This window comes from Lentzea sp. NPDC037011 (assembly GCF_055607425.1).
In genome coordinates this window covers 169492-280842 of the sequence record NZ_JBVJRT010000006.1, presented here as the reverse complement: position 1 = coordinate 280842, position 111351 = coordinate 169492, and the positions used below count along the sequence as shown (strand labels likewise).

Here is a 111351-nt window from a genome sequence, read left to right as displayed (position 1 = left end):
CAGCGGGTGTCGTCGCGAGCGCCTCGGTCGTGCTGAGCGGGATGTGGGACCGGAAAGCTCTGACGTTGCGGCCCGCCCTCGCGCCGCACCGCGTTCGCGTCGTGGAGATCGGCTGCTCCGACGGCAGCCACAACGTCCTCTTCGAGGGCACGTCCCAGAAAGCGCACGAGATGTACCAGAGGGACGCGGAGTCCCTCGTTCCCGAAGCGGCTTCGGGGACGGAGTACCTGCCCGGTGCGGACTGCGGTGGGTGTGATCTGGTCGGGCAGTGTCCGGCGGTGCCGGTGCGGCCAGGGCTGCTCGGCGTCGACGGCGGCGGTCTGCCGCGACGTTCCTGGTCGTTGTCGTCAGGGCGGTCCTTCGACGACTGCCCTGCCCGCCTCGTGGCGGAGCGGCTGTTCCTCCCGCGTGAACGTGCCGCCGAGGACAGCGACCACACTCGGCGCGGTCAAGCGGTGCACGGGTGGCTCGAAGACCTGCATCGCCGTGTGCCGGCGCGTGCGTGTGCAGCGGACGAGACCCCGCCAACCCCGGACGCGTGGTCTGTCGGCCGGTGGTCCGTGAGCGGCGAGCAGGCGAGGCTCGGCGTGCAGATGATCGCGGACCACTCGCTCACCTGCGCGCTGCGCGGGCCGGTCGGGGACGTCGAAGCGCATCCGGAACGGCCGGTCGTGGTGTTCGACCCGAAGGCGAACGTCGTGGTCGTGGCGAAGACGGACCTGCTCTGCCGGTCGGGAGACGTCTGGAAGGTCCGCGAGACGAAGACGGTCTCCGTGCTGGACGAGAGCGACCTGATGACCCAGTTCCCTCAGCTGGCCCTCGCCGTCGTGCTGTCCGCCGAGGACGGACTCCGGGCGGGCGACCACGTACGCGTCGAGTTGGAGCGGTTGAGCGCGACCGGCCCGGTGGTCACCGAATTGGACGTCGACGACCCCGAGGTCGTCGCGGCGGCGAGGTCGGTGGTCCAGGCCAGGGTCGGGGCCTGGCACGCGTCGCCCGCGCTCACCGCGAAGCCCGGCAGGGTCTGCAAGACGTGTCCCTTCACCCAGTGGTGCCCGGAGAGCAAGGCATGAGCGACGACGAGCTGGGATCGCATTACACCAACGTGCCCGGACAGCGAGTCGTCGCAGCGGCGTTGCGGGCCGCCTACGCGTGGTCGGTTCGTGACGTGCACCGCAACGCCGCCATGCTGGAGATCGCCAGGATGACCGGGGTCGTGATGGGGGCGCACGGGCCCGGCAGGGGACCGGTGACTCCCCTGGAACTGGTCGGCGCTCTCCGCACATCGCTGGGCAGCCTGCTCGCGGGAGTGCGGGGGCGACCGGCGGAACTCGCCGATGTCGTTCTGCTGGACCACGAGGGGCGGCTCACCGAGAACGCCTACGACCTCGTGTGCGAGCATGTCGTGCCCCTCAAGGACGTCGTGGGGTCGCGGCCGTGGCTTCCCTCGTGGACCACGATGCACTCGGACCAGATCCGGCAGCAGGTGTTCACCGCCATGATCGCCTCCACGAAACAGGACGAGTACGTCGCCTCCCGGAGGTTCCTCGTCGAGCACCCGGCTGGTGACGAGCAGGAACTGGTCGAGCTGAAGGACCGTGCCGGTGGTGTGCGACTGGCGAAAGGCGGCTACCGGGACGTCCCCGAGGACCAGCTCTACCGAGCCCCGAACGGAAAGGGCTGGTGGTGGCCGTGCGCGGAGTGCAGGTGGCCGATGGCGGTGGCTTCGTCCGGCAAGGTCAGGTGCCGCTACCGGCCGCACAGCGCCGTGTTCGACCTGGTGCCGGGTGATCGGCCGGTGCTGCGCCGGCGAGACGGTGCGCGCAGGTCCTCTCCACCGGCGGGCAGGCCCGCGGAGGGCGCGAAGTGCGTGGACGCGGGCGTCTGGCGTTTCGTGGTCGTGCCGGGCGCGAGCGAGCTGAGGATCGCGGCGGCCGCCGAGCACGCCGGGGCGAAGGTCCTGCTGTGGCCGTTCCTCGACCGCTTCGACCTGCTGGTCGAGGCGGGAGACGAGAAGTTCTCCGTCGACGTCAAGGAATGCCTGTCCCTGAGCTCTCTGATCGAACGACTGCGGAGGAGACGTCCGAGTGCACGCATCCTGTTGGCCAGGTCGTGCGAGTGGCAGCTCGAGACGCTCCAGGACGCACTGCCCGGACTCGCGGTCCTCACCGAGACGAAGTTCCTGGGACAGGTCCGCTCCGCGATGAGGAAGGCACGATGAAGACCAGGCGCAAGGTGCAACCGCGCATCATCGCGGCGGCGATCGGGTTGGCCGCCAGGCACTTCCCCGAGGAAGCGGACGGCGGCAGCGTGACGGTCACCCGGGAGCACGTGCTGTACGTGCTGGACGGGCACATCACCGATTGGGACCGGTGGCGCCACCGACTGTCCGAAGTGGACGCACTGAGGTTCGCCCGGCTGTTGCGCCGGCGGACCAACCAGCTCGCCAACGCCGACATGGCCAAGCGGGTGCTCGACGGACTTCTGAAGAGCGGTGAGATCCCCGGCTGCGAGCCGGCCGACGACTACGACGAGACGAAGAACCCGCGCATCGTCGTCAACGCCGGCATGCCGCTCACGGACTTCATCGACCAGGCGCTGGCGGACCTCGACGAACTGCACGTCATCGGCCGGAACCCGCTCCCGCCCGCGACTGAGGGGACCTACTCGACGACGACGCGCGTCATCGGGGCCGACGGCACCGATGAGACCTATGTGGACTTCCGCTACCACATTGAGGCCCACCACGAGGAGTCCGCCGGGCCGCTGACCCGGATCGTCGACGCGCCCTCCCGTGCCGAGGTGATCGTGCCGTTCGACGAGCTGGAGTTCATCGCCGGTCGCCTGGACGAGCTGCTGGACGAAGTCAACTCCGACGGCTACCGGGTCACCTCCGTGCGGCGGTTCGAACGTCAGGTGCGCGACCGCGCGGGAGGCGAGATCAAGGAACTCGACCTGGCCGCGGGCGAGCTGAACGAGCTGCTCGCCTACACCGGCTTCGGCAAGTCCGTCGTGCTGATCGAGAGCTTCGCCTGCTGGGCGGTGCGGAACGAGGTTCCCGTGGCGTTCGTGCTGCCCACCAACGCGGACGTCGTCAAGGCCACCTTCCAGATCGAGCGGGCGGTCAGGGCGCTCGGCCAGGAGAACGCGTCGATCGTTCCCCTGGTCTCCCCCAGATCGTTGATCAAGGTCGCGGAGACGGCCGCGGCGCGCGCGTCAGACGGCGGACCCCCGGCCGACTGGATCTGGGAGCGCTTCGGCTACGGCTGCGCGCTCGCGGCGGTCGCCTCCAGCGAGAAGTCCGTGGACGGCTGGGTTCCCGGCCGCGAGCCCTGTGCGGCGTTGCGCCAGCCAGTGCCGAGGCGCAAGGACAAGACGTTCTCCTGCCCGTGGCGCACCACCTGCGGCCGCTACCGCGCGGCGCGCGAGGCCTGCACAGCGGACGTGATCGTGACCTCGCACGTGAACCTCCAGCTCGGCGTGCTGCAGACGCCGGTGGACGACGGACTCGGCCGCAACGACCGGGTCACCGTCGAGGAGTTGGTGCTGCGGCGGTGCCAGGTCGTGGTGATTGACGAGGTCGACTCCTTCCAGCGCTCGATGATCGAACAGGCCGGCCGCGGTCTCGTGCTCGACCACGGCGGCCGGACCAACACGCCGCTGCGCAGGCTGGACCAGGACTTCGGCGCGGCGTTCGGCATGCTCAGCGACGAGGTCGACGCGAGCGTCCGGGACGCCTACTTCACGTTGCGCTACCTGGCGGAGACGTACGTCAGCCATCTCCGGTACGAGCGGCTCGGCACCTCAGGCAAGAACAAGACCCGCAAGCGGCGGCGGGGGCCGGGCAGGGACTGGATCGTGCCCCAGCGGTGGGACAACGAACTCGCCAACCAGCTGTTCGGACAGCCGCTCGACACCGAACCCACCGAGGAGCAGATGCGGTTGTACCTCTCGGTGTTCCCCGAGCAGGCGGGGCCCGAGCCGGGAGACGACGCCAAGTACCAGGACATGCGGGACACGCTGCGAGAGGTGGTGACGAGCGGTCTGGCCGGGCAGACCATCGCCGCCGCGAGAACGCGCCTGGCCGAGTTCTTCGACCTGGTCTCGGACGACGATCAGGCCCTGGTGGCGAACCGCGTCCTGCGCAGGACGATTCTCGAACGCATCAGGTGGTCCCTGCACAGCCTGATGGCCAGCAACGCCCAGCTGGTCGACATCGGCGTGGAATCAGCCCAGGACATCGCCGACGCGCTCGGCACCTACGGCAGGTGGCGGGTCATGCCCACCGGACCGTTGGGACGCCTGGTGTTCGCGTTCACTGAGTACTACGACGACAGCGGCAACGAGCCCGCGCGGCTCTCCACGGCCGCGTTCGGCGGCGACCCGCACCTCTACGCGATCAGCCTCGGTGACATCACGGCGCTGGCGCAGGCCGGAACCAGGCGGATCGTGCTGGGCATGTCCGCCACGTCGTACTTCCCCCACGCCCCGCACAGTCACCTGCACGTCCGTCCGAAGTGGTGGGTATCCGATGACGACGGGAAGGACGACGGCGACATCGAGGAGAAGAAGGTGACCGTCGTGGCGGAGCAGGTGCGGGACGAGGCCGGCCACGTGCTCAAGGTGTCCGGACTGGACGGCAAGGATCGGGCGGACGCGCTGGTGCGGATAGCAAAGCTGTTGTGGCCCAGGCTGGAAGAGGAACTGGCCAGGCTCGTCATGACGGACCCGGACCGTGCCAGGGTGCTGCTGGCGACGACCTCCTACGATGGCGCGAGGCAGGTCGCGCGGGGACTGGTCGACGCCGGTGTGCCTGCCGCGCGCATCTGTCTCGCGACGCGGCCGCGCGGGGAGGAGGACGCCGGGGCGGCTGTCCTGACAGGACAATGGTGGGAGTTGCCCGCCGACCGGCTGGAGAGCTTTCCCGGCATCGAGGGCGCCGACGTCCTGATCGCACCTCTGGGCCGCGTGCAGCGTGGCGTGAACATCATCGGTGCCGGTGACCGCTCCGCCCTGGGGTCGGTGTGGCTGCTCGTCCGGCCCATCCCGCTCATCGACGAGCCCGCCGAGCTGCTCGCGCACATTCAGGCGAGGGCGCTCACCCGCCACCGGGGCCCGGCTGGCGACCCCCTTGGGCTCCTGGAGGAACGGCGCAAGACGGCGGGCACCTACTTCGAGCAGATCGTGCACCGGCCTCCCTACTTCCGCTGCCAGCCCAAGGAGGTGAAGCTCGGTGTGACCGCCGAGATCGTCGTCGGCGCGATCCAGCTCATCGGCCGGGCCCGGCGCGGCGGCACCTCCGCCGTGCTGCACCTCGTGGACGGCGCCTTCACCGACGGCTCGGCGGGCACGAGCTTCGCGTCGTTGATCACCGGGCTGCGCGACGCGTGGAGCGCGAGCGGCGAACTCGGTGAGATGGAGCGCTACTACGGCAGAACCCTGCGGGCCTTCCTGGAGTTCGCGGACCGACCGGACACTGGAGACGAGTCTTGCTGACCAGCCTTGCTTACCGCGTGCCCGCGAAGTACCTGGACGAGGTCTTCGGCGCGGTGACCGCCTACCCGCTCACCGAGGACTTCCACGCCGCGTGGTCGGCCATGCCGTGCACCGAACGCGGCTGGGGACCCCCGTACGCAAGCCTGGCCCGCGGCCTCACCTCGGCCACGGGCAGGCCGGTGACGTTGTTCGACGAGTATGACCTCGACGAGAACGAGCGTGCGGAGGGGAAACGCATGCTCCTGCTCACCGACGACGGTGCGATGGACTACCGGATGAGGGTCGCGACGAACGCCTGGGAGCGTTACGTCCGGGGCGATGCGGCCGTGTCGACCCTCGCGCCCCTGTTGCCGGAGCCCGAACGCGCGCGACCCGTCTCGCAGTTCATCAGGCTGCGCGACGGCGAAGTGCCCGAGGCCCCCAACTGGGTGTTCCGCACGGGAGTGTGGCGCGTCATGCGGACCCTCGCGGCACAACCGCTCGTGATCGACGGACGCGGACCCCTCGCGCTGCGCATGGACACCAGCGGAGCGTTGGTGGCCTGGGAGGACGCGGACCTCATCGCCAACGGAAAAGGGACCGCGTTCAGCATGCTGCGCGTGATGGGGCGCCTCGTCACGAGGGCCGGTGTCGCGGACCCCGTGCTGTGCTTCGACGCCCACCTGTCCCGGATCTCGCCGAAGGGCCACTGGTCCAACCACGTGTGGATCGAGCCGGCCGACGCCGCGTTGCCCGTTCTCCACCTGCCCATGCGGTCGTGTGCGGACGAGGAGTCGGGCGAGCGCACAGTGAGGCTGCACCCGGCGACCGCGGCGATCTACGAGGCGTGCAAGCTCGACCCGTTGGACATCCCGCGGGAACTGCCCGACCGGCCGGGCGCGATCCGGCCGCAGCTCTGGCGCAGCCTCTTCCACTCGCTGGGCAGCGGTCCCGGCCCCCGCCTCCTGATGAGGCTGCAGGAGCACATCTCGGCGGTGCTGCCCCAGCTGGAGCCGCTTCGGTACCCGATCGACAAGTCGATCAAGCTTGCCACAAGGGTCAAGAAGTATCAGAAGGGCGGGTTGCCGGTCGCGGCCGTCGGAGCGAGCGGGTACAAGCGCGTCACGATCGCCTGCGTCTACCGGACGACGGGCGCGCGGCAACGGATGCTCGCGGAGCTGAAGGAGCTGACCGGTGTCCCGGTCCGGCTCGAGCACGGTGAACCCGCGTTCGCAGTGAACGAGCGGTTGGACGTCGTCGCGTGTTACTGCCCGGAGCTGCTGGACCACACCACTCTGAACCGCGCGAGGCTACTCGACGGACTGCCTGTCAGCGAAGGAGAGAACCACCTCGTCGTCGCTTGGCTGGAGACCGAGTACCACCCAGTGGCCCCGCTGGATCGTGACGCGAAGCCGCACCTGCGCAGGCTCCTGGGCCATCGGGGGACTCCCAGCCAGTTCCTGGCCACCGAACCACTGGTGCTGCCGGAACGGGCCGAGGCGCGTTCGGCCTCGGAACGCAAGCACGCCGCGCGGGCGGCCCTGCGGGACCTCCTGCGAGCAGCGGGCGTGCTCGACGAGCGGCTGCCTGGGGCGATCGCTGATCCCAGGCTGCCTCACGCGGTGGACCGTCCCGTGCTGCTGGTCGGCGTGCACGTGCGGGCGCAGAAGGCCGAGCGGGGCAGCGGCCCGCTGGTGGTGACGATGAGCGCTCTGCACGTCGTTCCCGGTGATCTGGAAGCATGGCGGGTGCTGATGTACAGCGACAGGAAGGGAACCTGGTGCCGCACAGGAGAAGCGATCGCGGACTTCCACTCCGGTTCGATCGGCACCTCCTGGCTCGGCCGGTCACAGGCGAAGGTCGAGAGGACCCGCGCCGAGCTCGAGCGGAGGTTGTGCGACCTCGTCACCGGTGAGCTCGCTGACCTTCCGGTCGTGGTGTTCGTCGACGGGTCCGCCGCCCGCAGGATCTGGCCGGGCCTGCCGAACACGAGGCTCGGCAGGGGCCCGCTGCCGGGAGACGTGCTGCGCGAGAACGGAAAGGACGTTGCCGTCGTGCGGGTGAGCACTGGTGTGTCCGAGATCGGTAGGCCGGTGTCGAGGCAGAACGACACCAACATGCCCGCGGACAAGAAGAAACCGGCGGCGCCGGACAGGAAGGTGTACCGGCTCGCCGACAGCGCCGTGCCGTCCTGGCTCTTCGCCGGGAGGTCGACGTCGTTGGCGGCGAAGGGGGGCGACGCGGGGGCGAAGTACACCAGGTGGACGTTGCCAGAGGACGCGAAGGCGGAACTGCGCAAGCCCTGGCACTCCTACACGGCCAAGGAGATCATCGTGGTGCGTGCGGGTTCCTGGACGCCCACTGCTCTCGCCGCGCTGACCGCCAGGCTCTGCGACCAGGCGATCGCCTGGGACGGCCGGACCCTGCTGCCCGGCCCGCTGCACCTCGCGGGCAGGGCCGACCGCGATCACCCCGACCACCGCGTATCGGGTGAGGACGAGGACTGATCGCCGGTCCCCGTCCTCACCCCGGGGATCACGAGTCGGCGAGGGCACGACCGGTGTTCGTCGCGGTGAGCACGACCGGCGAGTTGCTGTCGTCCTCGATCCCGTGCCGGATCGTCGCCAGCAGGTCGCCGAGCGCTTCCTCGGTTAGCTCGTCGATCTCGTAGCGGTCCATCGCCTGCGGCTGTAGGAAGACCGGGATGTTGGTCAGGCTCTCACCGGGTAGCACGACCGGCAGGAGCTTCTGCTCCCAGAGCTTCCGGTTCCCCTGCAGGCGGTCGCGAACGATGCCGAGCTCGCAGTGCATCCCGGGGTTCTTGTTCCGGTCGGCCTTGCCCTCGCCGACCGCGAGGCATTGGGGTGACGCGATCACGATCACGAAGTCCGCGTCGTCGATGTTCTTGGTGGCCCAGAGGAACCAGTCCTTGCGCCCAGGGCCGGAGAACTGGTCGAGCCGGACGTCGAGCCCGCACCTGATCAGGAGGTTCGCGAAGCTCCTGACCAACCGCTTGTGGGCATCGTTGTCGTGCGCGTAGGAGATGAAGACCCGTGGGCCGGAGGGAAGCAGCACCGCGGCGCTGCCACCGACGCTGTGGGTGGTCACCGCGGGGCGCGGATCTGCCGGGGCGGGCAGTTCGATCCGCAGCTCCGCCGGCACGAGCGCGGGCATGACGTTCCAGTCAGGCACCGGCTTCTGGTCGAAGCGGGTGGTCACCGTGAGATCCAGGTGCGTGATGCCCTGCTCGACCAGGGCGACCAACCACGCCACCCGTGATCCCGGCCGCACTCCGCTGTCCGGCGCTGCACAGTGCTGCCACCGCACACTGCCACTGCCGACGCCAAACGCGTGGATCGTCTCGCCTGCGGCAGGAAGGTGCGCGGCGGGCGTCACCCCGTTCGCGGCGGGAACCAGGTTGAGGTGGTCGTTCACCACGTACGACAGTGAGGGCTGCGAGGGCTCTGTGTGGTGGGGGATCGCATCCACCACGGAGCCGTCGCTCAGCTCCACGCCGAACTCGAACCAGTTCATCTCCGGTGTGCCTGGCGTGATTTCCAGCTCGTGGTTGAGCTTGATGAGGTACGCCTCGGCGCTGTCGAACTGTTCTGGCGCAAGCCTGATCGGATGAGCCTGCCAGCTGTGCACCCGCAGCGCTCCGGTCATGATCGGACCCGGTGCGGCGCCGAACCTCTTGCTTTCCTGGTCCACGACCGCGAGATCGATCGTGACGCCTGGCGTTGAATCCACTCGCGAACCTCGTCTGCTCGGTGGGCTGAACCTGTAGAGGCCGTCCAACCTAGCTTCACCAAGGTCGAGGTCGTGGCGGGACACGGCTTGTCGGGGAACTGTCGTGTTGTTGTCCGGCCGGCGTCGATCCGGCCCTTAACCGGACAACCGTTACCTGGGCCGATTTCCTGCGGTCTCAGGCCGAGGCGATCCTGGCAATGGACTTCATCGCGACCATCACGCTGACTGGCCAGCGTCACTACATTCTGGCCGCCATCCACCATGCCAGCCGACGTGTGCACATACTCGGCGCCACCGAACACCCCACCCATGCCTGGGTTATCCAAGCCGTCCGCAACCTGCTCATGGACCTGGAGGACGCCGGACATCTAGGGCGGGTCAGATTCCTCATCCGTGACCGGGACGCCAAATAGCCCGCGTTGATTGACGAGCTTCTTGCCTCCGAAGCGATCGCTGCGGTGCCGACCGGTGTACGGATGCCCCGCATGAACTCTGTCATTGAACGCTGGGCCAAGACACTTCACGCCGAACTGCTGGAGCGCACGCTGATCTGGGATCAGGCCCACCTGCGGCTCGCGCTGCGCGAATACGAGCGACACTACAACGAGCACCGAATCCACCGATCACTTGCTGGCGCGGCACCCCTCCAGGTCCGACCCAGCTGCTCGAGTCTGATCACATCGAACGCCTCACATCGACCGACAGGATCGTCTCGGCGGAGTCATCCGCGAGTATCGTCATGCCGCTTAACCTGCATGGATGTAGTTTTCGGCACACACAGCCCCGGCTCGAGAGTTGCGACGCTAGTCGGAGGTCTCCGAGCTAATGGTTGTGTCGCACGTGTCCGGACGCGTTCTCCGCAACCTCAATCGAACTGTGTGGCACTTATACGCGTCCATGCCGTGCGGGTCAGTGCGGACCTCAAGAGCGCGCTCGCCTCAGGTGGAGCTGGCCACTCCGTGTATATCCAGGACCTTGAACGTGACGCTGCAAGACAGCGATTGGTCTACTTGAGCTGCCTAGTCAACGAGGCTGATGCGACGTGCAACGCGACGGGTTTGCTACCAATTTCACTACCGGGGCACGCGAGCAAGGAGCGGCGAGCACCGAGAGATCTCGATCTGCGCAGGTCAGAGGCTTCAGTAGTGGGAATGATGTTGAGAACGAATCTAGTGACCTCTTCGGTAGCGGCGAACAGATCATGGGCTGGATGGCTGGCAAGTCGCTGACCTGCGGATTCGCAGTCCGCAGACCTGAGGTTGGCAGGGCAGTTCCGCCTTACGCAACGCAAACGGCCTGTCGATGGAATCCATCGACAGGCCGTCTGACCAGGTAAAACACACTGTGGGCGATACTGGGATCGAACCAGTGACCTCTTCGGTGTGAACGGATCCTGTCGAGTGTCAGGTCGTTGCACTCGTCTCAGTATAGTGGCTGCGAGCTGCATGAATGAGCTCAGCATGTCTCACTGTTGCTCCGCTGCCTCACCGGGAGTTGCCCGTCTCAGCTACCGGATTTACTACCAGCCCTAGGTTTCACGAGATCGCCAGCGGCGGGCGTATTGGTTCAATGCGCGGTCTAGTCTCAGTGTCGTGCTGAGGCTAGACCGCGCAAGTACATCTCGGCCTGGGGTGCTCCCGTGGTCTGCTGACGCCGAGGTGTCCGCAGCTAGTTGGAGATCCGCCTGGATTTCAGGCTCAGCTTTCGCTAATGCACATGGACTTTCTGAGCTTGCTCACTTTTGCCCAGTTCCATCCGCTGATATTGTCGCGTGCCAGCCTTCCGGCGATGATGCCTGCTGAGACACCGATCTCGTCAGCAAGTAGCTGTATTTCGACATGGGTGCGCGTTTCCATGAGACGATCCAGCCACTTGGGTGGAATGAGTAGGTCTCGGGCGAAATCGTTCGCTTCATCTTCGATGAAGCTGTCTTCGCTGCCGTCGTGGATATAGCTGGCCTTCTTCGAGTGCAGAAGTAGGTGGCCTATCTCGTGGAAAAAGGAGAACCAGAAAATGTCTTCCTTCTTCTGGCGGTCTGTGAGCTGGATCAATGCTTTTCTGGGGGTGAGCCAGCGTGATGCTCCGTGAACGCGGCTTCCGGATACCTCGGGTTCGAGGACAACTGCGATCCCGGCCGTCGCGCACAGCTGCACTAGCTGATGAATGAAGTCCTTTGATCGAGTTAGCTTGCGGAGCGTGGGTAGCAACTTCCGCACGGCGGATGCGTCGAAAGCTTGGCAGTCGATTTCCTGCGCCTTGATTTCACCGATACGCAGCCAGGTGGCGGTTGCCTCCGCGTTCACGGCGTGCGCCCCGGATCGGCGGAAGGAGGCGATGGGCTGGCTCCACACCTTGTTCCAGGCCTTGATGTCGGCGACGGCGAAGAAGCGCAGGGTCTCACCGAGGGTGCGTCCGTTCGGGGTCGCGTCGCTGATGTAGCCGCGTTCCTGCAAGGTGGTCAGGGGTAGGAGCGAGAGCCATTCGGCCTCGTTCGGCCCGACCGTGCTCAACTTCTCGCGGAGAAGGTGATCGCGGTAGTGCGACTCGAGGCCGTTCCACGTGCTCGCCGGCACGCCGGTGATGCGTTCGAGCGCCACCGCGGTCTCGTAGGTGAGCGGCGCATGCCCCTTCATCATGTGCGAGACGTGTTTCTCCGACATGCCCAACCGGTCTGCCAGGTCGGTCTGCGCCATGCCCAGTTCGGACAGCTTGCTCCGCAGCGTGTCGCCGGGAGGGAACGCATAGTCGGGTGCGAACGTCACCGGTTGGTCGGTCATCGCTGTACGTCCTCCGTCACGTGCGCGGTCACGGCGGTCAACTCGGCGACCGATGCTCGGCGCGCGGGAACGACGTCCGAGTCGGGCCAGGCGAGATCAACACGAAGGCGAACGATAACGCCTTCGCTGAAAGTGATCTCGTAGTCGCTCTGAGTCATAGCTCGGACGTGGGCTCCCGGCAGGTGTGTCAGCGCCGCGACGTCGGCACTGGCCTGAATCTCGCACAAGCGGCGCGCGACCGCCGTCCAGCCCTGGCCCCACCTGACCTCCATGGCTGCCCGTGAGCAGCACAAACGTGCCAAGTCCGAATCGGGGATGCGCAGCTCCACGAGATCGGCTAACCTCTCAGGTAAAGAGATTATCCTTGACCTGCTGGGTCAAGGATACCGGCAGTCGAGTGAACTCGTCTGCCAGTTGAAAGGAGTCAAGCATGCGGCTCTTCGTACACCGCGAGGAACACGCCAACCCCGAGACGATCGAGCTGGACGGGGCGTCCACTGTCGGAGACCTCATCGGACGGGCGGACCTGGGGAATGGCGATGCGGAAGCCACCGCCTGGCTGGAGGACGTCGACGAGTCGCTGGACCGCAGCGCCACGCTGGACGCAGCAGGCCTGACCGACGGCGCCCGCGTGCACGTGGCCCGGCGCAAGAAGATCGAGGTCAGCGTTCGCTACGCAGGCGAGACGAAGACCAGGGGCTTCGGGCCGAACGTCCACGTGCAGCGGGTGTTCAGGTGGGCGGTGGGCGAGTCCGGGTTCGACCTGCCGGCCACCGAGCGGGCCAAGCACACGCTGGCGGTGTGCGGTGCGGAGACCGAGGCTGACCGGTACGCCCACGTCGGTTCGCTGGCGTCGGACGGGCGATTGTGCTTCGACCTGGCTCCGAAGGCCCGGTACCAGGGATGACTCCTGACGAACGGGCCGTGCTGGCTCACCTGGACTCCGCCCGATTCCAAGCGGCGGTCGCGGCGGGGCGCTGGCGGGTCGTCGACTTCGGCTGGCCCGTCCTCGTCGTCGCGGTCGCGGCGGCTCCTCGGCCGGGTGGGCCGGACGAGATCGCTCTGCGCATGGACCTGACCGGCTACCCCCAGCAGGCGCCGACGGCAGAGCCGTGGGACCTGAGTACGGGAGGCCAGCTCGCGGCAGGTCGACGTCCCAGGGGCGAAGGTGTCGGGATGGTGTTCCGGATGGACTGGGAGGCCGGCCGGGCGCTGTACGCACCCTTCGACAGGGTCGCGCTGGCGGGGCACGCCGACTGGCCGAACCGGTACCCAGGCGACATGTGGACTCCAGACCGCGACCTCACGTTCTTCCTGGGAAAGGTCCACACGATGCTCAACGACGACGACTACCTGGGGGCAGCGTGATCCGCGAGCGGCTCTTCGGGAGGAGTGCACGTCTCCGGATCAGCCGCCGCACGTGGCGGCGGCTGATCCGGGGGCTGGGGGAGCGCGCGGGCGGTCGTCGTGAGGCTGGCGCGTTCCTCCTCGGCGACCGCGACTCAGCGCCGAGGACGGTCCGGCGTGTCGTGTTCTACGACGACCTGGACCCGAACTCCTTGACCGGTGCCATCACCTTCGGGTTCGAGGGCTTCCCGAGGTTGTGGGAACTCTGCGACCGCGAGCGGTTGCGCGTGATCGGTGACGTGCACACCCACTTCAACGGCGACGTCTGGCAGAGCCACACCGACGCCGCCAACCCGATGATCGCCAGGAGGGAACACGTGGCACTGATCGTTCCCGACCTCGCCTCCCACCCCGTCCACGCGAAGGAGGTCGGCGTGCACCGGTACCTGGGCGACGACGGGTGGTCGAGCAGCACGGGCAAGGACGCCAAAGCCGCCCTGTACATCGGATGGTGGGCGTGACCATCCCGACGTCGGACACACTGCACCGGACCCTGAAGCTGGAACTGGACGAGGGACGCGCCCGGAACGTCGAGGAGGCTTGGCGACTCGTGGAGCGCTACCGCCTTCAGATCGCCGTCGGTCCCGCGATCACCGGCTCCCGGACGCTCCAGGCGGCCCTGCTCACCGCCGTGGCGACAGGCGTACGAGCCTTTCCGGGCGGAGTTCACGTCGTCACGGATGCCGACCCTGTGCTGTCGGCGGGCTGGGCCAACGGGCTCGGCCTCACCGACGCGGTACGCCGCTTCGGCGGTCGTGTGGTGACCGCTCTCGACACGTCGGTGCCCGTGTTGCGCATCGGCACACCGCCGGACATGGCTCCGCGTCACGAGATCGACGTGACCCTCACCTGGGAGGGATGGGCGGCCGGACTGGTGCCCACCGGTGGCCCACGGCTGGCCGAGTCGCGGGAGTTCCCGCTCTCCGGCGTGGCCGCCGCATCCCTGGCGGTGTGCGAGCTCTTCCAGCACGCCAGGGGCGACAGCAGGGCGGGGCGCCGCGCGCTGGGCATCTCGTTGTGGGAACCGGGCGTGCCGTGGCAGAACCCGGAGGCCGTCGGCGAGACGTGCGAGATCCTGCCGACGAGGCTGTGGCTGATCGGCCTCGGGCACCTCGGCCAGGCGTACGGGTGGAGCCTCGGCATGCTCCCGTACGCGAACCCGGCGGAGGTCGTGTTGTTCTTGCAGGACACCGACTCCGTGGTCGAAGCGAACATCAGCACCGGGCTGCTCAGCGAGCCCGCCGACATCGGCACCTTGAAAACGAGGGTGGTCGGGGGCCGCTTGGAGGCTGCTGGCTTCACCACCCGGCTGATCGAGCGAGCCTTCGACGAGGACACGCGTCCCCAGGGCGCCGACCCGAGCTGGGCCCTCGGCGGGCTCGACAACCGCGCGGCGCGTCAGTGGGCCGCGTCCGCGGGGTTCGGGCGCTACGTCGACGCGGGCATCGGCGACACCGCGGACACCTACTACGACGTGCTCGTCCAGTCGTTCCCGTCCGGGCAGACGACCGACCAGGCGTTCCCTCCTCCGGCAGCTCCGCGAACTGTGGCGGCGCCTGCGTACGACGAGCTGGTGGCCGACGGCGTCCGTTCCGGCCAGACCGAAGCCGAGGCGCGATGCGGTGTCGTCGCGATCGCAGGCCGAGCGGTCGGCGCCTCGTTCGTCGGTACCGCGACTGCGGCCCTCGTGCTGGCGCAGCTCGTCCGAGAGCTGAACACCGGTGAGGCCTGCGCCGAGGTGATCAGCTTCAACCTCCGCGCACCCGAGTTCACGGAACGGGTCGCGAACACGCGAGCCGGCGGTGTGAACCCAGGCTTCACGAATGACCTGATGCCATCCGGTTGACTTGTGGAACTGAGGCTTGCGGTTCGGAACGGTCAGAGGCGGCTCGCCGGAGTCGTCCGGCGATACAGATTCGGCGAGGTGTTCGGGAGGTGACTTCGGTGCCACGTGGCACCGCCCGATCCGGGGCGTGACCAAGTCCGGCGCGCCGGACTTGGTCACGAGGCCTGACGCGCGCAGACGAACCTTCAACGGGGCGTGTGACGCCGCATTGGTCGCTTGCGGCAAGCCGGACAAAGGTGTCCGGTGTGGTGCTCCCGCTGCGTGTGGGCATGGACCTGCGGTCGCCATGCGGGAAGCACCTCAGATCTGGGTGTGATCCGCCACGCCTCAACGCCAGTGGCGGGCTACTGATCCAGAGTTTCCGGGAATCCGGTAGGTCCAGGCAGGGTGGCTCGTGCCCAGCTCTCGCCCAGCAGCCCGTCGAGCTTCAGGGCGTAGAGGAAGAGCAGGTTCGCGTCTTCCTCGAGGTCCTTCAGGGACCCGATGAGCTGAGCGCCATCGTCTCGCCGGTAGAACCTGGATCTGAGCACTCCGCAGCCCGCATAGTTCCACCAGTACGCGTGAATGACGTTGTCACGCCGCTCCTTGATCCGGTTCTCCTCTGCCCAGTCGAGGATGCGCTTGAGTTCGTCACGACGCTTGTCAGCACCCGTGCACTCAGAGACCAGTCCTTTGTGGAGGTCGCTCCAGGTCTTGTCGACCAGAGAGAACTTGCTGTCGTCGCGTCGCAGCAGCAGGAGCAGCCGTTTCATCGAGGTCTCGACGTGCCCGCCTGCGACGGTGACCGCGCCGACCAGGTGGTACAGCTGCCGCCGGAACTCCTGATCCTCGGCGGTGGGGCCTCCGTACCTGGAGACCCGCAGCGTCGCCATGTTGATCTCGCTCATCGAGCCCGGCACCGTCATGTCAAAGGTGATCGGTGCCGAACCGTCGATGTCCATTGTGGTGCGGTAGTGGTGTCCGGGCAGACCCGGAGGCGGCGGAACGCTCGTCATGGTCTCGATGATCGCAGAGCACTCCGTTGAGCTCGGTTGTCGGCCGACCTCGATGAGTTCTTCGGGTCCGGCGTCCTCGACGACTTGGAGCCAACGACCGGCACGATCGGTTCGACCATGCCGCCCCAGCGAGTGGTGGCTTCCCGGATGGCGCATTGAGAGGCGCGCCGGTTACCGGCGCGGATTAGGCATGCGGGCCGTGCGGGTAATAGATCGACTCGCACAACCGTGGGCCGGAGTGTCCACCCGTAGTCATAAGGCGAAAAGCTCACCGCCTCGGGCGGTGAAGGACGCAGCGCCACGCTGACGTCAGCTGCTCGGGCCTTGCACCTGGGGTCGGAATCGTCCGTACAGGCGGCCCCTCAAGCGACGGGGAGGCGGAGACATAACTATGAACACGTCGAGCATCGGCAGCTGCCGCGTCAACCCCGGTCCTGCCCGCCTACGGCGCCACGAAGCGCGACGTCAACAGCCTCACCGAGAGCGCCGCCGCTACGTGGCGAAGGAGGGCATCAGGGGCAACGGCATCACCCCCCGGCGGCACCGCGATGGCGATGATCGGTCAGTGGGGGCCGCGACCCCCCGGCGTCATCGCGCACTACAACGCCTCAAGCCCGCTCGGCAGGATGGCCGAACCGCGCGAGGTGGGCGAGGTGGCGGCCTGGCTGCTCAGCGACAGGGCATCGATGGTGAAACGGGGCGATCATGCCCGTGGATGGGGGAGCGGGCGCGTAGCGTTGTGCGCCGTGAACGATCGTGCGGACGTGCCGGACCGGGTCCTGGACGAGGTGCGGGCCATCTGCGCCGCGCTGCCGGAGGCCACCGAGCAAGCGGCGTGGGTGGGCATCCGGTGGAGCATCCGCAACCGCAGCTTCGTGCACGTCTTCACGGCGCATCCCGGTGAGACCGGGGTATACAGCCGGGCCGCCGAACTCACCGAACCAACAGTGATCATGACGTTCCGCGCCCAGCCCGAGGAGTTCGACGCCCTGGCCGGAGCCGGGGAGCCGTTCTTCCGGGCGGCGTGGGGCAAGGACGTGGTCGGGCTGAAGGTGCTGCCGGACGTGGACTGGGACGAGGTGCGGGAGTTGCTGACTGAGAGCTACCGCGTGCTGGCGCCGGCGAAGCTCGTGAAGCTGCTCGGTTGAGCGGTCAGGGCTCGCGGGTGCTGGGGACGGCGGTCCACGTCCGCTCGTGGCGATTGGCGGTGATCTCGGCGAGTGCCTGGTTCACGGCGGCGGCGGCGGACGGTTGCTTGCGCGGGTGGTTCCTGGTCAGCAGGGCGGACATCGCGGAGGCGAGCGACTTGAACGCCACGTATTCGATGGATCTGTCGGACGTCTAGGGAATGGTCAGGCTGTAGGTCCGTTCGTCGTCGGCGAGCACTCGGCGGCTTGATCAACAAGTACGAACCCGCGGCCGCCTGACGCGCAGGTCAGACCGTCAAGCCTAGCTTTGACACCCCACAGGTTCGTGTTGCAGTAGACGGAAATTCCAATCCGCTGCGCAAAAAGTGTGAGGAGTACGCGAGTTGTGGGCACGCGAGTTGTTCCGCTGAGGCAAGTGTGGCCTATGTGAGCTAGCGGCACTCGCGCCACTCTTGGCCCGCAGTAGCGGCGCGGTCCTCAGCGCCGTCAGGCACCAGGGCGTCGGCGACGAGCACTTCGTACGTCTAGTGTTCTATGTGGAGCAATAGTCGTGGTGACGGGTCACTCCCCGGCGGTCTCGCTCTTCCAGGTCCGCAGCATCGCCCGCGCGAGAGCGGTGATCTCCGTCGACTTGTCGGACCCGTGCTTGCTGAGGCGTAGGACGAGGCGAAGTTCGAACATCGCTGCAGCCGAGTCGCCCAGCAGCTGATGGACGTGCGCGAGGTTCAGCCGGGCCATCAGCGCGTACTCGGAGCCTGGTCCGTGCACGTTCTCCAGGTGCGGTAGCAGATCAGTCAGCTCAGTCAGCGCCCTGGTCACGTCACCCTGCAGCACCAGGCAGGTCGCGGCCTTGGCCTGGGTGACCAGGGCGTCCGGGTGCCTGGCGCCGAACATCCGCTCTTGTGCGGCTGCGGCCGCACGCAGCTCGGCCTCCGCTTCGGGGTAGTGGCCCGCGGCGAACAGGGTGTCCGCGAGCTCGTGCCGGTCGTCCGCCTCGGAGCGTGGGGGTGCGCCTTGTGCCACCGCGATCGCACGTCGCTCGGCCACCGCGGCCGCGAGATCGCCCTCCGCCATGAGCACGTGGACCAGCAGGCTTCGTGCTATGAGCGCGTCGTGGTGGTTCTCGTCGATCTGGTGCCACGCGGACACGACGGCCCTGAGTTCGGCCGCCGCGGCCACGGCGTCGCCGTGCTCCAGCGCCAGACCTGCCAGTTCGGCCCTGGTGACCAGGGTGTTGGGGTGATCGGGTCCCTGGAGTTCGGTCTCGATCGCGAGCAGGTCTTCGAACAGGGCACGCGCCCGCTCGCGATGGCCTCGGCGCAGCGCCAGGCCCGCGAGTTCGTGCCGGGAGGTGAGCGCGATAGGCGACTGTGGTCCGGCGGTTCTGCTCACCGCTTCCAGCACCTCGGTGAACTCGCGTTCCGCGAAGTCGAGATCGCCGAGGTCGAACCGGGTGCGCGCCTGTTCGTGGCGAGCCGCCAGCGTGTGCTCGTGTTCGGATCCGAGCACCGTGGTCATCATCGGCACGATGCTCGCGAACTCTCGTCGTGCGCCTTCGAGATCTCCCCGTGCCCGAAGCAGACGGGCCAGTTCGTGCTTGTGTGCGAGAACACGGGGATGGTCTTCGCCCAGTGTTTCGACGGCTTCGTCGGTGATGCGTCGGAACTGCGACTCAGCCTCGCCGTAGTGCCCGCGGTCCAGCTTGAGCAGTGCGCGGTTGTGGCGCGTGATGAGCACGTCCTCATGTGTGTCCGGCAGCTGCTTCAGCAGGAAGTCGAGTGAGAGGTCGTAAAACTCCTCGGCGGCCGTCCAGAGTCCGGCGGTTCTGGTGTACTCCGCCGCGCAGTAGGCCAGGCGTGCCTGGACGAGGTCGCCGTCACCCGCGGTGTGCGCCGTGTCGTCCGAGGTGAACGTGCAGTGGGGCAGGAGCAGTTGCCAGGTCGCCCGGTTTGCGTGATCTCGTGGGTCGTGTTCGTCCGCAGTCCTGCACAGGAGCGAAAGGCGAAGGCTTCGGTAGATCCGGATGCTGGTTGTGACGTCCGGTTGGATTTTGCTGATCTGCGCCAGGAGCGGGTGCAGGCTGAGCGTGTCCGTTCGTGCGGATGGCATCGCCGAGTGCTGGTGGTCGAGGAGTCCGCACGAGAGCAGGCCGTCGACCGCGTCTTCGAGGCCGTCGGAGTCGAGTTCGCCGAAGAGTGAGGGAGCGATCCTCAGGACGCTCGGCTTGAGGACTGCGGTAGGAACAGGCGCTGACGCGAAGAACGACAGCAGACGGAACACCGGCCGGGCCGCGGTCACGCCCTGGGAGTCCAGCAGGTCCAGAGACTTCTCCCAGGTGCGGGCCAGCACCTCATCGCTCGGCACCCGGCGGCCGAGGGCCGAGATCGTGACGGCGAACTCCGCGTCGAGCGCGGCGGCGTAGCCGGCGAAAGTCCTGGCGTGCCGCGATTCCGGCAACGCCGGCCCGGCGCTCGTGCGCGCCAGGTAGCGGCCAACGAGCATGAGCGCCAGCGGAAGGCCACCGAGCCGGTCGGCCAGGACCTCGGCGTCGGACGCGCTGCCTGCCTCGGGGGCGAGGTCGGTGAGGACGGCGGCGCCGTCAGCCGAGGTGATTGGGAGGAGCTGGTGTAGGACAGCGTTCGGCGACCAGCGCGGCGGCCGGTGGTCGCGAGTGGTCACCAGCAGTGTGTTCCCGCCCGGCGGCTCGCGGATCCATCCTTCGAGCAGGGACGGATCGTCCGCGTTGTCGACCACCAGCAGCCATGGCGTAGGCCGGGAGCCCAGGGTATGCCAGAGGAAGTCCTGCGCGGACTCGCCACGGCTCCACACCTCGCGGGCCTCGGCGCGGTTCGCACCCGCCTGCACGGCAACCTCGAACAAACCCGCCACCAGAGTTGCGCGCGTGGAGCCGTCCACCCACCAGACGGTGCGATGGTCACGCACCTGTTCTGTGGTCGCGCGGGCCAGCGCGCTCTTGCCGCACCCGCCGGTTCCTCGCAGCACCACTGATCCGCCGGTCGTGCCCACCAGGCAGACCAACTCGGCCAGCAGGTCGTCCCGGCCGCGCAGGCGGTGCCCCACCAGGTTGGCTGGCACTGCGGCGGACAGGTCGCTCGCCTCGAACCGGCCTGGTCCGGTCGACGCCTGCCGTTCGAGGGCGCGCTCGACCCGCCGCTCGTGGTCCTGCTTGATGCGCAGGATCAGCTCTCGCGTGTAGTGAAGCGGTTGTTTGTCGATCTTCGTGTGGTCGTCTCCGCACAGGAGGATCAGGTTCTCGTAGTGGTCGACCACGTCCGGATCGCACTCGCCGTGCCGGGCACTGGTCGGTTCCTTCCCCGCGATGTGCGCCTGCTCGCCGAGGATCGCCTCGTGGTCGAGCGGTGTCCGCTCCGCGATCAGCGTTGTGCCGCACATCGCACACCGGCCGCCCGAACGCCCCCAAAGGAGCTTACGGTCAAGGTCGCGGGTGGCCACCCGTCCATCCTGCCGGAAAGCCGGCCACGCTACCGCCACTGTCACGGCTGGTTCACCTGGCAGATTCAGCCGAACCGCCGCTTGAGCCTGTCGTACTCGGCCTGGACACCGGCTGCACCGCGCCGTGCCGCGCGCGGTGCAGCTTGAAGCCTTTCGACGCGGTCCACGCGCCGGAGGCGAGGTCAGTTGCCTCGAAGGGCACGTAGCGGTGGGCGCCGTACTTGTCTATGAACATGTACCTACTTGTTCGCCGCGTTCGACTTGAACAACAGCGGGCCCTCACCGCGGCTGAGCGTGCTCCTGTCGACGCGCTCGGCCGACGCCGTAATTCGTGCTGAAGAGCGAGCCGGACTTCTCACCAAGGATGAACTTGCTGCACGGCGAGGAAGAGTTCTTGTTGCGTTCGTCTTGCTGTGGCGCAGGTCGATCGTCAGGTGCACGCGCAGGGCTTGCCAGCACTGTTGCGTTCAGGGCGTGGTGGCGAGCGTGCCGTGGCACGGAAACTACGGGTGGTGTGTTGGAAGCGATGGCGTGTGGTGTTTCGGTGATCGTCTTGTAGGTCGACGGACAGACCGCGGCCGTGGTCGGGATCGCCGCGCAGCTCGGGTGGACCGTGCCTGTCCTGACCAACGCCGTCAGCTACGACCCGGCGATCATGCGGTCTCCGGTCGCGGCAGCGTTCGCGAAGCAAGTGTTGATCGCAGCGTCTGTCGCACCGTGGAGTGCAGAGGTGGAAGGCGCTCGCGAACTCCGGCAAGCCTTCCAGCAACGCTTTCCTGATGAGGAAGGCACGATGAACACCGTCCACGGCTACACGGTGGCGATGGTCTACGTCGCGGTGATGGAGAGGGCCTGTGCCAAGAAGGACCTCAGTCGTGGGACGTTGCAGGTTAAGGAGAGGCTCTTCGAGTCCGAACTGGTGAGACTCAAGGGCTGGTAGCGGCTCGCGCGGAGGCGGTCGCGGTGCCGGAGACGCTCAGCCACGGCCTGTTTTCATCACCGGTACGTCGAGCGGCATGGGTCATGAGCTGATGTTCCAGTTCGTCCAGCGGGGCTGGAACGTCGCCGCGACCATGCGTGACGTCTCCGTGGCGGACCCGGCGTGGGCCGACTTGTCGCAGGTCGTCGTCTGTTCGAGCCTGTAGGATGGGCGTGGCAAGCCTATCTCATTTCTGAAGGTTTGGTTCGGCTTCCGGGTATTCCAACGGTGACGATGTGCCTGGCGATCGGGTCGCCAGGCACATCGAACACCGTGTGGCCTATGAGCGCGCTCAGGTGCGGCGGTGCCCCGGTGGGGTCGAACGCCTTGTGTCGTAGTGATACCAGGAATCCGATTCGTATGTCAGAGGCTTGATAGGTAACCGCCTGGTTGAGGTATGCCTTCTTGTCACTCAAGGGTTTTCTTAATGAATCCGCCTTCATTTCGATGTGGATGCCGAAGCCGCTGAATTTCAGTCGCAAGTCGATCCGTCCGCCGCCAACGTGTTGAACCTCGTACTCGGTAATCGCACCGTGACTACTTGATCTCAGGTAGTCAAGGAGATCTTGGTGGACGTGCTTCTCGACGGACGCGGGGTCGAACAAATAAGGGTACAGGTCAGACTGGCCGTTGAGTCTCGAGCTTGTGAACTGGATGATGAGCCGAAGAACATCATCCACTGCATCTCTCGGTTCGCCGATGTAGTCAGGGCTGGATTCCAGGCGAGATTGGATATTCGAGTAGACTTCTGCTTCGATCAGGTTCAAGCTATGCCTGCCGATGGTGGCATTACTGATTATTTTTGCCAGTTCAGCAAGCGCCGTGGGTGATAGGTCAACGAGTTCGATAGCCGCTGCGGATCCTGCTGGAACGAGTCGGCTTAGAGGCTGCGGCAGCGACGCGGTCGCCGTGCCGCTATCACCTTTTCCCGGGTCTGCACCGGCCATCGCTTGCGACTTGGCCGCGCGGAGAACGGCTTGGGCTACGGCCAGCTTCTCGGTTAACTCACGTCCGCGGTCGCCTACGGCCGACGCGGCTTCTTCCTGCAGTGCGTACGTGTGATCCTCTAGGTTACTCAAAAGACCTGCGGTCCTCGCGAAACCCGATTCGATGACCGGCTGGACCAGTCGGAGTAAGCCGTCCAGATCTTCCCGGTGGGACACAACCGCTGTAGATCGTGAACCTAAGTAGATCTGGAGCAGGTTGTCGACGACAACCTCCGCCTTGTAGAAGCTGTCTCGCTTGAACTGCTCTCGAAGTCTCCCCAGATCGTCAGCTAGGTGGTTCCACGCGAGCAGCGCTGCGCGCTTCGGATCTCCATACCAGTGGTTCAAGCCCATAGACGCAACGTTGATCCGGCGAACTCGCTCGGCCAGCTCGTCCAGCGCTCGGGGTTCTAGTTGAGGTGTCGACAGACCCTCCACCCTTGGCCGTGGCACGGCTTCATTGAGAAGTGAGCAGAGAACGTCGACCACCGTGAGGAGGACGCCGGCATCTTCGCGCTCGTAGGTGTCCCACGCGCGCTGCAAGTGTGATCCGGATGCTTCGAGTTTGCGGTGCATCGAGGGCAGGTCCGCGGCGCGGAGCGCGCTGACCAGTTCTATCCCCGCGAGCACCCATGAGGCATCAGAGGCTGTGTCTTCTGGATCGGCGCCTGCGCGGGTTCGACCGGTCGGCGCGTCGATGCCAGCGACGAGGCGCACAACAGATACGAGGTTCGCGGCATACGGCCAATGATCGACAGCGACTCCAACCGCTCGAACGACGGCGGTGCCGAGTGGTCTGGGCATCGGCGCGTCGAAGCGCTCAAGAAGCGCGAGCAGTGCGAACGGTGATCCGATCCCGCACAGTGCCAGCCGGGTACGGGCCTCGAGCGCACCCGCCGCTCGTAGTGCGGCGCGACTGTCCGGCTCCGCCAAACCGAGGAAGTCGTGGACAGCTGCTTCCAGTGCAGTAGCGAGGAGTGCTCCGACCTCGTTCAGTGCGGGCCCGCTGGTGATCAGCGCTTCCAGACTGTCGATGAGGATAGCCGGACTCGTTGTGGAGGTGACAGCGGAGGACACGCGGCGCATGGCTTCCGGATAGCTCTCGGTCCTACTGCCAGCATCGGCGGCCACTGCCGTGACCAACTGAACCAGTGGCGGGAGCACCGGACTGTCGGCCAGTTCCGCGGCGTCGCGGGCCAATCGTTCCCAACCACCAAGAGCCGCGAAGGCGTCCTCGACGGATGGCCGACCGCCGCCCGCCGAGAGGATTGCGGTCAGTTCTCCTTCCAAGGCGGTGGCGGTACCGCTGCTCATGACGCTCCTTTCGTCGGTAGCCTCCCACGCAGCCTCTCACCACACGTACGAGTTTCCCTCCGCGACGACCCGATTGGTTTCAGGAAGTAGCTCGACGAGTGGTGCGGCGTTCCGAGTGGCGACGAAGATCTGCATCTCGGCCTCGGCAGCAACCTCCTTCAGCGCCTTGACCATGGTGGCGAGGTCCTCCTCCGGCATCTCTTCCGCGGAAGGCGAGTCAAGTACGAGGAAGCCGGGGTGGCGGCCTACGCCACCCACGTAGCCGTGCTTGATGAGTGCGATGGCAGCCGCGATCTTGACCCGTAGCTTCTCGCCCTCGGTCAGCCCGGAGTAGATCTGTTTTACGCCGTTCTCCCGGAGCGCCAAGGTTGCCGCGCCGCTAAGGGTGAAGTCGCTGAGGTTGTCGGCGCCGAAGCTCCGAGTCAGGCGTTCGATGTCTGCGGAGATCTGACGCAGCATCGGGTCCTGGTCATCCTTCACCCACTTCTTGAGCACCTGCTCGGCTGCTTCCACAACGGCGAGTTGTACAGGGTCGATGGGATCGGCTGCCGTCGGATCGCTTGGTTGTGTGAGTGCTGCTAGAGCGCCTTCAGCGCGCGCCAGATCGAGTTCGAGTGCACGGCGATCACCCGCGGCTGTAAGCAGATCGTCTCCCGCGTCGACCCGAGCAGCAGCTTCATCCCGCTGTCCGGTCAACTCTGCGATCTCAACTTCCAGTGCTGCCAACGCCGCCTCGGCCGAAGCCGCCGCGCGCTCTGCCGCTTCGACGGCGTCCGACTGCGGGTCCTCGGCTTCCTGATGGGAGCCATTCCTTTCAGGTAGACCTGCCACCAAGGTGTTCGCGACGTCGTGAGGTACGGACGCGGCCACGATGACATCTGCCTGTAGTGCTTCGAGGTTCAGTTCACTGGAGCACACCGAACACTCGTGTTTGTCCGGCTCTGCTGCTTGTCGTTCCTGTGTGACCTGCGCCGCGCAACGCGGACAAACAGAGGGGCGCATGTGGTGGAAGAACCTCGCCGCGAGCGCGTCCTCGTACTTGGCATGCACCTGGGCCCTTACCGCTTTCAGCTGCTGACGTGCTGTCTCGGCCAGCGAAGTCTGCGCGATCCGTGCGGCCTCGAGCCGGTGCAACTTCCGCGAAACGTCAGAGGCACGGATTGCGGCGTCTAGCATCGCCTGGACGTCTGGCGCGTCGACAGGCAGCTCTCCGATCTTGGCCTTGATCTCTTCGACTGCCTTCTCTGCGGCTCTCCGACTGGCCTCCACCGCTTCACCCGCCGCTTGGGCCTTCTCCTTCGCGGCAGCCTGCGCGGTGGCCATACCGCGTCGTGCCGTCATTGCGGCGGCTTGTACCGGCGCCCAGTCCGTGCCGATGAACATCTGCATCATCCGCACGCCGATCGTCTGCTCGTTGCCGACGATTGGATCGAGCTGGTTCGCGCGGACGACGAACGAGCTGGAGTACGCGGGCCACGCATGCACTCGAGCCGCGGTGTCGGTCCAGACCGGGATGTTCTCCAAGCGCAGTCTGGCCATCATCAGAGAGCCCATGACACCCTCGAACTCGTCGCCGGCGAACTGCCCGAGGACCGTGAGTCTGGTGGTGGAGTCAGCCTCCTTCACACTCACCACTTGTCCTGTGGCCGATCCGTTTACAGCGTCGAACTCCACCCGGAGCTGTTCAGCCCCCATCTGCCAATCAACTTCGACGTGCTCGATCCAGCTGCGTACGTCGTTCTGGAACTTCGGGCATCGACCGGTCAGCGACCACATGAGAACGTTGAGGAGGGTTGACTTGCCACGGAGATTCCGCCCTGAGCCGATGCCGTTGACCCCAGGTTGAGGCGACCACTCGAAGCGGAAAGGGACGCGTGCCTTCGGGCCCTCCACCGCAGGAGACTCTGGTATTGCAGCAGCTTCCGCTGAACCAACTGTGTGCAGGCGTTCGTTCACGTCGGGTTTGACCCACTCGGGAAGGTCGGCTGCATCAACCAGCGGGTGCCCTTGCGCCTCAGTGTGGTTCGGGTTGAGCCACTTCGTTCCGCTGAAGTGGATGCGGATCGCACGGAGAGGTACCGGAACTGCCTTCGTGCCGAGAAGCGGGATGCGGAGCTTGGTCAGGATTTCGTCGACTTCATCGACGGTGAGAACGATCGAGCCGCCGGCACGACGCTTGGCCAGGACTGCAACGACCTCCTTGCTCAGGATGCTCATGCCTGCTCGACCTCCTCAGCAGCTGCCGTTGCTGCGGCGCTCATCGTGTCCAGCCGTTCACGCACTCGCGGAGCGATGGGCGCAATGTCCACCCCGAGCTCGGTGTCCGCGTAGGTGGCTTGTAGGTATTGGCGATCCTTCAACGCCTGACCGCCATCGTCTCCAGCTACCAACCCGACCAGCTTCACCTGCCGGGCGTACCACCCCAAGGTCGGATCCTTCGCGAGTTCAGCAGCTGCGGCGGCTCCTGTCGTCGTCAGGAAGAACTGGTTTCGCTTGCTCTTCCTGCCTGCCTGGCCCGTACGACGCAGTGTGGCGAGGCCGTACGTTTCCAACAGGGAGAACGCGTCATCTAGCTGCTCGTATGCGCCGAAGAACCAACGTGGCATCGGATACCAGCGCAGGTCAGGTTCCGGATCGTCCAGGAGTGACCGCGCCGTGATCAAGTGGCTCGAACCTGCCGCCCCTGCCTGCACCATCGTCAACAGCTCATCGGCGAGGTAGTCCGGATTTCGCAGCCAGAAGTCCATCGCTTGGAGGCGCAGCTCGCTACGGATGGATTTCACGGTGTCTGGGGGATCGCCGTCTACCGTCTGAACGCCACACCCGTCCAGCAGAGCCAGCAACCTGACGGCGTGCTGAGTCCGTGTGGCGGCTGGCCGACCTTTGATGCTGAGCTCCCGAACGGTAGTCGTCTCGTCCAATGTCGCATCCCCCAAAGCACCGTCACCCGAACGGGTTAAACCTTGAATACGCCGGCGGCAGTCGGCGTGTTCGCAGTGCTGGTGTAGCGCTCATGCGGCGCGTGACCAGGTTGTCAACCACATCGGACGATCACGACTACCCGTTACGGCCACTCCAGCCACTGGGGACAGCAGCTTCGCGCAGCCGGAGTGGTTCGGTTGCGAATGCTTCGTGCGTTGTGCGACTACCCCAGAGTGAGCCAGTAGTCCCAGAACGCTTGCAGGACCGCGATCATGATCATCAGGTACCAGATCGTGAGTCCTACGCCGTGGTACTTGCGCAGCAACGGAATGCGGAGGTTGTGCAGCGTGGTGTACCAGAAGACCGGGATCGTCACGGCCCAGACGACCATGCAGTACGGGCAGAGTGCGCCGATGACGTACAACGACTGGTAGATCAGCCAATGCACGAACACGACGCCGAACGTCACGCCCGCCTGCAGCCCGAGCCAGAACCACCGCGGCAACGACGCGCCGCCGAGCAGCACGGCGCCGATCGTGGCCACGACGGCGAACCCGGCGATGCCGAGCAGTGGGTTCGGGAAACCGAAGACCTCGGCCTGGTCGGTGCGCATGATCGAGCCGCAGCTCAGGATCGGGTCGATGCTGCAGGACGGGATGTAGTCGGGGTCCTTGAGCAGCGCGATCTTCTCGATGGTGAGGACGAGCGAGGCGGCCAGCCCGATCAGGCCGCCCACGCTCAGGATCCACCTGATCACTGGGTCAGGGCTTGGTCGATGGCCGCTTTGAGGCCGTCGTAGCTGGGCCTGCCGGTGAACTGGGTGCCGTTGATGAAGAACGTCGGGGTGCCGCGGACGCCGAGGGCGGTGCCGTCGGCGCGGTCCTTCACCACGCGGTCGAGCGTGGCGGGGTCGTCGAGGTCCTTCTCGAACTTCGCCATGTCGAGGCCGAGTTCGCGGGCGAAGCCGAGGAAGGTGTTGCGGTGGTCGACGCGCTGGTCGCCCCACGACTCCTGGGTCTCGTACATCTTGCGGTACATGGCTTCGAGCTTGTCCTGCTTGAACGCCGCCTCGACCGAGCGTGCGGCGAGCTCGGCGTTGCGGTGGCTGGGCACGGGGAAGTAGCGCATCACGAACGTGACGCGGTCGCCGTACTCCTCGCGCAGCTTCTCGACGCCGGGGTAGGCGGCGCGGCAGGCCTTGCACTCCAGGTCGAGGAACTCGACGACGGTGACCTTCGAGTCTGCGGGCGCGGACAGCTTGTGGCTGTCCGGCCTGACGAGCTTGTCGGCCGGGGCGCCGGCGGCCGGGCCCTGCACGGGGCCGTTGGCGGTGGGTGGCGAGTTGTCAGGGCGGGAGAGGAAGAAAACAGTGCCCACCACGGCGGCGACGACGGCCACGATGATGAGCGAGATCTTGGTGTTGGAGGTCATTGCACACTTCCACAGCTGAAGCGGATACGGGTAATAGGGGACAGCCGCGTGGGCTGCCCTCGATCACGTCCGCGACACGCAGAGCTGTGTCAGGGCCAGAGGTGAGGGAAACAGGGAACGGGCGTGCACCACACGCACCGGCGGGGCGCGCAGCCCGAGCAGCGTCGGTACGCGCGAGATGCCGAGGGCGAGCAGGAGTACCGCCGTGACGATGAGGCACAGATCGAGCGCGGTCTCCGGCTCGACTGGCAGGTCGTCGGCGACGAACGGAATAGAGGAGAGGTCTGTCTGCTGGACGGTGCTTACGCGGTCACAGCAGTCGCTGATGGCCGTACCGGCTCCGCACAGTGAGACCTGCAAGAACGCGATTCCCACCACGAACGCCAGCAGGAGCAGCCGGGAGGCTGCGGTGCGCTGCGGGCGGGTGGATCTCACGAGCACAGGTTAGCGAAGCCGGTACGGATGGTCAGCACGCGTCGCAGCAGCCGGATCCGCCCTTGTCGTTGCTCGCGATCGACAGGGACAGCGTCGCGGGCGTCACCGTCTTGGTCTCAGGTAGTGAGGTGATCTTGGCGGCGCGGATGGCGTTGACGATGACCAGCACCTCCGCGAGCTCACAGGCTGCGGCTGACTCAGATCTCCGCTACGCACCGTTGTCGGCAGAGATCATGAGAGGAAATGGCGAGGCGATTTTTGCGGATGGGTGGACGGAACTGTCGAAGATCGTAACGGCCTCATAGCTCTTTTGAGGGTCTGCTCAACCGCGTGGATGATCTTCCGCTCGTGGGAGGTGGGCAGGCTGGGCGGGACAGCAATTTCGGGACCGCACGCGGCGCGCCTGCCTATTGTTCAGGGCCAGAACTGTCCCAGGGTTGTTCGACCAGTGCCAGGCGGATTCGCGAAGCGGGCGGTTCGACATCGTCGGCGTTCACGGTGACGCTCAGCCGATCGGACACCATAAGACCTGAGGAGGCTCGCCGCGTGAGTTTGCGCCCGCGTCGCGACACCCGATCCCTGGACAGCTGGGCGAGCACCTTCTCCACAGGACGCCACTGGGAAGGCGGTACAGCCAAGGCGGCCGAAGTGAGGACGTGCCACGAATCGGGGTCCGCGAGCTGGATCTCTTCCAACGCCCCGAGGACTTCGCCAGGGACACCAGCGGTCGGACGGACCGGCCTGCTGCCGGTCGCGTAAGCGTAGTAGTCGTTCATGAGACTGGACGTGGTGTCGAGCATGATCAGCTGGCCGGGGCTCGGCGTCTTGGGTGCGATCCGGTGCTTACACCACGCTCCCAACGCGTCGGCTTCCACGAAGATGCGCGGTCCGCCGGCTTTGTTGATGCGGGCGCGGGTGTCGGCGTAGGCGTAGAACTCGGCGGGGTTCCTGAGGATGTCCGCGACCATGAGCAGGTCGGCGAGGTTGACGAACCACGTGCCGTCTTCGGGAACGCTTCCCCGTTTGCCGCTGTCAGGCAGCACAGAGGCGAAGGGGTCCACGCGTTCGAGGGTGACGATGATCGAGACGATGTGAGCCCTGTTGATCGTGCCATGCCACTTCCTGCGGTCTTGCTGGAAGCCGGCAGCGCCTGAGCGGAGATAGGTGACCGTTCGAGCGTTCTGGTCCAACGCCTTGTCGACGAGCTCGGCCGCCTTCTTGCGGACCCGGTCGGGAGCGCCCCGCCGGGCTGGGTCGGTCAGACGGCCGCCCTTGGCCTCGATGACGAGCGTGGCGCCTGGCTGCGCGACGAGAACGTCGATGTCAGGACGTTGCCCGTCCCATGGGTAAGTCACAGCCGCGTGGACGTCATCCGCCCCGAAGACGCTGGACAGCGCGTCACATGTCAGTTCCTCGCATGCGTCTTGTCGGCGCTTGTCGAACACTTCAAGCAGCTTCGGCTCTTGCTGGCACGCCTCGGCGGCCCAGTCCAAGGCGCAGTGGATGAAGTCGCCGGGAACAGCCCAGAGCTGACGGCCGTCAGGCGTCGCGATGATCGGGCGCCGACGCAAGGTGTTGGTGGCGTGGAGGCTGTCCAGGTCTGGTTGGCTCCCCAGAGCGATGCTCATGAAGCTCAGCAGGGGTTCCAACTGCTCCTGCGGGATCGATGTGCGCTGTGCCAGCGCAGAAGCGAGGTCGGTTTCGAGGGGAGCTCCGCCGTAGGTCGCCATGCCGGCGGCATGCGCAGCGAGGTACTGGAACTGAGTGGTGCGGTCCGCCCGTCGGGGGATCTGGTCCAGGACGACCTGGAACTCCGCCTGGACCTCACGGAGACGTTCACACTGCACGTCGAAGTAAGCGTCCGCAACGACAAGTGCGTCCCCCAGCGCGAACCCGAGCGACGATTGGGACTTGTCGGCGAGTGGCCGCACAATCGCGTTGAAGATCGGTCGCAGCTGCTCGGGATAGCCGAGCATGCGGTCGAAGCGCTGCTCGAACTCCAGGAGGTTCCGGGCACTCGTGAGCGAGTCGCGAGGCCCGACCCGGAGAGCTTTGGCCTCGTGCACCTGGTTCTCCGCCACCGCGTACTCGCGGAGGAGCCGGTCAAGGTCGTACAGGACTTGCGGGTGGTAGTCGGCTCCGAGTCGAGCGACGACGTCATCGACCGGCATGCCGGTGACGAGGCCACCGTAGAACTCGAGTACGGCGTCGCTGCCGAAGTTGGCTGGTCCGGGTAGAGCACGGCGCATGCTGGTGAGGACCGTCAACCTGCTGTAGGTCAGAAGAGGGTCTGCAGCCATTGCGGTGGCGCGAATCTCCTCCAGCAGGAGCGGGAGCTTCTGTTCGGCGACTTCGGCCCGCCGAAGCGTCTCCCGCTGCAACGCATGGAGCTCGGCGCCGTTCGGTCGCACGAACCGTCGCAGACCGTTGGAGGTCAGTCCTCCGGCTGTGATCGAGGATGAGCCCAGATACGGCGACGTCAGTCGTTCGCGACGTCGCGCCTCCCGGCCTGGTCGTGCGGCCAATGATCACCAACTAATCGCGTCGTTCGTTCGAACGGACCATACGCCGATGACTGCAGTATTCGGCGGACGTGTGACCGAGCGTGTCGTGTTCGGAACCGCGGTCATCCGTCCTCCGGTGCCCGGCTTCTCGTCGGGCGTTCTGGCTGGCTGGCGCTCATCGTGGATGTTCAGTGCAGCGACGGCATGAGCACCGCAACGCCGATGTCGCACGGCACGATGGGGGAGCACGAGTCCGTTCCAGACGTGAGCACGGGCGAGTCGCTTGCCATTCGGAGAGCAGCACCGCCATGGCGTACGCACCTCTGGGGCGCTCAACCAGGGTCAACGCTCACAACGCCAAGTCTGCACCCACGTACCGATTTCAACGAGACCCGCATCATAGCCGTCTGTCAGGTGCACACTGGAGACGTGGACACGCAGGCAGTTCACGACGACTTCGAGAGAGCGCGCGTGACGTTCCGCGCGTTGCTCGACCGCGCGACCGCGGAGGAGCTGAGGTGCCGCTCAGGCGGAACGCGGTGGACCAACCGGCAACTGCTCTTCCACATGCTGCTCGGCTTTCTGATCATGCGCGCGCTGCTGACGTTGGCGCGGATCGTCGCTCGGTTACCCGCCTGGGTCGGACGTGCCTGGGCGAGGCTGCTCAACGCCGGCACGAAGCCGTTCGACGTCGTCAACTTCGCAGGCTCCTGGCTCGGCGGCAATCTCATGCCCCACAGAGCAATGGTGGTCTTGGCTGATCGCACCATCGCCGCGTTGCACCGGCGCCTTGACCGCGAGGACGACAGCAGCCTTGCCCGAGGTATGCCCTACCCCACGCGTTGGGACCCGTTCTTCCGGGACTTCATGACACTTGCTGATCTGTACCGCTTCCCGGTGCAGCACTTCGACTTCCACCGCGCCCAGCTCTCGCTCACCTGAGGAGACGCCGCACCACGTGTGCCGCGTCGCGGCCAACACCGCGCAAGGTGGCGGAGGACAGGCTGCGCTGCCATTCGAGACCGACGAAGCCAAGACCGCGGTACAGGCGGGAGACGCCTCGGTGGTGCTCGGTGCCCAGCTCGTTCAAGTACGGCAGGTCCGGTCGATACCCGGTGGCCAGGATGATCGCGTCGACATGTTCACGCTGCTCGTCCGGCCAGACCACCTTGGAGCCTTCCAGCGCGGTGAACATCGGCCGGCGGTCCGGGCGGTGCTGGTCAAGTGCCGTTCGGTAACGGCCGGTGTCCAGGACCGGAGTCGTGAACCCGTCGGGTAGCCACGGGCCGATCGGGAGGTGGTCCAGCCCGGTGCGGTCGAGCCAGAAGTGCAGGTCGCGGCCGAACGGGCGTTGCGCGGAGAACTTCACCGGCTTGCGGGTCGCGAGAGTGACGTGGGCGTGTTCGGCGAGCTCGGCGGCGATCTGGACCGCGGAGTTGCCGGCACCGACCACGATGACGCGCTGGTCGTGGAACGGCTCGGGGGAGCGGTACTGCGCGGCGTGCAGGACGGTGCCGGGAAAGCCGTCGAGACCGGGCAGCGCCGGGCGGTGGGGTCTGCCGAAGCCACCTGTCGCGGCGATCACGATGGGCGCGGCGAAGTCGATACCGTCGTCCGTTGTGACGCGGAACCCCTTGTCGTGCACTACCTCCGTGACCCGGTGGCCGGCGCGGATGTCGGCGTCGAGGTGTGAGGCGTAGATGCGGAGGTAGTTGACGACCTCGTCGCGGTGGGGGTAGTGCTCGGGGTCGCCGGGGAACGGTAGGCCGGGCAGTGCGCTGTAGCGGGCGGGGGAGAACAGGGTGAGGCTGTTGTAGTAGTGCGGCCAGGAGCCGACCGGTTCGGTGCCGGCTTCGAGCACCAGCGGGCGCAGGCCGCGGGCGAGCAGGGTGTGGGTGGCGGCGAGTCCGGACTGGCCTGCGCCGATGACGATGGCGTCGTGGCTGTTCATGGGCACCTCGAAGTAGCCGTTGCCGTGTCCGGGAACGGTCGGGGTTGGATGTGGGGTTAGCTGGCTGCTCGGCGTTCGAGGAAGACGGTGTCGCGCCACACGCCATGGTGTTGCGCGATGCGTTCGCGGACGCCGAGGGTGCGGAAACCCGCGGAGTGGTGCAGGGCGAGGCTGGCGCGGTTCTCGGGGAAGATCGAGGTCTGCAACGTCCACAGGCCCGCGTCGTCGGCGGCCAGGACCTGCTTGCGCAGCAACGACTTGCCGACGCCTCGGCCGCGGAAGTCCGCGCCGACGTAGACGGAGGTCTCGGCGACGCCGGCGTAGCAGTCGCGTGTGGACACCGGCGTTGCGGCGGCCCAGCCCGCGACGGAGCCGTCGACCTCGGCGACCCAGCGGTGGTCTGGAAGCCACTTGGCCTCCAGGGACTTCCGGCTGGGCACCTCGGTCTCGAACGTGGCGTCGCCGGTGGCGATGCCCTCGCCGTAGATCCGTCGCACCGCGGTCCAGTCGCCGGGTTCGAGCGGCCGCACGACCACGTCGCCGGGGACGTCGGCTGGGCAGCAGGGCCGGGCTTCGAGCACACCCATCACCACGTCGGCGGCGTGCGGGAGACCCGTGCAGCAGTTCGGGTTGACGGTCACGTGGGTGGCCGTGCCCTCCTTGTGCAGCAGCAGGAAACCGATGTCGGCGAGCTTGCGGACGTGGTGCGAGCAGGTCGACTGGCTGATGCCGAGCAGTTCGGTGAGCTCGCCGACGGTCATCGAGCGTCCGGAGGTCGCGACGGCGTGCAGCAGCCGCACGCGGGTGGGTTCGGCGAGGCTCGCGAACCACTCCGAGTAGGTGGCGGCGTCCTGCGTCGCGAGCAGGCGAGGGGCGGGCACGGTGACCGTCATGGCGCAAGTATCGACGCAAATCGATGGTTGCGTCAATCGATCCACGTCGATAGAGTCCCTGGCATTGATTCGAAGTTCTTCGATGCAAGGGGTGTGCGGTGAACGAGTTGCCGGTCGTCGTGGTGGGTGCCGGACCTTTGGGTTTGTCTGCGGCGGCGCATCTGGCCGAGCGAGGCGAGCGCGTGGTCGTGCTGGAAGCCGGCGACCAGGCTGGTACCGCGGTGTCGCAGTGGAACCACGTGCGGCTGTTCTCGCGATGGAGCGAGCTCATCGACCCCGCGGCTCAGCGCCTGCTGGAGCCGACGGGATGGGTTCGTCCGGACGGCGACACGTACCCGACCGGGGCCGAGTGGGCGGAGAAGTACCTGCGGCCGCTCGCTGAGGCATTGGGTGACCGGGTGCGCCTCGGTGCGCGGGTCGTCGGTGTCGCGCGGCGTGGCCGGGACCGCGTGGTCGACGCCGGTCGCGAGGACGAGCCGCTGACGGTGCACGTGCAGAGCGCGAACGGGGAGGAGCGGTTCACGGCGCGAGCGGTGATCGACGCGTCCGGCACGTGGGGCTCGCCCAACCCGCTGGGCGGTGACGGTCTTCCCGCGGTGGGGGAGCGGGCGGAGGCCACGCGGATCAACTACCGCGTGCCGGACCTGGCGGTGGAACGGGAGAGGTACGCCGGCAAGCGGATCGCGGCGGCAGGCAGCGGGCACTCGGCGTTGACCGCGTTGGTGGCGCTGGCTGACCTGGTCGAGCAGGAACCAGGCACGAAGATCGTGTGGTTGTTGCGCCGCGGTGCGGTCGGCAACGTGTTCGGTGGCGGGGAGTCGGACCAGCTGCCTGCGCGCGGCGCGCTCGGGTTGCGTGCGAAGAAGGCCGCGGAAGCCGGACACATCGAGACCGTCACCGGATTCCGCACCGCGGCGGTCGAGCGGGCGGCTGACGGGAGCCTCGTGCTGGAGTCGTTCGACGGCCACCGCGTCGAGGGCATCGACGAGGTCGTGGTGCTGACCGGCTTCCGGCCGGACCTGTCGTGGCTGTCGGAGGTGCGGCTCGACCTGGACCCGGTCCTGCAGGCGCCCACGAAGCTCGCGCCGCTGATCGACCCGAACGTCCACTCCTGCGGCACCGTCTACCCGCACGGCGAGTCCGAGCTGCGCCATCCGGAGCCGGGCGTTTACCTGGTGGGCATGAAGAGCTACGGCCGCGCGCCGACGTTCCTGGCCCTCACCGGCTACGAGCAGGTGCGGTCGGTCGTCGCGGCGATCGCGGGGGACCACGAGGCGGCCGGACGGGTCGAGCTCGTGCTGCCCGAGACCGGCGTCTGCGGCGGCGCCGGCGTGTTCGACGCCCCGGAAGCGGAAAAGGACAGCGGCGGCTGCTGCGGTGCGCCGGAGGCGGTTGAGGTGTCGATCGGCCTCGCGCCCAGCGCGCGCTGACACCGCGGCGCAGCCCGGCCTCGACGCCGGGCTGCGCCTGGTGCTGGTCGAGCTGTGCACCACCGAGATCATCAGCTGGGGCATCCTCTACTACGCGTTCCCCGTGCTGCCGCCAACGATCAGGGCTCGGACGGGGTGGTCGCTGGCCGCGATCACGGCCGGGTTCTCCGCGAGCCAGATCATGGCGGGGCTGGTCGACATCCCGGTGGGCAGGCTGCTCGACCGGCACGGCCCGCGCGCCATCATGACCACCGGCTCGGTTCCTCGCCGTCACTACGATCCCACTGCACCTGGTCGGCCTGCGCCTGCCATGGCCCGCCTGATCGCGGGCTCAGTGCTCGCGGGCGTCACCCTCGGGATCTTCACGCTCGTGCAGGCCACCGCGATCACAGACCGGTGGGGTGCCGTCCACTACGGACAGCTCATCGGCCCGCTCGCCGCACCCGTCATGCTCACGGCTGCGATTGCGCCGTGGGCGGGCAGTGCGCTGGCGGCATGGCTCGGCAGATTCCCGGCTGTGTTCGTGGTGCTCGGCGTGCTGGAGGCCGCGTTGTCGACCGCCAGCACGCCGCGTTAGTCGAGCAGTTCGGCGACCAGGCCGCGGACTCGGCGGTCGATGTCGTCACGGATCGGCCGCACCGCATCGATGCCCTGGCTCGCGGGGTCGTCGAGCTGCCAGTCGAGGTAGCGCTTGCCGGGGAAGACGGGGCAGGTGTCGCCGCAGCCCATCGTGATGACGACGTCGGAGGCTTCGACGTCCTCGGTCGTGAGCTTTGACGGCACCTCGGCGGTGATGTCGAGACCCCACTCGGCGAGTGCCGCAGCAGCGGCGGGGTTGACCTTCTCAGCAGGCTCGGAACCCGCTGAACGCACCGCGATGCGGCCCATGCCGTAGTGCTGCAGCAGTGCGGCGGCCATCTGGGAGCGGCCCGCGTTGTGCACGCAGACGAACAGCACCTCGGGAGTGGCGGACACGGTGTTCTCCTTCTTCACGGCTTGATCTCGGTCAGCAGGTTGCGGACTCGGCGGTCGATGTCGTCGCGGATCTCCCGCACGGTGTTCAGCGGCGCTCCGGCGGGGTCCGGGACGTCCCAGTCGAGGTAGCGCTTGCCGGGGTAGACGGGGCAGGTGTCGCCGCAGCCCATGGTGACCACGACGTCGGCGGCGCGCAGGACCTCGTCGGTCAGCGGCTTGGGGAAGGCCTCGGTCAGTGCGATGCCCACTTCGTCGAGCGCGTCGGTGACGGTCTGCAGGATCGCGCCGGACGGTTTGCTGCCCGCCGAGCGCACGGAGACCTTGCCGAACGCGTGGTGCTCCAGCAGTGCTGCGGCGATCTGCGAGCGGCCGGCGTTGTGCACGCAGATGAACAGCACCTGCGGAACGGTGATCGTGGTCAAGCCTTCGGCGCGGCCCTGGTCGGTCAGCCGCTGGCGGGCGGACCGCCCAGTCAGGACCGGCAGGTAGGTGATGACGGTGGCGTTCTGCGCGAGGAGGTCGTAGGTCTCGTCCACGACCCTTGCGACGGTCTCGCGGCTGAACACGCCGTGGAAGCGGTCGGAGAGTTCGTCGGTGATCCGGAGCAGCCGGGCGGTGAGCTCGTGCTGGGGGAGTCCGCTGGTGCGGGACATCAGATCTCCTTGGACCGAAGTATGTCGATGCAGATCACACCCCGTGTATCGACTTTTGTCAATCCAAGCCGCTATGGTGCTCATCATGACGAGCCGGGACCAGATGCTGCTCGACTCGGCGACCGCCGCACGCCTGTTCAAGGCGCTCGGCGATCCGATCCGGGTCGAGCTGGTCGGGCTGGTGCGGCGGACCGAGGGGCAAGAGGCGTGCTTCTGCGACCTGGCCGACCAGTTCGACATGCCGCAGTCCTCGCTCAGCCACCACCTCAAGATCCTCGTGCAGGCCGGCGTGCTCAGTCGCGAACGCCGCGGCACCTGGAGCTGGTACCGCATCGACAACGCCGCCATCGACACCCTTGCCGCTGTGCTCGCACCGGGCGGACCGTTGCGCGACACCAGCGCTTGCTGCGACTGACTCGACCACGCCCGAAGCCGCCGATGTCCGTCATCGGGCGGTGCCGCCTGCCCAGACCCAGGAGAACCTGTTGAGCACCACGGAAACCGCGGCACCGGACGTGCTGCACCGACTGTCCTTCCTGGACAGGTTGCTGCCGGTGTGGATCGGCGTCGCCATGGTCGTCGGCCTGCTGCTCGGCCGGTTCGTGCCCGGCCTGCAGGGCGTGCTGGACGCGGTGAAGATCGGTGAGGTGTCGCTGCCGATCGCCCTGGGCCTGCTGTTGATGATGTACCCGGTGCTGGCGAAGGTCCGCTACGACAAGCTCGACACCGTCACCCGCGACCGCCGCACGGTGGTGCTGTCGCTGGTGCTGAACTGGGTTCTCGGCCCCGCGCTGATGTTCGCGCTGGCGTGGATCTTCCTCGCGGACCTGCCCGAGTACCGCACCGGCCTGATCATCGTCGGGCTCGCCCGCTGCATCGCCATGGTCATCATCTGGAACGACCTCGCCTGCGGCGACCGCGAAGCCGCCGCGGTGCTCGTGGCGCTGAACTCGGTGTTCCAGGTCGTCATGTTCGGCGTGCTCGGCTGGTTCTACCTCGACCTGCTGCCCGGCTGGCTCGGGCTGGACACCACCGCGGTCGACTTCTCCGCGTGGGAGATCGCGAAGTCCGTGCTCATCTTCCTCGGCATCCCACTGCTGGCCGGATACCTGAGCCGCAAGCTGGGGGAGCGGTCGCGTGGCCGTGACTGGTACGAGTCGAAGTTCCTGCCCCGCGTCGGCCCGATCGCGCTGTACGGCCTGCTGTTCACGATCGTCATCCTGTTCGCGTTGCAGGGCGAGAACATCACCAATCGGCCGCTCGACGTCGCCCGCATCGCCCTGCCGCTGCTGGTCTACTTCGCCATCATGTGGGCGGGTTCGTACGCACTGGGCAAGGCCTTCGGGCTGTCCTATAAGCGCACCACGACACTCGCATTCACCGCGGCAGGCAACAACTTCGAGCTCGCCATCGCCGTCGCGATCGGCGTGTTCGGCGTCACCTCAGGCCAGGCGCTCGCGGGCGTGGTCGGCCCGTTGATCGAGGTGCCGGTGCTCGTCGGGCTCGTATACGTGAGCCTGTGGTTGCGTCGTCGTTGGGCGGCTCGTGCTCAGCTCTGACGTCGTGGTGGTCGGCGGTGGTCAGGCGGGGCTGGCCGCCGCCTTCTACCTGCACCGAGTCGGCGTCGACCACGTCGTGCTCGACGCACAACCGGTGCCCGGTGGTGATGGGAAGCAGGAGGGCCGCCTTCCGGACGATCGGCGTCCTCGGTTTCGTGATCGGTGCGATCTGGATCGCGGGCGTGGACGTCAAGGTCGAGTGGGTTCAGATCGGCCGCCACGTCAGTGACACGTGCCGAACCCACCGAGATGGTTCATGTGCCTGTCCCGATGCCGGGGCAGGCGCAGGGGCAGCCTCCACCCGCGGTGGTGCCCACCACGCCCGAGGTTTCGGACACGCGTACCTGAAGCTCGGCGGCCGCCTCGTAGCACCGGTGGTGAGCTGCGCTCGTGCAGGCTGCCCACCACCGGCAGGCAGGCCTCGCGACCGTCGTTGACCTGTCAGCGCGCGGACAGATGTAACCACATGCCCAGGAAGTTGGCCGTCAACCGGGTTGCCGGTGCGCGGCTCGTCTTGCCAGCGCCGGAATCGCCGCCACCTGCGCGGCGTCGACCTCGGACCACAGGATGCCTTCGGGCCGCCGCGGAGGCCCGCACTCGATGACCTGGGTCGGTGTGACGATGAAGTCGACCGAGAAGTCGTGGCTGGTCTCCGGCAGGTCGTCCTCCACGACCTGGAGGTCGTGCACCGTCGTGACGATGGGCGTCGTGTCGTCGATGAGGCCGGCTTCCTGCAGCAGCGCGACCTCGATGTCGGCATATCCGGCGCCCTTGCCGAGCCGTGCGCCTCGGCGGTCGACCGCGACCGATCCGCACACGACGAGATCCACCTGAGGCATCTCGTCGGTGTCGACGGTTCGTGCGAACGTCGCGGCGATCTTCGGCTGAGCCGCTTCCGCGGGAGGGACGGGCAGCGAGGCCGAGTCGAGCTCGTAGAACGGCTTCACCTCTGCAAGCCGTGGTACCGCGAGGTAGAGCAGCTTGCCCTGCACCAAGCCCAGCACCCGAACAGGAGCCTGAGGCTTGTCCGGTACCGCCTTCACCACAGTCGCGGACCGCCAGATGCCGAGATCCGCGAGCCGGACCGCCGCAGCCTCGGCTCCCTCGAAGTTCGGGATCGACCCGTGCACGTTCGGTGACGCGACTCCGTGCTTCGCCAGCAGGTCCCAGACGCGGTGACGAACCTCGTTCTTGACCTCGCCGGGACTGCCCACGAAGTAGCCTCCTAGGTTGCCGCCATCACGGTCAGCAGGCGGTCGTACACCTGATCTACCACAGGCTCCGCACGCCAGGGGCGGAGTTCCCGCAGTGCGCGGAAGATCACCTTCAAGCCGCCGCCTCCCCATGTCCCCTCGACCGAGTTGATCGCCAGGTGCAGGGTTGCCGTTGCTTGTTCCAGATCGCGCTGCAGGATGTGGGCAAGGCTGAGGTTGGCCAGGACGATGCTTTGCGACTTCGACCGCGATCGCACCGTCGAGGCCACCCTCTCCAGGACCGGCTGCGCTTTGGTCGCTTCTTCCAGGCGCAGGTAACAGGATCCGGCCAGCCGGTCGTGCTGAGTGTCGGAGAACATCTCCGGGGCCGGTTCCTCCGCGGCCTTCTGGCCGAGGTGGACCTGGGCTCTGTCGAGGGCTCGATCGCAGGCACGGCGCTCGCCGAGCATCGCGTGTGCCTCAGCGGCGTGCAGCACAGCAAGTCCTTCCAGCACCTCGCTGTTCCCGCGCGCCGCCAACGCCGCTTGGTCGGTGAGCAGGAGGCCGTCGCGAGCGTCATCTTCGCCGTAGAGCGCGACATACGAGGTCCGGAGCAGCGCAATGCTCTCCAGCACGGGGTCGTTGATCTCGCGCGCCGCGTCGGCTGCACGGGCGAAGTGGGTCCTCGCCTCGGCGTGATCGCGGCGTTGAGACGCGTCCCAGGCGAACTGTCCCATCAGCGTGGCCGCCTCGGCCTCCGCCGCGAGCAGGTCCCGCTTCACCGCGTACTTCGACGCGTGCTGGCGCAGGAAACGTACTTGGCCCAGCGCTTGTCCCGCTTCCGCAAGCAATGCCGTGGACCGTTCGAGATCGTATCGCCGGCCGAGCGCGGCCACGTGCATGCGGAGTCGGGCGACCACCTCGAAGTCGGCCTTTGAGGGATTCGCGAGCACCCACTTGACTCGATCAGCGTCTTCGTCGTCGAGATGGACGCCCTGGTCGAGGAGATCGATCAACTTGGAGGTGGTGAGCTCCAGCGCCCTGGCCAGACGGCGTTGGTTCAAGGGGTCCGGGATCGACTCCCCGCGTTCCCACTTGCCGATGGTCTTCGGAGCGACTCCGATCTTCTCCGCGAGCGATTCCCGCGAGTCTCCCAGTGCCTTCCGGCGGGCGGTCAGACCCTTCCTCGGCGGTGTCATCGAGGTCTCCCTTGCACGGATTCGCCTGTTCGGCAGTCTAGCCCAAGACGCCTCGTGACCGGCCGTTTTTTTGAGATCGCTCCAATATCACCCAATTGGGGCATCTGCTCGTTTGTGCTGGTAGAGGTTCCGGAAGGGACGTTAGAGGGACATTCAAGGCAACTTCGCGGGATGGTATCGAGATCGGCGCGTTGATTGAGTAAGACATCGCCGGCGCCCGGGGGCGCTTGCTGCTCACAGGTTCACGGGAAGTGATCGGTTATGTCCCGCCCATACAAATGGCAGCCCCATGAAGGGGCACGCCACGCGATACCGCAGGAACTCGTCCTCTGCGAGTCGGGCTGCACGTTGTGTGGTCTGGAAGTAACCGTCGCGGCCGACAAGTGGCCGGACTTCGCACGCTGTTGGCCCACCTGTCCGAAGTGCGACAAGGCGTGGCGTGAGCACGAACGGCTTCTACCGTGGCCCAGGGACAAAGCGTCGGCGATGAAGCCCCGAGCATCTGGTGCAGACGATGCGGATTTGACGCTGCAAGCGCTGGCGACCAGGTCGATGTGAGTGCCTGAGCTGAGCTCGGACGCTTTTGTACCCAGCACACGAGGAACGTGGACATGGCAAAGAGGCTTTCCACCGCACGCGGTCGTGAGTTCGGTCTCGGCATGCGAGCGGCCATCGAGGGCGCCGGACTGAGCGCGCGGACGGTCGCCGAACTGTTGGGCTGGGACCCTTCCAAGGTCTCGAACGTGGTGACCGGCAAGGGCGGCATCAACGAGCGCGAGGTAGCTCTGTTGCTCGGTGCCTGTCGGGTGCACTCCGCAGAGAGGGACCGCCTGCTCGCACTCTTCTCGGCAAGGCACGTGCAGGGGTGGTGGCAGCAGCACGGTGCAGGCGCACCGATGTGGCCGCGTACGGCGCTCACCCAGCTCGCTGCGGCGAAAACTCTGATCTGCTGGCAGCCACACGTGGTGCCTACTGTGCTCCGCACGGTCGGTTACGCGCGAGAACTGCTGGCAGCATCCGCCACTGTGCCTGCCGTGGAAGAGGAAGAGCGGGCACGCGTGCTGCTCGACATGCAGAAGCTGCTGTTGAACAACAGGTTGAATTCAACCTTCTACGTTCACGAGTTTGCCCTCGGCCTTCAGGTGGGTGGACCCGAGGTGCATTCGGACCAGTTGCACCACTTGATGCTCATGGCGAACCGGAAGAACATCGAGATCAGAATCGTGCCTGCGGCGACCGGCGCGCATGCGGGCATCGCTGGTCCGTTCACGCAGTTCGAGTTCGAGAAGCATGGACCGCTGGTTTTGCTGGAAGCGGAGAACTGCAGCCTCTTCGTCGAGGCGGAGGACGCGCTCGGAGGCTACAACGCCGTTGTCCGCCAGATCGACAAGGTCAGCTTGAACCAGCGCGAGTCGATCGACTTCCTAGTGCGAATGTTCGTTGCCTTGCAAGACGCCGCTGGTGAAGAAGCGGCAACACACGAGAAAGATCAAAATAATGACTGAGGTTGCATCGCGTCCGCTCGACCAAGGAGCGGTCCGCCCCGAGATGAATCCCGCCGAGGTCAATCGCATGCTCGCGCCAAACGTCACCGCATGGTCTGATGAGCAGAACCTCCACTGCAGCTTGGTGGTGCGTGGCAACGGTCTCGCCTACGCCAACGAGATGCCTGGTGACCGCGACGAGCACGGCGTTCTCTGGGCCAAGGTCGCGGAACGCTGGCAGCAGGGCAAGCCGGAGTTCGCGCGGGTGCACCCGACCCGGCAGCGGCGCGCGATGAAAATGTTGCTGTGCCAGGTCTGCGCGGGGTCAGCCGACCGAACGACAGATGGTGTTCTGTGGCTGATGAGGGACTTCCGCGAGGAGGAGGGCCCGACCTGGCCCGAGGACATGGCTTCGGTGGAGCCTCCGATCTGTGCCCCGTGCGTTGCGATCTCGATGCAACGGTGCCCTGCGCTTCGGCGAGGAGCGGTCGCGGTGCGGGTTCGGGAGTTCGAAGTCATGGGAGTGTGGGGCGCCCTGTACCAGCCGGGCACGTTCGCGCCGAAGGTGGTCAGGCCGGCACACGTCGTCTATGGCGATCCCGACACGCGTTGGGTGGTCGCGACCGCCTCGTTCCGCTTGCTGCGGGGCTGCAGCTTCGTTCCGTTCGAGGAACTGGCCGCCTCAGTCGGCGCAGGGTGAGTGCGACGTGCCGAAGGACTTCCGAGCGACAACCCTCGAACGCGCAGTCGGGCGGCGGCTGGCTGACTGGCGCGACGAGCGACAGCTCAGTCTGACCGAGGCCGGTCGGCAGGTTGGGTTCAGCAGCGCCAAGCTCTCCATGATGGAGAACGCCGTGCAGCCGTCCGCGGTTCTCGACATCATGGCGCTCGGATACGTCTACGGGGTGTCCACTTCGGAGTGGCAGTTCGTCGTGCGGCAGGCGCAGCACGCCGAGCAGGTGCGCGCCCTCGATGACGGTGGCGTGCTCCTGGATCCCGCTGACGACCTGGTGAACCTGGTGTCCGAGGCGACCCTGTGGCGCACGTTCACGACGGATCTTGTTCCGTCGCTGCTCCAACTCGCCGACTACGCGGACGTGGTGCTGCAGAGCGACCCGGTTCGCGCATCACGGCAGGCCGCAGTCAACGAGACGTGGTTGCGCCGGCTCGGCGGCAAAGACTCGCTCCACGTTCAGGCGGTGTTCCCGGAGTCTGTGTTGCGACTGGTGGTCGGCGGGCCGCGGGTGATGAAAGCGCAGCTGTTGCACCTGATGGAGTCGAGTGAGTTGGAGTCGGTTTCCGTCAGGATCGTGCCGCGCATCGCCGGCGCCTACCCAGCGGCGGGTACGCCATTCATGCTGCTCGGCTTCCCGCATCGCCAGCACAACGACGTGGCCTACTTCGAGACGTTCATCAAGGGTGAGTACGTCGAAGATCCGGTCTTGATCGAGCGATGCGCACAGCTGTTCACGCAGCTGCGTGAGATGGCGTTGACCGAGGCGGAGTCACTGGAACTGATCGCCGAGGCCGCCGCTGAGCTGTGAGAACCGACGAAACACTCGATCGAGTGAAACAGTCGCCTGGGCTTTCGGACTCTTGGAGGAGATCCAAGCGCGGACCCTCCGGCGGAGCTAGCCTGTTTGAGCAGGCCAACCTTCGACCGGGGGGACCGAGCGATGGCGGCCGACTGGTTGTTGGTCGAGACCTTTGGCGGCACTCGCCGTGAGCCAACCGTGCTGGCTGCCGGGAGCAGTCCCAAGCACATGGTCCCGATCCGGTCTGTTCTCGGCCGCGGTCCCTTCCTCCACGATGCGCTGGCCGTGATCGCGCGCGTGGCCGAGCGCGGTGAGCCGGTGGAGACCGGGACGACCACCGGCAAGCGTCGCGTGATCGGGCATCCATTGCCGTCCTACGGCGGTTTGGTCCACGGCGTTCAGCTGTGGATCGGTCCGCTGGACGAAGATCCACCACCGCGGAATCCGGCGGGCGCGTGGCACATCAACCTCACGCGGCACGTCAGCTGCAGGTCCGACGATCTGCTCCGGCTCTACGGGACGAGGACCGACAAGTGGCGCAACGAGCACGATCTCGCGGAGCTCTTCGCCTACCAGCGGCTGCAGACGAACTCGGACGAGGCGAAGGCGCTGGCGCTCATCGTCAACGCGACCTCCGGGGCGGAGCACCTGGCCACGTGGACGGTGAACCGGGACGACGGGGTTCGGCGCGCGGTGCACTTCGCGTGCCGCTGCGTCGAGGCGAGAACACCTCAGGGCCGGGTCGAGCTCGTCGTTCGAGGTATCACCCACGACATCGGACCAGCGGAGTGCGTGCCAGCGGCACCACCGCCGATCCCTGTCCTGCTGGCTCAGCAGGTTCTCGCGGCCGAGGCGACGCCCGGACGCTGGCGGGCGATCGTCGACCTGCGCACGATGAGGCTGCTGAAGTGGCTCGACAGCCCGATGCCGGGAGTCGCGTGGACTCTCGGCGCACCACACCGTCCTGCCGTCCATCGTGAGGACCTGCGGCAGGCGGTCGGCCTGTCCAACGACCTGGCTGCGACCGGGCGCGCCGAGGGTGCGCTGCGGCTTCGAGCAGAGGACGGGACCTGGCTGAAGGTGTCTGTCTCCGCGGCCCTGATGGCGCTGGATCAACACACGACCGCGGCGCTCGTCACCCTGACCGCGCCCGATCGTGGGAAGGTCGGTTGAGCTGCAAGCTGGGGGAGGTGCTCAAGCGTGAGCTGTTTCGAGGGCAAGGTCGCGGTGGTCACCGGCGCTGCTGCGGGGATCGGGCGGGCGCTGGCGATCGAGCTCGCGCGACGTGGTGCGCGGCTCTCGCTGATCGATCAGGATGAGGACGGCCTCGAGGACGTGTCACGCCGTTGCAGAGGGCTCGGGGCGAAAGTGCTCGCCCAGGTTGTTGATGTGACCTCCTGGGAGGAGGTGCAGGCCGCAGCGGCTGCGGCCGACGTCGAGTTGGGAGGTGTCGACTCGGTGTTCGCGGCAGCCGGGATCATCCACCGCGGCAGCCTGCTGGACTCGGACGTCGCGGACATCGAACGCGTCATGGCCGTGAACTGGCGCGGCTTGATGTACACCGTCAAGGCGCATCTCGCATCCCTGGTGGGCTCGGCTGACGGCCGCGTGGTGACGTTTTCGAGTGCGTACGGCCTGATCGCCACTCCGAAGTACAGCGCGTACAACTCGTCGAAGTTCGCTGTCCGCGGCTTCAGCGAGTCTCTGCGTCAGGAGTTGGCAGCCGCGCACGCCGGCGTATCGGTTACCTGTGTGTACCCAGGGGGCGTCAGGACTTCGATCGTGCGCAACGGCCTCTTCGCGAAGGGGGAGAACCGCTATGCAGTCGTTCGCGGCTTCGAGACGAAGGTTGCACGGACCGATCCTGAAGAGGCTGCGAGCGTGGTGCTGGCGGGAGCTGAGCGACGGCGCGCGCGGGTGTTCGTCGGGGCGGATGCACGGTCGGTGGCAGTACTTGCCCGCATCCTCGGTGGCCACTACCAAGATCTTCTTCCGCGTATCGGCAAATTGCTGGGGCGTCGGAAGCGGACTTCGTCTGGCAGACGGTGATCGTGTTGGGTCGCGGGCCGACCGCCTCGGCTGCTGTTGCTTGAGCAGGATGACCGAGATGGACGAATCCGGTTGACGTGACCGGCGTCACTTCTTACTCTGGTCCAATCGGAGCAATCCGATTGGGTCGGCTCTGTCGCTATCGAGCTGATCCCTGAAACGCAGTGGTGAGGCGGCCATCGGGCTGGCCTTGAACGCGATCGGGGATCGACATGTCTCGGCGACTTCCAGCTGGCAGCAACCATCTTCTGGCGTCCGGCGCCGCTCTGCGGCGTTCGAGGCCGCGCTCAGCCGCGTGCGTCCTACCTGTCCGCCGTTCGCCCGCTGGAGCGCGTGATGTCCATGGTGCTGTCCTACTTCTTGCTCGGCGCGGTCCTGGGGCCCATGGTGGTGGTCGTCAGCTTCTCGATCGCGCGACACGAGCCGATCTCGTGGCAGCTCCTCAAGCTCGCAGGCTGGCCGACTTCGCTTGCAGCGAGCGCGTTTCTGGCTTCCGCGCTCACCTACACGACCCAAGTGAGGCCCCTGTCCGCGGCCCTCACCTCTTGGCTTCTGATCGTCGGCCTGGTGCTCGCTCTGGTCGATTGGACATGTCATCGGTTGCCACACCGGGTTGTCGGCATGTTGATGGTCGGGGCCTTGGTCCAGATCACGTTCATGGCGTGCGGTCTTCGCGAAGCCGAATCACTGGTTCGCGCTGTAACCGCTGCGGCCGCGGTGTTCGCGATCAGCCTGCTCATCTACCTCAAGTTGGGCGGTGGGCTGGGCTTCGGCGACGTCACGCTCGCTGCGGTGTCGGCTCTTTTCCTCGGGTGGCGCGGTTGGTCGTATGTCGCTTTAGGACTGACCATCAGCCTGCTGGCTGCCGGAGTCGTGACGTGGAGCTTGCTTGCTCTTCGACGGATCAGTCGCCACGATCCAGTAGCGCTCGGGCCTGCGCTGCTCGGTGGGACCGTCTGCGTGATGTTGCAGGCATGACGGAGGCGGCGTGATGCGCCTTCCACTCCGCGAACCGGATCCCGTCATCCGCCGTGAGGCTCCGCGGGCACTACGTCGAGCTACAGCGCTCTTCGCACTGATTGTTCAGCTTGCACTTGCCGACCAACTTCGGCCGGACACCAGTTTCGATCCAGCCACCTCGGCATCACCCTTCACCTTCCCGGCTTGGAGGCCTCGATGAAGCAGTCGAAGACACTGTTGCTCCTGGGAGGAGCGCTGGCGACGCTGGGCTCATGTGATCAAGGCGCCCCAACGCAAGCACCTCCGCCCGAGGCGCCTCCCGCAACGTCGAAGGCCGACGCTGCACAAGCCAGCGCAATCAGCGCGTACAGAGCGATGTGGGACAGCTTCGCGGCTGCAGGTGCCACGTCCGACTGGAGTTCTCCGCTCCTTGGTCAGCACGCGGGCGGATCGGCGCTGGAGAGGCTGAAGCAAAGCCTTCGAGCTGACCGGGACAAAGGCTTGGTCAGCAAGGGAATGCCCGTCCTGCAGCCGACCGTGACGTCCGCGGATCCGGCCGACGATCCGAGCAAAGTCATGATCTCCGACTGCGGTGACTCCACGAACTGGCTGAAGCACCGCAAAGACACCGGTGAACGGGCTGACACCGTTCCAGGAGGCCGACGGCTCATCAAGGCGGCGGTCGAGAAGCAGGCCGACGGCACGTGGAAGGTGTCCGACTACGGAGTGCACGAGGTTGGGAGTTGTTGAGCGATGAGACGTCCAACTGCCATTGCGGCTCTTGTCATGACCGGCTTTCTCGTCACACCACCAGCGCTCGCCGATGATGCCTGGGGCGGTACGAACTGCAGCCAGTCGCCTTCACCGCTGTGCGACGTCTCCGCCGGTACCCGACCGGACGGCTCGACGAGCCATGGTCAGCGTCCGGGCAACGGCACCGACCAGAACGGCACCAGCGAAGGGCTTCTCGGCTGCCGGTACGTCCCGGCCGGACCTGGCCCGGGACAAGAGACCCCGAAGGAGCCAGGCGGCTGGTTCATGCTGCTGTGCTCGCCTGACGGGAAGGACCCGGACTCGCGAGGCCCGATCTGGGTACCTGCAGCTGCCGATGCTCCGCCACCGCTGACACCCGAACAGGTAGCGCAGATCGCCCGCCGGCAGCTGCGGTTGCCAACGCCGAGGATCATGGCGAACCCGGCCGGAGACCAACTGGTGAACCTGCCCACCTGGATGTGGCTGGACCACGGTGCCTGGGCCGACATCTCGGCAACGGCTTCCGTGCCAGGTGTGTCGGTGACCGCCACCGCGCGACCCATGTCAGCCACATGGTCAATGGGAGACAGCACCTCGATCACCTGCGCCAGCGCAGGAAGTCCGTTCCCCGCGCACGGTGATCCGAGAAGTTCGTCGCCTGACTGCGGGCACACCTACAGGTCCTCGTCAGCAGGACGGCCGGGGCAGACCTTCCCGGTCACCGTCACCGTGCAGTGGACCGTCACCTGGGCCGGCGCAGGGCAGAGCGGAACGTTCCCCAACCTGTCGGCCAGTGCCTCGACCGCGTTCCGAGTGGCCGAGAGCCAGGGAATCACCACGGGCTGACCACCTCTTCCAGGCAGCCTGCGCAACAACATCCATCAATCCATGGCACGTCGATCAGCTGAACCGACGTGTCGCGATGAAGCCATGCCCGAAGGGGGCTGTGATGACCGCGACCGATACCAAAGGACAATCCGACATCTCTCCGCGCTGGGCCGCGCGAGAAGGCCGCCCGCCGACGCGGTGGAGCAATCGCCGCCGCCGCGTTCCACATCTCGTACTGGGACTCGCGTTGGTGCCCGCGTGTGCCGTCGGCGGCGCGGTCCTGGCGACCGAACTGGGCGATCGGCTGAGCGTGCTGGCGCTGGCTCGTCCGGTTGCTGCTGGTCAGATCCTGGTGGCTCAGGATCTCCGCCAGATCGATCTGACAGCGGACGTGCCGATCGAGGTGGTCGCCGCGTCCGCCGCGTCAACGGTTGTGGGGCAGCCGCTCGCGTTCAGCATGCCGGAGGGCTCTCTCGTGACGCGTTCGGTGCTGGGAGCCCTCCGGATACCGGAGCAAGGCAAGTCGATCGCCGCCGTGGGTCTCAAGCCAGGGCAGTTCCCTCCAGAGCTGTCACCGGGCACGACCGTTGCTGTCCTGCTCGCTCCGCAGCAGGCAGAGGCGACGCCGAAGTCCTGGACGGCGGTGGTGCTCGGAGTCGCCGAACGCGAGAACGAGCAGACCACCGTTGTGTCCTTGCGCATGTCCGAGCCGGACGGTCGCGCCATGTCGTTGGCGCCGGCGGGCCAGCTGAGCCTGCTCGTGATCGCGGGAGGGAACCGCTGATGCTCATCGCCGTCTGCTCGTTGAAGAGTTCTCCAGGGGTCACCACCCTCGCGGTGGCGCTGGGTGCGCGGTGGCCGGGACCGCAGGTGCCGATCGTCGTGGAGGCCGACCCCGCCGGAGGTGACCTGCTGACCCGCTTTCGGCTGAGTGCCGAACCGACCCTGGTCGGCTTGGCCACCGCGACCCGCGCCCGCGGTGACGCGGGTCCGGACCAGTTGGCGTGCCATGCGCAACTTCTGCCTGGCGGACTGCGTGTGGTGCCGGGCGCGGTGGAAGCGGAACAAGCCCAGGCGGCGCTGAGCCTCCTGGCGAACGGCTCGTCATCGCTCCTTCGCCGGGCCGGTGACCGGCCGGACACCGTCGTCATCGTCGACTGCGGACGCGTGGACCCGGATTCTCCGGCGTTGTCGATCATTCGCAGCGCGGACGCGATGGTGCTCCTGTCGAGGCCACGTGACGACGAGCTGGCTCACGTTGCGCTCAAGCTCCAGGCTGCGCAGCGGTGGTCACGGAGACCGTGCTTCGTCCTGGTCGGCCACGGCCACAGTGCGAACTACGTGTCCCAGGAACTGCGCATCCCGGTGATGGCGCACATACCGCAGGACGCCAAAGGCGCGGATGCCTTGTGCGGCCGAGGACGAGGCCGGTACGGACCGAGCAAGTCGCTGCTGGGGCGGGCGGCGGCCAAGCTGGCGCTCAGTCTGCAGACCTGCATGAACGCCTCCGCCAGCCAGTTGGCGCCAGTCGCCGCGTTGCGCCCTGTTCTACAGCCGAGCCAGAACGGAGCGGTGTCGTGACCATGACGCACCAGGTGACCGGTGAAGGGGCTGCGGTGGACCGTCTCCGTCACCACCTGCGCAGTTCGCTGTCTGAACAGCTCAGCGAGCGCGTCCGGAACGACGAGGCTGCTGGACGACCGCCGCTGGACGCACGTCAGCGACGACGGCTGGCAGAAGCGATCCTCACCGACGCCGCAGAGGCCCATGCCCGCACCGAGCTCCACAACACCGCGGCCGGAGGAATGCTGGTCGCGCCCGATGTCGAGCAGCGCCTGATCAGCCAGGTGCTCGACGAGATCTTCGGCATGGCCGGCCTCGAACCGCTGCTGGCCGATCGCGGGATCGAGAACATCAACATCAACGGCGAGCGCGTCTTCGTCAGGTGCGCCGACGGCACTCGCAAGCAACTGCCGCCCGTGGTCGGATCCGATACCGAGCTGGTCGACCTCATCCGCGACCTTGCCGCCCGGTCCGGGGTCGAGGAACGCAGGTTCGACCGCGGCTCACCGATCGTGAACTTCCAGCTGCCCGGCGGCGAACGGGTGTCCGCCGTCATGGCGGTAACCGTGCGGCCCTCGGTGTCGATCCGCAGGCACCGCTTCAGCCGAGTGGACTTGGCCCACCTCAGAACGCTCGGAACCATCGACCTCGCCCTGGAGAGCTTTCTGGCCGGCCTCGTGCGGGCCAGACGCAACATCCTGGTCACCGGCGGCACGTCGATCGGCAAGACGACGATGCTGCGAGGCCTGGCGTCTGCTATCCCCTCGTGGGAACGACTCGTCACCATCGAGGACGTCTTCGAACTCGGCCTGGACGAGGACATCGACCTTCACCCGGACGTCGTGGCGCTTCAAGCGCGCGAACCGAACATCGAGGGCCAAGGCGGGATCTCGATGTCCGACCTGGTGTGGCAGTCGCTGCGGATGAGCCCTGACCGGGTCATCGTGGGCGAGGTCCGCGGCCCGGAGGTCATCCCGCTCACGAACGCGATGTCCATGGGCAACGACGGCTCGATGGGCACCCTGCACGCGAGCTCCAGCCAGGGCGCGTTCACCAAGCTCGCCGCGTACGCCGTGCAGGGACCTGAGCGGCTGTCGATCGAGGCGACCAACTTGCTCGTCGCTTCCGCGCTGCACTTCGTCGTGCACCTCGACAAGCCACGCGACGAGAACAGCAAACGTGTCGTGTCGTCGGTGAGAGAGGTGGTCGGTGCCGAGGGAGCCCAGATCATCAGCAACGAGTGCTGGCGTCCAGGCCCAGACAGGCGTGCCGTGCCCGCTGCACCCCTGCGCACCGACACCCTCGACCTGCTCGTCGAAGCGGGCTTCGACCCGGACCTGTGCGGGCGGCGCGATGGCTGGTGGAGGCCATGACCTCGACCACTTTGCTCTTCGGTCTGCTCAGCGCGGGCGTGGCGGTGGGCGTTCTGTTGATCGCCGCCGGACTGCACGGGCGACCCGACGAGGTGATTGCCCGGCAGCGACGCAGGACCGCGGTGCGACTCGACCAGAAGACCCTCGGGCGCTTGGTTGTAGCGCTGGTCGCCGGGATCGGTACGGGCCTGGTCACCGGATGGGTCGTCGGTGGTCTCCTGAGCGTGCTCGCTGTGCTCGGGCTACCGCGGATCCTCGGATCGAACGTTGATCACCATCGTCAGCTCGAACGGATCGAGGCGATCGCCAGTTGGACAGAGATGCTGCGCGACACCCTCGTAGCCGCGGCCGGTCTTGAACAGGCGATCCTCGCCACCGCGGCTACCTCTCCCGCGCCGATCCGCGACGAGATCGCTGATCTCGCGGTGAGGCTCGAGCGCGGCGAACGCCTGGCGGCAGGGCTCCGTGACCTCGCCGAGCAACTTCGTGACCCGACCGCGGACCTGGTCGTGTCCGCGCTGGTGCTGGCCTCCGAGCAGCAGGCCCGTCAGCTCGCAGACCTGCTCGGCGAGCTGGCTGTCGAGGCGCGCGAGCAGGCGACGATGCGGATGCGCGTTGACGCGGGCCGCGCTCGCACACGGACGAGCGTGCGGGTCATCGTCATCACCACCCTCCTGTTCGCGGTCGGCCTCGTCGTGCTCAACCGCCCCTACCTCAGCCCGTTCGACTCGGCGCCCGGCCAGCTCGCGCTCCTGCTCGTCGGGGCGCTGTTCGTGACCGCCTTCGCCTGGTTGGCGAGGATTTCGCGGTTTCGTGCACCGGAGCGGTTCCTCACGGAACTGGGTGTCATCCGGACGTCCGAGCCCAGTGCTGACGATCTGGTCGGCGGCCGAGGAGCAACGACATGATCGGCATGGCTTTGTGGGGCGCCGGCCTCGGACTCGGACTGTGGATGCTCGCGACGTACGCATTCCCGCCGCGGCCCTCGCTCCGCGCTCTCGTCGACCAGCTGCAGGCGGAGCCCACGCCACCCCCGATCCTCCTCGCGAACTCGTCCGGCTGGGTGTTGAACGTCGGCAAGCCCTTCGTCACCGTTCTGGCTTCGGTCGGATTGCCGAGCACGTCGAGCCGGACTGATCTCGCCGTCATCGGCAAGAGCGTCAGCCAGCAGCTGGCGGAGAAAGCGACTCTCGCGCTGGTCGGTTTTCTGCTGCCTTCGCTGGTCCAGCTCGTCCTGGTGATGACCGGCATCGGCATTGGCTGGGAGATCCCGCTCGCCGCCGGAGTCTTGTTCGGTGTGAGCGGCTTCCTGCTGCCTGACATCCAGGTCCGTCGCGAGGCCGAACGACGTCGTTCGACTTTCAGACTCGCCTTGTCCGCCTACCTCAACCTGATCCGCGTTCTGCTGGCCGGCGGCGCCGGAGTTGACGGTGCGCTGAACCTCGCGGTGGGCGTGGGCCGAGGCTGGGCGTTCGACCAGCTGCGGCACGCGCTCGTCACGGCGAAGCTCACCAGAACCACCCCTTGGTCGGCACTTCGCAGGCTCGGTGCCGAGCTGAGCGTGCAGCAGCTCGCCGAGCTCGCCGCGTCGGTGAGCCTTGCCGGCACCGAAGGCGCGCGCGTTCGCGCCAGCCTCGCAGCGAAAGCAGCTGCACTTCGCGCGAGAGAGCTCACCCTCATCGAGGGCGAGGCGCAGGCGGCCACTGAACGGATGAGCGTTCCCGTGGTGCTGCTCTGCGCAGGCTTCCTGGTTTTCATCGGCTTTCCAGCGATCGCGAACGTGCTGGAAGGGCTCTGATGAACAACTCTACTCAGGACAGTTGGGAGAAGCTGATGTTCACCGAGATCCAGTTCCTCGTCGTCTACGTCCGAGCCGGTCTGGAACGGCTGCGTCGCGACGATCGCGGCTACTCGACCGAGTTCGTCGTCAGCACCGCCTTGGTGGTGTCTGCGGCGATCGCGGTCGTGGCGATCATCGTCGCCAAGGCCGTCCAGAAGGCCAACAGCATCGAGATGTAGGCGATGACGATGCTCCGGCTCATTCAGCGGGTTTGTGTTGACCAGCGGGGAAGTGGCACAGCCGAACTCGCACTGGCGGCGCCGCTGCTGTTCCTGTTGTTCCTGCTGATCGCGCAGTTCGCGTTGTACATGCACGCGACTCACATCGCTCAGACCGCAGCCGCATACGGCTTGTCTGCAGCCCGTGTCTCGGGCGGCAGCGCGGGTGCCGGGAACGCCGCTGGGCAACAGGTGCTCTCGCAGCTTGGCAGCAAGTCTCTGCAGGCTGCTTCCGTGTCTGCCCAGCGGGGCTCAGCTCAAGTATCCGTGCATGTTCGCGGGAAGGCGGTCAGCGTGGTTCCGCTCGTGTCCCTCGCAGTCCACGCCGAGGCTGTCGGGCCAGTTGAGAAGTTCACCCTGGCGGTGTCGCCATGACCTTGACCGTCGCCGACGCACGAACGCGACTGCGCGATGACCGCGGTTCTGCTGCGGCCGAGCTCGCCTTGGTCGCGCCGTTGATGATCCTCTTGCTGCTCTTCGTCGTGTTCTGCGGACGTCTGGCAGCATCGCAGCTGCGGATCAGCGACGTCGCGCACCAAGCCGCTCGAGCGGCTACTGCGGCTCGAACACCAGCGCAGGCAGACGCTGCAGCTCAAGCGACCGCGGCGGATGCACTGGCCGCAGCCGGGGTCACCTGCAGGACGCTGACGGTGCGCACCGATTCGGCTGGGTTGCGGCCTGGCTCGACGGTGACCGTCACCGTCTGGTGCATCGTCGACCTCCACGACCTGGCAGGGCTGGGCGTGCCAGGAACTCGCACGCTCAGCTGCAGCTTCTCGTCGGTCGTCGACTCCTGGAGAGGAACGGCGCCATGAGGGCGTGCATCGAGCTGAGGCAGCAGGTGGAACGACTCCGCAGCGACCAGCACGGCCGAGTTGCCGCGTACGTGGTCGTCACGACGGTTGCCGCGCTGGCGTTCGGTGGGCTCGTTCTGGACGGTGGGCTCGCGCTGGCAGCCAAGGTTCGCGCGGTGGGACAGGCACAAGAAGCGGCGCGAGCTGGAGCGCAGGAAATCGACCTGGCGGCATATCGCCGGAACGGTGCCCTGCGACTGGATCCAAGCCGCGCCCTCACCGCCGCGCGCAACCACCTGGCCGCCGGTCAGCACGCTGGCTCGGTCTCCGTCGTCGGCAACACCGTGGACGTCACCGTGACGATCCATCAACGCACGCAACTTCTCGGCTTGGTCTCGGTCGACACGATCACCGTCACAGGACGAGGCGAGGCACAACCGCAACGCGGAACCTTTTAACAGGAAGGGAAACGAAGATGGCGACAACCGATGACATCGCCCGCCGGGTCGAAGAAGCTGACTCTGCCCGCAGCGCCCGGCGAACCAAAGCCGCCCAGCTCGTTGGCGAACTGGCACGTGAACGCGCGGAGGTGGTCCGTCGGCTCGTGGACATCGATCAACAGATCGGTGACGTCATCGCCGAGAGCAGCGATGTGATCAGCATCGCCGAGCTGGCGAAGTTCACGGACGTTGCGGCCGCCGAGTTCACCCAGATCCTCGACGGGCGCAAGCAGCCCCGCGCGAGGCGCCGACGTGCCTCTGCGGGAGCAGCCGCCGGGCGACGGGACCGAACACCGCGCCCACCCGCCTCGCTCAAACTCGTGACCTCCTCAGCGCCTGGTTCCGATGCCGTGGAGGAAGCAGGCACATCATGACCGGCGGCCGCCGGTCGGCGTTGCGCAGCTGCGTTGAGATCGTGCGAGGGGTGGTGGCGTTCGTTGCCCTTTCAGCCCTGGTCGTGGGCCTGCCTTGGGCGCTGGTGCACTTCGTGGGCTGGCCGCTCCCAGACAGCATGCCGAGCTGGGACGACGTACGAGCGACGTTGCTGAGCCCGATGAGCGGTCAGTTCTTCATCAACGCATTGACGATCGTCTGTTGGACCACCTGGCTCTTCTTCACCCTGTCCTTGCTGCATTCCGCCGTCGAGATCGGTCGCGGAGTCGCCTGGTCGTCGATCCGTGCACGTGGGCCGCTACAAGCTCTTGCGGCCACGCTCATCGGCGCGGTGGTGCTGACGCTCCTGGGCAACAGGGCCTTGGCGACCACGTCGGTTGCTACGACAGAAGCGCAAGGTTCCGAGCCGACGGTCGCCGCGGTTGCGCCGATGACCCCTGGCCACGTTCGGGTCGTTGATGAAGTCCGACCTCCGCACAACGGGATTCACGACAGCCTGTGGCGCGTTGCTGAACGCGTCTACGGGCCGGGCGACGGCCGGCGGTGGCCGGAGCTCTACCAGCTCAACCGCGGCGTCGAGCAGGCTGACGGCCGTTCTCTCGTCACTCCGGACCTCGTGCATCCGGGCTGGAAGATCACCGCGCACGTTCCCGCACCGTTTGAAGAGCGGCCCCCAGAACAAGTTCCGTCGCCGACCAGCGAGCCGCCTCCCACAACACCTGCCACGGTGGCACCAGCGCGTGAGCCACACGGCGAGCAGGTAGAGCGGGGTCTGGATCTGATGACCGGCGTGTACGTGAGCGCCGGCTTGGCAGGAACGATCTTGGCGGTGCTGACAACGGCGAAGATGCGGCACAGGCGCCGATATCGCATAGGCAGCGGTGAGCGCGCTGACCTTGAGCTGCCGGACGCCCCTGTGGTTCGCGCACTGCGAACCACACATCAGGCCGGCGTGGACCGACAACTCGACGTCGTCGTACTCGAGCCGGACGGGGCCGTACCGGTCGGTGCGCGCCAGGGAGCCGAGGTCGCCGTCAACCTCGCCAGCACATGCGGTCTGGGTCTGGCAGGCCCTGGTGCCGCCGCGGCTGTTCGAGCGATCCTGTTGCACCTGCTTGCCGCGCCGCGGCCTCACGACGACCTCCGCGTTCTCATGCCTGCCGAGGATCTTCATCTGATCTTCGACGGTGCGGATGTCCAAGATCTGCCGCGGGCCGTCGAAGTCGTCACCTCGCTCGACGTCGCGCTGGACGAACTGGAAGCCACGCTGCTGACCCGCACACGTCAAGCACTCAACGATCCGCAGCCCGCCTGGGCTCCGATGGTCCTCGTTGCCCGCTCCGCTGTGCTGAACGAGCGTCGGTTGAGGGCTGTGCTGGACAATGGATCCGCTTTCGGCCTGGCCGGCGTTCTCCTCGGCCAATGGCGTTCCGGCGCGACGGTCAACGTGCGGGTGGACGGCAGCGTGAGCGCGACCAGCCCTGGACTCGGAGACGAACTCGCCGGCACAAGGCTGTTCACCCTGCCCGTTGGGGACGCCAGCGACCTGCTTGCGGTGCTTCGCGGGGTGGAGGTGGTTTCGGAGGCTGAGCAGCACGAGACCTCCGCGTGGCAGGAGAACGCGTGCACCGTGCCGAGCGTCGTCGTGACGCGGCCTCGGCTGTTCATGAAGGTGTTCGGCCGGTTCCAGCTCGCGTTCGCGCAGTCCGACTCGGGGGATCGCATCGATCTCAGCAGCCTGTTCACCCCGAAGCAGCGTGAGGTCCTCGTCCACCTGGCACTGCACGCGCAAGGTGTCCGACGCGAAGCCCTGAACGAGGCCGTGTGGCCGGACAGTCGGCCTCCGCGGCCTTACAACTCGTTCCACAACACGCTGTCGGTGCTGCGTCGCGTCCTTGCTGAGGCCACGGACGGCTCGATGACGAACGTCGTCCTGAACAACGGGGGCCGCTACCAGCTCAACCAAGAGCTCGTGGAGGTGGACCTCTGGGAGTTCCAACAGCTGCTTGAGGGCGCGCAGGCCGCAGACACCGGTCGTGGACCTCGCTTGCAACGTGCCGTCGAGCTGTACGAGGGAGACCTCGCAGAGGACCTGCTGTCCGCGTGGGTGGAGCCACTTCGTGAATCCGTGCGTCGTGACGCGCTGGACGCGCTCAGCGCCCTGATCAACGACCCAGGCGCGGCACCGGGGACGGTGCTGGCGCTGCTTGAGCGGGCGCGCACGCTCGACCGCTACAACGAGGGCATCTACCACGACATCATGCGCACGCAAGCACTTCTTGGACAACACACTGCAGTGCCGCGAACCCTCGCCCTGTTGACGGCGACGCTCGGCGAGATCGACGAAGAGCCCGATCCCGAGACGCGCAATCTCGCCCAGCACCTCCAGCGCCACAGCAGCGAGACGTTGCTCGATCCCGTTGCACGCGCAGCCGCGTTCTGAGCGGAGGAATTCGTCTCCGTCAGGATTATGCCTCCGCCTGGATGTGGATTCATTCAGCCTGCTGAGCCAGTCGGAGAACTCACCGCGAGCTACTTCCGCTGTGGCGACAGCCTCACATTGATCAGAACTCACTGGATTGGGGGAGGCAGTGGAACGCATTGTGCGCCGCTCTGGAAAATCGACTACCGTTATATCGTGCTTAGGGACAAAGTGGTGGCCAACGCGTCTCACTCCGCCGAACGTCGCCGGGCCGCCTGGTAACCAGATGTGCTCGCTATCGCACCCGAAAGCCTGAATCGTAGTCGAACATGTCCTCTGAACAACCTGGGATCCTCGTAACTCGTGGCCGGGGTTCCACGTTCAGCTGGGCTTCCAGGCGGAGGGCCAGCGCAAGGTCCTACCTGGTTTCCTTCTAGATCGGTAGCTGGCGAAGGTGGCTGAGCCCCTGGTCAGATGCGTTTCGGGGTTGCCGATGCTGGGCCCGACTCGGTAGCCGGCAGGCGTTTGAGCAGTCGGTGTGTGGTTGGTGGCGGTTGACGACCCTGCGTTCTGGGGTCTCCGTTTATGCGAACTTTTATTCTTGGGACGACGTCTCCGGTGAATACGTAATTGCTTTGTTTGATTTACATATTTTAGTCTTTCGGTGTTCCCGTCTTGATGTCGTCCGCAGTTTGCGGGCTCGCTGTTCCGATGATCTCTGATCGATGTTCACCGCAGCTAAAGAATCATGGAATCGCACAGGTAATCTATTGAGCATTGGTTGCTTTGGTGCTATCGTAGATGTATAGCGAGACGGGTTCGCACCCCACATGTTTCGCAACCACACAAACTCGATAATCACGGGAGTGGTCATCATGGCTGATGTCATGGTTACCGCGTGGAGCAACGGCGATGGTTGGCTCAGTGTTGATACCGCTGAGTGGATCGCCGAACGCGCGGAACGCTGCGAGGAACTCACTGACGATCTGCGTGAGTGGATGGATGAGAACGGGCACCGGTACCCCACCTCGGACGTGCTGGTCCTGTGGGCGACAGAGCGAGTCGGGGAAGGCCCCGCGGGCCTGTACGGCGACGGGCAGTTCTGGGCGCACAACACGTGCAACGTCGAGAACATCCTGTCTGATGATCTTGGATTCGTGGTGTTCTCGGCCGGCGGAGAGCTGGGCGACCTGATGGTGACGATGAGCGGTGACGGAGGCATGTACGGCCAACCTGAGGTCTACCGCGACACCACCAGCGACACCGCTCACTGGGCGGACTACGCGCACGCGTTCGGTCGCTGCGCGAACGGTCACGAGTGGGAGACCGACGACGGGTACCGGCTGCACCGGTGCGACGGGGGAGCTGCCGACGGCTCTCCGACCATCAGCGGTCAAGCGCGAGTGCCGTTCGGGGATCCCGAGCGCGCCTACATCGCGTGCCCGGAGTGCCGCAGGGCGCTCCGGTTCACGGCCTGAGCTACCGACTTCTCAGCTCTCGATCTTCCCTTCACTCGATGAGGTGTGCCATGTCCGCCACGCTCTACGTTGATCACGAAAACCCGCTGTTCGTCGAGGATGACTCCGTCACCGTCTCCGTTGAGTTCCCGGATGACGTCAACTCCGGTCTTCGCTGTACACGGTGCGGAGAGACCGTTGTTGAAGTCGCGCAGGGCTATGCAACGGAGACGGGAGACGTTGCGTGCGTCCCGGACGATGAGGACGGGGAGGAGGTGGCCCCACACCTTCCGGAACGAACTCCGTTGTCCTGGGCGAACTCGGCGAAGATCGATGCGAACGAGTTCGACGACTCCGTGACGGTGTCGATCAGTGTCGGTGACCCGCGCGGAGCGTTCTGCCTCACCGTACGGCGAGTCCCCGACGACGCGTGCGGTGATCTCGCCGGGCGGTTGGTCCTGCACGTCCCGTACTCCGGTGAGTCGTGTCCACACATGCGGCTGACTGCGCTGCATCCCGGGACGTTCGTGCTCGGCTGACCAGCCCTATACCGGGTTGGCCGGTCCTCAACGGCCTGCCAACGCGCACGGCAAACGGTTGCGCCGGAGATGATGCGCAACCGCTGTGCACGGCGTGAACGCGGAGATCGGAACGGGGCTACGCTGCAGAAGCCCTCCTGTTCGCAGGCGGGTTTGTGTGGTGGCCGGCGGGGGTGCGACACCTCCGCTGCGAGGTGCCCCGTCGGCCCGCACCTACCTTCTTCAAGCGCCACCTCCCGCGCGCAAAGGCGAGTTCCGCTTCGCCTCCGTTCGCGCCCAGGTCGGCGATCTAGATTTCCTGATCTTCGCTCGTGAGAGCAAGTTGAACTAGGGGACCGTCATGGCTGACGTCACCGTTTCACCGCTGGGAACCAACGGGAAGTGGCTTTTGGTCGACACCGCCGAGTGGATTGCCGACCGTGCAGAACTGAGCCAGACCCTCACAGATGATCTCCGCACTTGGATGCGAGAGAACGGCTTGGCAACTGTGAGTGCCGACATCGTGGTCAAGTGGATCAACCACCGCACGGGATCCGACCCGGTAGCACCGGACGGCGAGGGCACTGCATTCTGGTGCGAGGACACGCGTGAGTACTGCACGCTCTTGGCCGAGGACTTCAAGTTCATGGTGTTCAAGGCAGGTGAGGAACTCGGGTCCTTCATGGTCGTTCTCGAAGGTGGACCGCACTTCTTCCCGGATCTGCCGGTGGTCTACGTCAACGCATCGGACGACGTGGATGTCTGGTCCGAGTACTCGCAAGCGATGGCCGGCTGTCGGGCCGGGCACGAGTGGGTGACGGTCGACAGTGTGGTCCTGCAGCCCGGTCGAGCGAACTACGCGCCTGTAACCACAGAGATCAGCGGCCTTGTCCGCACACCCGACGACGATCGAGATCAGGCCTACGCCGCCTGCCCGCTGTGTCGGTGCCCGTTGACCTTCGATGCATGAGCAGCGGATCTATCGCGCCGTGCGCGAACAACCTTCCCTTTGATGCCAGTACATCCGTTAGACGTACCTGAGGGGGCCCTCGTGCTGAGTGCAGCTCCGATCCTTCTGATCACCAGTCAACCGGAGTTCCGCTACGTGATCGATGACTGCGTCAGTGGCGCTCGTGTAGCAGTTCGTCCACCTGGGACAGTGTCCGTGCGAGCCTGGCTTGCGGCCGCGGTGGTCTTGATCGACGGTGCCGACGTCGTGGAGGTGCGCGACGAATACCTACCTCGGCGACCGAAGGTGTACGTCGTGATGGGCGCTGATACCTGCGAATCCGTGCGCCCGAACGCTTTCGAGCTGGGCGCTGGGTTGATGTGTTTGCCTGAAGACACGGCGACCCTGGCGAGCATCCTCAACAACGTCCCCGCGCCAGCCCTGACCATCGCGGTGACAGGCCTTCCGGGTGATGACGGCACGGCCCGGAACACCGTCAGCGCGACACTGGCGGCCGAGTTCCTCAGTCGCCGACGAAGCGTCGCGGTCCTCGCAACGCCCACCACGGCCAAGGAAGCGGCACTCGCCAAGGACGCTCTGCAGGCACCCTTCGACCGCCAGACTCTGAGCGGGTGTCGTCTGGTCGTGCCCACGACCACCGCCGACCACGTCCGCCCACAGGACGTCGTGGCGCTGCTGACCGATCTGCAGGACTCTCAGGACTTCATCGTGGCGAACGTTCCGCCTTCGGCTCGTCCGGCGGACGCACTCGTGATCGGGTGGGCGGACATCGTCGTCACCGCTACGACGGCGGCGGAACTGCTGCGCTGCTACGACGATGGCCTTCGGAGATCTGATCTCGAACCCGACGCGTGCATGCGGTTGCTTGTTCTTGCTGCTGATAATCAGGAAGTGGCCGCCGTTGAGGCCGCGGCCCTTCAGATCGGTTTCGGTGCACTAGACATCGTTATGGTCGACCGTCAGTCCGGCGGTCGGGTCGTCCGCGATGAGACGTTCCGCCGACGCTGCGTACGAGTACTTGATTAGGTCTGAAGGATTGTTCTATCAACCTTGCGGTGAGTTCTGTCGACCAAATTTGGGATCAATCATCACGGCGAGGCCAGTAATCAAGAAGACTATTGTCAGCAGGAGGGTCTCGGGAGGGAATAGCGGGCGTATTGACATGAGCCTAGCTCTGTCCGGAATTGTGGTGGCGTCGATCATTGCCAGCCCAAATCCTGCAATTAACCAGCCGCCGATGCTTGCCGTTCCTGATCTGATTCTCTTAGCGCGCAGCAGAGTTCCACCGATATAGGCCAGGTATAGCGATACGACTCCAACTGCAACCGACATGATCGCGACACCGACAAGCCACGTTCCTTGGGCTACTTTCGCAACTGTGCCGGCTGTGATGGCAACGTTAGCCATAACGCCAACCGTCAAGGCTGCGCCTCTGAATGCGCTTGTGAACCTCATGTTTGCGATGAGGTTTCGATCGTGTTTCATGGTCGCATTTGTATTCGCAGCTGCTGTAAACCTGGTGCTGTCCGCAGGCTGGCCGGCTATCCAGGTCACTGCCGCTGCAATGAACGCTGCAGAAATAGCGCCGGAGAAGGCTGTCGCCAATTCCCATCGGTCGCCATCGTCCTTCGGGAGTCCAGCAAAATCTACTGCTCGGACGAGTGCTGTGCACCCAATGAAGATCACGGCGGTGGCCAGAATAAGGCCCAGCCAGCCAAGGATCGGCACGCTGTTCAAGCGACTCGAGTTGTCGAGTCGCCTAAGATTACTAACCACTGCAGCACCCGCCCTCGCCTACATGGCAACCAGCTGATTATCGCGCAAAGGTGGTATGGCGTTACTCGTCCGCTGTCTCGATAGTACGTGCAGGTAGAAGGGGCTTGTGTGGAAGCTACAAAGGCGCGCCAGCTGCTGGACGCGAGGCGGCGAGGTAGTCATCGCCGCTCCACCGGTACGGGGCGACTTGAACGGGCTGGCCGAACGTCGGTGCGTGCACCATCTTGCCTGCGCCGATGTAGAGGCCAACGTGGTGGACATCGCGTGGTGTGCCGTAAAGGACCAGATCTCCCGGCATGAGAGGCTGTCCGCTGGGGACCAGCGGACCGGCCTGGTACTGAGCCTGAGTATGGCGGGGCAGGCGGATTCCGGCTGCGGCGTACGCGGCCGTGGTGAGACCGGAGCAGTCCCAGCCGGTCTCACCATTGCCACCCCAGACGTAGGGCTCGCCAAGCTGCTCGCACGCGAACCTGATCGCGATCGCCGCGGCGGGGCTCGGCGCCTGGACGTTGTTGCAGTCGCCGGTGCCTGTCATCGCCTCCCCGTACCGTCGTGCTTGTTCGAGCACCTTGTTCACGTACCAGTCCGCGTGGTTGTACGCGAGGATCGCCTTGCGGAGGTCCTTCGACGCACCGGAGTCACAGAGGTAGTGGCCTGCAGCGTAGATCGCGTCGTGCTTGTCCCACGGCGACGGCGGCGTCCTGCCACCCGGTGGGAGGGGGTGTCGCGCGACGACGCCGTCGAACGTGGGCTGGAGGAACTGCATCGGTCCGCGGGCGCCTGCGGAGTTCTCGGTCCCTTCGGCGATGCCGGCCAAGGTGCTGCGGCCGTGGTTGCTCTCGATCTTGCCGATGGCGGCGAGGATCGACCAGTCGAGGCCGGGGCACACGGACGTTGTCGCTCGGTACAGCGCCAGGTAGTCAGCCGGGATGTCTGCCAGCGCTTCGTTGCTGGGCTGGGTGCTGCTGGAGCCGAAGACACCTTTCACGACGGCTTGGCCGATGCCGCCGATGACCATCGGCACGGCGATGACCGCAGCTGCGGCGGCTATGGCGATCTTCATCTGTCATCTCCGGGTGCGACTGGCGGTCGGGACTGGAGGAAGCGGAGACGGCGGGACGAGGGTCTGCTGATGCTGCGCTGCGGTCGACGGCAGAGGCGCGTTGGACGGCACGGTGTACGTCCAGAGTTCAGCGAGCTCGGCGAGACGAAGTCGGCCTGGTTGATGCGCGGCCATGCCTGGCAGCCAGCGAGCAGCGGCGGGAGTGTCATGGCCAGGAACCCCGGTCACGTCCGCAGCGCTGGTCGCCAGCGGCACGAGCGCTGGGTGGTCCAGTTGTGCGGAGACCTCGGCAAGAGTTCTCCGGGCGTTGGCCTCACGACGGTGGGTCGGTAGCCACACGAGGACGGGCGTCGTGATCCCTGTTGCGCGGGCGAGTTTCTCGTAGCCGTGGAGCTTGCTGGCGAGGGTGCTGAGGCTTTCTGTGCCGAAGTCGAACTCCAGAAAGAACTCGATCTGCTTTCCATCCTCCTGCCAACGGCCGTAGGCGTCGGGACGGACCATGTCGCCGAACAGGCGCTTGCACCGCTGCTCCGACCACCACGCCGTCAGCTGGCCGCCAGCACCGTCCTGCTGGCCCAGCGCGACCAAGGCGGTGAAGAAGCCGTTGGTTCCGACGGTGTGGGCGAGGCGCAGCGAGTGCGCGATGCCGATGGCGTCTTCGTGGCGGTAGTTGATCTCCTTGGGGTTGATGCCGTCTTCGTATGCCAGGGCGACGGCGCCGGCGATGTCAAGGACGTAGTGCATCGGCGCGGTACCCGAGCTGACGAACGGCTGGAACCGGTCGATGACCCGCCACTTGAACAGGTCGAGCAGACGATGATTCGCTGCTCGTACGCTTGGGAAGCACATCTCAGCGATCTGGTACGTCGTGAGGACCTTGTGCTCGTGCAGCATGCGGGCCAACCAGCGGTCGCGGAGGGTGAGGCGGCCAGCAAGTTGGGCGTGATGGGTCCCGCTCGTCGCGGACCTGGGAGTGGGCCGCCGCGGCATGTGGCCGCGGAGCGCTCGTTGCGGCGTGGGATTGGTGATCACAGGCTCACCCCTGGGTTGCTCTGCGCGGATCCGCGACCGGCAAGGTGGCCGGGGCCGTTGCGCGAACGGTCTTGGATTGGCGCGCGTTCACCTTGGCGGCTTCGCGGATCGATTTGGAGCGGCCTGGCACTGCGGGCCGCAGCTTCTCCGTCACCGCGGTGAACGGTGGCGCCTCTTCGCCGCCGAGAACGAGGCGTGCGGCGATGTGGAAGGCGCCGAGGTTGGACAGGTCGTGTTCGTTGAGCCGGGGCATCGTGTGCCGGGCCAAGCGACGGGCGTCCTCCGGCGAGGCGTTGAAGAAGATCTTCGACCTGGCGTTGGTGCTGATGCCTTCTTCGAGCTCCTTGGGGAGCTGGCCGAGGTACTGGTGCGCCAGCGTCATCGACAGGCGGTAGCCGCGGGCCTCGGCCAGCATGTCTTCGAGCGGGTAGGCGAGGTTGAGGAAGTTGTGGCACTCGTCCACGTAGAGGCTGCAGTCGCGTCGCTTCCGTTGAGGGACACGGGCTCGACGGGTGGCTGCCTGCCAGGTGCGGGCTACGACGATCGAGCCGACGAGCCGGGCGGTCTCCATGCCGAGTGCGTCGCGGGCGATGCGGACGAGGCAGATGCCGCCGGTGTTGAGCACGTCGTCTATGTCCACCGTGGATTGGCCGCCGGCGATCGCGGCACGGACGAAGGGACGGAGCAGGAAGCCCCGGACCTTGTTCATCAGCGGTGCGATCACTTGTGCGCGGCTGGCTTCGGAGAGGCTGTCGTACCAGGACCAGAAGCCCTTGAGCACGTCGTCGTCGATCTGGCTGCAGGCTCGGTGCCGGAACGCCTGGGTGGTCAACAGCTTGGGCAGGTCTGCAAGGGTCGGCGTGCCCGGCAGCGCGGTGAGGGTGAGCAGGCCGGCGCGCAGGATGTCGTCGGTACGTGGTCCCCACGACGAGGCGTAGATACGGGAGAAGATGCTGACCAGGTTGTCGACCGCGCGGAACTTGTCCTCGCCCTCCAAGGGGTTGAGCACCGGTGGGCGGGAGCGGGAGTCGGCGTCGAACAGCACCACCTTCTCGCCGAGTTCCTCCGGTAGCCGCATCAGGACGTCGGTGATGAGGTCGCCTTTCGGGTCGATCACGACCACGCCGCGGCCGGCTTCGGCGTCGTCGAGGATCATGCGGGCCATCAGCTCGGACTTGCCGGATCCGGTGGCGCCGAGGATGTGCATGTGGTGGCGGGCGTCGGCGACGTGCAGGCCGACTGGACGAGAGTGGCCGGAGTCGGACCGTCCCAGGGGCTTGATGTTGTCGCCGGTCGTGGCGATGCCGGGTGGTGGCGGCACGGCCTTGGCGCCAGCCCGTTGCAGGCCCGGTGTGGCCTCGTCGATCGGTAGGTGGGCGATGGCGGCCAGCTCCGGGATCGAAAGCAGGTCGCCCTTGCCGAGGCGACGTTCGGCGAGCACGGCAAGTGGGTCGCGTAGCCGGATCCGGCGGTAGTAGTTGTGTTCGGAGTAGGCGGCGAAGGCGGAGGCGATCGCGTGCCCACGGCCTCGTAGAACCTCCCGCGCCGCGCGGAGCTCGGCGGGAGGCGCGTTTTCAGGGACGGTGGTGGCGACCGCGTAGCGGATGCGGGTCTCGAACGGGTTCGCGCGCAGTTTGTGCACGACGGCACGGTCCTGGGCCGAGTGCTCCAGGCTGGTCTGGCGATCGAGTGCGCGAGGATGCCTGCTGGCTGACCGTGTCGGGCTCCTGTCCGGCGTGATGACGTCGAGGAGTCGGCCGATCAGGTGGGCTGAGCCTCCTGTGTGCACTCGTCGCGCTGCCCGGCGCGCCTTGGTCACCCGGTGCCCAGCGACCGGGCGAGCCAGAATCTGTACGCAAACCCGCTCGTGCGGGCCGAGTCCCACCGGGGCACCCAGCATCGCGCGGACCGGATCGGCTGGATGGTCGGTGCGGATCGGCAGTGCCTCCGACCTGGCCAGCCGCAGCTCGCCGCCAACCGCCTCCACGCGGCGGCCTGCCGGTGCCGCCGCGGGGATCGGCGCCTCTGCAGGCGTCGTGCTGGTGTGCGCGCCAGGCCACGCGGCCTCGATTGCTCGTTCGACCATGCCGGGCGGCACGGGTCCAGGCACCCAAAGGCTGATCCGCACGCTGTCGTTGCTGAAGATCAGCTCGAAGGTGACGTGCGGTTGTCCGGAAAAGCGGCGGAGCCAGCCAGGCCGCAGCAGGCCCACGAGGTTCGACCAGACGGTGACCGCTCCTGCCGGATCGACAGTCGGAGGCACCAGGACGGTGACCAACCGAGCGTCGGCAACCAGACGTCGGTGATGGCGCCGAAGCCACTGGCGTCGCAGGATCGCCGCGGCGGTCAGCACGGTGGTGAGCACTGGTCCGGCGATCGGCCACCAGGTGAGCGTGAGGCCGCGGAAGTAGGTGACCGCGTTCTGGAACGCCCCCAGCGGGTCGCGAAGGTAGTCACCGATGAGAGGGGAGATCAGCGGAGCGGTGCGGAATATGGACATGGAGCCTCCTCACGCGGCTTGCGGTCGTTCGGTGGTGCCCGCCACGAGTCGGAGCCGCCGAGACGCGCGCGCGGCGTCTACTTCTGCTTGCCACTCGGAGAATCGGCGACCGGCCAAACGCCTGAGGAAGAAGGGAATGCGGTTGGCCGGTACGCCAACGAGCCGTGGACCGAGGACTGCGAGCAGATCGCTGGCCTCCTGCGACGACCACCCGGCCGCTGCGATCGCGGCCTCGCTCGGGAAGATGTCGGCAACGCGGTCGACGGCGGGATCGAGCGCGCCGTCCTGGGTTCCGCCGTAGGAGAAGACCCAGAGGAAGTTGGGCGGCGGGTCGGGCTCCACGAGAGTCCGGAAACGCAATATCTCCTTGGTGTAGGCGTAGAAGTTCGTGTCGGGCCGCGCGCGGCAGATCTCCAGCCACGTACGGACGTAGGCGTCGGACAAGAAGTCGCCGGAGTCGTGGATCCGGACCCACGCACCGAGGAACTTGCGCGCACCGAGTTCAGCGACCATCGCCGACTTCCACCCGGCCAGGTCGTCCAAGACGTACATGAGGTTCGCCTCGTGCTTGGCGCGCACGACGGGCCAGGTGTAGGTGCCATGACGCGCGTAGCAGACCTGCGCGCAGATGCCCGCGCTCGGACAGGTGTTGTAGGTGCGGCCATCGGGCAGTCGTCCCGCCCAAGCAGGGAGGGACCAGTTCCACACGCCGATCCGGCGCATTTCGCGGTTCTGGGTGAGCAGGCGGACGGGGCGAGGTGTTTCAGGCATGGAAGTCCCCGGTGGCTAGGCGGCGTCGAGGTCGACGAAGGCGTTCTCCAGCTCCGGCGAGTTCTCGGCGTACTCGGCGATCTCGGCTGGGTCCGACGTGACGAGGTGGTGCTCGACCGGCGAGGCGATGGACTGGAAGGCGACCCGTTGTCGTCCGGTGCTGAGCAGTCCTTGGCCGCGGTCGGCGGTGAGCAGAAACTGGCGTTCGCCCATCGAGAGGTCGAACGTGCGGGTGATCTCGTCGATCGCCTGTGAGGCCTGGCGCAGCAGGATCTGCGTCGCGGCGTTCGCGACGACCGCTTTGCCGAGATCCGTCCCGAGCACGTCGGCGGTGTCCTGCGTCGCAACGGTCAAGCCGGCCCATTGCTTGCGCGAGGCCTTGGCCATGCGCACCAGGAACTCGGCACCGGCCGGTTGCTTCATCAGCAGCCACGCCTCGTCGACCACGACCAGACGCGGCTTGCGGATGGCGGGGTTCGACACCTGCCGCCACACCGCGTCCAGCGTCAGCAAGGTGCCGATCGGCTTGAGCTCGTCAGCGAGATCCCGCAGCGAGAACACCACCAGGTGCCCCTCGGGCCGGGTCGAGGTCGGACCGGAGAACAGCCCGGAGAACGCGCCCGTGATGTACGGATGCAGCCGCGCGGCCAGGTCGGCACCGGTCGGGTCACCGCCGTGGAGGACGTCCGCGAGGTCGGCGAGCAGCGGTGCTGGTCGGGTCCAAGTCCGCGGATCCGACGTGATGCCGGCGCGTTGATAGGTCGTCGCGACTGCGCGGTCGAGCGCGGCGCGTTCAGCCGCGGTGAGCTCGCTGTCGAGCAGGACCGAGAGGACGGTGTGCAAGAAGAGGCTGCGGCGGATGAGCGCGTCTCGAGGCGCGGTGCGGCGGCCGTCCGGGCGGGTGTGGATGGGCAGGTCCATCGGGTTGAGCCGCACGTGCTCGGCGCCGAGGTGCACGTAGGTGCCGCCGACCGCGGTGGCGAGCCGCGCGTACTCGTCCTCGGGGTCGATCACGTGGATCTCGATGCCGCAGTACAGCGACCGCAGCAGCTCCAGCTTCACCAGGTACGACTTGCCGGCGCCCGACCGGCCGAGGATCACCGAGTTGTGGTTGTCCAGCGCGAACCGGTCGTGGTGCACGAGGCCCTGGCTGCCGATGTTGAAGCCGTAAAGCACTCCGTTCGGCGCGCCGACCGAGGCCGGGTCCGGTGGTGGCAGGTCCGGTGAGGTGAACGGGAACGCCGCGGACAGTGCGCTGGTGTCAAAGGTGCGGCGCATGCCTACGAGGTCCAAGCCCATGGGCAGGCTGGTGATCCAGCCCTGCAGGCTGCGGTAGGTCGTCGGTTTGCAGTCCAGCAGCAGCGACGCCGCGAGGGAGCGGACTGCGGCGACCTCGTCGGCGAGCGCGACCTCGGTCGGCGCGTGCACGGTCAGGTAGAGGCCAAGCCGGTAGAGCTTGCCCTCGCCGCGGGCGACCCGCGCGGACAGATCGTAGGCGTCCTCGGTGGCGGCCTCGACGTGCGGGTCGGCGAGCCGGCCTTTCTCGCTGGTGTGGCGGCGTCCGGACTCCAGTTTGGACAGCTGTTTCTTGAGGCGGTTCGCCGCGGTGACGGGGTCGACCGGCTCGATGTGCAGCGAGACGTCGACCCGGCCGGGGTAGGTGAGCAACGGCTGCAACCAGCCGGGGTGCACCTCACGTGGGTAGCCGACCACTGCGAACGACGCGACCCACTCGCCACCGACCTCAAGTGCTCGCGGGCGCACCGAGAGCGAGTCCGGCATGAACGCACTGGCTCGGCCGGGTCCCGGCTGCGACGGCTTGACGCGGCGCCTGAGCTTGGTTCTCATCACCGGTTCTCCTCGTCGAAGTCGTCCCAGGCGTCGAGTGCGGAAGTGCCGAACGAGGAGTCGTCCCAGCTCTCGTCCGGAACGCTCGTGATGACCTCGTCCGAGCCGGCGAGACCGGCGCTCGGCGGGATCAGGCTGTCGGGGTTGCATGCGGCCGCGAGCACGGCGGTGGCCTGTCCGGGGTCCAGTGGGCTCACGACGATCCCCGACGGGGAGAGCAGCTCCACCGCCTCGCCGAGCCGCCGCACCAGCCGGGCCTCCGCAGCCCGCTTGCCGGGGTCGTCGACCGCTGGCAGCGGTTCGCGAAGCACCAGCAGGACCTGACGGCGCAGCAGTTCGGTGGCGCTGCCCAACTGGTCGAGGTAGTCGGCGTGCTCGCGTGCTGCTCGTTCGAGCGCTGGGTGCGGCAGACCGCCGGCTTGCTCGCGAAGCTCGGCGATTTGGCCGGACAGGTCCAGTCGCTCGGCTCGCACCAGCACTTGAACCGGCGCGGTCAGCGAGTGCAGGTAGCGGCCGAACGAGCCGACGAGCGATTCCTGCTCGGCGGGCGTGCGCAGGCTGAAGTTGACCGTCGAGCAGACCGCGACCGCGGCCATGCCGTCCTTGTCGAGGTCGATGACACCGGTGTCGGTGACCGCCTCGGCGGGGAGCCGCAGCTCGGCCGGTGCGACCGCGGACGATGATGCGCTCGAAGCACGGCCCAACCACTCGGGCGCAGGCCGTACGCCTTCCGGAGCGGACACCTGGTGCCGCGGAATCATCCGCTGCCGCAGCGCGGCGAGCACCAGGCGGTCCAGAGAGATGCCGTCGCGCTCTCCCAGTGCGAGGAACGCGGCGAGCACGCCGATGGGGATGGCGATGACGAGGAATACCGCGAGCGGGACGAACGCGCGGGTCGTCGAGTAAGCCACGTAAAGCGTCATCCCGGTGGCGGTCAGGATGAGCAGTTGACGTGCGGTCAACGGGCCGATCACGCGGTCCTCGCGGTCGACATCAGCGGGAATCCTGACGGGTTGGCTCACTTCTTCTCACCTCCTGCGGCTGGTTTCGGTGCGCGGAACACCGGGGACGGGACGGAGTGGACTCGTTGACGTGCGTCACCGATTCGGGGCGCCGGTTGTGCTTGCCTGAATGCCGGAGGCGGAGGTGCGGACGTCGGTTTGCGCGGCGGGGACGGGGGTGTTGGCGGGGCTAGCGATTGGAATCGCAGCTGCGCCGGCACCGCGGCCACCCGGATCGGTGGTACGGGAGCCGAGCCTCGTTGGCGCGGGCGTCCGGCTGTTTGGAACGTCGGCTGCGTTCCTGGCTTCGGCCCTTGCAGGGGGACCGGTGTGGCCGGCTTCGGTGCGGAGCTGAACTCCGGTGTTGCCGCCGCCGGCGTGGCGGGCATGACTGCAGGTTCGTGAACCGTGCGTTGAGGCTGCGGTTGCAAGAACCGCGGGGACTGAGACGGCACACGCGGCTTTTGCGCGGTGCGCAAGCGTTCCGCGTCGTACGCCTCCTTGAGGCGCTTGGTGACCATCTCCGGTGTTGGCGCGAGGCGCGGTTGGGCAGGCCACGGTGGATCTGCTGAACCCGCAGATGCACGCGCGGTTCCTGTGGCGGATGCCTTGACCGCATGCGTGCCAGCAACCCGTCCGTTTATCAGCGCCATGGCTTTGCCGAAGACGAACGCGCGTGCCAGCCCACCCAGGAACGAGCGGCCGCCACCGCCGACTCGGACCTGTTGCAGAACCCAGGTGGGAATCTTCACGAGGATCCACACCAGAGCGATGAGCACGATCAGGTTGACGGTGCCATCGGTGGTCGGCGTGCCGAAGAACGTGAAGCCGCCCGGCTGCAAGAAGACCTTCAGCGCGCAAATGAGCGTCAGACTCTGCCCCACCTGGATTCCGAGCACGCCCGCTCCGGCTCGCCAGAACCAGTGCGCCACGCCCTCTGTCTGCGGCAAGCCGTGGCACATCAACGCCAGCGGAGCACCGGCCAGGAGAAGCACTGTGAGCGCGATCCGCACGACGTAACCGATCAGAAGGCCGAGCAACAGGATCGCCAGCGCGAGCGACAGCAGTCCGGCGAACAGGCCACCGTCGAGCAGCGACCTGCTCACGAGCGCCACAAGCAACTCGGACAGCGCCTGGCCGGCTGTCTGCGGATTCAGGCCGTCGCCGAGCACGGCCAGCGAGGCGGCGTTGGCGAACCTGATCGCCTGGTCACTTAGCAGCAGGCTGAGGTTGGCGGCGAGGAAGCCGACCACGAGGCGCGGCGCGATCTCGCGGATGGAGTGCCGCGTCTGGACGCTCTGGTGGCTCATCACCAGGATCCCGGCGACCAGCACCAACAGTGAATAGGCCGCGACTACGAACAGCCGTGACTGCTCCCAGATCTCGCCGACGCGCGGCAACTGGTCGAGCGTTGGCGTCGACAGCAGGGTGCTGCCGACGAACCGGAGCAACCAGTTCAGCGACTCGCCAACGAGCAGGTTGACGAACGAGCTGAAGCCTTCGCTCACACACGCCGTCAGGTCGGTGATACCGCACTTGGTGTCCACGGTTCCTGGCTGAGGCAGGTCGATGATTGGTGGTGGCGGAGGTGGCGACGGTGCTGTCGGCGGCTGTGCGAAGTACGGGGTGCCGGCCATCCGTCAGGCCCCCACGATTCCTTTGAGGATCTCCACGACGAGCGGCGACAGTGCGGCAAGGCCGTAGCCCCAGCCTGCGGACTTGAAGCAGTCCTTCGCCTTCTCGTGCTCGCCGGGATCGCCGCCGGCCATGACCCGCCGGACGCCGCCGATGGTCAGCAACACCGTCGCGAGGCCCGCGAGGATTCCCATGATCCAGTTGCGGATGTTGTTGAGGACCTCGCTCACGGAGGCCGCGAGGGCGACGACCGCGGTGTCGGCGTGGGCAACGGACGCCGACAGCAGCAGCGCGCCGAGCACCAGCTGGACGAGCAGCGCCGCACGAAGCGATGGCTTCGAGGTGGTGGAGTGGTCGATCAGGCGCATCGCGGCACCTCCGGAGACGAAGCGGAACGCGGGTGTGTCCCGCAGCTCTGAACTCCGGAATTCGCCTCCGCTTTGGACACTCGCGGCTTGGACTTCCGCTGTGACAGAGCCTCTGCGGCGGCGACCTGATCGGCCAGATCGGTCTCCGCGATGCCGTCGCGCAGGTACTCGACGAGCCGGTTCTCAGCTCGTTTGCGCGCCTTGTAGACCGCCCACTCGCTCGTCTGACGCTGTGCCGCCCAGTCGCGAACGGTGACCTCTTCCAACCGAGTGGCGCCGATCAGCGCAGCCTCGATCTGGGTCAGGACTCCGTCATCCACGGCACGCGCGAGCACGAGGTCTGGATGTCCCCACGGAGCGTGCGGAGGTACGGAACGGAACCCCGGCGCCACGGGCGTCGGACTGGCTAGCGCTTCGCTCAGCGCCTTGTGCCCCGCCCGGTAGGCAGCCCAGCGCAGACGCAACATGATGCGCGGCGCGCACAGATCGATGGTCGCCAACGCGCTGAGAAAGCCGCGCAGCACCTCGGCGTGAACGTCGGCCGGATCGCCGGCGAAACGAGCTGACAGCGTGGCGGCGACGGAGGTCAGTGCCGGCAATGCGACCCCGACCGCGGCGACAGTCCACGTCGCGCCTTCGGTGCGCGAGCGCAGCACCAGGTGTGACCACACGGAGTCCCTCGTCGTCTGCGAGCACGAGCGGGCGAGCAGGTGGTCGCGGACCTCGTCCAGCGGCAGCTGCCGGTTCGGCAGGCCCTCGAAGTGGTGCCCGTCGAGTGACACCGGGTGGGGGCCGGTAACCAGCCAGGTGAAGGTGTCGCGAGCGATGTCCAGCGAGTTGGGGGCGCAGTCAGCGCTGCGTCGGACAAAGCGTTTCGGTGCCATGACATGACTCCTCAGGCGTAGAAGCGGAAACAACGACGCCATGGAGCCACGGTGGATACCACGCAAATACCAAGCCATTGCTATGTGTTAGCTTGCTATTTGCGTGCATCTGCTAGTTGTCAACTATTTGATCCACTGCTCTAGTTGCGGCTGCGATCTTGCCATTCGCTGCCCTGAGCAGGGGTTTTAGTCGGTCGATAAGTTTGTCCTAGTAGGGGGTAGGCCGTCTGCGGCAGGTTGTGGGATCTCTGCTTTTCCAGTTGTCCAAAACTGGTCTCGGATCCGGAGTTAAGGGATGTCAGGAAGCGACATCCGCTTGACTGAGGAGATCTGCGATGGTCCCGATTCACTGCCGATCACCGCGTCCACGCACCCAGCGTCGCGTGTTGCGGCGACCTCGCCCGGCACCTCCGGGAACCGTGTGGCTGTGCGGTCAAGACGACCTGCGCGAAGGCACTGGTCTGCTCGCCGACTGGCTGCTGAACGCCGTCATCAAGACCGTCACGACCTACACCGAGCCCGGTCAACGCGTACTGCTTGTCGAACCAGCGCAGTACCTCGCGCGACCGTCGGCAGCCGGTCGCGGTTCGGGTCAGCCCGGCCCGTACGCCGGACTACACGAAGCGGGCTGGACTGTTGTTCGGCTTGGCCGCGGCGTTCAGGCGAGCACAGCGGTCAAGTCCGACTTCGGGCTTCGGTCGGACCCCAGTTCGGATGTCGTGACCGGGGGCTACGACCTCGTGCTCGTCGCCGCCGAACCACACGTCCTCGACTGGCTGCGTCCGGCCGACTGGGCAGATCTACTCAACTCGGCTGGCGCCCTCGCGGTCATCACCCGCGGTACTCACACCGGTGGTCGGTTCAGTGAGCCCGTCGGCCAGCTCGTGCGCGCCGCACACGAAACCGGACTGCGCTACCTCGACCGGATCGCACTGCTGCGTGCACCTGCCCACGATGTGCTGCGCGCTGCTGAGACCCGACTTCGGCACATCCAGGTGCACGACGACCTGCTGCTGTTCGGCCAGCGCGCCGGCTCGGTCAGCACTGTCGAGCAGGAAGGCGATAGTCGGTGACCGCGCGCGTCACGTCGGTGTGGCCGACCGGCCAGCTCAGCCCGCACGCACAGTTGCGGGAGGCAGGTTGCGTGTCCGGTACCGAGTCGGACAGTGAGCGAATTCCGCCTGCTGTTGCGGCTCAGGTCATCGCGACCCATACCCACGCGGGCGACCTCGTACTCGACCCCGACTGCGGCGCAGGCACCGTGCTGACCGCGGCACTTCGTGCCGATCGCCACGCACTCGGCCTGACCATCCACAAGCAGTGGTGGGCGATCGCGAGGGCCAACATCTCGACCGCCAAGAACGCGGGCGCCTGGCGGGACGGGTCCGTCCTCGACGCCCGGCCGAACGTATTGGCGACCTCGTGCGCAGCCGGGTTGGTCGGACGAGTCGGACTCGTACTCACTTCCCTGCGAACCACGCCGGACCGCGACGGAGAACTCGTCAAAGCACTCTCCTACTGCGAGCCGCTGCTGCGAGCCGGCGGACATGTCGTGGTTGTCGTGCGGCCACGCCGTCAACCAGATGGTGCTCTGGCGGACATGACCACGTCGGTCCTCGCGGCAGGCGTCGCCGCGGGACTGACTCCGGTTGACCGATGCATCGCTCTCACCGCCGAGCTGCGCGGCAGTCGACTCGTCACGTACGCAGCGCTCGCCGAGCGCCGTGCCGCTGCTGCCGCGCGGGTCGCCGGTCAGCCGATCGCGCTCAACGCTCATCACGAAGTGCTCGTCTTCCGGCTCGCGCACGAGGTCGAGCTCATGGCAGCGAGCGCCAAGGCACCTCGGTCCGCAACACGCGAAGAGCGGTGTCTGGTTCTCGGGGCCGCGGCATGAACACCAACCGGAGGACTGCTGCTTCGCCGTGGAACCTGGTGCTGGGGGACTGCGACGTCGTCGTGGGCTCGGTGTGCACCGGCTACGCCGGACTGGATCTCGGACTGCTCGCGGCTCTGGGACGTGGACGCCTTGCCTGGGTCGCGGATACCGATCCACACGTCAGAACCATCCTCGAAGCGCGAATGCCGAGTGTGCCGAACCTCGGCGACATCCGGCAGATCGACTGGGCCGAGGTCGAGCCAGTTGACGTTCTCACTGCCGGCTTCCCGTGCCAGGACATCTCCGCGGCCGGTCGGCGCGCGGGCATCGAGAAGGGCGAACGCAGTGGCATCTGGACCGACATCATGGCGGGCGTTCGCGTACTACGACCAGGGCTGCTCGTCGTGGAGAACGTCGCCGCGCTTCGCTGGAAAGACGGAGGCCTCCACCGTGTACTCGGCGACCTGGCCGAAGCAGGGTATGACGCGCTCTGGCGTAGCGTCCGCGCCTCCGAAGTCGGTGCAGCGCACCAACGCGAACGAGTCTTCCTGCTCGCTTGGCCCCGAGACGCTGTCCTCCCGCATGCTGCCGACACCACAAGCACGCGACGGCGACAACCGCGGCGCCGCGGACCCGGTGCGTCGTCGGCTGCTCGGCCATCAAGTCAGCCTTCACGACGTGGTGAGTTCGGTGATCAAGCTCTTTCCGACTCCGACGGCTGCCAACCCGAACGACTACGAGGACCCCGCTCACTGGCTGGAACGCTACGAGAAGCACCGCTGCAAGGAGTCCGACAGCACTCGGGCGGGGATGCCGTTGTCCATCGCGGTCCGGTTGCTGCCGACGCCGACAGCGTCCGATGCGAACGCGTCCACGCACCACGGGCAGGATGGTGGTCCGTCGCTGACCGACCAGTGTCGTCTCCTGCCGACTCCTCGGGCCACCGATGGGACGAAGGGCTGTCCTGCCCAACGCGGGTCGAAGGGCGACATGATGCTGCCGTCGGCCGTCATACAGCTGCTGGCCTGCAACGAGCTGGACAAAGCCGCCTAGCGGACTGGGGCGAATACGACCTGGCCGTGCGCCGGTGGGAACGACTCCTCGGTCGTCCCGCGCCGTTCCCGACACAGCCGGGCCGCCATGGCCGGCCGGTACTGGCACCCGCCTTCGTCGAGCACCTCATGGGCTTGCCCGCGGGATGGGTCACCGACTTGCCGTTGCCCAGGACGGCACAGCTGCGCGCGTTGGGCAACGGTGTTGTGCCTCAACAGGCCGCCTGTGCGCTGGCTCTGCTCCTTGCTGATCTTGCGGAACTCATCAATCAGGCTCACGGCAGGAGTGGGCAGAGGTGACTGCGGCATGAACTCCCGACACTCAGTTCCAAAACCTGGCCCAGCCCTGAGATTGTTTTCGCTCAGCGCAGGAGTCCAGAGCACCGCGGTTTTGCTGCTCGCGTGCGAACGCGTGATCCGGCCATTCGATTGTGCCCTGTTCGCCGACACTCGTTGGGAGCCGCGAGCCGTCTACGCGAACCTTGCTCGGCTTGCCGACTTCGCCGAACGTGCGGGCATCCCGTTGCGCACCGTCTCAGCAGGCGACATCCGTACCGATGCGCTCGACCCGCGGCATCGATTCGTGTCGATGCCGCTGCACGTGCTGAACCCGGACGGTTCAAAGGGACTGGCTCGACGCCAGTGCACTGGCGAATACAAGATCCGCCCGTTCAAGCAGGCCGCTCGGCAGCTGCTTGGCCACCCGTATCCACGCCGAGTCCCACGCGGTGTCTATGCCGAGCAGGCGATCGGGATCCACGGTTACCCACACGCCGCCGACCACGGCCAGCCAGCGCGTGGCCAGTACTTCCTGCACCGGTCCTGCATGCCGCTCGACGAAGTCAACCTTGAGCCACGCACCGCATCACGACGGGGGCTGCATCTCGTCGCCGATGTGGAGGACGTGGCCGATCCAGACGGATGCTCGCCGTGGACGGGCCACTCTGGCACGGCCATCACAGAGGACGCGGCATGATGGCTCCGCGCGTTCACCGGTTGCTGCAGGGAGCAGCACGTTTTCGCGGTCGGTCTTCCGGCGTCGTGGTCCTGAGCCGAATCCTGGTCGTGGCTGCCTACGTAGGATCAGTGGTCTTCGCAAACGTTGCGTCCACATGCTCGCCTGCAGTCGCCCTCGGACCGCTGGTCGTTCCAGCCGGGACAGTCTGGGCGGGCGTGACCCTCACGCTCCGCGATCTGCTGCACGAAACGCTCGGCGTGCCAGGTGTAACTGCTGCTGTTGTGACAGGGGCAGGGTTGTCGTGGCTCCTGGCATCGCCGCAGATTGCGGTGGCCAGCGTCGTGGCGTTCGCAGCGTCCGAGTTGGTCGACTCGGCGCTTTACGCCGTGCTGCGCCCAGGCCCGCAGCTACGCGCGGTTCTGGTATCGAACCTGTCTGGGTTGGTCGTCGACAGTCTGCTGTTCGTGCCGCTTGCGTTCGGCTCCTTCACCGCCGTACCAGGGCAAGTCGCGGGCAAGACCGCTGCAACGGTGCTCACGCTCGCTGTTCTGTGGGCTATGCGGCGTACCCGGTTCCGGGCGGTGCCGCGATGAGGTTCTACCTAGGTACCCATCAGCCCGCCTGGTTGAGCCGCGACCTCGGTGTGCCGCTGCTGGTTTCTCATCGACGGTTGGCTGGCCGGCGCAGCTTGCCACGTGCGAGTGGTCCATGGGCTCTGGACTCGGGCGGCTTCACGGAGCTATCACTCCACGGTCGGTGGAGGTTCGACGAGCGAACCTACGTAACCGCGGTTAGGCGCTACGCCACCGAGATCGGGCAGCTTGCCTTTGCCGCGCCTATGGACAGCATGACGGAACGGTCTGTTCTGGCGCGTATCGGCGCGAGTCTGCGTATGCACCAACGCATGACCGTGACGAACTACTTGCGCCTGAGGGATCTGGCTTCCGAGCTGCCGTTCATACCTGTCTTGCAGGGTGACAGCGTGGCGGACTACCACAGGTGCGCTGACTGGTACGAGCATCATGGTGTCGACCTTGCTGCTCTGCCTTTGATTGGTATCGGCAGCATCTGTCGCCGCCAGCACACGGCCGAGGTCGAATGGATCGTGCGATCGCTTGCCGCCCGCGGATACCGGCTGCACGCCTTCGGTGCCAAAGTGCTCGGGCTTGAGCGGTATGGCAACTCGATCGTCAGCAGTGACTCCATGTCATGGAGCATGCGCGGCCGATACGTGCCCGGCTGTGGGCCCAGTCATCGCAGTGAATCCAACTGCCTGCGCTTTGCGCTCAACTGGCACCGCCGGATCCAGGCAGCGGTCGGCATCGAATCTGCAGACGCTGGTAAGAAGGAGGGCCTCCTGCTGGTGAAGGCGGCATGATCACCGTCAGCCCGTAGCGGGCGTGTCAGGTGGGGGCTGCTCGTTCGCCAACGAGATCTCACGTGGAGCGGTCACTCCGTACAACTCGTTCGGCGTGCACTGGAGCGCGGTGCACAGCGCCTGCAGGGTGTCGGTTTTGACTTGCGTTGGCTCGTTGTTGATCAATGCGTACACCGACGGCCCGGACAGAGTGAAGTCGGCGCGGTCGGCAAGAAGCTCGCGCAGCTCTTTGCCTGTCCACACCTCGCGGGAGGCCATAACCTGCCTGAGCCGCCATCGAAGCTGCACCGTCATGCTCCTTCTGCGCTTGCGTATACCGAGTGCTCATCCTGAGCGCCAAGTGCTGCTCAGTGTCCCCGATCTGTACTCAGAACCCACCAAGCATCTCCGCAAGTACGGGCACTCCGACTGGAAGGTAACCCTGACCTCCTTGGGATAGGTAGCACCTATCTATGATAGGTGCTACCTTGTTAGGTGACCGGCATGAGCGGCGCCTTCCGGTCTGCGTGCGGCGCCTGCGTCCGGCATGAGTACATAGCGCCGTCGACCCGCGATGAGGCGTGAGGAGGTTCGTAGTCCAATCAGGACGCCCTTCGGCAGGGCACAGTTTCGGTCATGCCCATGGGCGGGCGTGCAGTTGAGGTTGACCCAATCAGGGCACGCGAACTGACAGTTCAAATTGCTGATTTCGGTCATTTCTCGTACCCTATTTGCGTTTGGAGAAAATGATGTTCGATGAACGCGGTCCTGCTCTTGTGTCCGTTCCAGAAGCTGCCAGGTTGTTGGGCATCAGCCGAGCCTCGGCTTATCGATACGCTCACTCAGGGCTGCTGCCCGGTGTCCGCCGGATGGGACGCAGGGTCTACGTGGTTCGTGCCCGGCTTGTCGAGTTCCTCGAACCCGGACAGGACGGCGCTGCGGGGGCTGAGGCGGCATGACTGGCAAGAAAAAGCGGTCCCGCAAGCGTCCTGATGGATCGGTGTATCGGCGCGGCCGGAAGTGGGCGTATGCCTTCCAAGGGCCTGAGCACCCTCTCACTGGTGTACGAGAGCAGATCAGGAAGAGCGGCTACGAGACTGAGGACGAAGCGTGGGCGGGGATGGAGGCAGCGCGTGCTGCACTCGCCACCGAGACCTATGTGAAGCCGTCTCGCGCCACGATCAACGACTTCTTCGAGCAGTACTTTCCGTACGTCCGCCTCACTACTGAACCGACGACGGCGGCCAACTATGAGACGTTGGCGCGGACCTACGTGATGCCGATCGTGGGAAAGCGCCTGATGCAGGACTTCGTGCCATCGGTGGTAGCTGCGCTCTACGACTACCTGCTTACGGAAGGGCGTCAGAAGCGCAATACCAACGGCGAGATGTACGAGCTGTGGAAGGAAGCTCGTGCCGCAGATCGGGAGATTCGGCCGCGGGAGATCGCTGACAAGGTAGGTGTGACCTACGCCGCTGCACGCCGTGCCGTCCGGCGCTACGAGGTCGGTCGCATCCCAAAGCCCCATGTACCTGGGCTCGCGCCGAAGACCGTGAAGAGCGTCCACATCATGCTCAGCTCTGCGATGAGCGTGGCGGTGATGTGGAAGTACCTCAGCCTCAACCCGGTTCGAAGTGTGAAGGCTCCATCGGTCCCGAGGCGGAACCACAGCACCTGGACTCCGGAGCAGATGATGCTCTTCCTCGAGCACGCGCGACATCACCGCTGGTATGCGTTGTGGGTCCTGGAGGCGTCGACCGGGGTTCGCCGCTCCGAGTTGAGCGGTGTTGAGATTGCCGCCTTCGACCTGTCGAAGAAGGTGGTTCGTATGGCGGCGACCACACGAGTTATTGCTGGCGGAAGAGCGGTGAAGGGCTCGGGCAAGAGTCAGAAGAGCCGCCGGCTGCTCGCGCTGGACAGCTTCACCACCGGGGTGCTGACCGTGCATTTTCAGCAGGTGGAGAAGGAGAAGCGGGAGTGGGGCGAGGCCTATCGGGACCACGGGCTGGCGTTCTGCTGGGAAGATGGTCGACCGATCTACCCGGACACCATCACCGAGGAGTTCAACAGGCTGGTCGATCTCCTGGGGCTGCCGAAGATTCGATTCCATGACATCCGGCACACCTACGCGACCATCTCGCTGCGAGCGGGTGTGCACCCGAAGATTGTCAGCTCTCGCCTCGGACACGCGACGGTGGCGTTCACGCTCGACACCTACTCCGCGGACATCGAGGACCTTGATCGCGACGCCGCGGAGGCAGTGATTGGTCTGTTCCTGCCGCCCTCGCAGAAGGGGCTGGTCTGACGTGGGACGACACCGGTTTAGCACCACTTTCTGCACCGACGCCTCGGAACCAGGGGTCTACGGGTGCCCGAGAAAGCCGAAAGCCCCCGACCTTCGCAGGTCAGAGGCTTTCGGGGTGTGTGGGCGATACTGGGATCGAACCAGTGACCTCTTCGGTGTGAACGAAGCGCTCTCCCGCTGAGCTAAACGCCCGTGTTCTGTTGTCCTGCTGTCCCGCTCTCGCGGTGTGGCCATAGCTTACAACATCATCAACGAGAACCAAAAATCGGGCTCTGCAACCAGGCCCAGTCGAGGTCGAACCAGCCTCCTACCAGCGCAAACACGTTGAGGAAGTAGCAGGTGACCAGGACGATGGCGCAGACGCCGGCCATCACGAGGCCGCGGACCCAGGCCGGTTGGCGCTTCAGCCACTCCACCCAGCGGTCGTAGTAGCGCTTGGCGAACTTCAGGACGCGGCCGGCCCACTCGAACTCGGTCGCGAGGATGGCGAGGCCCGCGAAGACCACCAGCCAGCCGGGGCCGGGGTACGGGATCATGATGACGCCCGCGACCAGCACGACGCCGCCGATCACGCCGACGCCGATGCGGTAGGCGAGGTTCAGCGCCGGGTTGCGGTGGAACCAGTTGCGCCAGCCCTTGTGCTCGGTGGGCTTCGCGTCGGGCTTGGTCATGTGTCGATCATCCTGTTGGGACTCAGGCGGACGCAACCTGGCCGAGTGCCAGCACTTCCGAGGGGCTCGGAGGGGCCTGGCGGCCGGGTTCCAGTGATACCGCGAAGGTCGTGTGCTTGTGGGCGTCGGCCGACCACGAGAGGAGCTGCGGGTCGGTCGAGCCGGCGCGTACGTCGAACACGGCCAACGGTACCGGCGCCTTCGTGCTCGCACCCCACACCACGTAAACGTGGCCCGAGTCGTTCGGTTTCAGGTTCATCGGCATGACGGCCGCGGTGGTCGGGCCGGAGAGGACCACGGCCGCGTCGGTGCCGGAGCCGGTGCGCAGCAGGGCGCGGTTCGTGGTCGGGTCGGCGGCCAGGACCAGGGCCTTGTTCAGGTCGTCGGTGCGGGCCTTCGAGGCGGCGACCTCGTCGGAGAGCTGGGTCACGCGCACGCCGAGGAAGCCGCCTGCCGCGAGGACCACGATCGCGGCGGCTGCGGCCAGCAGGAGCCGGCCGGTGCGGCGGCGCGGTTGCGGGCGCAGCGGGGTCGGGGCCGCTGGGCGCGGGTGGGGTGAGGCGGGGGGCTCCTGCGGGGTGTGTTCGATCTGCTCCAGCAGTCGCGCGCGCAGGTGGGCAGGGGGCTGTTCCTGGCGGACCGCGCCGCCGATGCCCGCGAGGACCTCCTCCGTCGAACGGACGGTGGCCCGGCAGGTGGAGCAGGTCGGCAGGTGGTCGCGGGCCACCGCCTCCTCGTCGGGCTCCAGGGAGTGCATCGCCCAGCCGACGGCGAGCTCCTCGTGAGCGCACAGCTCGCCGTTCACCGGTTCACTCCCGTCGTCTCGCCGGTCTCGCCGGCCCACAGGTTCCCCAACGTGCCTCTCAGGCGTCTTATCGCCGCGAACGTGCGCGATTTCACAGTTCCCAGTGGGACGCCGGTCAGTTTCGCCACCTCGCACTGCGTGTAGCCACCGAGGTAGGCGAGCGTGATGACCTGGCGCTGCTCCTCGGGCAACGTGCGCAGCGCCGCCCGGACCTCGGCGCCCACCACGCTCACCAACGCTTCGTGGTCGGAACCGTCCGTCGGAGGTGACACGTCCTCGGTCAAGGGAACAGTTCGACGACGCTGGGTGTTTTCCTTACGGACGGCATCCACCGCTCGGTGGTGCACCAGGGTCATCAACCAGGTCCCGAAACCGCCCCGCGCGGGGTCGAACCTGGCGGGGTGCCGCCACAGCGCGAGGAAGGCCTCCTGGACGACGTCCTCGGCGAGTTCGGCGTCCACGCAGATGCGCCTGGCCAGCGAGTACGCGGGCGTGCCGTACCTGTCGTACAGCTCGCCGAACGCCGACCGGTCGCCCTGCGCGAGCCTCTGCACGAGCTCGAAGTCGGTCGGCCGGTCGCTACGTGGCGCAGCGGTCGGGCCGGGCGAGTCAGCCACCAGAGATGTCCTCACGTCCAACATTCGCGCAACAGCCGGTACCGGGTTCAGGTTAGACCCAGCAAGATGGGGGTCGCTGAACGTGGGCTGACGACGAGGAAGGCACGGAACGCGCACGAATGGTCGCCGAGTGCAGCAAAGCTGACCCGAAGGGGTGATCTGCGGCCGGACGGCGAGCGTTCCTCGCCACATGCACGTCACAACTGAGGTGCTCGGTCGTTTCATTGACCGGGAAGGGAGAAGAGGGTAACGACGATGCGCAACGACCACGTGACGCTCCGCTCGACAGCGGTCTTCGACCTGCTGGCGCCCAGGACCCCGGCGGTCCCGGTCCAGGTGGAGCTGCGATATGACACAAAGGACCCGTACGCGGTCGTGGCCGCGTTCCGCACGGGTCGCGCGGGCTGGGTCGAGTGGGTGTTCGCCCGCGACCTGCTCGCGGACGGCCTGATCGCGGACGCCGGTGACGGTGACGTCCGGATCCGCCCCGCCGCCGACGACCCCGAGGTCGTCGTGATCGAGCTCAGCTCGCCGTCCGGGCACGCCATGTTCGAGGCGTCGGCCCAGGAGCTCGCGGACTTCCTCGACCGGACCTACGACGTCGTCGTGCCCGGCAACGAGCACCTGTGGGTCAACGTCGACGAGGCGCTCACGCACCTGATCTCGAACGACCTGAGCTGAAAACCCGAGGTAGGGGGCCCGCGGAGGCGGTGCGGGTACCCCCGGTGAAAGTGGGTTGCACCCCTCGTATAAGGTTTGTTCAACATCACGAAGTCAGTGATGTACGCGGATGTAGCGCAGTTGGTAGCGCATCACCTTGCCAAGGTGAGGGTCGCGAGTTCGAGTCTCGTCATCCGCTCTGTGGGTTCACGATGGGTGTCCATCGAGGACTCATGCTCCTGGCGGAGTGGCCGAGTGGCTTAGGCAAGGGCCTGCAAAGCCCTGTACACGGGTTCGATTCCCGTCTCCGCCTCGGACGATTAGCTCAGCGGGAGAGCACTACCTTGACACGGTAGGGGTCACTGGTTCAATCCCAGTATCGTCCATCGGATCGACAGCGGGGCGAGGTGCACAACGCACCTCGCCCCGTTCTCGTTCCACGGCCTCTGCATCGCGCTCCGGGGGCCTTCCGGAGGCGCCGGCAGGCTCAAGATCAGCCGATTTGGAACTTCCGGGGAGCGTCGGATAAAGTTCCTCCCGCACCGAGGGAAACCCCACAAGGGAATCCTGAGGGGCACGCGGATGTAGCGCAGTTGGTAGCGCATCACCTTGCCAAGGTGAGGGTCGCGAGTTCGAGTCTCGTCATCCGCTCGGACGATTAGCTCAGCGGGAGAGCACTACCTTGACACGGTAGGGGTCACTGGTTCAATCCCAGTATCGTCCACTTCGCACGAGAAGCCCCCGGTCCACCAGGACCGGGGGCTTCTTGCTGGTTGCAGGCTGCCCGGTTTATGTCCACTTTATGGACAGAACAGCCGAAACCGGCCTCTTTTTTGTCTTTTTTTGCCGGATATCGGCATCTATCGTTGGCCGCTGTGTCCGGCTACAAATATGACTTCTTCATCAGCTACAGCCGAACGGGCAGCGTGCAGAAATGGTTGCTCAACCACTTCTACAACAAGCTCGTCGAGTACCTCGCTGACGAGTGTGCGCCGGCGCCCAAGGTCTACATGGACCGGGTGATGCCGCGGGCGGTGGACTGGTCGCACCACCTGGTGAACTCGCTGCACCGCAGCAAGATCATGATCCAGCTCATGACGCCGCACTACTTCGAGTCCCACTGGTGCATGGCCGAGCTGGAGAGCATGCGGGCGCGCGAGGCCGTGCTCGGTCTGGCCTCCGCTGACTTCCCGCAGGGGCTGGTCTACCCGATTCTCTACTCGGACTCGCACAAATTCGCGGTCAAAGAACGCATGCGCTCCTGGCAGGACTTCAAGGAGTACTCCTACACCGAACCCGTTTATCAGGACGCGGTGGAGTACATCCACTTCTGCCGCCGGGTGAGGGAGCTCGCCCGCGATCTCGTGGAACTGGCGCAGCAGGTGCCGGACTGGAGTCCGGACTGGCCGATCGTCGAGCACCCGGAGCCGGTGCTCATCCCTCCTCCGCCGTTGCCGAGGTTCGAGTGATGACCGGGACTGTGATCACGTTCTACTCCTACAAAGGCGGCGTCGGACGCAGCTTCACCCTGGCCAACACGGCGGTGTTGCTCGCTCGGTGGGGTTATCGCGTGCTCGCCGTGGACTGGGACCTGGAAGCCCCCGGACTGCACCTCTACTTCGACCCGCACCTGCCGGAGAAACCGCGCAGCGGTGTGGTCGACATCGCACACGAGTTCCTGGCCGGGGTGAGGACGCCCGGCGCGCACGAAGTGCGGGTCGCGGTGGACGGCGGGGTGCTCGACCTGATCGCCGCGGGGCGGACCGAGGACCGCCGGCTGGACGGCTCGTACTCGCGCCGGATGCAGTCGATCGACTGGGAGGACCTGTACGAGCGCGGGTTCGCGGCGCACCTGGAGGCCTACCGCGAGGAGTGGACCGCCAAGTACGACTTCGTGCTGATCGACAGCCGCACCGGTGTGTCCGACATCGCGAGCATCTGCACGGCCCAGCTGCCCGACCGCCTGGTCGTCGTGTTCACCGCCAACGACCAGAACCTCAACGAGGTGGTGGACATCGTCCGCCTCGCCGACAGGGCGAGGGACCGGCTGCCCTACGACCGGCCCCGGCACCAGGTGCTGCCGGTGCTGTCCAGGCTGGACAACCGGGTCGAGTACGAGCGGGCAGAAGACTGGCAGAAGAAGTGCGCCGGGGTCGTCGCGCCGCTGTTCGGCAACTGGCTGATCAAGGGCGTGACGCCGGAGCAGATGATGCGGCACCTCACCGTGCCCTACATCTCGTACTGGAGCTTCGGCGAGCAGCTGCCCGTCGTGGCGGAGCAGCCGCCGTCCTCGGACCAGATCTCGTTCGCGCTGGAGACGGTCGCCGCGGTGGTCGCGCAGGAGTTCGACCGGACCGACCTGCTGGCGGACAACCGCGACGCCTACGTGGCCGCCGCGCGTTCCCGGCGCCGCCAATTCGACCTGGACCTGCTGGTGTCCAGCCCGCGGTCGCTGTGGCAGACCTCGACCGAGCTGATCACCGAGCTGCGCCTGCTGGGGGTGCGCGCGGAGCACTCGCTGTCGGGTGACCCCGGCATCCTCGACCAGGCGAACGATCCCGCCGAGCACCTGTGCCTGCTGGTCGACGGTCGGCTGAGCCGGTGGCAGCAGACCGAGGCGGAACGGTTCGCGCGGCGGGCGCTGGGACCCGACGGAACGGAGCGGCGGCTGTTCTGCCTGGTCAGCCCGCACACGTCACGCGACCTGCTGCCGGGTTTCCTGCGAAACCTGCAGCTCGGGGAGTTCGACCCGGACGTGCGGCCCGTGCGGGTGGCCAGGGAGCTGCACGACCTGCTCAAGGCGGTTCCGGCCACGGAGGCCGAGCCGGACCAGGAGGCGTTGCGGGCTGCGGAAGTGGCGTTGCGGGAGGTGCCGGAGCAGCTGCCGTCCTCCGCAAGGCTGGCGTTGGTCAGGGAGACCGTGCAGGGGATCGCTGTCGCGCTCGACGACGGCGACATGGACGCGGTGCGGGTCCTGACGGCGGATCTGGCCCTGCTGACCAAATCGCACCTCAAAGGGACCGCCGTGGTGGTTCCTGGGCAGCTGCGCGCCGAGGTGCGCGCTCTGCTCGCCCGGATCGAGCGACGAGTCAACGCGTTCACCGACTGAAAGGCGGCGTGATGCCGGAGAAGTACGGACCCACCGCACGAGCGGCGCTGCTGCAGCTCATGGTGGAGGACCGGGCGATCCCGAACGTGGAGCTGACGAAGACGTTCAAGATCGAGCTCGGGAAGCAGGACAGGGAGGCGCTGAACGGCGACGGGCTGCTGCGGACCACCACCGAGGGCAGGCGGCTGGTCCACGAGATCACCGACAGCGGCGTCGCCTGGTGCCTGAACGATCTCATCGACGGGGAGGCACCGAACAGGATGGGACCACTCGCGAGGGTGCACGGGCTGGTGCTCAGGGTTCTCGCGCTCTTCCTGCGCGACCGGGGCTCGCTCGCCGAGGCGCTCAAGTCATCCCAGGACCTCGAGGACGTGATCCGGCGCGCGTACCTGGAGCTCGGTGACGGCTACCAGGACTGGGTGCGGCTCGCGAAGCTGCGGCCGCGGCTCGACGGCGCGGAACGCGAGGAGGTCGACCAGACGTTGTTGAAGATGGTCAAGGACGGCTCCACGCACCTGGTGGCGAGCGCGAACCGCAAGGTGCTGACCGACGAGGACCACGCGGCGGCCATCCGGATCGGCGGCGAGGACAAGCACCTCGTGGCGATCGAGGAATCATGACCGAGCACCTGCGCGAGGCGCTGGCGGTCGTGCGGTTCAACTCCGCCGAGACACCCGACGACGTGTGGCACACCTCGCCGTTCCACGTCGACGGCCTGCACACGCGGGCGGAGCACCGCCTGCGCGCCGGCATCGCGGACGCGCGGGCCAGCGTCGGGCCGAGCATCGGCGGGCTGGTGCTGCAGGGCGAGAAGGGCGTGGGCAAGACGCACCTGCTGGGGTCCGTGCGCCGCATGGTCCAGCAGGAGGGCGGCTACTTCTTCCTCGTCGAGGTGACGTCGGGGAAGGCGTTCTGGGACGACATCGCCGACGCGCTGCGCAGCGAGCTCCGCAGGGCCGACGACGAGGGCGAGCTGCAGCTCACCGTGCTGCTGCGGCAGCTGTGCATGGGCGCCGACGTGTCCGAGGACGTCGCCAGGGCCGTGGTGGGGCAGGCGGACCTGACACCGGAGCACCTGCGGGCGTTCCTGAGCGGACTGCGCACTGTGGACAGCCGGATCGCGGTGGAGTGCGGTGACACGATCAGGGCGCTGGTGCTGTACGCGTCCGAGCACGCCGAGATCGCGCGGTCCTACCTCAAGGGCGGCGACGACACGGGCGAGGAACGCAGGCGGTGGGGGCTGCCCGCCGAGCCGAAGCCGTCGCGGGAGCTGGTCCGCGACGTGTCCCGCGTCCTCGCGATGACCGGGCCGTGCGTGATCGCGGTCGACCAGCTGGACACGCTGGTGAACAAGGGCCGCGACGCGGTCGGGGACATCGTCACGAACCCCGAGCTCCGCCAGGAGATCAGTGACATCTCCGACGGTCTGATGCAGCTCCGTGAGACCACGAGGCGCACGCTCACGGTGGTGGCCTGCCTGCCCGACACGTGGACGATGCTGAAGTCGATCGCGACCAGCACCGTCGAGGACCGGTTCACCAGAACCCCGATCCTCGCCGCCATCGCGGACCCCGTGCTGGGCAGGCGGTTGCTGGAGAAGTGGCTCGGCGTGATCTACCAGCGCAACGGGATCACGCCGCCGCACCCGACGTGGCCGGTGGCGCCGAGCGCGTTCGACGCCGCGACGTGGGCCAACCGGACGCCGCGGCAGCTGCTCAAGCGGGTGCACGCGCACGCGGAGGCCTGCCTGTACGGCGAGATCAGGGAGCTGACGTCGTTCGACGAGGCACAGCCGGCCGAGGCGCCGGAGCCCGCCGTGCGGGAGCAGGACCACCTGGCCGAGTTCGACGCGCGGTTCGCGCGGCTGCGGGAGCAGTCCGGGGTCGTCGCCGGGGACATCCGGCCGCACAACGAGGACGAGGTCGTCCCGCCGCTGCTGCTGGCCGGGCTGAAGTCGTGGATCACCGAGGTGGGCAACGACGACCTGAAGTGGCACCCGGAGCCGCAGTCCGAGGACGGGCGCCTGCACGCCGGGCTGCGCCTCACGGTCAACGAGGAGCTGGACACCCAGGAGCGCTGGGGGCTGGTGTTCATCGCGAGCAGCCACGGCAACCGGGTGTTGCGCAAGCTGCGCGACGCCCGTGCCGCCGCCGAGGGCACGCACGGCGGGCAGGGCCGGCACCTGGTCATCATCCGCAACGGCGCCAAGGGCTGGACCGGTGCGAAGACCCGGCAGGAGGTCGCCGCGCTGGAGCAGGCGGGTGGCCGGTGCGTCGACATCAGCGACGACGACCTGCGGACGTTCAGCGCCCTCAAGGAGATCTGCGCGGTGCAGACCCACCAGCTGCTGTCGTGGCTGGTGGCGCGCAGACCGGCCAGCGGTGCCACGTTCCTGCGCTCGGTCCTGCCCGCGCAGGAGCGGACGGCGGCCTCGCACCAGGAGACCCGGCCACCGCCGGTGCCGGAGGCGGCGCCGGGGGAGATCGTGCTCGGCATGGACGGGGAGATCCGCATCGAGCTGGAGTCGTTGCGCAAGCACGCCATCGTGTTCGCCGGGTCCGGCAGCGGGAAGACGGTGCTGCTGCGGCGGATCGTCGAGGAGTGCGCGTTGCGCGGGGTGTCGGCGATCGTGCTGGACCCCAACAACGACCTGGCGCGGCTGGGGGACGCGTGGCCGGAGCCGCCGGGGGAGTGGCGGCCGGGGGACGCGGAGCGCGCGGCGGAGTACCTGGCGCACACCGAGGTCGTGGTGTGGACGCCGGGGCGTGCGGGCGGGCGGCCGCTGAGCTTCCACCCGTTGCCGGACTTCGCGGAGGTGCGGGGAGATCCCGACGAGTTCGGTGCCGCCGTCGAAGCGGCGGTGGCGCGGTTGGTGCCGCACGCGCGGGTGGCCAGCGAGTCGCGGTTCGCGGTGCGTGGGCGTGCAGTGCTCAGAGAGGCGCTGACGTACTACGCGCGCAGGGACCGGCGTGACCTCAACGGGTTCGTCGAGGTGCTGGCCGAGCTGCCGGACGGGGTGAGCAAGCTCAACTCGGCGCCGGCGACGGCGGTGGAGCTGGCGGAGACGCTCAGGGCCGCGATGGTGAACGACCCGCTGCTCGGCGGGCAGGGCGAGCCGACCGACCCCGGGGTGCTGCTCACGCCGTCGGACGGCAGGCGCGCGCGGGTGTCGGTGATCAGCTTCGTCGGGTTGCCGTCGGAGGAGCAGCGGCAGGGGTTCATCAGCCAGCTGCAGCTGGAGGTGTTCGCCTGGATCAAGCGCAACCCGGCGGCCGACCGGCCGCTGGGCGGGTTGCTGGTGATGGACGAGGCGCAGACCATCGCGCCGTCCGGGGCGTGGACGGCGAGCACGCAGAGCACGATCCTGCTGGCCTCGCAGGCGCGCAAGTACGGGCTGGGGCTGCTGCTCGCCACGCAGGCGCCGAAAGGCGTGCACAACCAGGTGACCGGCAACGCGACCACGCAGTTCTTCGGCCGGCTCAACAGCCCGGCGCAGATCGCGGCGGCGACGGAGATGGCGCGCGCGAAGGGCAGCACGGTCGCGGACATCTCGCGGCTGGAACGCGGGCGGTTCTACGTCACCGGGGACACGTTCGGGTTCCGGCGGATGCGCGCGCCGCTGTGCCTGAGCCACCACCCGCCGAGCCCGTTGCGGCTGGAGGACGTGGTCGAGCGCGCGCGGAGGTAGAGCGCGGACTGTGGTGAACGAGGCGGTGCCCTGAACCGGGGCACCGCCTTTCTGCTGTCCTGGTGGATGAGAAGTGGAACAGGTGTGGAGGCCGTTGCCCGCTGTGCCGGGCAACGGGAAACATCTGGTTGCGCGCTTTTCGGTGATGGATTCTCGAAGTAGCCCGAAATCGAACGGGCGAAATCCAGAAATCAAACTGCGATTTCCTTCGGAGGATTCGTCATGTCCAAAACCCTGTCCACTTTCGGTGTGACCGTCGCCGCCCTGGTGACCGCGCTCAGCTTCGCCGCCGCCGTTTCCGGGCCCGCGGCCACCGCCGACGGGACCCCGCCGCCGCCCACCACGACCACCACGGACGCGCCCAACGGCGGTGGGAACCCGTGGCACGACTGAGCTGAGAGCAATTCGCCCCGGTCGACCGCCGTTATTCGGTGGAAGGCCGGGGCATTGCGCTGAACTCGTCGGGGTGTTGTACTCGGGGAACGTCTGAGCGGGAGGCAGTCGTGGCGGAGAACTTTGGTGAGCTGTTGCGGGAACGACGTCTCGCCGCAGGATTGTCGATGGGGCAGCTGGCAAAGCTGGTGCACTACAGCAAGGGATATCTCAGCAAGATCGAGAATGGGCTGAAACCGCCGAACACCGCGTTCGCCCGGCTGTGCGACAGCGCGCTCGGCACCGGCGGGGAGCTGGTCGCCGCCGCCACCCGGCCGCAGCCGACGCGGCGCCAGCTGCTGGTGGCGGGCACGATGCTCGGCGTCGGGGCGCTCACCGGCACCGGGCAGGGGCCCGACCTCGCGGTGCGGATCCGCGACCGGTTCGAGCACCTGCAGGGCCTCGGGCTGCGGACGAGTCCGACGATGCTCCTGGAACCGTTGAAGGAGCTGCAGTACAAGGTCGACGCCACCGCGCGCAGGGACGGCAGCGTCGCGTTGCAGCGGCTGGCCGCGCGGATCGCCGAGTACACCGGCTGGATGAGCCAGGAGGCGGGCGACGAGCAGAACGCGCTGTGGTGGACGCGGCACGCCTCCGAGCTGTCCCGCGCGGCCGGTGACCCGGAGATCGCCTGCTACGCGTTCGTGCGGGAGGCGGGGCTCGCGCTCTACCGGCAGGAGGCGGCCACCACGATCAACCTCGCCCAGCAGGCGCAGTGGATCGGACGGGCCGGAGCGCGCACACTCGCGCTGGCCGCACGCCGTGAGGCACAAGGCCACGCGTTGGCGGGAGACCGTTATGCGGCCGAAAGCGCGTTCGAACGCGCGGCCGAGCTGATGCAGGACGCACCACGCGACGACCGGCCGTACCCGGTGCTCGGGTCGAGCGTGCCGGACCCGCTGGAGCTGGCGCGCGGCTGGTCGTTGGTGGACCTGGGGCGCAACGCCGAGGCCGCGGAGCTGCTGGACCGGCAGATCGAGCTGATCCCGGCGCAGTCACGGCGGTCCAGGGCGCGGTTCGGGGCCCGGCGGTCGCTCGCCCACGCGTTGGCGGGCGAGGTGGACGAGGGCTGCCGCACGCTGGCCGCGACGCTGACCGACGCCGAGGCCGTGGACTCGGCGACGATCAGGACCGACCTGCGGCAGCTCGCGCGGACGCTGGGGCGCTGGCACAACCACGATGCCGTGCGCGCGGTGTACCCCGATCTCAAGCGGCTGGTTCACCGCTGACCGCAGGCGCACGTCATGTCCGCGCGCTGGGCCCGCACCTCCCGCACCTCCGGCTGGTCGAGCGCCGCGTACACCTCCTCCGCCACGTCCCAGTGCGCCGCGGCCTCCCGGTGCCGGCCCAGCGCGTGCAGGGCGCGGGCGATGCCGGCCTCCGCGTGCGAGCGGTGCGTCGGGTTGCCGGTGGCGTCGGCGACGTCCAGTGAGGACTGGAAGAGCCGCAGCGCCGCCAGGTGGTCGCGGCCGTCCAGTGCCACGAGGCCGCGGTCGCGGAACAGGCGGGCCCGCAGGTCCGCGTCGACGACCTCGGACGCGTGGGACGTGGCGAGCTCGTGGTGGCGCACCGCCTCGGTGAGGCGGCCCGCGAGCCGGTGCGCGTCGGCGATGTTCGTCAACGCGTAGGCGGCCAGCACCGAGTCGCCGAGCTCGGAGGCGATCTCGTAGGCCTCGACGTGCTCGGGGATCGCGTCGTCGAGCCCGCCGAGGTGCTGGCGGCTCGCGCCGAGGTTGTTCAACGCGTGGGCGAGACCGCGCCGGTTGCCGATCGAGCGCTGGATGCGGACGGCGGCCTCGTGCCGGCGCAACGCCGTCTCGAACTCGCCGTGCTGTTCGTCGAGGTAACCGAGGTGGCTCAGCATGTGCGCCTGGCCGCGCAGGTCGTCGCACTGCTCGTACTTGCGCAACGCGGTCTCGAACTGCCCGGTCGCCTTCTCGTGGTCGCCGAGCTGCATGGTGCAGATCGCCATCGTGGCGAGCGTCGCGGCCTCGCCCCGCACGTCGGGCAGCTCGGTCCACAGCGGCAGCGCCTTCGTGGCCAGCTCCAGCGCCTGCGCGTGGTGGCCCAGCCGGTCGTGCGTGGAGGCGAGCCGCAGCAGCACGTGGGCCCGGCCGTACCGGTCGGTGCCCACCGCCTCCCGCGCCAGCTCCGTGGCCTCGATCCAGTCGTGGAACCGGTTGGCCGACGCGAACCGCCGCCACACCAGCACGGCGACCCGCCACGCGTGCCCCGCCAGCCCGGTGCGGCTCGCGTGGTGCACGGCGGCCACCAGGTTGTCGCGCTCGGTGGTCACCCACGCCAGCGCGGTCTCCTCGCTCCCGAACTCCAGCGCGTACGGGCTCGTGCGGTCCACCGACGGCCGGCCGGCCTGGTCGAACGGGTACGCGGTGCCCACCGCCGACGCGAGCGTGACGACGTAGAAGTCGAGCAGCCGCAGCAACGCCTCCGGTCCCGTCGCGGGCGGGTCGGCGGAGGCGTACTCCTTCAGCACGTCGAGCATCTGGTAGCGGTCGGGCGCGACCTCCTCCAGCAGGCACACCTCGTGCAGGTCGTCGAGCAGCTCGCGGGTGACAGCGATGTCGCGGCCCAGCAGCGCGGCCGCACCCCTCAGGTCGACGTCCGGTCCCGGCAGCTGCCCGAAGAGCCGGAACGCCTCCTGCTGGGCGGCGTCGAGCTGGCGGAACGACGCGCGGACCGCCGCGGTGCCGTCCTCCTGCCACGGGCCGCTCTCGTCGATCAGGCCCAGGAGGTGGTCGAGCGACCACCGGTCGTGCCTGCGGAACAGCGCCGCGGCCACGTTGATCGGCATCGGCAGGTAGCCGCAGCGCTTGACCAGCCCCGCCACGTCGGCGGAGCGGCCCTGCACGCGGAACGGGTCGATGAGCGCGGTGAACAGGGAAAAGGCGTCGTCCGGCGGCAACGGGGACAGCCGGACGTGGGCGCTGATGTCCGGCTCGCCCATCTGCCGGCTCGTCACGATCGCGAAGCAGCCCTCGGCCTCGGGCAGCAGCGGCCGCACCTGCTCGGCCGAGACAGCGTTGTCGAGCACCACCAACGTCTTCGTGCCGTAGAGACGCGTCTGGTAGAGGGTGGCCTTGCGGTTCACGGTGTCCGGGATCTGCTCAGGTGGCACGCCCAGCTCGGTCAGCAGCTGGGTCAGCGCGTCGGAGACCGACGTCGGGGCCACACCGGGCGTGAACCCGTTCAGGCGCACCTGCAGCTGACCGTCGGGAAACCGGCGCTTGAGCCGGTGCGCGGCCTCGACCGCCAGTCCCGTCTTGCCGACGCCGGGAGCGCCGCTGACCCACACCGCGCGCCGCTCGCCCGTTCCCGCCGCGGCCCGTTCGACCGCGGCCAGCTCCGCCGCGCGCCCGGTGAACCGTCCGGGACGGGAGGGCAGCGAGCTCACCGGTTCGCCGCGGCGGGCCCGTTCGGCGAGGTTGCGCAGCAGCGGACCCGGTTCGAACCCGGCCTGCGCCAGCGCCTCACCGGCCGCCTCGAACACCTTGATCGCACCGACCTGGTCGCCGCCCGCGATCAGCGCGCGCATCAGCAGCTCGGCGTACTTCTGGTGGTCAGGGCGGGAACGCACGGCGCGGCGCATCCGGTCGCGCGCCGAGCGGTGGTCGCCGATCACCAGCTCCTGCTCGGCCAGGTCACCGATCGCGTCGTGGTGGCCCTCGTCGGAGAAGACGACGTCGGCGCCACCGACCCGGTCGATGTCGATGTCCTCGATGAACCGGCCGCGCCACAGCGCCACGGCCTCCCGCAGCAGGTCGACGGCACGGCGCCCGTCGTTGTCGTGCACCGCCCGCGCGGCCTGGTCGCGCAGCCGGTCGAACCGGACGGTGTCGATCTTCTCCTCGGCGACGCGCAGCACGTACCCGGTGGGCGTCGTCTCGATCACGACGTCGTAGGCACCGGCCTCGGCGAACGCCTTGCGCAGCTTGTTCACGTACCCGCGGACCAGGTTCTTGCGCTCGGGCTGGTCCGGCCAGACGATCTCGGTGATCCGCTCCGGCGTCATCGGCCTGTTCGCGTTGAGGAGCAGGACCACGAGGACGTAGCGCTGCTGGAGGTCCCCCAGTGGTACCGGCGCGCCGTCCTGCCACGCCTCCAGCGGACCCAGCATCCGGAATTCCACTCCGCCTCCTTCGAGCCAGCTTCACTTCTGGCATGGATGTCGCACAAGGGCCCTTTGGTGTGTCGCGAATCAGCATTCTTTCCACTTTTGGTCTACACGGGAGCGGAAAGCTGGGGTCACGTGAAGTGACTTGGGGGAGACGCATGGTGTCCGAAGTGCTGCCGTGTTATGTGGTCTGCGACGTGTCGTTCTCGATGACCGACCACCTCGACGAGGTCAACGCCGGGCTGCGCGAGTTCCGCGGTGCCGTGCACGCGGAGGGCCTGGGCCTCACGCAGGTCCGCGTGTGCGTGGTGGCGTTCGCGCGGAGCCCGTGCGTCGTGCAGCCGCTGAGACCCGCGCTGGAGGGCGTGGAGATCATTCGCCCCCGCCAAGAATCCGGAACGGACTTCGGCGCGACGTTCACCCTCATGCGCACCACCATCGACCGTGACGTGACGGTGCTGAAAGCGCAACAGATCCGAGTCCGGCGTCCCGTGCTGTTCTTCATCTCGGACGGACGGGCCACCGACGCGGTCTGGGAGACACCGCTCTCCGGCCTCACCACCTCGGACAACGGCCCCGAGATGATCGCCTTCGGGGTCGGTGCCGTCGACGTGCCCGCGCTGGACCGCATCGGCGTCTCACGCGTCTTCCTCGCCCGCGACGGCGTCCGGCTGGGCATCGCGCTCGCCGCGTCGGTGCTGCGTCCAGAACACCACTGATCAATCCACGGTGTGTCCACTTCCCGTCCACGCCCCCGTCGCACGCTGCGCCGCACACGAAGGGGAGGGCGAACGGTGACGACGCACAAGAACCTGGTCCGCGAGCTGAAGAGGGTGCGCAAGGGGCGTGGTGTGCACGCGGGAGGGATCGACGAGAAGATCGGGCCGACGCTGCGCGCCGCGTGCGGCATCACCCGCTCGGACGGGCCGCTGGCCGCGCGGCAGAAGCTGATCACGCGGCTGACCGAGCTGGTCGAGCAGCTGCCGGACGACCTGCAGCTCGCCGCGCGCGCGGCGTTCGCGCTGACCCCGGAGACCCGCCTGCCGCTGTACCAGGACCGGGTCGTCTGGGTGGCCGCCGAGGTCGACCGTGACGCGCGCACCGTGCGCCGCCGCGTCGACGAGGCCGTCGAGCAGCTGGCCGAGCTCGCCGCCACGACCACGCGCCGCGAGACCGGGGGCTGGCACCTCGCGGAGCTGAACGTGTCGGTGGTCCTCGACCACGGCAGGCCCGAGGTCGTCGAACGGCACCGGCTCGTGATCGACGCCGAGCACGTCGACGAGGTCGAGTTCACCGCGCTGTTCGCGGTGCCGCGCCGCGACACCCGGCTCCTCTACGGCGGCACGCTGCAGGACCACGGCGTCGTCACCCACGCCCGGCCCGGGTTCACGGTGGTGCCCGCCGAGCCGTTGCCGCGCGGCGAGACCTTCGAGTTCGCGCTGCGCTACCCGCTCGACCGCGAGTCGCTGCTGCCCGAGCTGCTGCACGTGCCGGAACGCCCGTGCGAGCAGTTCGACCTGCGGGTGCGCTTCGGCCCCGACCACAAGCCGCAGGTACAGCGCTTCGACGGCGCCTACCGCCGCGACCCGGCAGGGCAGCCGTTCCCGGTGGACGCCGCGGGCGAGGTGCACCTGCGGTTCCGGCGGCTCCTGCCGGGCCTGATCTACGGCGTGCGGTGGGAACGGCGCGGCTCGTACCAGGAGGCCCCGGCCGGCTCACCGGCCGTGTTCCACGCCCGGGACGCGGTCGGCCTGATGCGGCAGTAGCGGCCCGGCGGGCCGGGGGCCGTCTCCCGTCCGGGAAACGGTCCCCGGCCCGCCGGGTCAGATCGACTGGAGGTTCCAGCGCTGGTTGAGCGCGGGGTTGTCCAGGCAGTCCCACATCTGCACGCGGGCCCCGTTGTTCGTGCCACCGCCGAACGTGTCGACGTCGAGGCACTTCTGGTTGAGCGCCGACACGACCTCGTAGTGGCCGGCCCCGTCGAAGCCGAACCCCCACTCCTGGTGCTTCGCCCCGGCGGTGCAGGTGAACTCGATGACGTCGGCGCCGGTGGCCGGGTTGGCGCCGCGGATGTCGAGGCACCTGTTCGTGGAGACGTTCCTGATCCGGTGGTTGCCGTTGGGCAGCGGGTCCAGCACGAAGATCTGGTTCTGCTGCTGGAAGCCCCCGCACGTCGACTGCACGGCGGTGGTGCCGCCGCTGACCTGCAGGCACTTCAGCGTGTGCTGGACCTTGAGCTGGAAGAAGATCGTGCCGGCCGAGGCCGAGGTCGCGAACCCGGTGCAGAGCGCGACGACGGTGGCGAGCAACAAGGTGATCCTGCGCAATTCGGTTTCTCCCCTTGGGTGTTCTTGCGGACACCACCGAGGTTGGCGTGCTCGCCGCGGCACGGCACGGACCTTCCGGCAGGGCGGAAAGTCGGAAAAGCACAGGACAACGCCCGGTGGTGTGTGCTGCACTCGCGCGCGTGCTGAGGATCCGGTTCACGGCCGAGGACCTGCTGCGCACGCGGTTCCTGCCCGCGCCGGCGCCGCTGGTGGAGTTGTCGCTGGCGGCCGGTGCGCTGTGCGGGAACGGCCGCGGCCTGCTGGGGCCGTGGGTCGCCCGGACCCGGAGGGCGCTGCCGCGGGAGGCGCTGCCGCTGCTGGAGCTCGTGTCCGACGCGGGCGCCGTCGAGTACCTGTGGGCGCTCGACCACGACTTCGACACCGCCGTCGACCGGGTGCTGGCCTCGCCACCGGCGTACGTGCGCGAGTCGCTGGCCGCGGTGGGCCGCCCCGGCTCGGCGTGGACGCGCGGCCTGGCCTCGGGCGACCGCTCGGCGCAGGCCGTGCTGGAACGGGCGTTGCGCAGCGCCCGGCCGGTGCTCGACCACCAGCGGGTGCGGGCGGCGTGGCACACGGACGTGGCGCACCGCAGGGAGGTGCTGATGACCGCCGGACTCGGCGCGGCGCTGGAGAGCGTCTTTCCGGCGGCGCGGTGGCACGGTGACGTGCTGGAGGTCCCGCACGCGCGGGAGCTGGCGATCGACCTGGGCGGGGAGGGGGTGGTGCTCCTGCCGACGGCGTTCCGGCTCGGCTCGACCCTGCTGGGCAGCGCCATGCCCGGACAACCGCGGGTGGTCGTCTACCCGGCGCGCGTGCCGATGCCGTTGATCGAGGCCAGCGAGCGGACGCCGGCACTGACCCCGCTGCTCGGCCGGACGCGGACCGCGGTGCTGCGGACGATCACGCGCAACCCGTCGAGCACGACCAGCCAGATCGCGGCGGCGCTGGGGATCTCGCCGGGACGGGCCAGCGAGCACGCCGGGGTGCTGCGCGACGCCGGGCTGATCACGAGCCACCGGCACCGCAACACCGTGCGGCACGTGCCGACGCCGCTGGGGCTGGAGATCGGGTGACGTCCGCCCACCTCGCCGTTCCGCCTGCGGCTCCAGTTGAGACGGCCCTCCCGGGGTCGTCGGCGGCCGGCCGGCCGGGCAGGGCCCGGGTTCGTCTACAAGCGACGGTGCCGGACCGGTTTCCCGGTACGGCACCCGCGCGCCTCCGAGAATTCACCGCAGGAGTCGAGAAGGTCTCAACCGGCGCGGCTGGCTTGACAACGAAAGCATCCCGCGCGAATCCTCCGCTCGTGCTGAAGCGACGGAACGTCACGACGAAGTTGATCGGCGTCGGCGCGGTGGTGCTGGCGGTGGCTGCCTGTGGCGCCCCGCCCGCCAAGGAGACGCCGGCCGGTGCTGCCGGAACCGCGAAGTCGGCGAGTGAGCTCGGCGGCATGGACAAGCTGGTCGAGGCGGCCAAGAAGGAGGGCAAGCTCAACGTCATCGCGCTGCCCCCGGACTGGGCGAACTACGGCAAGGTCATCGAGGCGTTCAAGGCGAAGTACGGCATCGAGGTCAAGTCGGACCAGCCGGACGCCTCCAGCCAGGAGGAGATCAACGCCGCCAAGCAGCTCAAGGGCACCGACCGGGCGCCCGACGTGTTCGACCTCGGGCTGAACGTGGCGCTGGCCAACAAGGACCTGTTCGCGCCCTACAAGGTCAGCACCTGGGACGACATCCCCGCCGAGCTCAAGGACGCGGACGGCGCCTACTACGGCGACTACGGCGGCTTCATGTCGATCGGCTACGACGCCGCGAAGGTGCCGGCGCCGGCGAGCGTGAAGGACCTGCTCAAGCCCGAGTACAAGGGCAAGGTCGCGCTCAACGGCAACCCGACGCAGGCCGGTGCCGCGTTCGCCGGTGTCGTGATGGCCGCGCTGGGCAACGGCGGGTCCGCCGACGACATCGCGCCCGGTGTCGAGTTCTTCAAGCAGCTCAAGGCGGCCGGGAACTTCCAGCCGGTCGACCCGTCGCCCGCCACGATCGAGTCCGGTCAGACGCCCGTCGTCATCGACTGGGACTACACCAACGCCGCCCAGACCGACAAGCTCAAGGGCAAGCTCGACTGGAAGGTCGTCGTGCCCGCCGAGGCGCAGATCGGCGGCTACTACAACCAGGCCATCAGCAAGGACGCGCCGCACCCCGCGGCCGCGCGCCTGTGGCAGGAGTTCCTCTACTCCGACGAGGGGCAGAACCTGTACCTGCAGGGCTTGGCCCGGCCGGTGCGCCTCGACAAGATGGGGGACAAGGCGGACAAGGCGGCGAAGGACAAGCTGCCGAAGACCGACGGCAAGCAGGTGTTCCAGACGCAGGAGCAGGCCGACAAGGCCAAGGCCGTCCTGACCGCGACCTGGGCCCAGGCCATCGGATGACCTCCGTCGCTCCCGTAGCGGCGACGCCCGGCGGTTCCACCCGGCAGAAGGGTGGGGCCGCCGGTCGGCCGTCTGCGGCCGCCTGGCTCGTCGTGGTGCCGTTCCTCGCGTTCGTCGGCACGTTCCTCGTCTACCCCACGGTGCTCGTGCTGGTCGGCGCCTTCCAGGACTCGGACGGCGCGTTCACGCTCGGCAACCTCTCCACCCTGTTCACCGGTGTCGTCTTCGACGCGTTCGTGCTCAGCATCGAGCTGTCCGCGCTCACCGCGGTCATCGGCGCGATCTTCGGCGCCCTGCTCACGTGGGCGGTCGCCGTCGGCAACCCCGACGGGATGCTGCGCAGGACCGTCGTGGCCGGGTCCGGTGTGCTCGCCCAGTTCGGTGGCGTGCCGCTGGCGTTCGCGTTCCTCGCGACGATCGGCTTCGAGGGCCTGGTCACGAAGTTCCTGCGCGACAGCGCCGGCGTCGACCTGTTCGCCGGCAGCGCGTGGCTGTTCGAGCTGCCCGGTCTGACGCTCGTCTACACGTTCTTCCAGATCCCGCTGATGGTGATCGTGTTCCTGCCCGCCCTGGAGGGCCTGCGCCCGCAGTGGCGGGAGGCCAACGCGAGCCTCGGCGGCACCACCTGGACGTTCTGGCGGCACGTCGGCGGGCCGATCCTCGCCCCGCCGTTCCTCGGCGCGCTGCTGTTGTTGTTCGCCAACGCCTTCAGCGCCTACGCCACGGCCGCCGCGCTCGTGTCGCAGGGCAGCCCGATCGTGCCGCTGCAGATCCGCGGGTTCCTCACCGGCGAGGTCGTGCTCGGCCAGGAGAACCTCGGCAAGGCCCTCGGCCTGGGCATGGTCGTCGTGGTCAGCATCGCCATGGGCGTCAACGTGCTGCTGCAGCGGAGGGTGGCCAAGTGGGTTCGCTAGTCAGGCAGCGCGTCCTGCGCACGGTCGTCCTGCTGGTCCTGGGCGTCTACTTCGTCCTGCCGCTGATCGCGATGGCGGAGTTCTCCACCCGCGGTGCCGGCGGCACCCGCAGCCTCGGCTCCTGGACGTCGATCGTCGAGGACGAGGGCCTGATGGCGGCGCTGGGCAACTCGCTGCTGCTGTCGGTCACGTCCGCGGTGCTGATGCTCGTGCTGCTGGTGCCGACGATGGCGTGGATCCGCCTTCGGCTGCCGCAGCTGCAACGGCTCGTGGAGTTCCTCTGCCTGCTGCCGCTCGCGATCCCCGCGATCGTGCTCGTGGTCGGCATGGCGCCGCTGTACGCGTGGGTGAACTACTTCCTCGGCGACTCGGCGCTGACGCTCACGTTCGCGTACACCGTCCTGGTGCTGCCGTTCGCCTACCGGGCGATCGACGCCGGTCTGAGCGCCATCGACCTCAAGACGCTGTCGGAGGCCGCGCGCAGCCTGGGCGCGTCGTGGCTCACGGTGCTGTGGAAGGTCGTCGTGCCGAACATCCGCGTCGCGCTCATCGGCGCGTCGCTGCTGAGCGTCGCGTTGGTGCTCGGCGAGTTCACCATCGCGTCGCTGCTGAACTTCGACACGCTGCAGGTGCAGGTCAACCTGCTCGGCAAGCGCAACGCGGGCGTGTCCATCGCGGTGTCGCTGCTGTGCCTGGTCTTCGCGTTCGTCCTTCTGTTCGCACTTTCCTACGTCGGCCAGCGGCGCCGTCAGACCGTGGTCGAGGAGTGAAGATGGGTCATCTGGAACTGAAGGGGCTGCGGAAGTCCTTCGGCGGCAACACGGCGCTGGCCGGTCTCGACCTCGACCTGGCCGAGGGCGAGCTGGTCTCGCTGCTCGGACCGTCGGGCTGCGGCAAGACGACGGCGCTGCGCATCGTCGCCGGTTTCGAGACCGCCGACTCCGGCACGGTCACCGTGGGCGGCAAGGACGTCACGAAGGTCCCGGCCAACAAGCGGGACATGGGCATGGTCTTCCAGGCCTACAGCCTCTTCCCGAACATGACCGCCGCGCAGAACGTCGCGTTCGGGCTGAAGCTGCGCAAGGGCGACACCAAGCGGACCGGTGAACTGCTGGAGCTGGTCGGCCTGTCGCACCTCGGCGGCCGCTACCCGCACCAGATGTCGGGCGGTCAGCAGCAGCGGGTCGCACTGGCGCGGGCACTCGCGATCCAGCCGCGCGTGCTGCTGCTGGACGAGCCGTTGTCCGCGCTGGACGCCAAGGTCCGCGTGAACCTGCGTGACGAGATCCGGCGCATCCAGACCGAGCTCGGCATGACGACGCTGTTCGTCACGCACGACCAGGAGGAGGCGCTCGCCGTCTCCGACCGCGTCGGCGTCATGTCGCACGGCCGGCTGGAGCAGCTCGACACGCCGTCGGTCGTGTACCGCGAGCCCGCGTCGGCGTTCGTGGCGCAGTTCGTCGGCGTCACGAACTCGGTGGAGGCCAAGGCGCAGGGCCAGACCGTCGTGATCAACGGCGTCACCGTGCCCGTGCCGCACGACCAGCCGTCCGGCAGCGACGTGCGCGTCATCGTGCGCCCGGAGGACATCGGGGTGTCCGAGCAGACCGGCGACACCGGTGGCAAGATCGTGGGCGACGTGCTGACCCAGTCGTTCCTCGGGCCGGTCACGCGGATCTCGGTGAGGGTCGGTGAGCAGGTGCTGCGCGTCGACCAGCCCTCCAACACCGCCTCCGCGTACCAGCCGGGCACACGGGTCGCACTGGACCTCACCGAGTCGAGGATCATGGTGGTGCCCGGATGATCAGGAAGCTCCTCGCGCGCGACACGGCGGAGGCCCACCGGGTCGCGACGCCGTTGGAGCTGTTGTTCGACCTGAGCTTCGTGGTGGCGGTCGCCCAGGCCGCCGCCTCGTTGCACCACGCCGTCTCCGAGAACCACGTCGGTGCCGGTGTCGTGGCGTTCTGCATGGCGTTCTTCGCGCTGTGGCTGCCGTGGCTCAACTTCACCTGGTTCGCGAGCGCGTTCGACAACGACGACACGCTCTACCGGATCATCACGATGGTCCAGATCGCTGGCGTGCTCGTGGTCGCCTCGGGCATCCCGGCCGTCTTCGAGCACCAGGACTACCGGGTCGTCGTCGGCGGCTACGTCGTCATCCGCCTCGCGATGGTCGCGCACTGGCTGCGCGCGTCGCGGGACAACCCGGAGCACCGCGCCTGCACCCTCCGGTACGCGGCCGGGATCACCTTCATGCAGGTGCTCTGGGTGCTGTGGGTGCTCGTCGCGCCGCCCGCCCTGCAGATCCCGCTGTGGGTGCTGTTCATGCTCGGCGAGCTGGTGGTGCCGGCCTGGGCGGAACGCGCGTCGGCCACGACCTGGCACCCGCACCACATCGCCGAGCGGCACGGCCTGTTCACGCTGATCGTGCTCGGCGAGTCGATCCTGGCGGCCACCCTCGCGTTCCAGAAGGGCTTCGACAGCGGCGTCAACCTGATCTCGCTGGCCGCGGCGTCGCTGGTCATCGTGTTCTCGGTGTGGTGGCTGTACTTCGAGGCACCGACCAGCCTGCTCGACCTGCGCAGGGCGTTCCTGTGGGGGTACGCGCACCTGTTCGTCCTCGGCTCGGTCGCCGCGCTCGGTGCCGGTCTCGCCGCGAGCGTCGACTACGATCTGCACGTCTCGCACGCACCGGGCACGACGGTGGCGGCGTTCACCACGGTGCCGCTCGCGATCTTCCTGCTGTGCGTCTGGTACGTGCAGGACTGTCCCGGTCAGGACGGCCTCCGCAAGTACCTGCTGCCGGCCGGTGCGGTGGCGGTGCTGGCGGCGACGTTCGGGCCGGCGCCGATCCACGTGACGGCGGGGATCGCGCTGGTGCTGGTGGTGGCGACGAGGGTGGTGGCCGGTTCCGATGACTGATCTCGCGGACTCGATCGAGTCGGTGCGGCAGCTGACCGCGGGCTGGCGGCCCGTGGTGCTCGACCGCGACCCCGCGGCCGACGTGCGGGACCTGCCCGGTGTCGCCGTCCGCTGGGCCGACAGCCGGTTCCCGTTCTGGAACGCCGTCACGCTCACCGAGCCGGGGCTGGCCGCCGGGCTGCTCGACCAGCGGCTGCACACGGCGGCGGAGGTCATGCGGTCGAAGCAGCGGCCGGGTTTCCTGTGGCTCTTCGAGGACCTGCTCGACGACGGCGCACGCGCCGCCCTGCTCCCCGCGGCGCAGCGGGCGGGCCTGGAGCACGCCTTCCCCGGAACGGGCATGGCCGCGGACCTGCCCTCGATCCCCGAGCCGGTGCACCCCGAGCTGACGTTCGCCCGCGTGCGGACCGACGACCAGCTGCTGACCTACGCGGACATCAACTCCGCGGCCTACGGGTTCGCGCCCGAGGACGGCCGCGACGGGCTCGCGGGCTCCGCGCTGTGGAAGAACGACGTCCACGCCTACCTGGCGCTGAACGACGGCGTCGCGGTGGCGTGCGCGGCGTGCGTGGAGGTCGAGGGACGGCTGTTCGTCGTGCTCGTCGCGACCCTGCCCGGGTGGCAGCGCCGGGGCTACGGCGAGGCCGTGACCAGGAAGGCGTTGTACGAGGGCGCCCGTGCCACGGGGATCACCCGCGCGACCCTGCACGCGACCGAGGCCGGTGCGCCGGTGTACCCGCGGATCGGTTTCCGGCCGGGCTCGCGGATTCACTTCTTCGCCCTGCGGGGCTGAGGCGCCGGACTTTCGGCGGGCACCGCTCCCGCGGTCGCGGGTGGTGAAATGATCGTCACCATGACCGGTGTCCGCGAACCCCGTGCAGTCGTCACCGCCGCCGACTGCGCCGATGCCCCCGACGTGCCGGGCCTGCCGGAGCGGGCGGCGCTCAGCCAGGGCGGCGCGCGGTGACGATCTCCGCCGCGGGCTACCGCGACCTCGCCAACCGCGACGTGCTCACCACGGCCGTCGTCACGGTCGCGGCGAAGCTGCCGATGTCGATGACGCCGCTGATGATGGTGTTCCTGACCAGAAACCTGCCCGGCGGCTACGTCCTCGCGGCGTCGCTGACCGCCGTCTACGTGCTCGGCGAGGTCCTCGGCGCCGGGGTGCTCGGCCTGCTGCTCGACCCGTCGCGGATGCGCGGGCAGCTCAGCGCCGGGCTGCTCGTGGGCGCGGGCGCGTTCACGACGCTCGCCCTGACCGGCAACGTGACCGTCATGGTGGTCGCGGCGTTCATCGCGGGCGCCGGGCCGTCGACGACACCGGGCGGGCTGCGCGCGATGCTGCTCGGGCTGGTGCCGGACGCGCTGGTGCCCAAGGCGATGGGCTTCGACGCCATGATCACGCAGGTGGTGTGGGCGGTGGCGCCCGCACTGGTGACGGCACTGGCGCTGGGCGTCGACCGCCGTGCGCCGGTGGTGGTGTCGGTCAGCCTGATCGTCGTCGCGGCGTGGCTGGTGTTCATCCTGCCGCGCGGGCACGTGACGTCCCGGTCGGGCACGGCGAAGGTGCGCGTGGTGGCGTCGGCGTGGCCGATCTACCTGGTGAGCGCGGCGGCGCTGGCGCAGCTGGCGGTCGCGGAGCTGGTGCTGCCGGCGTTGCTGGAGCACCGGGGGATCGGCATCGGCTGGACCGGCCCGCTGCTGACCGGGTTCGCGGCGTGCAGTGCGCTCGGGGCGGTGCTCTACGGGTTGCGGCCGTGGCCGGGATCGCTGCGCACGCAGGGGCTGGTGCTGCTCGTCGTCACGGCGACCTGCGTGGGCGCGGTGGCGTTGTTCCCGAACCTGCCCGGCATCGCGGGCGCGCTGCTCGCGGCGGGGTTGTTCCAGTCCGGTGTGCTCGTGACGCGGAGCCTCGCGTTGCGCGAACGGCTGCCGGTCGGCGCGCACGCGGCCGGGTTCTCGATGATGTACGCGGTGACCGGCGCGGGCTACGGCCTGACCGCCGTGGTGGCCGCGTGGGCGCTGGACGCCGGCTCACCGGTGTGGGCGGTGCTCGGTGGCGTCACCGTCACCCTGGTCCTGACAGCGATCAGCGCGGCTGCCGAACGCCGGCAGCCGCGCTGATCTGGGTGGGAACCCCTACCCGCGGTAGAAGTTGCCCTGGGTCTGCACGTTCAGCTCGTCCGTGCGGAACAGCTTCGCCACGAACGTGCGCGGGTCGCGCATGTCGATGACGTCGAAGCCGCGGCCCATCTCCGAGGAGTAGATGTAGCCGTTGTACCAGTACGTGGACCACGTACCGCCGCCCGCGCCGTTCGGCATCGGGCCGCGCTCGAAGAAGCCGATCTCACGCGGCTTGGTCGAGTCGGTGAAGTCCCACACCGAGATGCCGCCCTGGTACCAGGACTGCACCATGATGTCCTTGCCGGGCACCGGGATCAGCGACCCGTTGTGCGCGACGCAGTTCTCGGTGTCGCCCTGCATGCGCGGGATCTTGTAGTAGGACTTGAAGACCAGCTTGCGGTTCTTGCCCTTGCCCACGATGTCGTAGATGCCGTTGGCACCGCGGTTCGGGCCGATCTTCTCGTTGCACGTCGCGGCGCCACCGCCACCGAGCTCGTCGGTGAAGACGACCTTGGTGCCGCTGTTGTTGAACGTGGCGGAGTGCCAGAACGCGAAGTGCGCGTCGTCCTGGACCCGGTTGATCTCGACCAGCTTCTCCCGGTCGGAGATGTCCCACAGCACGCCGTCACCCATGCACGCGCCGGCCGCGAGGTCGAGCTGCGGGTAGACGGTGATGTCGTGGCAACCGGTGGTGGCCGAGGTGTAGCCGTCCTCGATGGTGCCGGGGACGCCGGGGTTGGCGCCGTCCGGGAACACGACCTGGGCCTTGAGCAGCGCGGCCGCGGCCGGGTTCTTCACCGGGACCTTGACGATCGAGATGAGGTCGTGCGGCGGCTGGCAGTCGGGGAACGTCGCGTTCGGCGAGTAGGACGAGACGTAGAGGTACACGTCCTTCTTGTTCTTGCCCGGCACCATCGTGTGGGTGTGCGAGCCGCACGCGGTCTCGACGGCGGCGACGTAGCGCGGGGCGCTCTTGTCGCTGATGTCGAAGACCTTGATGCCCTCCCACGACTCCTTGATCGTCGCCGACTGGGCGACGCTGGAGCAGGAGTTGTCGCTGCGCGACGAGTCAGTCGACAGGAACAGCAGGTTCCCGTACACCGAGATGTCGTTCTGCGAGCCGGGGCACAGCACCTGCGACTTGATCGTCGGCTTCTTCGGGTTGCGGATGTCGTAGATGACGAAGCCGTTGTAGTTGCCGACGAACGCGTAGTTGTCCTGGAACGCGATGTCGGTCTGCGTCGAGTCGAGCGGAGCCTGCTTGTCCAGGTGGGCGACCGGGACCATGTTGCGGCTGCGGGAGATCTCGTCGACACCGGGGAGGCCGTCGACCGCTTCCGCCTGCGCTTCGAGTTGAGCCTCGGTCAGACCCCTGCCGTCAGCGGGCAGGTCGGGCTCGGCGTACGCGGGCGCGGTCATCGTCGACAGCGTCAGCGCGAGCGCCCCCAGAACCGCCAACGGCGCTCTGCGCCGCCGGGCCGTTGCGCGTGAAGTCACTGCTTTACCCCCTCATCACAGGTTGGTGAGGGGGAGTATGACCCTTCGCCTTGCTAAAGGCCAGCGTCTTTCGGAGGGTTGTGGGGGTGTTCGTCCCCCTCGCGAAAAGCCGGGCAACGCCCGCCGCCGCGGACTGTATTGTCCGGTGCATGCGTTCTGGGCTCGTGGCGATCGTGGCGGCATTCGCCCTGCTGGCAGGCTGTACGTCGGAGCCGGAGCAGGCACCGGTCATCGCGCCGGACACCCCCGGCGGGTCGGCGCCGACCATCGCGGCGTCGGAGGCGACGGCCGCCGTCGTGCCGCCGCCCAACGACGCGGACCGCGAGTACGTGTCGATGATGATCGTGCACCACGAGCAGGCGCTGGCGATGACCAGGTTCGCGCCCGACCGCGCGGAGAACGCGACGGTCAAGGGCCTTGCCGACCGCATCCGGTACAGCCAGGAACCCGAGATCGGTGCCATGAAGCAGTGGCAGCGCACCAACAACATCGTCGGCTCGCACGGCGACCACGGGTCGATGCCCGGCATGGCCACGCAGGACCAGTTGACCGCGCTGGGGGCCGCACGCGGCAAGGACTTCGACCGGATGTTCCTGGAGTTGATGATCAAGCACCACGAGGGTGCGATCAAGATGGCCACCGACGTGCGCGCGGCCGGCCACAACGTCCAGGTCGAGGAGATGGCGGACGACGTGGTGGCCACGCAGTCCGACGAGATCAACCGGATGAGGGCCCTGCTGTCCACCCTGTGAGACGGTGCAGGGCTCGCTGCCCGGTCAGGACGCCTCGGTGCGCTGCCGCGGCAGCACCAGGTCCTCCGCGTGCGTGAACCGCTCGGGCTCGTTGCCCGTCACGAGACGTGCGATCGTGCGGTGGCCCTTGTGCGCCTCGCGGAACGCGTCGGAGGCGACCCAGGCGTGGAAGGCGTCCTCGGACTCGAACTCGTTGACCGACACGTACGGCTGGTCGTCGCGCACCGGCTTGAGCAGCGTGCTGCGCAGCAGGCCGGGGACTCCGGGCAGGTGGGTGCGCATGGTGCCGCGGAAGTAGCGCTCGAACTCCTCGGACATGTCCGGGTTGACGAACATCCGGTTGGTCGCGATGAACATGCTGGCCTCCCTGATCCCGACGCTCTGTCGGGAACTATTCCAACACCCCGTCGGGAAAGCAAGCGCGATACGATCCACGGGTGCCGAGGATCAGCGCCGACACCGTTGCCGAGCACCGCGCCAACCGGTTGCGCGCCCTGCTGGACGCGGGGCGCGACATCGTGGCGTCCGAGGGCGCCGAGGCGCTGACGCTCGCGTCGCTGGCCAGGCGGGTGGGCCTGTCCCGGCCGAGCCTCTACGAGTACTTCCGCTCACGCGAGGAGCTGGTCGCCGCGATCGTGTCCGACGCGCTGCCCGAGTGGGCGGACAAGCTGGACGACGCGGTCAACAGCGCGGACAGCGTGCCCGGCAAGATCGAGGCGTACGTGCGGACCGAACTCGCGATCATCACAGACGGCAGCCACGGCGCGGTCGTCGCGTTGTCCGCGCACGCGCTGCCGGACGCCTCGCGCGAGCAGATCAGGGCCGAGCACGAACGACTGCTGGCGCCGCTCGTGTCGGTGTTCAAGACCGCGGGGGTGCAGCGCGCGCAGCTGCGGGCGATGCTGGTGCACGCCATGGTCGAGGCCTCGTCGCGCATGATCACGCCGGGGCGGACCGAGCACAACGAGGCCGTCATCCAGACGTTGCTCGACCAGGCGGTGCACGGGTTGCACCAGCCGCTCAGCTGAACGGCACGACCTCGCCGTACCGCACCAGCTCCCCGTAATGCGCCGGCTCGACCGGACCCAGCGCCAGGTCGAGCAGCGGTCCGGCGGCCCGGTCCGGGGTGGGTGCGGCGCTGACGTCCCACCACAGCGCGGACGTCGGCGTGTTGATCATCCCGGGGCAGGCCGCGGCGACCAGGACCCCGCGCGCCGCATCGGTGTCCCGGCGCAGGGCGGCCAGCGCCCGGACGGCGGCGACCTGGCCGATCTTCGACGGGATGTTGACGAACGCGGGCCACGCGCCGGGACGGCCCGCCTTCACGTCGTCGCGCCACCGGGTGATCTGCGCGTCGACCTCGTCCACTGTGGACGGGTCGGCGAACCGCCCGTGCAGCACGGGTGCCAGGTGGTGGAGGGTGCCGAGCGAGCTGGCGACCACGAGCAGCCGGCCGCCGTCGTTGAGCATCGGCGCGAAGGCGTTCAGCAACCTCGTGGTGCCGAAGTTGTTGACCTGCGTGTACTCGTCGATGATCACGCGCGGGTCGTCGTCGGGGCCGATGCGCATGACGGCGTTGCCGAAGACGACGTCGATGCCGCCGTGGCGCTCCTGGACGCGTGCCGCGAACCGGTCGATCGGGCCCGCCACGTCGAGCACCTCGCCGCGGACCTCGGCCCCACCCGCGGGGACGGCCGCGACGGCGTCGGCGACCCGCGTGGCGTCGCGGCCGGTCAGGTAGACGGTGTCCCGCGGGGTCAGCCGCCGCGCCAGGCCTTCGGCGAGCGCGCGGCCGAGGCCCTGGGTGGCACCGGTGACGAGGGCGATCATGCCTTCGCCAGCAGGGTCTCGGAGTACGTCCACAGCCGGGCGGCGGCGTCCGGGTCGAGTGCGAAGCGGGCGACCCCGCGCATCGGTGGCGTCTCGTCGCGGTGGTCGGCGACGCGCGTCTCGGCGCAGTCGTCGAAGTAACGGCCGCCGATGCCCTCCAGCAACGGTGAGGTGGCCACGAAGACCGAGGTCGCCGCGCCCTGCTCGACCGTCTTGACGATGGCCGGGTCGACCTCGCTCTGACCGATGTGGCGTTGCAGGCCGGTGAGGACGGCACCGGGCATGACGGCGTTCGCGGTGATGCCGTCGGCCGCCCACCGGCGCGTCGCCTCGACCGCGAACAGGACGTTGGCGGTCTTGCTCTGGCCGTAGGCGCCCCACGGTTCGTAGGGGCGGAACGCGTAGTGGACGTCGTCGAACACCACGGGCGAGAGCATGTGGCCGCGCGAGGTGAGGGAGACGACGCGGGCGCCCCCGGCGGCCCGCAGCGCGCCGTGCAGACCGGTGGCCAGGGCGAAGTGCCCGAGGTGGTTGGTGGCGAACTGCCACTCCCAGCCCTGCTCGGTGTGCCGCTCGGGGCTCGCCATGACACCGGCGTTGTTGACCAGGACGTGCAGCGGTCCGCTCCAGCTCCGCGCGAACTCCTCGACGGACACCAGGTCGGTCAGGTCGAGGCGGGCGACCCCGGCCGCGCCGACCTCCCCGGCGACCCGCTCCCCGGCGGCGACGTTGCGCACCGCGAGGGTCACCTCGGCGCCCGCTCCGGCCAGTGCGCGGGCGGTCTCGACGCCGATGCCGGACGACGCGCCGGTCACGACGACGCGCTTGCCGGTGAGGTCGATCCCGTCGACGACCTCGGCGGCGGTGGTGCTGAACCCGAACTCCGTTTCGATCACGCCCTCGACGCTAGGCTCGGCCCAGCCATGCCGGTAGCGAAAGTTCGACAGACGGGGTATGCGTAAAAATCATGTCTTTGGCCAATGCGTCGCTGACCGCGCTGAGGGTGTTCCGCGAGGTGGCCGAACGCGGCACGCTGACGGCGGCGGCCACCGCGCTGGGGTACACGC

Annotated in this window: 112 protein-coding genes, 6 tRNA genes and 1 pseudogene (2 of these 119 cut by a window edge); 78 read left to right on the top strand and 41 right to left on the bottom strand. The window is 67.6% G+C overall.

All coding sequences use genetic code 11. The features are described 5' to 3' along the window. The 4 genes in view from ACZ7CH_RS20550 to ACZ7CH_RS20535 are tightly spaced (each overlapping or abutting the next) and all read left to right on the top strand, a layout consistent with a single transcriptional unit that may run on beyond the window. On the top strand, positions 1-1073 hold the 3' portion of the coding sequence (locus ACZ7CH_RS20550) for a PD-(D/E)XK nuclease family protein (RefSeq protein WP_470374606.1). Its footprint begins 361 nt before the window's first position; 1073 of the gene's 1434 nt are visible here — the last part of the coding sequence; its start codon lies off the left edge, out of view; the stop codon is at positions 1071-1073. Continuing rightward, a complete protein-coding gene (locus tag ACZ7CH_RS20545; RefSeq protein ID WP_470374605.1) occupies positions 1070-2221 on the top strand; it encodes a restriction endonuclease-related protein in 1152 nt (383 codons plus the stop codon). Before ACZ7CH_RS20550 ends, ACZ7CH_RS20545 begins: the two co-directional genes overlap by 4 nt. Continuing rightward, positions 2218-5496: a hypothetical protein gene (locus ACZ7CH_RS20540; RefSeq protein ID WP_470374604.1), complete on the top strand. Its 3279-nt coding sequence runs from the start codon at positions 2218-2220 to the stop codon at positions 5494-5496. The genes ACZ7CH_RS20545 and ACZ7CH_RS20540 overlap by 4 nt, the downstream gene beginning before the upstream one ends. Next, positions 5490-7982: an RNaseH domain-containing protein gene (locus ACZ7CH_RS20535; protein WP_470374603.1), complete on the top strand. Its 2493-nt coding sequence runs from the start codon at positions 5490-5492 to the stop codon at positions 7980-7982. The genes ACZ7CH_RS20540 and ACZ7CH_RS20535 overlap by 7 nt, the downstream gene beginning before the upstream one ends. Before the next feature lie 28 nt (positions 7983-8010). Here ACZ7CH_RS20535 and ACZ7CH_RS20530 read toward each other — a convergent pair whose 3' ends face one another. Beyond that, positions 8011-9309, bottom strand: a complete 1299-nt coding sequence (locus ACZ7CH_RS20530; protein WP_470374602.1) for an SEFIR domain-containing protein — start codon at positions 9307-9309, stop codon at positions 8011-8013. Positions 9310-9422: 113 nt separating this feature from the next. Between ACZ7CH_RS20530 and ACZ7CH_RS20525 the strand changes: the two genes are divergently transcribed. Then, positions 9423-9638 (top strand): integrase, encoded by a 216-nt coding sequence (locus tag ACZ7CH_RS20525; RefSeq protein ID WP_470374601.1) that lies wholly within the window; start codon positions 9423-9425, stop codon positions 9636-9638. A gap of 63 nt (positions 9639-9701) precedes the next feature. Further along, positions 9702-10454, top strand: a complete 753-nt coding sequence (locus ACZ7CH_RS20520; protein WP_470374730.1) for an integrase core domain-containing protein — start codon at positions 9702-9704, stop codon at positions 10452-10454. A 468-nt stretch (positions 10455-10922) separates the two neighbouring features. Here ACZ7CH_RS20520 and ACZ7CH_RS20515 read toward each other — a convergent pair whose 3' ends face one another. Further along, a complete protein-coding gene (locus ACZ7CH_RS20515) occupies positions 10923-12002 on the bottom strand; it encodes an ImmA/IrrE family metallo-endopeptidase (protein ID WP_470374600.1) in 1080 nt (359 codons plus the stop codon). Beyond that, on the bottom strand, positions 11999-12331 hold the full coding sequence (locus ACZ7CH_RS20510; RefSeq protein WP_470374599.1) for a hypothetical protein: 333 nt from the start codon (positions 12329-12331) through the stop codon (positions 11999-12001). Before ACZ7CH_RS20510 ends, ACZ7CH_RS20515 begins: the two co-directional genes overlap by 4 nt. 101 nt (positions 12332-12432) lie before the next feature. Between ACZ7CH_RS20510 and ACZ7CH_RS20505 the strand changes: the two genes are divergently transcribed. Genes ACZ7CH_RS20505 through ACZ7CH_RS20490 form a run of 4 tightly spaced genes read left to right on the top strand, consistent with a single transcriptional unit; the run spans position 12433 to position 15255 of the window. Continuing rightward, the gene (locus tag ACZ7CH_RS20505; RefSeq protein WP_470374598.1) at positions 12433-12909 is read left to right on the top strand and encodes a hypothetical protein; all 477 of its coding nucleotides are present in this window, start codon (positions 12433-12435) and stop codon (positions 12907-12909) included. Beyond that, positions 12906-13370, top strand: coding sequence for a DUF7665 family protein (locus ACZ7CH_RS20500; protein WP_470374597.1), 465 nt, complete (start codon positions 12906-12908; stop codon positions 13368-13370). Before ACZ7CH_RS20505 ends, ACZ7CH_RS20500 begins: the two co-directional genes overlap by 4 nt. Beyond that, entirely contained in the window at positions 13367-13870 is a 504-nt protein-coding gene (locus tag ACZ7CH_RS20495) for a hypothetical protein (protein ID WP_470374596.1), read from the top strand. The genes ACZ7CH_RS20500 and ACZ7CH_RS20495 overlap by 4 nt, the downstream gene beginning before the upstream one ends. Continuing rightward, on the top strand, positions 13867-15255 hold the full coding sequence (locus ACZ7CH_RS20490; RefSeq protein WP_470374595.1) for a hypothetical protein: 1389 nt from the start codon (positions 13867-13869) through the stop codon (positions 15253-15255). Before ACZ7CH_RS20495 ends, ACZ7CH_RS20490 begins: the two co-directional genes overlap by 4 nt. A gap of 344 nt (positions 15256-15599) precedes the next feature. Here the strand turns inward: ACZ7CH_RS20490 and ACZ7CH_RS20485 are convergent, their stop codons facing one another. Next, the gene (locus ACZ7CH_RS20485; protein ID WP_470374594.1) at positions 15600-16196 is read right to left on the bottom strand and encodes a hypothetical protein; all 597 of its coding nucleotides are present in this window, start codon (positions 16194-16196) and stop codon (positions 15600-15602) included. 488 nt (positions 16197-16684) lie between these two features. Here ACZ7CH_RS20485 and ACZ7CH_RS20480 point away from each other — a divergent pair. Together ACZ7CH_RS20480 and ACZ7CH_RS20475 are read left to right on the top strand one after the other, a co-directional pair. Next, positions 16685-16882: pseudogene (locus ACZ7CH_RS20480) on the top strand (short-chain dehydrogenase); the annotation flags it as partial. 114 nt (positions 16883-16996) lie between these two features. Continuing rightward, positions 16997-17398 (top strand): MmcQ/YjbR family DNA-binding protein, encoded by a 402-nt coding sequence (locus ACZ7CH_RS20475; protein ID WP_470374593.1) that lies wholly within the window; start codon positions 16997-16999, stop codon positions 17396-17398. 4 nt (positions 17399-17402) lie between these two features. Here the strand turns inward: ACZ7CH_RS20475 and ACZ7CH_RS20470 are convergent, their stop codons facing one another. Both ACZ7CH_RS20470 and ACZ7CH_RS20465 read right to left on the bottom strand, forming a co-directional pair. Beyond that, entirely contained in the window at positions 17403-17567 is a 165-nt protein-coding gene (locus ACZ7CH_RS20470; protein WP_470374592.1) for a hypothetical protein, read from the bottom strand. Between the two features lie 392 nt (positions 17568-17959). Beyond that, positions 17960-20872, bottom strand: coding sequence for a tetratricopeptide repeat protein (locus ACZ7CH_RS20465; protein WP_470374591.1), 2913 nt, complete (start codon positions 20870-20872; stop codon positions 17960-17962). Positions 20873-21452: 580 nt separating this feature from the next. On the opposite strand from ACZ7CH_RS20465, the gene ACZ7CH_RS20460 reads away from it, so the two are divergent. Then, the gene (locus tag ACZ7CH_RS20460; protein WP_470374590.1) at positions 21453-21812 is read left to right on the top strand and encodes a hypothetical protein; all 360 of its coding nucleotides are present in this window, start codon (positions 21453-21455) and stop codon (positions 21810-21812) included. Positions 21813-21888: 76 nt separating this feature from the next. After that, positions 21889-22017 (top strand): hypothetical protein, encoded by a 129-nt coding sequence (locus ACZ7CH_RS20455; protein WP_470374589.1) that lies wholly within the window; start codon positions 21889-21891, stop codon positions 22015-22017. 16 nt (positions 22018-22033) lie between these two features. Here ACZ7CH_RS20455 and ACZ7CH_RS20450 read toward each other — a convergent pair whose 3' ends face one another. The 8 genes from ACZ7CH_RS20450 to ACZ7CH_RS20415 all read right to left on the bottom strand — a co-directional run bounded on the left by ACZ7CH_RS20450 (position 22034) and on the right by ACZ7CH_RS20415 (position 31350). After that, entirely contained in the window at positions 22034-24151 is a 2118-nt protein-coding gene (locus ACZ7CH_RS20450; protein WP_470374588.1) for a hypothetical protein, read from the bottom strand. A gap of 36 nt (positions 24152-24187) precedes the next feature. Further along, the gene (locus tag ACZ7CH_RS20445; RefSeq protein WP_470374587.1) at positions 24188-26368 is read right to left on the bottom strand and encodes an ATP-binding protein; all 2181 of its coding nucleotides are present in this window, start codon (positions 26366-26368) and stop codon (positions 24188-24190) included. Further along, a complete protein-coding gene (locus ACZ7CH_RS20440; protein ID WP_470374586.1) occupies positions 26365-26994 on the bottom strand; it encodes a hypothetical protein in 630 nt (209 codons plus the stop codon). The genes ACZ7CH_RS20445 and ACZ7CH_RS20440 overlap by 4 nt, the downstream gene beginning before the upstream one ends. A gap of 302 nt (positions 26995-27296) precedes the next feature. Continuing rightward, positions 27297-27830: a vitamin K epoxide reductase family protein gene (locus tag ACZ7CH_RS20435; RefSeq protein ID WP_470374585.1), complete on the bottom strand. Its 534-nt coding sequence runs from the start codon at positions 27828-27830 to the stop codon at positions 27297-27299. After that, positions 27827-28504 (bottom strand): DsbA family protein, encoded by a 678-nt coding sequence (locus tag ACZ7CH_RS20430; protein ID WP_470374584.1) that lies wholly within the window; start codon positions 28502-28504, stop codon positions 27827-27829. The genes ACZ7CH_RS20435 and ACZ7CH_RS20430 overlap by 4 nt, the downstream gene beginning before the upstream one ends. Positions 28505-28567: 63 nt before the next feature. After that, a complete protein-coding gene (locus ACZ7CH_RS20425) occupies positions 28568-28939 on the bottom strand; it encodes a hypothetical protein (RefSeq protein ID WP_470374583.1) in 372 nt (123 codons plus the stop codon). A 31-nt stretch (positions 28940-28970) separates the two neighbouring features. After that, positions 28971-29108 (bottom strand): hypothetical protein, encoded by a 138-nt coding sequence (locus tag ACZ7CH_RS20420; protein ID WP_470374582.1) that lies wholly within the window; start codon positions 29106-29108, stop codon positions 28971-28973. Between the two features lie 238 nt (positions 29109-29346). Then, positions 29347-31350 (bottom strand): hypothetical protein, encoded by a 2004-nt coding sequence (locus ACZ7CH_RS20415; RefSeq protein WP_470374581.1) that lies wholly within the window; start codon positions 31348-31350, stop codon positions 29347-29349. A gap of 522 nt (positions 31351-31872) precedes the next feature. On the opposite strand from ACZ7CH_RS20415, the gene ACZ7CH_RS20410 reads away from it, so the two are divergent. Continuing rightward, on the top strand, positions 31873-32385 hold the full coding sequence (locus tag ACZ7CH_RS20410) for a DinB family protein (RefSeq protein ID WP_470374580.1): 513 nt from the start codon (positions 31873-31875) through the stop codon (positions 32383-32385). Here ACZ7CH_RS20410 and ACZ7CH_RS20405 read toward each other — a convergent pair. Both ACZ7CH_RS20405 and ACZ7CH_RS20400 read right to left on the bottom strand, forming a co-directional pair. Then, positions 32378-33394 carry a flavin-containing monooxygenase gene (locus ACZ7CH_RS20405; RefSeq protein WP_470374579.1) on the bottom strand — a complete coding sequence of 339 codons (1017 nt, stop codon included), beginning with the start codon at positions 33392-33394 and terminating at the stop codon, positions 32378-32380. The genes ACZ7CH_RS20410 and ACZ7CH_RS20405 overlap by 8 nt on opposite strands. A 56-nt stretch (positions 33395-33450) precedes the next feature. Then, positions 33451-34287, bottom strand: coding sequence for a helix-turn-helix domain-containing GNAT family N-acetyltransferase (locus ACZ7CH_RS20400; RefSeq protein WP_470374578.1), 837 nt, complete (start codon positions 34285-34287; stop codon positions 33451-33453). Positions 34288-34385: 98 nt separating this feature from the next. On the opposite strand from ACZ7CH_RS20400, the gene ACZ7CH_RS20395 reads away from it, so the two are divergent. After that, complete coding sequence (locus ACZ7CH_RS20395; RefSeq protein ID WP_470374577.1) at positions 34386-35717, top strand: FAD-dependent oxidoreductase; 1332 nt, start codon at positions 34386-34388, stop codon at positions 35715-35717. Beyond that, positions 35680-36294 carry an MFS transporter gene (locus tag ACZ7CH_RS20390; protein ID WP_470374576.1) on the top strand — a complete coding sequence of 205 codons (615 nt, stop codon included), beginning with the start codon at positions 35680-35682 and terminating at the stop codon, positions 36292-36294. The genes ACZ7CH_RS20395 and ACZ7CH_RS20390 overlap by 38 nt, the downstream gene beginning before the upstream one ends. Here the strand turns inward: ACZ7CH_RS20390 and ACZ7CH_RS20385 are convergent. Both ACZ7CH_RS20385 and ACZ7CH_RS20380 read right to left on the bottom strand, forming a co-directional pair. Further along, positions 36291-36692, bottom strand: a complete 402-nt coding sequence (locus ACZ7CH_RS20385) for an arsenate reductase ArsC (protein WP_470374575.1) — start codon at positions 36690-36692, stop codon at positions 36291-36293. The genes ACZ7CH_RS20390 and ACZ7CH_RS20385 overlap by 4 nt on opposite strands. Positions 36693-36706: 14 nt before the next feature. Further along, positions 36707-37345: an arsenate reductase ArsC gene (locus ACZ7CH_RS20380; RefSeq protein WP_470374574.1), complete on the bottom strand. Its 639-nt coding sequence runs from the start codon at positions 37343-37345 to the stop codon at positions 36707-36709. 85 nt (positions 37346-37430) lie between these two features. Here ACZ7CH_RS20380 and ACZ7CH_RS20375 point away from each other — a divergent pair, with 85 nt between their 5' ends. The 3 genes from ACZ7CH_RS20375 (at position 37431) to ACZ7CH_RS20365 (ending at position 39133) form a co-directional block, all read left to right on the top strand. After that, positions 37431-37760 (top strand): ArsR/SmtB family transcription factor, encoded by a 330-nt coding sequence (locus ACZ7CH_RS20375; protein WP_470374573.1) that lies wholly within the window; start codon positions 37431-37433, stop codon positions 37758-37760. Between the two features lie 70 nt (positions 37761-37830). Further along, positions 37831-38904 carry an ACR3 family arsenite efflux transporter gene (gene arsB / locus ACZ7CH_RS20370; protein ID WP_470374572.1) on the top strand — a complete coding sequence of 358 codons (1074 nt, stop codon included), beginning with the start codon at positions 37831-37833 and terminating at the stop codon, positions 38902-38904. Continuing rightward, positions 38891-39133 carry an FAD-dependent oxidoreductase gene (locus ACZ7CH_RS20365; RefSeq protein WP_470374571.1) on the top strand — a complete coding sequence of 81 codons (243 nt, stop codon included), beginning with the start codon at positions 38891-38893 and terminating at the stop codon, positions 39131-39133. The genes arsB and ACZ7CH_RS20365 overlap by 14 nt, the downstream gene beginning before the upstream one ends. Positions 39134-39389: 256 nt before the next feature. On the opposite strand, the gene ACZ7CH_RS20360 is transcribed toward ACZ7CH_RS20365, so the two are convergent. Both ACZ7CH_RS20360 and ACZ7CH_RS20355 read right to left on the bottom strand, forming a co-directional pair. After that, positions 39390-40118, bottom strand: coding sequence for a 5-formyltetrahydrofolate cyclo-ligase (locus tag ACZ7CH_RS20360; protein ID WP_470374570.1), 729 nt, complete (start codon positions 40116-40118; stop codon positions 39390-39392). An 11-nt stretch (positions 40119-40129) separates the two neighbouring features. Next, positions 40130-41296: a helix-turn-helix domain-containing protein gene (locus ACZ7CH_RS20355; RefSeq protein WP_470374569.1), complete on the bottom strand. Its 1167-nt coding sequence runs from the start codon at positions 41294-41296 to the stop codon at positions 40130-40132. 261 nt (positions 41297-41557) lie between these two features. On the opposite strand from ACZ7CH_RS20355, the gene ACZ7CH_RS20350 reads away from it, so the two are divergent. From ACZ7CH_RS20350 to ACZ7CH_RS20235, 24 genes are all read left to right on the top strand, one after another. After that, positions 41558-41854 (top strand): HC3 family zinc finger protein, encoded by a 297-nt coding sequence (locus tag ACZ7CH_RS20350; RefSeq protein WP_470374568.1) that lies wholly within the window; start codon positions 41558-41560, stop codon positions 41852-41854. A 53-nt stretch (positions 41855-41907) separates the two neighbouring features. Then, positions 41908-42801 carry a helix-turn-helix domain-containing protein gene (locus tag ACZ7CH_RS20345; RefSeq protein ID WP_470374567.1) on the top strand — a complete coding sequence of 298 codons (894 nt, stop codon included), beginning with the start codon at positions 41908-41910 and terminating at the stop codon, positions 42799-42801. Positions 42802-42844: 43 nt separating this feature from the next. Then, complete coding sequence (locus ACZ7CH_RS20340) at positions 42845-43480, top strand: hypothetical protein (protein ID WP_470374566.1); 636 nt, start codon at positions 42845-42847, stop codon at positions 43478-43480. A gap of 7 nt (positions 43481-43487) precedes the next feature. Then, positions 43488-44324 carry a Scr1 family TA system antitoxin-like transcriptional regulator gene (locus tag ACZ7CH_RS20335; protein ID WP_470374565.1) on the top strand — a complete coding sequence of 279 codons (837 nt, stop codon included), beginning with the start codon at positions 43488-43490 and terminating at the stop codon, positions 44322-44324. A gap of 132 nt (positions 44325-44456) precedes the next feature. After that, entirely contained in the window at positions 44457-45488 is a 1032-nt protein-coding gene (locus ACZ7CH_RS20330; protein ID WP_470374564.1) for a GAF domain-containing protein, read from the top strand. A 27-nt stretch (positions 45489-45515) separates the two neighbouring features. Beyond that, a complete protein-coding gene (locus ACZ7CH_RS20325; RefSeq protein ID WP_470374563.1) occupies positions 45516-46364 on the top strand; it encodes an SDR family NAD(P)-dependent oxidoreductase in 849 nt (282 codons plus the stop codon). 336 nt (positions 46365-46700) lie between these two features. Then, a complete protein-coding gene (locus ACZ7CH_RS20320; protein WP_470374562.1) occupies positions 46701-47342 on the top strand; it encodes a prepilin peptidase in 642 nt (213 codons plus the stop codon). A gap of 198 nt (positions 47343-47540) precedes the next feature. Further along, positions 47541-48074 (top strand): hypothetical protein, encoded by a 534-nt coding sequence (locus tag ACZ7CH_RS20315; RefSeq protein WP_470374561.1) that lies wholly within the window; start codon positions 47541-47543, stop codon positions 48072-48074. Between the two features lie 36 nt (positions 48075-48110). Then, a complete protein-coding gene (locus tag ACZ7CH_RS20310) occupies positions 48111-48923 on the top strand; it encodes a hypothetical protein (RefSeq protein ID WP_470374560.1) in 813 nt (270 codons plus the stop codon). A gap of 103 nt (positions 48924-49026) precedes the next feature. Continuing rightward, positions 49027-49689 carry an SAF domain-containing protein gene (locus ACZ7CH_RS20305; protein WP_470374559.1) on the top strand — a complete coding sequence of 221 codons (663 nt, stop codon included), beginning with the start codon at positions 49027-49029 and terminating at the stop codon, positions 49687-49689. Further along, the gene (locus tag ACZ7CH_RS20300; protein WP_470374558.1) at positions 49689-50486 is read left to right on the top strand and encodes a MinD/ParA family ATP-binding protein; all 798 of its coding nucleotides are present in this window, start codon (positions 49689-49691) and stop codon (positions 50484-50486) included. Before ACZ7CH_RS20305 ends, ACZ7CH_RS20300 begins: the two co-directional genes overlap by 1 nt. Before the next feature lie 35 nt (positions 50487-50521). Further along, positions 50522-51841: a CpaF family protein gene (locus ACZ7CH_RS20295; RefSeq protein WP_470374557.1), complete on the top strand. Its 1320-nt coding sequence runs from the start codon at positions 50522-50524 to the stop codon at positions 51839-51841. Then, positions 51838-52749: a type II secretion system F family protein gene (locus ACZ7CH_RS20290; RefSeq protein WP_470374556.1), complete on the top strand. Its 912-nt coding sequence runs from the start codon at positions 51838-51840 to the stop codon at positions 52747-52749. Before ACZ7CH_RS20295 ends, ACZ7CH_RS20290 begins: the two co-directional genes overlap by 4 nt. Beyond that, positions 52746-53639 carry a type II secretion system F family protein gene (locus ACZ7CH_RS20285; RefSeq protein ID WP_470374555.1) on the top strand — a complete coding sequence of 298 codons (894 nt, stop codon included), beginning with the start codon at positions 52746-52748 and terminating at the stop codon, positions 53637-53639. The genes ACZ7CH_RS20290 and ACZ7CH_RS20285 overlap by 4 nt, the downstream gene beginning before the upstream one ends. After that, a complete protein-coding gene (locus ACZ7CH_RS20280; RefSeq protein WP_470374554.1) occupies positions 53639-53860 on the top strand; it encodes a hypothetical protein in 222 nt (73 codons plus the stop codon). The genes ACZ7CH_RS20285 and ACZ7CH_RS20280 overlap by 1 nt, the downstream gene beginning before the upstream one ends. 3 nt (positions 53861-53863) lie before the next feature. Then, positions 53864-54274 carry a TadE/TadG family type IV pilus assembly protein gene (locus ACZ7CH_RS20275; RefSeq protein ID WP_470374553.1) on the top strand — a complete coding sequence of 137 codons (411 nt, stop codon included), beginning with the start codon at positions 53864-53866 and terminating at the stop codon, positions 54272-54274. Next, complete coding sequence (locus ACZ7CH_RS20270; RefSeq protein WP_470374552.1) at positions 54271-54714, top strand: TadE family protein; 444 nt, start codon at positions 54271-54273, stop codon at positions 54712-54714. The genes ACZ7CH_RS20275 and ACZ7CH_RS20270 overlap by 4 nt, the downstream gene beginning before the upstream one ends. Next, a complete protein-coding gene (locus ACZ7CH_RS20265) occupies positions 54711-55151 on the top strand; it encodes a hypothetical protein (RefSeq protein ID WP_470374551.1) in 441 nt (146 codons plus the stop codon). The genes ACZ7CH_RS20270 and ACZ7CH_RS20265 overlap by 4 nt, the downstream gene beginning before the upstream one ends. Before the next feature lie 17 nt (positions 55152-55168). Then, a complete protein-coding gene (locus ACZ7CH_RS20260) occupies positions 55169-55567 on the top strand; it encodes a hypothetical protein (RefSeq protein ID WP_470374550.1) in 399 nt (132 codons plus the stop codon). Further along, complete coding sequence (locus ACZ7CH_RS20255; protein ID WP_470374549.1) at positions 55564-58029, top strand: hypothetical protein; 2466 nt, start codon at positions 55564-55566, stop codon at positions 58027-58029. Before ACZ7CH_RS20260 ends, ACZ7CH_RS20255 begins: the two co-directional genes overlap by 4 nt. Positions 58030-58883: 854 nt before the next feature. Then, complete coding sequence (locus tag ACZ7CH_RS20250) at positions 58884-59486, top strand: hypothetical protein (RefSeq protein ID WP_470374729.1); 603 nt, start codon at positions 58884-58886, stop codon at positions 59484-59486. A 50-nt stretch (positions 59487-59536) separates the two neighbouring features. Next, on the top strand, positions 59537-60004 hold the full coding sequence (locus ACZ7CH_RS20245) for a hypothetical protein (protein ID WP_470374548.1): 468 nt from the start codon (positions 59537-59539) through the stop codon (positions 60002-60004). 340 nt (positions 60005-60344) lie between these two features. Continuing rightward, positions 60345-60953: a hypothetical protein gene (locus ACZ7CH_RS20240; protein ID WP_470374547.1), complete on the top strand. Its 609-nt coding sequence runs from the start codon at positions 60345-60347 to the stop codon at positions 60951-60953. Positions 60954-60995: 42 nt separating this feature from the next. Then, complete coding sequence (locus tag ACZ7CH_RS20235; protein ID WP_470374546.1) at positions 60996-61979, top strand: hypothetical protein; 984 nt, start codon at positions 60996-60998, stop codon at positions 61977-61979. A gap of 18 nt (positions 61980-61997) precedes the next feature. Here ACZ7CH_RS20235 and ACZ7CH_RS20230 read toward each other — a convergent pair whose 3' ends face one another. From ACZ7CH_RS20230 to ACZ7CH_RS20185, 10 genes are all read right to left on the bottom strand, one after another. Then, positions 61998-62681: a hypothetical protein gene (locus ACZ7CH_RS20230; protein ID WP_470374545.1), complete on the bottom strand. Its 684-nt coding sequence runs from the start codon at positions 62679-62681 to the stop codon at positions 61998-62000. A gap of 163 nt (positions 62682-62844) precedes the next feature. Next, positions 62845-63792: a C40 family peptidase gene (locus ACZ7CH_RS20225; protein ID WP_470374544.1), complete on the bottom strand. Its 948-nt coding sequence runs from the start codon at positions 63790-63792 to the stop codon at positions 62845-62847. 3 nt (positions 63793-63795) lie between these two features. Continuing rightward, on the bottom strand, positions 63796-64686 hold the full coding sequence (locus ACZ7CH_RS20220; protein WP_470374543.1) for a replication-relaxation family protein: 891 nt from the start codon (positions 64684-64686) through the stop codon (positions 63796-63798). 142 nt (positions 64687-64828) lie between these two features. Continuing rightward, positions 64829-67324, bottom strand: a complete 2496-nt coding sequence (locus ACZ7CH_RS20215) for a DUF8128 domain-containing protein (RefSeq protein WP_470374542.1) — start codon at positions 67322-67324, stop codon at positions 64829-64831. A 9-nt stretch (positions 67325-67333) separates the two neighbouring features. Beyond that, on the bottom strand, positions 67334-68095 hold the full coding sequence (locus ACZ7CH_RS20210) for a GP88 family protein (protein WP_470374541.1): 762 nt from the start codon (positions 68093-68095) through the stop codon (positions 67334-67336). A gap of 15 nt (positions 68096-68110) precedes the next feature. Continuing rightward, the gene (locus tag ACZ7CH_RS20205) at positions 68111-69943 is read right to left on the bottom strand and encodes a VirB4 family type IV secretion system protein (protein ID WP_470374540.1); all 1833 of its coding nucleotides are present in this window, start codon (positions 69941-69943) and stop codon (positions 68111-68113) included. Then, positions 69943-70965, bottom strand: a complete 1023-nt coding sequence (locus ACZ7CH_RS20200) for a PrgI family protein (RefSeq protein WP_470374539.1) — start codon at positions 70963-70965, stop codon at positions 69943-69945. The genes ACZ7CH_RS20205 and ACZ7CH_RS20200 overlap by 1 nt, the downstream gene beginning before the upstream one ends. Further along, complete coding sequence (locus ACZ7CH_RS20195; protein ID WP_470374538.1) at positions 70962-72491, bottom strand: hypothetical protein; 1530 nt, start codon at positions 72489-72491, stop codon at positions 70962-70964. Before ACZ7CH_RS20195 ends, ACZ7CH_RS20200 begins: the two co-directional genes overlap by 4 nt. 93 nt (positions 72492-72584) lie before the next feature. Continuing rightward, complete coding sequence (locus tag ACZ7CH_RS20190) at positions 72585-72947, bottom strand: pilin (protein ID WP_470374537.1); 363 nt, start codon at positions 72945-72947, stop codon at positions 72585-72587. Continuing rightward, a complete protein-coding gene (locus ACZ7CH_RS20185) occupies positions 72938-73831 on the bottom strand; it encodes a hypothetical protein (RefSeq protein ID WP_470374536.1) in 894 nt (297 codons plus the stop codon). The genes ACZ7CH_RS20190 and ACZ7CH_RS20185 overlap by 10 nt, the downstream gene beginning before the upstream one ends. 419 nt (positions 73832-74250) lie before the next feature. On the opposite strand from ACZ7CH_RS20185, the gene ACZ7CH_RS20180 reads away from it, so the two are divergent. The 6 genes from ACZ7CH_RS20180 to ACZ7CH_RS20155 all read left to right on the top strand — a co-directional run bounded on the left by ACZ7CH_RS20180 (position 74251) and on the right by ACZ7CH_RS20155 (position 79095). Continuing rightward, on the top strand, positions 74251-74904 hold the full coding sequence (locus ACZ7CH_RS20180) for a hypothetical protein (protein WP_470374535.1): 654 nt from the start codon (positions 74251-74253) through the stop codon (positions 74902-74904). Continuing rightward, positions 74901-75725: a DNA methyltransferase gene (locus ACZ7CH_RS20175; RefSeq protein ID WP_470374534.1), complete on the top strand. Its 825-nt coding sequence runs from the start codon at positions 74901-74903 to the stop codon at positions 75723-75725. Before ACZ7CH_RS20180 ends, ACZ7CH_RS20175 begins: the two co-directional genes overlap by 4 nt. Further along, a complete protein-coding gene (locus tag ACZ7CH_RS20170; RefSeq protein ID WP_470374533.1) occupies positions 75722-77059 on the top strand; it encodes a DNA cytosine methyltransferase in 1338 nt (445 codons plus the stop codon). Before ACZ7CH_RS20175 ends, ACZ7CH_RS20170 begins: the two co-directional genes overlap by 4 nt. A gap of 112 nt (positions 77060-77171) precedes the next feature. After that, complete coding sequence (locus tag ACZ7CH_RS20165) at positions 77172-77735, top strand: hypothetical protein (RefSeq protein WP_470374532.1); 564 nt, start codon at positions 77172-77174, stop codon at positions 77733-77735. A 197-nt stretch (positions 77736-77932) separates the two neighbouring features. Beyond that, positions 77933-78310, top strand: a complete 378-nt coding sequence (locus ACZ7CH_RS20160) for a VUT family protein (RefSeq protein ID WP_470374531.1) — start codon at positions 77933-77935, stop codon at positions 78308-78310. Beyond that, positions 78307-79095 carry a deazapurine DNA modification protein DpdA family protein gene (locus ACZ7CH_RS20155; RefSeq protein ID WP_470374530.1) on the top strand — a complete coding sequence of 263 codons (789 nt, stop codon included), beginning with the start codon at positions 78307-78309 and terminating at the stop codon, positions 79093-79095. Before ACZ7CH_RS20160 ends, ACZ7CH_RS20155 begins: the two co-directional genes overlap by 4 nt. Before the next feature lie 6 nt (positions 79096-79101). Here the strand turns inward: ACZ7CH_RS20155 and ACZ7CH_RS20150 are convergent, their stop codons facing one another. Next, complete coding sequence (locus ACZ7CH_RS20150) at positions 79102-79389, bottom strand: helix-turn-helix domain-containing protein (RefSeq protein ID WP_470374529.1); 288 nt, start codon at positions 79387-79389, stop codon at positions 79102-79104. Between the two features lie 431 nt (positions 79390-79820). On the opposite strand from ACZ7CH_RS20150, the gene ACZ7CH_RS20145 reads away from it, so the two are divergent. Continuing rightward, positions 79821-80033 carry a helix-turn-helix domain-containing protein gene (locus ACZ7CH_RS20145; RefSeq protein WP_470374728.1) on the top strand — a complete coding sequence of 71 codons (213 nt, stop codon included), beginning with the start codon at positions 79821-79823 and terminating at the stop codon, positions 80031-80033. Further along, positions 80030-81379, top strand: a complete 1350-nt coding sequence (locus ACZ7CH_RS20140) for a tyrosine-type recombinase/integrase (protein ID WP_470374528.1) — start codon at positions 80030-80032, stop codon at positions 81377-81379. Before ACZ7CH_RS20145 ends, ACZ7CH_RS20140 begins: the two co-directional genes overlap by 4 nt. 120 nt (positions 81380-81499) lie before the next feature. On the opposite strand, the gene ACZ7CH_RS20135 is transcribed toward ACZ7CH_RS20140, so the two are convergent. The 4 genes from ACZ7CH_RS20135 to ACZ7CH_RS20120 all read right to left on the bottom strand — a co-directional run bounded on the left by ACZ7CH_RS20135 (position 81500) and on the right by ACZ7CH_RS20120 (position 83472). Beyond that, positions 81500-81571 (bottom strand) — tRNA-Val (locus ACZ7CH_RS20135). Positions 81572-81627: 56 nt separating this feature from the next. Then, positions 81628-82050, bottom strand: a complete 423-nt coding sequence (locus tag ACZ7CH_RS20130; protein ID WP_470374527.1) for a TIGR02611 family protein — start codon at positions 82048-82050, stop codon at positions 81628-81630. 22 nt (positions 82051-82072) lie between these two features. Further along, positions 82073-82855, bottom strand: a complete 783-nt coding sequence (locus ACZ7CH_RS20125; RefSeq protein ID WP_470374526.1) for an anti-sigma factor — start codon at positions 82853-82855, stop codon at positions 82073-82075. Next, positions 82852-83472 (bottom strand): RNA polymerase sigma factor, encoded by a 621-nt coding sequence (locus tag ACZ7CH_RS20120; protein ID WP_470374525.1) that lies wholly within the window; start codon positions 83470-83472, stop codon positions 82852-82854. The genes ACZ7CH_RS20125 and ACZ7CH_RS20120 overlap by 4 nt, the downstream gene beginning before the upstream one ends. Before the next feature lie 255 nt (positions 83473-83727). Here ACZ7CH_RS20120 and ACZ7CH_RS20115 point away from each other — a divergent pair, with 255 nt between their 5' ends. The 12 genes from ACZ7CH_RS20115 to ACZ7CH_RS20060 all read left to right on the top strand — a co-directional run bounded on the left by ACZ7CH_RS20115 (position 83728) and on the right by ACZ7CH_RS20060 (position 92590). Next, positions 83728-84153: an SsgA family sporulation/cell division regulator gene (locus ACZ7CH_RS20115; protein WP_030466274.1), complete on the top strand. Its 426-nt coding sequence runs from the start codon at positions 83728-83730 to the stop codon at positions 84151-84153. A 105-nt stretch (positions 84154-84258) separates the two neighbouring features. After that, positions 84259-84331 (top strand) — tRNA-Gly (locus ACZ7CH_RS20110). Between the two features lie 42 nt (positions 84332-84373). Next, positions 84374-84445 (top strand) — tRNA-Cys (locus ACZ7CH_RS20105). A gap of 1 nt (position 84446) precedes the next feature. After that, positions 84447-84518: transfer RNA gene (locus ACZ7CH_RS20100), tRNA-Val, on the top strand. 192 nt (positions 84519-84710) lie between these two features. Beyond that, a tRNA-Gly gene (locus ACZ7CH_RS20095) sits at positions 84711-84783 on the top strand. 1 nt (position 84784) lies between these two features. Beyond that, positions 84785-84856: transfer RNA gene (locus ACZ7CH_RS20090), tRNA-Val, on the top strand. Positions 84857-85007: 151 nt separating this feature from the next. Next, complete coding sequence (locus ACZ7CH_RS20085) at positions 85008-85601, top strand: TIR domain-containing protein (RefSeq protein WP_470374524.1); 594 nt, start codon at positions 85008-85010, stop codon at positions 85599-85601. Beyond that, complete coding sequence (locus tag ACZ7CH_RS20080) at positions 85601-87241, top strand: tyrosine-protein kinase family protein (RefSeq protein WP_360391790.1); 1641 nt, start codon at positions 85601-85603, stop codon at positions 87239-87241. Before ACZ7CH_RS20085 ends, ACZ7CH_RS20080 begins: the two co-directional genes overlap by 1 nt. An 11-nt stretch (positions 87242-87252) precedes the next feature. After that, a complete protein-coding gene (locus ACZ7CH_RS20075; protein ID WP_470374523.1) occupies positions 87253-87861 on the top strand; it encodes a hypothetical protein in 609 nt (202 codons plus the stop codon). Then, a complete protein-coding gene (locus ACZ7CH_RS20070; protein ID WP_470374522.1) occupies positions 87858-90929 on the top strand; it encodes a helicase HerA domain-containing protein in 3072 nt (1023 codons plus the stop codon). Before ACZ7CH_RS20075 ends, ACZ7CH_RS20070 begins: the two co-directional genes overlap by 4 nt. A 222-nt stretch (positions 90930-91151) precedes the next feature. Next, the gene (locus tag ACZ7CH_RS20065) at positions 91152-91322 is read left to right on the top strand and encodes a hypothetical protein (protein WP_360391781.1); all 171 of its coding nucleotides are present in this window, start codon (positions 91152-91154) and stop codon (positions 91320-91322) included. 110 nt (positions 91323-91432) lie between these two features. Continuing rightward, positions 91433-92590 carry a helix-turn-helix domain-containing protein gene (locus ACZ7CH_RS20060; protein WP_458431128.1) on the top strand — a complete coding sequence of 386 codons (1158 nt, stop codon included), beginning with the start codon at positions 91433-91435 and terminating at the stop codon, positions 92588-92590. Here the strand turns inward: ACZ7CH_RS20060 and ACZ7CH_RS20055 are convergent. Then, the gene (locus ACZ7CH_RS20055) at positions 92581-95508 is read right to left on the bottom strand and encodes an AfsR/SARP family transcriptional regulator (protein ID WP_470374521.1); all 2928 of its coding nucleotides are present in this window, start codon (positions 95506-95508) and stop codon (positions 92581-92583) included. The two genes, ACZ7CH_RS20060 and ACZ7CH_RS20055, sit on opposite strands and share 10 nt — an antisense overlap. Before the next feature lie 143 nt (positions 95509-95651). Between ACZ7CH_RS20055 and ACZ7CH_RS20050 the strand changes: the two genes are divergently transcribed. Next, positions 95652-96212 carry a vWA domain-containing protein gene (locus ACZ7CH_RS20050; protein ID WP_470374520.1) on the top strand — a complete coding sequence of 187 codons (561 nt, stop codon included), beginning with the start codon at positions 95652-95654 and terminating at the stop codon, positions 96210-96212. A 75-nt stretch (positions 96213-96287) separates the two neighbouring features. After that, positions 96288-97259: a hypothetical protein gene (locus tag ACZ7CH_RS20045; protein ID WP_360391769.1), complete on the top strand. Its 972-nt coding sequence runs from the start codon at positions 96288-96290 to the stop codon at positions 97257-97259. A gap of 57 nt (positions 97260-97316) precedes the next feature. Here the strand turns inward: ACZ7CH_RS20045 and ACZ7CH_RS20040 are convergent, their stop codons facing one another. Beyond that, a complete protein-coding gene (locus ACZ7CH_RS20040; RefSeq protein WP_360391766.1) occupies positions 97317-97820 on the bottom strand; it encodes an RICIN domain-containing protein in 504 nt (167 codons plus the stop codon). Between the two features lie 140 nt (positions 97821-97960). On the opposite strand from ACZ7CH_RS20040, the gene ACZ7CH_RS20035 reads away from it, so the two are divergent. The 9 genes from ACZ7CH_RS20035 to ACZ7CH_RS19995 all read left to right on the top strand — a co-directional run bounded on the left by ACZ7CH_RS20035 (position 97961) and on the right by ACZ7CH_RS19995 (position 106205). Beyond that, complete coding sequence (locus ACZ7CH_RS20035; RefSeq protein WP_458431132.1) at positions 97961-98893, top strand: winged helix-turn-helix transcriptional regulator; 933 nt, start codon at positions 97961-97963, stop codon at positions 98891-98893. Between the two features lie 230 nt (positions 98894-99123). Further along, positions 99124-100245, top strand: a complete 1122-nt coding sequence (locus ACZ7CH_RS20030; protein WP_470370999.1) for an ABC transporter substrate-binding protein — start codon at positions 99124-99126, stop codon at positions 100243-100245. Next, positions 100242-101159, top strand: a complete 918-nt coding sequence (locus tag ACZ7CH_RS20025) for an ABC transporter permease (RefSeq protein WP_470374519.1) — start codon at positions 100242-100244, stop codon at positions 101157-101159. The genes ACZ7CH_RS20030 and ACZ7CH_RS20025 overlap by 4 nt, the downstream gene beginning before the upstream one ends. Beyond that, entirely contained in the window at positions 101147-101929 is a 783-nt protein-coding gene (locus ACZ7CH_RS20020) for an ABC transporter permease (protein WP_360391754.1), read from the top strand. Before ACZ7CH_RS20025 ends, ACZ7CH_RS20020 begins: the two co-directional genes overlap by 13 nt. 2 nt (positions 101930-101931) lie before the next feature. Then, positions 101932-102963, top strand: coding sequence for an ABC transporter ATP-binding protein (locus ACZ7CH_RS20015; RefSeq protein ID WP_360391751.1), 1032 nt, complete (start codon positions 101932-101934; stop codon positions 102961-102963). Continuing rightward, complete coding sequence (locus ACZ7CH_RS20010; protein WP_470374518.1) at positions 102960-104081, top strand: low temperature requirement protein A; 1122 nt, start codon at positions 102960-102962, stop codon at positions 104079-104081. Before ACZ7CH_RS20015 ends, ACZ7CH_RS20010 begins: the two co-directional genes overlap by 4 nt. Next, positions 104074-104874 carry a GNAT family N-acetyltransferase gene (locus ACZ7CH_RS20005; RefSeq protein WP_458431137.1) on the top strand — a complete coding sequence of 267 codons (801 nt, stop codon included), beginning with the start codon at positions 104074-104076 and terminating at the stop codon, positions 104872-104874. Before ACZ7CH_RS20010 ends, ACZ7CH_RS20005 begins: the two co-directional genes overlap by 8 nt. A 48-nt stretch (positions 104875-104922) precedes the next feature. After that, on the top strand, positions 104923-105048 hold the full coding sequence (locus ACZ7CH_RS20000) for a hypothetical protein (protein ID WP_360391742.1): 126 nt from the start codon (positions 104923-104925) through the stop codon (positions 105046-105048). Then, positions 105045-106205, top strand: a complete 1161-nt coding sequence (locus ACZ7CH_RS19995) for an MFS transporter (RefSeq protein WP_360391739.1) — start codon at positions 105045-105047, stop codon at positions 106203-106205. Before ACZ7CH_RS20000 ends, ACZ7CH_RS19995 begins: the two co-directional genes overlap by 4 nt. A gap of 15 nt (positions 106206-106220) precedes the next feature. Here the strand turns inward: ACZ7CH_RS19995 and ACZ7CH_RS19990 are convergent, their stop codons facing one another. Next, positions 106221-107624: an LVIVD repeat-containing protein gene (locus ACZ7CH_RS19990; RefSeq protein WP_458434352.1), complete on the bottom strand. Its 1404-nt coding sequence runs from the start codon at positions 107622-107624 to the stop codon at positions 106221-106223. Positions 107625-107851: 227 nt separating this feature from the next. On the opposite strand from ACZ7CH_RS19990, the gene ACZ7CH_RS19985 reads away from it, so the two are divergent. Beyond that, the gene (locus ACZ7CH_RS19985; RefSeq protein WP_360391736.1) at positions 107852-108454 is read left to right on the top strand and encodes a DUF305 domain-containing protein; all 603 of its coding nucleotides are present in this window, start codon (positions 107852-107854) and stop codon (positions 108452-108454) included. A 24-nt stretch (positions 108455-108478) separates the two neighbouring features. Here ACZ7CH_RS19985 and ACZ7CH_RS19980 read toward each other — a convergent pair whose 3' ends face one another. Continuing rightward, entirely contained in the window at positions 108479-108811 is a 333-nt protein-coding gene (locus tag ACZ7CH_RS19980; protein ID WP_360391734.1) for an antibiotic biosynthesis monooxygenase family protein, read from the bottom strand. A gap of 80 nt (positions 108812-108891) precedes the next feature. Here ACZ7CH_RS19980 and ACZ7CH_RS19975 point away from each other — a divergent pair, with 80 nt between their 5' ends. Beyond that, entirely contained in the window at positions 108892-109482 is a 591-nt protein-coding gene (locus ACZ7CH_RS19975) for a TetR/AcrR family transcriptional regulator (protein WP_470374517.1), read from the top strand. Here the strand turns inward: ACZ7CH_RS19975 and ACZ7CH_RS19970 are convergent. Then, positions 109475-110284 carry an SDR family NAD(P)-dependent oxidoreductase gene (locus tag ACZ7CH_RS19970; protein ID WP_470374516.1) on the bottom strand — a complete coding sequence of 270 codons (810 nt, stop codon included), beginning with the start codon at positions 110282-110284 and terminating at the stop codon, positions 109475-109477. The two genes, ACZ7CH_RS19975 and ACZ7CH_RS19970, sit on opposite strands and share 8 nt — an antisense overlap. Further along, the gene (locus ACZ7CH_RS19965) at positions 110281-111180 is read right to left on the bottom strand and encodes an SDR family NAD(P)-dependent oxidoreductase (RefSeq protein WP_470371003.1); all 900 of its coding nucleotides are present in this window, start codon (positions 111178-111180) and stop codon (positions 110281-110283) included. The genes ACZ7CH_RS19970 and ACZ7CH_RS19965 overlap by 4 nt, the downstream gene beginning before the upstream one ends. Positions 111181-111251: 71 nt before the next feature. Here ACZ7CH_RS19965 and ACZ7CH_RS19960 point away from each other — a divergent pair, with 71 nt between their 5' ends. Beyond that, a protein-coding gene (locus tag ACZ7CH_RS19960) for a LysR family transcriptional regulator (RefSeq protein WP_360391724.1) crosses the window boundary here: on the top strand, positions 111252-111351 show its beginning. 812 nt of this gene lie beyond the right edge of the window; 100 of the gene's 912 nt are visible here — the first part of the coding sequence; its start codon is at positions 111252-111254; its stop codon lies beyond the right edge, outside the window.

What these genes read in the sequence shown, in the direction of transcription:
- ACZ7CH_RS20545 (WP_470374605.1), top strand. Translation starts at nt 1,070, where the DNA reads ATGAGCGACGACGAGCTGGGATCGCATTACACCAACGTGCCCGGACAG.
- ACZ7CH_RS20540 (WP_470374604.1), top strand. Translation starts at nt 2,218, where the DNA reads ATGAAGACCAGGCGCAAGGTGCAACCGCGCATCATCGCGGCGGCGATC.
- ACZ7CH_RS20525 (WP_470374601.1), top strand. Translation starts at nt 9,423, where the DNA reads ATGGACTTCATCGCGACCATCACGCTGACTGGCCAGCGTCACTACATT.
- ACZ7CH_RS20520 (WP_470374730.1), top strand. Translation starts at nt 9,702, where the DNA reads ATGCCCCGCATGAACTCTGTCATTGAACGCTGGGCCAAGACACTTCAC.
- ACZ7CH_RS20515 (WP_470374600.1), bottom strand. Translation starts at nt 12,002, where the DNA reads ATGACCGACCAACCGGTGACGTTCGCACCCGACTATGCGTTCCCTCCC.
- ACZ7CH_RS20505 (WP_470374598.1), top strand. Translation starts at nt 12,433, where the DNA reads ATGCGGCTCTTCGTACACCGCGAGGAACACGCCAACCCCGAGACGATC.
- ACZ7CH_RS20500 (WP_470374597.1), top strand. Translation starts at nt 12,906, where the DNA reads ATGACTCCTGACGAACGGGCCGTGCTGGCTCACCTGGACTCCGCCCGA.
- ACZ7CH_RS20485 (WP_470374594.1), bottom strand. Translation starts at nt 16,196, where the DNA reads ATGGACATCGACGGTTCGGCACCGATCACCTTTGACATGACGGTGCCG.
- ACZ7CH_RS20455 (WP_470374589.1), top strand. Translation starts at nt 21,889, where the DNA reads ATGGGTCATGAGCTGATGTTCCAGTTCGTCCAGCGGGGCTGGAACGTC.
- ACZ7CH_RS20450 (WP_470374588.1), bottom strand. Translation starts at nt 24,151, where the DNA reads ATGAGCAGCGGTACCGCCACCGCCTTGGAAGGAGAACTGACCGCAATC.
- ACZ7CH_RS20445 (WP_470374587.1), bottom strand. Translation starts at nt 26,368, where the DNA reads ATGAGCATCCTGAGCAAGGAGGTCGTTGCAGTCCTGGCCAAGCGTCGT.
- ACZ7CH_RS20430 (WP_470374584.1), bottom strand. Translation starts at nt 28,504, where the DNA reads ATGACCTCCAACACCAAGATCTCGCTCATCATCGTGGCCGTCGTCGCC.
- ACZ7CH_RS20405 (WP_470374579.1), bottom strand. Translation starts at nt 33,394, where the DNA reads ATGAACAGCCACGACGCCATCGTCATCGGCGCAGGCCAGTCCGGACTC.
- ACZ7CH_RS20400 (WP_470374578.1), bottom strand. Translation starts at nt 34,287, where the DNA reads ATGACGGTCACCGTGCCCGCCCCTCGCCTGCTCGCGACGCAGGACGCC.
- ACZ7CH_RS20380 (WP_470374574.1), bottom strand. Translation starts at nt 37,345, where the DNA reads ATGTCCCGCACCAGCGGACTCCCCCAGCACGAGCTCACCGCCCGGCTG.
- ACZ7CH_RS20375 (WP_470374573.1), top strand. Translation starts at nt 37,431, where the DNA reads ATGACGAGCCGGGACCAGATGCTGCTCGACTCGGCGACCGCCGCACGC.
- ACZ7CH_RS20355 (WP_470374569.1), bottom strand. Translation starts at nt 41,296, where the DNA reads ATGACACCGCCGAGGAAGGGTCTGACCGCCCGCCGGAAGGCACTGGGA.
- ACZ7CH_RS20350 (WP_470374568.1), top strand. Translation starts at nt 41,558, where the DNA reads ATGTCCCGCCCATACAAATGGCAGCCCCATGAAGGGGCACGCCACGCG.
- ACZ7CH_RS20345 (WP_470374567.1), top strand. Translation starts at nt 41,908, where the DNA reads ATGGCAAAGAGGCTTTCCACCGCACGCGGTCGTGAGTTCGGTCTCGGC.
- ACZ7CH_RS20340 (WP_470374566.1), top strand. Translation starts at nt 42,845, where the DNA reads ATGAATCCCGCCGAGGTCAATCGCATGCTCGCGCCAAACGTCACCGCA.
- ACZ7CH_RS20330 (WP_470374564.1), top strand. Translation starts at nt 44,457, where the DNA reads ATGGCGGCCGACTGGTTGTTGGTCGAGACCTTTGGCGGCACTCGCCGT.
- ACZ7CH_RS20320 (WP_470374562.1), top strand. Translation starts at nt 46,701, where the DNA reads ATGTCCATGGTGCTGTCCTACTTCTTGCTCGGCGCGGTCCTGGGGCCC.
- ACZ7CH_RS20315 (WP_470374561.1), top strand. Translation starts at nt 47,541, where the DNA reads ATGAAGCAGTCGAAGACACTGTTGCTCCTGGGAGGAGCGCTGGCGACG.
- ACZ7CH_RS20310 (WP_470374560.1), top strand. Translation starts at nt 48,111, where the DNA reads ATGACCGGCTTTCTCGTCACACCACCAGCGCTCGCCGATGATGCCTGG.
- ACZ7CH_RS20305 (WP_470374559.1), top strand. Translation starts at nt 49,027, where the DNA reads ATGACCGCGACCGATACCAAAGGACAATCCGACATCTCTCCGCGCTGG.
- ACZ7CH_RS20300 (WP_470374558.1), top strand. Translation starts at nt 49,689, where the DNA reads ATGCTCATCGCCGTCTGCTCGTTGAAGAGTTCTCCAGGGGTCACCACC.
- ACZ7CH_RS20290 (WP_470374556.1), top strand. Translation starts at nt 51,838, where the DNA reads ATGACCTCGACCACTTTGCTCTTCGGTCTGCTCAGCGCGGGCGTGGCG.
- ACZ7CH_RS20285 (WP_470374555.1), top strand. Translation starts at nt 52,746, where the DNA reads ATGATCGGCATGGCTTTGTGGGGCGCCGGCCTCGGACTCGGACTGTGG.
- ACZ7CH_RS20280 (WP_470374554.1), top strand. Translation starts at nt 53,639, where the DNA reads ATGAACAACTCTACTCAGGACAGTTGGGAGAAGCTGATGTTCACCGAG.
- ACZ7CH_RS20275 (WP_470374553.1), top strand. Translation starts at nt 53,864, where the DNA reads ATGACGATGCTCCGGCTCATTCAGCGGGTTTGTGTTGACCAGCGGGGA.
- ACZ7CH_RS20270 (WP_470374552.1), top strand. Translation starts at nt 54,271, where the DNA reads ATGACCTTGACCGTCGCCGACGCACGAACGCGACTGCGCGATGACCGC.
- ACZ7CH_RS20265 (WP_470374551.1), top strand. Translation starts at nt 54,711, where the DNA reads ATGAGGGCGTGCATCGAGCTGAGGCAGCAGGTGGAACGACTCCGCAGC.
- ACZ7CH_RS20260 (WP_470374550.1), top strand. Translation starts at nt 55,169, where the DNA reads ATGGCGACAACCGATGACATCGCCCGCCGGGTCGAAGAAGCTGACTCT.
- ACZ7CH_RS20255 (WP_470374549.1), top strand. Translation starts at nt 55,564, where the DNA reads ATGACCGGCGGCCGCCGGTCGGCGTTGCGCAGCTGCGTTGAGATCGTG.
- ACZ7CH_RS20250 (WP_470374729.1), top strand. Translation starts at nt 58,884, where the DNA reads ATGGCTGATGTCATGGTTACCGCGTGGAGCAACGGCGATGGTTGGCTC.
- ACZ7CH_RS20245 (WP_470374548.1), top strand. Translation starts at nt 59,537, where the DNA reads ATGTCCGCCACGCTCTACGTTGATCACGAAAACCCGCTGTTCGTCGAG.
- ACZ7CH_RS20240 (WP_470374547.1), top strand. Translation starts at nt 60,345, where the DNA reads ATGGCTGACGTCACCGTTTCACCGCTGGGAACCAACGGGAAGTGGCTT.
- ACZ7CH_RS20235 (WP_470374546.1), top strand. Translation starts at nt 60,996, where the DNA reads ATGCCAGTACATCCGTTAGACGTACCTGAGGGGGCCCTCGTGCTGAGT.
- ACZ7CH_RS20225 (WP_470374544.1), bottom strand. Translation starts at nt 63,792, where the DNA reads ATGAAGATCGCCATAGCCGCCGCAGCTGCGGTCATCGCCGTGCCGATG.
- ACZ7CH_RS20220 (WP_470374543.1), bottom strand. Translation starts at nt 64,686, where the DNA reads ATGCTGCACGAGCACAAGGTCCTCACGACGTACCAGATCGCTGAGATG.
- ACZ7CH_RS20215 (WP_470374542.1), bottom strand. Translation starts at nt 67,324, where the DNA reads ATGTCCATATTCCGCACCGCTCCGCTGATCTCCCCTCTCATCGGTGAC.
- ACZ7CH_RS20210 (WP_470374541.1), bottom strand. Translation starts at nt 68,095, where the DNA reads ATGCCTGAAACACCTCGCCCCGTCCGCCTGCTCACCCAGAACCGCGAA.
- ACZ7CH_RS20205 (WP_470374540.1), bottom strand. Translation starts at nt 69,943, where the DNA reads ATGAGAACCAAGCTCAGGCGCCGCGTCAAGCCGTCGCAGCCGGGACCC.
- ACZ7CH_RS20190 (WP_470374537.1), bottom strand. Translation starts at nt 72,947, where the DNA reads ATGCGCCTGATCGACCACTCCACCACCTCGAAGCCATCGCTTCGTGCG.
- ACZ7CH_RS20185 (WP_470374536.1), bottom strand. Translation starts at nt 73,831, where the DNA reads ATGGCACCGAAACGCTTTGTCCGACGCAGCGCTGACTGCGCCCCCAAC.
- ACZ7CH_RS20170 (WP_470374533.1), top strand. Translation starts at nt 75,722, where the DNA reads ATGAACACCAACCGGAGGACTGCTGCTTCGCCGTGGAACCTGGTGCTG.
- ACZ7CH_RS20155 (WP_470374530.1), top strand. Translation starts at nt 78,307, where the DNA reads ATGAGGTTCTACCTAGGTACCCATCAGCCCGCCTGGTTGAGCCGCGAC.
- ACZ7CH_RS20150 (WP_470374529.1), bottom strand. Translation starts at nt 79,389, where the DNA reads ATGACGGTGCAGCTTCGATGGCGGCTCAGGCAGGTTATGGCCTCCCGC.
- ACZ7CH_RS20145 (WP_470374728.1), top strand. Translation starts at nt 79,821, where the DNA reads ATGATGTTCGATGAACGCGGTCCTGCTCTTGTGTCCGTTCCAGAAGCT.
- ACZ7CH_RS20140 (WP_470374528.1), top strand. Translation starts at nt 80,030, where the DNA reads ATGACTGGCAAGAAAAAGCGGTCCCGCAAGCGTCCTGATGGATCGGTG.
- ACZ7CH_RS20130 (WP_470374527.1), bottom strand. Translation starts at nt 82,050, where the DNA reads ATGACCAAGCCCGACGCGAAGCCCACCGAGCACAAGGGCTGGCGCAAC.
- ACZ7CH_RS20115 (WP_030466274.1), top strand. Translation starts at nt 83,728, where the DNA reads ATGCGCAACGACCACGTGACGCTCCGCTCGACAGCGGTCTTCGACCTG.
- ACZ7CH_RS20080 (WP_360391790.1), top strand. Translation starts at nt 85,601, where the DNA reads ATGACCGGGACTGTGATCACGTTCTACTCCTACAAAGGCGGCGTCGGA.
- ACZ7CH_RS20075 (WP_470374523.1), top strand. Translation starts at nt 87,253, where the DNA reads ATGCCGGAGAAGTACGGACCCACCGCACGAGCGGCGCTGCTGCAGCTC.
- ACZ7CH_RS20070 (WP_470374522.1), top strand. Translation starts at nt 87,858, where the DNA reads ATGACCGAGCACCTGCGCGAGGCGCTGGCGGTCGTGCGGTTCAACTCC.
- ACZ7CH_RS20065 (WP_360391781.1), top strand. Translation starts at nt 91,152, where the DNA reads ATGTCCAAAACCCTGTCCACTTTCGGTGTGACCGTCGCCGCCCTGGTG.
- ACZ7CH_RS20050 (WP_470374520.1), top strand. Translation starts at nt 95,652, where the DNA reads ATGGTGTCCGAAGTGCTGCCGTGTTATGTGGTCTGCGACGTGTCGTTC.
- ACZ7CH_RS20025 (WP_470374519.1), top strand. Translation starts at nt 100,242, where the DNA reads ATGACCTCCGTCGCTCCCGTAGCGGCGACGCCCGGCGGTTCCACCCGG.
- ACZ7CH_RS20015 (WP_360391751.1), top strand. Translation starts at nt 101,932, where the DNA reads ATGGGTCATCTGGAACTGAAGGGGCTGCGGAAGTCCTTCGGCGGCAAC.
- ACZ7CH_RS20010 (WP_470374518.1), top strand. Translation starts at nt 102,960, where the DNA reads ATGATCAGGAAGCTCCTCGCGCGCGACACGGCGGAGGCCCACCGGGTC.
- ACZ7CH_RS20005 (WP_458431137.1), top strand. Translation starts at nt 104,074, where the DNA reads ATGACTGATCTCGCGGACTCGATCGAGTCGGTGCGGCAGCTGACCGCG.
- ACZ7CH_RS20000 (WP_360391742.1), top strand. Translation starts at nt 104,923, where the DNA reads ATGATCGTCACCATGACCGGTGTCCGCGAACCCCGTGCAGTCGTCACC.
- ACZ7CH_RS19990 (WP_458434352.1), bottom strand. Translation starts at nt 107,624, where the DNA reads ATGACCGCGCCCGCGTACGCCGAGCCCGACCTGCCCGCTGACGGCAGG.
- ACZ7CH_RS19985 (WP_360391736.1), top strand. Translation starts at nt 107,852, where the DNA reads ATGCGTTCTGGGCTCGTGGCGATCGTGGCGGCATTCGCCCTGCTGGCA.
- ACZ7CH_RS19980 (WP_360391734.1), bottom strand. Translation starts at nt 108,811, where the DNA reads ATGTTCATCGCGACCAACCGGATGTTCGTCAACCCGGACATGTCCGAG.
- ACZ7CH_RS19970 (WP_470374516.1), bottom strand. Translation starts at nt 110,284, where the DNA reads ATGATCGCCCTCGTCACCGGTGCCACCCAGGGCCTCGGCCGCGCGCTC.